108 protein-coding genes and 2 tRNA genes (2 of these 110 running past the window's edge) are annotated in these 115343 nt (G+C 60.7%); 83 read left to right on the forward strand and 27 right to left on the reverse strand.

All coding sequences use genetic code 11. The features are described 5' to 3' along the window. From PWG15_RS01050 to PWG15_RS01065, 4 genes are all read right to left on the reverse strand, one after another. Positions 1-1458, reverse strand: the 5' portion of a protein-coding gene (locus tag PWG15_RS01050; RefSeq protein ID WP_275022655.1) for an LTA synthase family protein. It extends 135 nt beyond the left edge of the window; 1458 of the gene's 1593 nt are visible here — the first part of the coding sequence; its start codon is at positions 1456-1458; its stop codon lies beyond the left edge, outside the window. Positions 1459-1555: 97 nt separating this feature from the next. Further along, on the reverse strand, positions 1556-2395 hold the full coding sequence (locus PWG15_RS01055; RefSeq protein WP_275022656.1) for an SDR family oxidoreductase: 840 nt from the start codon (positions 2393-2395) through the stop codon (positions 1556-1558). Between the two features lie 96 nt (positions 2396-2491). Next, on the reverse strand, positions 2492-3907 hold the full coding sequence (locus PWG15_RS01060; protein ID WP_275022657.1) for an aminotransferase class I/II-fold pyridoxal phosphate-dependent enzyme: 1416 nt from the start codon (positions 3905-3907) through the stop codon (positions 2492-2494). Next, the gene (locus PWG15_RS01065; protein ID WP_275022658.1) at positions 3904-11412 is read right to left on the reverse strand and encodes a type I polyketide synthase; all 7509 of its coding nucleotides are present in this window, start codon (positions 11410-11412) and stop codon (positions 3904-3906) included. Before PWG15_RS01065 ends, PWG15_RS01060 begins: the two co-directional genes overlap by 4 nt. Positions 11413-11819: 407 nt before the next feature. On the opposite strand from PWG15_RS01065, the gene PWG15_RS01070 reads away from it, so the two are divergent. The 3 genes from PWG15_RS01070 (at position 11820) to pncB (ending at position 15121) form a co-directional block, all read left to right on the forward strand. Next, entirely contained in the window at positions 11820-13001 is a 1182-nt protein-coding gene (locus PWG15_RS01070) for a polysaccharide biosynthesis/export family protein (RefSeq protein ID WP_275022659.1), read from the forward strand. 177 nt (positions 13002-13178) lie between these two features. Next, positions 13179-13778, forward strand: coding sequence for a bifunctional nicotinamidase/pyrazinamidase (gene pncA / locus PWG15_RS01075; RefSeq protein WP_275022660.1), 600 nt, complete (start codon positions 13179-13181; stop codon positions 13776-13778). Between the two features lie 38 nt (positions 13779-13816). Beyond that, the gene (gene pncB, locus PWG15_RS01080; protein ID WP_275022661.1) at positions 13817-15121 is read left to right on the forward strand and encodes a nicotinate phosphoribosyltransferase; all 1305 of its coding nucleotides are present in this window, start codon (positions 13817-13819) and stop codon (positions 15119-15121) included. Positions 15122-15457: 336 nt separating this feature from the next. Here pncB and PWG15_RS01085 read toward each other — a convergent pair whose 3' ends face one another. Further along, positions 15458-16156, reverse strand: coding sequence for a DNA helicase (locus tag PWG15_RS01085; protein ID WP_275022662.1), 699 nt, complete (start codon positions 16154-16156; stop codon positions 15458-15460). 326 nt (positions 16157-16482) lie between these two features. Next, positions 16483-16557, reverse strand: a tRNA-Thr gene (locus PWG15_RS01090). Positions 16558-16714: 157 nt separating this feature from the next. On the opposite strand from PWG15_RS01090, the gene PWG15_RS01095 reads away from it, so the two are divergent. From PWG15_RS01095 to PWG15_RS01150, 12 genes are all read left to right on the forward strand, one after another. Next, positions 16715-16960, forward strand: coding sequence for a hypothetical protein (locus tag PWG15_RS01095; protein ID WP_425536725.1), 246 nt, complete (start codon positions 16715-16717; stop codon positions 16958-16960). A 256-nt stretch (positions 16961-17216) separates the two neighbouring features. Next, complete coding sequence (gene murA / locus PWG15_RS01100) at positions 17217-18509, forward strand: UDP-N-acetylglucosamine 1-carboxyvinyltransferase (RefSeq protein WP_275022664.1); 1293 nt, start codon at positions 17217-17219, stop codon at positions 18507-18509. Between the two features lie 105 nt (positions 18510-18614). Then, positions 18615-19055, forward strand: a complete 441-nt coding sequence (locus tag PWG15_RS01105) for a DUF2948 family protein (RefSeq protein WP_275022665.1) — start codon at positions 18615-18617, stop codon at positions 19053-19055. Between the two features lie 42 nt (positions 19056-19097). After that, complete coding sequence (gene hisD, locus PWG15_RS01110; protein WP_275022666.1) at positions 19098-20402, forward strand: histidinol dehydrogenase; 1305 nt, start codon at positions 19098-19100, stop codon at positions 20400-20402. Next, positions 20399-20875 (forward strand): UPF0262 family protein, encoded by a 477-nt coding sequence (locus PWG15_RS01115; protein WP_275022667.1) that lies wholly within the window; start codon positions 20399-20401, stop codon positions 20873-20875. The genes hisD and PWG15_RS01115 overlap by 4 nt, the downstream gene beginning before the upstream one ends. A 14-nt stretch (positions 20876-20889) precedes the next feature. Continuing rightward, the gene (locus PWG15_RS01120) at positions 20890-21357 is read left to right on the forward strand and encodes an arsenate-mycothiol transferase ArsC (protein ID WP_275022668.1); all 468 of its coding nucleotides are present in this window, start codon (positions 20890-20892) and stop codon (positions 21355-21357) included. Between the two features lie 271 nt (positions 21358-21628). Further along, on the forward strand, positions 21629-21847 hold the full coding sequence (infA, locus tag PWG15_RS01125) for a translation initiation factor IF-1 (RefSeq protein WP_004435948.1): 219 nt from the start codon (positions 21629-21631) through the stop codon (positions 21845-21847). 151 nt (positions 21848-21998) lie between these two features. After that, positions 21999-22619: a Maf-like protein gene (locus PWG15_RS01130; protein ID WP_065372373.1), complete on the forward strand. Its 621-nt coding sequence runs from the start codon at positions 21999-22001 to the stop codon at positions 22617-22619. A 5-nt stretch (positions 22620-22624) separates the two neighbouring features. After that, positions 22625-22837: a DNA gyrase inhibitor YacG gene (gene yacG, locus PWG15_RS01135; RefSeq protein WP_275022672.1), complete on the forward strand. Its 213-nt coding sequence runs from the start codon at positions 22625-22627 to the stop codon at positions 22835-22837. Positions 22838-23181: 344 nt separating this feature from the next. Next, positions 23182-23257, forward strand: a tRNA-Phe gene (locus tag PWG15_RS01140). Positions 23258-23535: 278 nt separating this feature from the next. Then, positions 23536-24069 (forward strand): hypothetical protein, encoded by a 534-nt coding sequence (locus tag PWG15_RS01145; protein WP_275022673.1) that lies wholly within the window; start codon positions 23536-23538, stop codon positions 24067-24069. A 373-nt stretch (positions 24070-24442) separates the two neighbouring features. Continuing rightward, positions 24443-25582 carry a hypothetical protein gene (locus PWG15_RS01150; RefSeq protein ID WP_275022674.1) on the forward strand — a complete coding sequence of 380 codons (1140 nt, stop codon included), beginning with the start codon at positions 24443-24445 and terminating at the stop codon, positions 25580-25582. Between the two features lie 31 nt (positions 25583-25613). Here the strand turns inward: PWG15_RS01150 and PWG15_RS01155 are convergent, their stop codons facing one another. Then, positions 25614-26231: a recombinase family protein gene (locus PWG15_RS01155; protein ID WP_275022675.1), complete on the reverse strand. Its 618-nt coding sequence runs from the start codon at positions 26229-26231 to the stop codon at positions 25614-25616. A 1420-nt stretch (positions 26232-27651) separates the two neighbouring features. On the opposite strand from PWG15_RS01155, the gene PWG15_RS01160 reads away from it, so the two are divergent. Further along, a complete protein-coding gene (locus PWG15_RS01160) occupies positions 27652-27888 on the forward strand; it encodes a hypothetical protein (protein ID WP_275022676.1) in 237 nt (78 codons plus the stop codon). A gap of 70 nt (positions 27889-27958) precedes the next feature. On the opposite strand, the gene PWG15_RS01165 is transcribed toward PWG15_RS01160, so the two are convergent. Further along, entirely contained in the window at positions 27959-29188 is a 1230-nt protein-coding gene (locus PWG15_RS01165; protein WP_275022677.1) for a GGDEF domain-containing protein, read from the reverse strand. A gap of 334 nt (positions 29189-29522) precedes the next feature. Between PWG15_RS01165 and PWG15_RS01170 the strand changes: the two genes are divergently transcribed. The 8 genes from PWG15_RS01170 (at position 29523) to PWG15_RS01205 (ending at position 40059) form a co-directional block, all read left to right on the forward strand. Then, the gene (locus PWG15_RS01170) at positions 29523-29846 is read left to right on the forward strand and encodes a plasmid mobilization protein (RefSeq protein ID WP_275022678.1); all 324 of its coding nucleotides are present in this window, start codon (positions 29523-29525) and stop codon (positions 29844-29846) included. Further along, the gene (locus PWG15_RS01175) at positions 29843-31024 is read left to right on the forward strand and encodes a relaxase/mobilization nuclease domain-containing protein (protein ID WP_275022679.1); all 1182 of its coding nucleotides are present in this window, start codon (positions 29843-29845) and stop codon (positions 31022-31024) included. Before PWG15_RS01170 ends, PWG15_RS01175 begins: the two co-directional genes overlap by 4 nt. Positions 31025-31134: 110 nt before the next feature. Beyond that, positions 31135-31659 (forward strand): hypothetical protein, encoded by a 525-nt coding sequence (locus PWG15_RS01180; RefSeq protein WP_275022680.1) that lies wholly within the window; start codon positions 31135-31137, stop codon positions 31657-31659. A 78-nt stretch (positions 31660-31737) separates the two neighbouring features. Beyond that, positions 31738-32694: a restriction endonuclease gene (locus PWG15_RS01185; RefSeq protein WP_275022681.1), complete on the forward strand. Its 957-nt coding sequence runs from the start codon at positions 31738-31740 to the stop codon at positions 32692-32694. Positions 32695-32842: 148 nt separating this feature from the next. Further along, on the forward strand, positions 32843-35626 hold the full coding sequence (locus PWG15_RS01190) for a class I SAM-dependent DNA methyltransferase (RefSeq protein ID WP_275022682.1): 2784 nt from the start codon (positions 32843-32845) through the stop codon (positions 35624-35626). Next, positions 35623-36654 (forward strand): hypothetical protein, encoded by a 1032-nt coding sequence (locus tag PWG15_RS01195; RefSeq protein WP_275022684.1) that lies wholly within the window; start codon positions 35623-35625, stop codon positions 36652-36654. The genes PWG15_RS01190 and PWG15_RS01195 overlap by 4 nt, the downstream gene beginning before the upstream one ends. Positions 36655-36821: 167 nt before the next feature. Further along, positions 36822-38885 (forward strand): DEAD/DEAH box helicase, encoded by a 2064-nt coding sequence (locus PWG15_RS01200; RefSeq protein WP_275022685.1) that lies wholly within the window; start codon positions 36822-36824, stop codon positions 38883-38885. Beyond that, a complete protein-coding gene (locus PWG15_RS01205) occupies positions 38878-40059 on the forward strand; it encodes a GIY-YIG nuclease family protein (protein WP_275022687.1) in 1182 nt (393 codons plus the stop codon). The genes PWG15_RS01200 and PWG15_RS01205 overlap by 8 nt, the downstream gene beginning before the upstream one ends. A gap of 74 nt (positions 40060-40133) precedes the next feature. Here PWG15_RS01205 and PWG15_RS01210 read toward each other — a convergent pair whose 3' ends face one another. From PWG15_RS01210 to PWG15_RS01225, 4 genes are all read right to left on the reverse strand, one after another. Then, positions 40134-41054: a hypothetical protein gene (locus tag PWG15_RS01210; RefSeq protein ID WP_275022688.1), complete on the reverse strand. Its 921-nt coding sequence runs from the start codon at positions 41052-41054 to the stop codon at positions 40134-40136. Beyond that, positions 41051-41920, reverse strand: coding sequence for a HipA family kinase (locus PWG15_RS01215; RefSeq protein ID WP_275022689.1), 870 nt, complete (start codon positions 41918-41920; stop codon positions 41051-41053). The genes PWG15_RS01210 and PWG15_RS01215 overlap by 4 nt, the downstream gene beginning before the upstream one ends. Positions 41921-42119: 199 nt before the next feature. Then, the gene (locus PWG15_RS01220) at positions 42120-43739 is read right to left on the reverse strand and encodes a site-specific integrase (protein WP_275022690.1); all 1620 of its coding nucleotides are present in this window, start codon (positions 43737-43739) and stop codon (positions 42120-42122) included. 540 nt (positions 43740-44279) lie between these two features. After that, on the reverse strand, positions 44280-45188 hold the full coding sequence (locus PWG15_RS01225) for a nucleotidyltransferase and HEPN domain-containing protein (RefSeq protein ID WP_275022691.1): 909 nt from the start codon (positions 45186-45188) through the stop codon (positions 44280-44282). 644 nt (positions 45189-45832) lie between these two features. On the opposite strand from PWG15_RS01225, the gene PWG15_RS01230 reads away from it, so the two are divergent. Beyond that, positions 45833-46051 (forward strand): hypothetical protein, encoded by a 219-nt coding sequence (locus PWG15_RS01230; RefSeq protein ID WP_275022692.1) that lies wholly within the window; start codon positions 45833-45835, stop codon positions 46049-46051. 117 nt (positions 46052-46168) lie between these two features. On the opposite strand, the gene PWG15_RS01235 is transcribed toward PWG15_RS01230, so the two are convergent. The 7 genes from PWG15_RS01235 to PWG15_RS01265 all read right to left on the reverse strand — a co-directional run bounded on the left by PWG15_RS01235 (position 46169) and on the right by PWG15_RS01265 (position 53139). Next, entirely contained in the window at positions 46169-47416 is a 1248-nt protein-coding gene (locus PWG15_RS01235) for a glycosyltransferase family 2 protein (protein WP_275022693.1), read from the reverse strand. 510 nt (positions 47417-47926) lie between these two features. Continuing rightward, positions 47927-48313 (reverse strand): DUF930 domain-containing protein, encoded by a 387-nt coding sequence (locus PWG15_RS01240; RefSeq protein ID WP_275022694.1) that lies wholly within the window; start codon positions 48311-48313, stop codon positions 47927-47929. A 121-nt stretch (positions 48314-48434) separates the two neighbouring features. Next, positions 48435-48896 carry a YbaK/EbsC family protein gene (locus PWG15_RS01245; protein ID WP_275022695.1) on the reverse strand — a complete coding sequence of 154 codons (462 nt, stop codon included), beginning with the start codon at positions 48894-48896 and terminating at the stop codon, positions 48435-48437. An 83-nt stretch (positions 48897-48979) separates the two neighbouring features. After that, the gene (locus PWG15_RS01250; protein WP_275022696.1) at positions 48980-49168 is read right to left on the reverse strand and encodes a hypothetical protein; all 189 of its coding nucleotides are present in this window, start codon (positions 49166-49168) and stop codon (positions 48980-48982) included. A gap of 145 nt (positions 49169-49313) precedes the next feature. Continuing rightward, on the reverse strand, positions 49314-49568 hold the full coding sequence (locus PWG15_RS01255) for a GlsB/YeaQ/YmgE family stress response membrane protein (RefSeq protein ID WP_065774463.1): 255 nt from the start codon (positions 49566-49568) through the stop codon (positions 49314-49316). A gap of 161 nt (positions 49569-49729) precedes the next feature. Beyond that, complete coding sequence (gene rhaI / locus PWG15_RS01260) at positions 49730-51025, reverse strand: L-rhamnose catabolism isomerase (protein WP_275022697.1); 1296 nt, start codon at positions 51023-51025, stop codon at positions 49730-49732. A gap of 14 nt (positions 51026-51039) precedes the next feature. Next, positions 51040-53139: a bifunctional rhamnulose-1-phosphate aldolase/short-chain dehydrogenase gene (locus PWG15_RS01265; RefSeq protein ID WP_275022698.1), complete on the reverse strand. Its 2100-nt coding sequence runs from the start codon at positions 53137-53139 to the stop codon at positions 51040-51042. 202 nt (positions 53140-53341) lie between these two features. Here PWG15_RS01265 and PWG15_RS01270 point away from each other — a divergent pair, with 202 nt between their 5' ends. From PWG15_RS01270 to visR, 20 genes are all read left to right on the forward strand, one after another. Continuing rightward, positions 53342-54154 (forward strand): DeoR/GlpR family DNA-binding transcription regulator, encoded by an 813-nt coding sequence (locus PWG15_RS01270; protein WP_058323560.1) that lies wholly within the window; start codon positions 53342-53344, stop codon positions 54152-54154. Between the two features lie 116 nt (positions 54155-54270). Next, positions 54271-55260 (forward strand): rhamnose ABC transporter substrate-binding protein, encoded by a 990-nt coding sequence (gene rhaS / locus PWG15_RS01275; protein ID WP_275022699.1) that lies wholly within the window; start codon positions 54271-54273, stop codon positions 55258-55260. 227 nt (positions 55261-55487) lie between these two features. Then, positions 55488-56984, forward strand: a complete 1497-nt coding sequence (locus tag PWG15_RS01280; protein ID WP_275022700.1) for a sugar ABC transporter ATP-binding protein — start codon at positions 55488-55490, stop codon at positions 56982-56984. After that, positions 56981-57961 (forward strand): ABC transporter permease, encoded by a 981-nt coding sequence (locus PWG15_RS01285; protein ID WP_275022701.1) that lies wholly within the window; start codon positions 56981-56983, stop codon positions 57959-57961. The genes PWG15_RS01280 and PWG15_RS01285 overlap by 4 nt, the downstream gene beginning before the upstream one ends. Next, positions 57961-58965: an ABC transporter permease gene (locus PWG15_RS01290; protein ID WP_275022702.1), complete on the forward strand. Its 1005-nt coding sequence runs from the start codon at positions 57961-57963 to the stop codon at positions 58963-58965. The genes PWG15_RS01285 and PWG15_RS01290 overlap by 1 nt, the downstream gene beginning before the upstream one ends. 7 nt (positions 58966-58972) lie before the next feature. Next, positions 58973-59287 (forward strand): L-rhamnose mutarotase, encoded by a 315-nt coding sequence (gene rhaM, locus PWG15_RS01295; protein ID WP_275022703.1) that lies wholly within the window; start codon positions 58973-58975, stop codon positions 59285-59287. A gap of 4 nt (positions 59288-59291) precedes the next feature. Then, positions 59292-60680, forward strand: coding sequence for an FGGY-family carbohydrate kinase (locus PWG15_RS01300; protein ID WP_275022704.1), 1389 nt, complete (start codon positions 59292-59294; stop codon positions 60678-60680). Between the two features lie 799 nt (positions 60681-61479). After that, positions 61480-63093, forward strand: coding sequence for a globin-coupled sensor protein (locus PWG15_RS01305; protein WP_275022705.1), 1614 nt, complete (start codon positions 61480-61482; stop codon positions 63091-63093). Between the two features lie 41 nt (positions 63094-63134). After that, the gene (locus tag PWG15_RS01310) at positions 63135-63428 is read left to right on the forward strand and encodes an STAS domain-containing protein (RefSeq protein ID WP_065372388.1); all 294 of its coding nucleotides are present in this window, start codon (positions 63135-63137) and stop codon (positions 63426-63428) included. 3 nt (positions 63429-63431) lie between these two features. Further along, positions 63432-63797, forward strand: coding sequence for a response regulator (locus PWG15_RS01315; RefSeq protein WP_025425897.1), 366 nt, complete (start codon positions 63432-63434; stop codon positions 63795-63797). 19 nt (positions 63798-63816) lie between these two features. Beyond that, positions 63817-66120 carry a chemotaxis protein CheA gene (locus PWG15_RS01320; protein ID WP_275022707.1) on the forward strand — a complete coding sequence of 768 codons (2304 nt, stop codon included), beginning with the start codon at positions 63817-63819 and terminating at the stop codon, positions 66118-66120. 6 nt (positions 66121-66126) lie between these two features. Then, positions 66127-66597, forward strand: coding sequence for a chemotaxis protein CheW (locus PWG15_RS01325; protein ID WP_275022708.1), 471 nt, complete (start codon positions 66127-66129; stop codon positions 66595-66597). Then, positions 66594-67502: a protein-glutamate O-methyltransferase CheR gene (cheR, locus tag PWG15_RS01330; protein ID WP_275022709.1), complete on the forward strand. Its 909-nt coding sequence runs from the start codon at positions 66594-66596 to the stop codon at positions 67500-67502. The genes PWG15_RS01325 and cheR overlap by 4 nt, the downstream gene beginning before the upstream one ends. Then, positions 67499-68560: a protein-glutamate methylesterase/protein-glutamine glutaminase gene (locus PWG15_RS01335; RefSeq protein WP_275022710.1), complete on the forward strand. Its 1062-nt coding sequence runs from the start codon at positions 67499-67501 to the stop codon at positions 68558-68560. The genes cheR and PWG15_RS01335 overlap by 4 nt, the downstream gene beginning before the upstream one ends. Beyond that, positions 68560-68949 (forward strand): response regulator, encoded by a 390-nt coding sequence (locus tag PWG15_RS01340; RefSeq protein ID WP_025425902.1) that lies wholly within the window; start codon positions 68560-68562, stop codon positions 68947-68949. Before PWG15_RS01335 ends, PWG15_RS01340 begins: the two co-directional genes overlap by 1 nt. Beyond that, entirely contained in the window at positions 68946-69500 is a 555-nt protein-coding gene (cheD, locus tag PWG15_RS01345) for a chemoreceptor glutamine deamidase CheD (protein WP_275022711.1), read from the forward strand. Before PWG15_RS01340 ends, cheD begins: the two co-directional genes overlap by 4 nt. A 74-nt stretch (positions 69501-69574) precedes the next feature. After that, positions 69575-69967 (forward strand): chemotaxis protein CheT, encoded by a 393-nt coding sequence (gene cheT / locus PWG15_RS01350; RefSeq protein ID WP_065372393.1) that lies wholly within the window; start codon positions 69575-69577, stop codon positions 69965-69967. Between the two features lie 359 nt (positions 69968-70326). Beyond that, positions 70327-71997 carry a flagellar basal-body MS-ring/collar protein FliF gene (gene fliF / locus PWG15_RS01355; protein WP_275022712.1) on the forward strand — a complete coding sequence of 557 codons (1671 nt, stop codon included), beginning with the start codon at positions 70327-70329 and terminating at the stop codon, positions 71995-71997. Positions 71998-72826: 829 nt separating this feature from the next. Beyond that, positions 72827-73567 carry a transcriptional regulator VisN gene (visN, locus tag PWG15_RS01360; RefSeq protein WP_275022713.1) on the forward strand — a complete coding sequence of 247 codons (741 nt, stop codon included), beginning with the start codon at positions 72827-72829 and terminating at the stop codon, positions 73565-73567. Positions 73568-73579: 12 nt separating this feature from the next. Then, on the forward strand, positions 73580-74320 hold the full coding sequence (gene visR / locus PWG15_RS01365; protein ID WP_275022714.1) for a transcriptional regulator VisR: 741 nt from the start codon (positions 73580-73582) through the stop codon (positions 74318-74320). 92 nt (positions 74321-74412) lie between these two features. Here the strand turns inward: visR and PWG15_RS01370 are convergent, their stop codons facing one another. From PWG15_RS01370 to motA, 6 genes are all read right to left on the reverse strand, one after another. Next, entirely contained in the window at positions 74413-74853 is a 441-nt protein-coding gene (locus PWG15_RS01370; RefSeq protein ID WP_275022715.1) for a BspJ family T4SS effector nucleomodulin, read from the reverse strand. Positions 74854-74858: 5 nt separating this feature from the next. Next, positions 74859-75935, reverse strand: a complete 1077-nt coding sequence (flhB, locus tag PWG15_RS01375) for a flagellar biosynthesis protein FlhB (RefSeq protein WP_275022716.1) — start codon at positions 75933-75935, stop codon at positions 74859-74861. A 272-nt stretch (positions 75936-76207) separates the two neighbouring features. Further along, a complete protein-coding gene (gene fliG, locus PWG15_RS01380; RefSeq protein ID WP_275022717.1) occupies positions 76208-77239 on the reverse strand; it encodes a flagellar motor switch protein FliG in 1032 nt (343 codons plus the stop codon). A 29-nt stretch (positions 77240-77268) separates the two neighbouring features. Next, positions 77269-77928 carry a flagellar motor switch protein FliN gene (fliN, locus tag PWG15_RS01385; protein ID WP_275022718.1) on the reverse strand — a complete coding sequence of 220 codons (660 nt, stop codon included), beginning with the start codon at positions 77926-77928 and terminating at the stop codon, positions 77269-77271. Positions 77929-77950: 22 nt separating this feature from the next. Continuing rightward, on the reverse strand, positions 77951-78895 hold the full coding sequence (locus PWG15_RS01390) for a FliM/FliN family flagellar motor switch protein (protein WP_275022719.1): 945 nt from the start codon (positions 78893-78895) through the stop codon (positions 77951-77953). Positions 78896-78899: 4 nt separating this feature from the next. After that, positions 78900-79778 carry a flagellar motor stator protein MotA gene (motA, locus tag PWG15_RS01395; protein WP_113132131.1) on the reverse strand — a complete coding sequence of 293 codons (879 nt, stop codon included), beginning with the start codon at positions 79776-79778 and terminating at the stop codon, positions 78900-78902. Between the two features lie 182 nt (positions 79779-79960). On the opposite strand from motA, the gene PWG15_RS01400 reads away from it, so the two are divergent. The 14 genes from PWG15_RS01400 (at position 79961) to fliP (ending at position 89705) form a co-directional block, all read left to right on the forward strand. Next, positions 79961-80740, forward strand: a complete 780-nt coding sequence (locus PWG15_RS01400) for a DUF1217 domain-containing protein (protein WP_275022720.1) — start codon at positions 79961-79963, stop codon at positions 80738-80740. A gap of 2 nt (positions 80741-80742) precedes the next feature. Then, on the forward strand, positions 80743-81468 hold the full coding sequence (gene flgF, locus PWG15_RS01405) for a flagellar basal-body rod protein FlgF (protein ID WP_275022721.1): 726 nt from the start codon (positions 80743-80745) through the stop codon (positions 81466-81468). A gap of 18 nt (positions 81469-81486) precedes the next feature. After that, positions 81487-82878 carry a flagellar protein export ATPase FliI gene (gene fliI / locus PWG15_RS01410; RefSeq protein WP_275022722.1) on the forward strand — a complete coding sequence of 464 codons (1392 nt, stop codon included), beginning with the start codon at positions 81487-81489 and terminating at the stop codon, positions 82876-82878. After that, a complete protein-coding gene (locus PWG15_RS01415) occupies positions 82878-83435 on the forward strand; it encodes a flagellar protein (RefSeq protein ID WP_275022723.1) in 558 nt (185 codons plus the stop codon). Before fliI ends, PWG15_RS01415 begins: the two co-directional genes overlap by 1 nt. Before the next feature lie 173 nt (positions 83436-83608). After that, positions 83609-83989, forward strand: a complete 381-nt coding sequence (flgB, locus tag PWG15_RS01420) for a flagellar basal body rod protein FlgB (protein WP_057248268.1) — start codon at positions 83609-83611, stop codon at positions 83987-83989. 5 nt (positions 83990-83994) lie between these two features. After that, positions 83995-84414, forward strand: coding sequence for a flagellar basal body rod protein FlgC (gene flgC / locus PWG15_RS01425; RefSeq protein ID WP_275022724.1), 420 nt, complete (start codon positions 83995-83997; stop codon positions 84412-84414). Next, a complete protein-coding gene (locus PWG15_RS01430) occupies positions 84414-84755 on the forward strand; it encodes a flagellar hook-basal body complex protein FliE (RefSeq protein ID WP_275022725.1) in 342 nt (113 codons plus the stop codon). Before flgC ends, PWG15_RS01430 begins: the two co-directional genes overlap by 1 nt. Positions 84756-84766: 11 nt before the next feature. Beyond that, complete coding sequence (gene flgG / locus PWG15_RS01435; RefSeq protein WP_057248211.1) at positions 84767-85555, forward strand: flagellar basal-body rod protein FlgG; 789 nt, start codon at positions 84767-84769, stop codon at positions 85553-85555. A 17-nt stretch (positions 85556-85572) separates the two neighbouring features. Next, entirely contained in the window at positions 85573-86085 is a 513-nt protein-coding gene (gene flgA, locus PWG15_RS01440; RefSeq protein ID WP_275022726.1) for a flagellar basal body P-ring formation chaperone FlgA, read from the forward strand. After that, positions 86082-87197: a flagellar basal body P-ring protein FlgI gene (locus PWG15_RS01445; protein ID WP_275022727.1), complete on the forward strand. Its 1116-nt coding sequence runs from the start codon at positions 86082-86084 to the stop codon at positions 87195-87197. The genes flgA and PWG15_RS01445 overlap by 4 nt, the downstream gene beginning before the upstream one ends. Positions 87198-87205: 8 nt before the next feature. Continuing rightward, positions 87206-87733, forward strand: coding sequence for a MotE family protein (locus tag PWG15_RS01450; protein ID WP_425536726.1), 528 nt, complete (start codon positions 87206-87208; stop codon positions 87731-87733). Beyond that, on the forward strand, positions 87730-88443 hold the full coding sequence (flgH, locus tag PWG15_RS01455; RefSeq protein ID WP_275022729.1) for a flagellar basal body L-ring protein FlgH: 714 nt from the start codon (positions 87730-87732) through the stop codon (positions 88441-88443). The genes PWG15_RS01450 and flgH overlap by 4 nt, the downstream gene beginning before the upstream one ends. A gap of 18 nt (positions 88444-88461) precedes the next feature. Continuing rightward, on the forward strand, positions 88462-88959 hold the full coding sequence (locus tag PWG15_RS01460) for a flagellar basal body-associated FliL family protein (protein WP_275022730.1): 498 nt from the start codon (positions 88462-88464) through the stop codon (positions 88957-88959). 8 nt (positions 88960-88967) lie between these two features. Beyond that, the gene (gene fliP, locus PWG15_RS01465) at positions 88968-89705 is read left to right on the forward strand and encodes a flagellar type III secretion system pore protein FliP (protein WP_057248216.1); all 738 of its coding nucleotides are present in this window, start codon (positions 88968-88970) and stop codon (positions 89703-89705) included. A 202-nt stretch (positions 89706-89907) separates the two neighbouring features. Here fliP and PWG15_RS01470 read toward each other — a convergent pair whose 3' ends face one another. Then, positions 89908-91821: an O-linked N-acetylglucosamine transferase, SPINDLY family protein gene (locus PWG15_RS01470; protein WP_275022732.1), complete on the reverse strand. Its 1914-nt coding sequence runs from the start codon at positions 91819-91821 to the stop codon at positions 89908-89910. Between the two features lie 403 nt (positions 91822-92224). On the opposite strand from PWG15_RS01470, the gene PWG15_RS01475 reads away from it, so the two are divergent. The 23 genes from PWG15_RS01475 to PWG15_RS01585 all read left to right on the forward strand — a co-directional run bounded on the left by PWG15_RS01475 (position 92225) and on the right by PWG15_RS01585 (position 113963). Further along, positions 92225-93166, forward strand: coding sequence for a flagellin N-terminal helical domain-containing protein (locus tag PWG15_RS01475; protein WP_275022733.1), 942 nt, complete (start codon positions 92225-92227; stop codon positions 93164-93166). A 287-nt stretch (positions 93167-93453) separates the two neighbouring features. Next, positions 93454-94395, forward strand: coding sequence for a flagellin N-terminal helical domain-containing protein (locus PWG15_RS01480; protein ID WP_275022734.1), 942 nt, complete (start codon positions 93454-93456; stop codon positions 94393-94395). 276 nt (positions 94396-94671) lie between these two features. Continuing rightward, complete coding sequence (locus PWG15_RS01485; RefSeq protein ID WP_275022735.1) at positions 94672-95616, forward strand: flagellin N-terminal helical domain-containing protein; 945 nt, start codon at positions 94672-94674, stop codon at positions 95614-95616. A 362-nt stretch (positions 95617-95978) separates the two neighbouring features. Beyond that, positions 95979-96950, forward strand: a complete 972-nt coding sequence (locus tag PWG15_RS01490) for a flagellin N-terminal helical domain-containing protein (RefSeq protein WP_275022737.1) — start codon at positions 95979-95981, stop codon at positions 96948-96950. 448 nt (positions 96951-97398) lie between these two features. Beyond that, positions 97399-98052, forward strand: a complete 654-nt coding sequence (locus PWG15_RS01495) for a hypothetical protein (protein ID WP_275022738.1) — start codon at positions 97399-97401, stop codon at positions 98050-98052. Beyond that, positions 98049-99293, forward strand: a complete 1245-nt coding sequence (locus PWG15_RS01500) for a MotB family protein (RefSeq protein WP_275022739.1) — start codon at positions 98049-98051, stop codon at positions 99291-99293. Before PWG15_RS01495 ends, PWG15_RS01500 begins: the two co-directional genes overlap by 4 nt. Before the next feature lie 5 nt (positions 99294-99298). Then, positions 99299-100597 (forward strand): chemotaxis protein MotC, encoded by a 1299-nt coding sequence (gene motC, locus PWG15_RS01505; RefSeq protein WP_275022740.1) that lies wholly within the window; start codon positions 99299-99301, stop codon positions 100595-100597. Beyond that, positions 100594-102042: a flagellar hook-length control protein FliK gene (locus tag PWG15_RS01510; protein ID WP_275022741.1), complete on the forward strand. Its 1449-nt coding sequence runs from the start codon at positions 100594-100596 to the stop codon at positions 102040-102042. The genes motC and PWG15_RS01510 overlap by 4 nt, the downstream gene beginning before the upstream one ends. Further along, positions 101993-102544: a transglycosylase SLT domain-containing protein gene (locus tag PWG15_RS01515; RefSeq protein ID WP_275024479.1), complete on the forward strand. Its 552-nt coding sequence runs from the start codon at positions 101993-101995 to the stop codon at positions 102542-102544. The genes PWG15_RS01510 and PWG15_RS01515 overlap by 50 nt, the downstream gene beginning before the upstream one ends. A gap of 270 nt (positions 102545-102814) precedes the next feature. Beyond that, positions 102815-103486, forward strand: a complete 672-nt coding sequence (gene rem, locus PWG15_RS01520) for a transcriptional activator Rem (RefSeq protein ID WP_275022742.1) — start codon at positions 102815-102817, stop codon at positions 103484-103486. 91 nt (positions 103487-103577) lie between these two features. Beyond that, complete coding sequence (locus PWG15_RS01525) at positions 103578-104819, forward strand: flagellar hook protein FlgE (protein WP_223726425.1); 1242 nt, start codon at positions 103578-103580, stop codon at positions 104817-104819. Positions 104820-104842: 23 nt separating this feature from the next. After that, a complete protein-coding gene (gene flgK, locus PWG15_RS01530) occupies positions 104843-106291 on the forward strand; it encodes a flagellar hook-associated protein FlgK (protein WP_275022743.1) in 1449 nt (482 codons plus the stop codon). Between the two features lie 2 nt (positions 106292-106293). Then, complete coding sequence (locus tag PWG15_RS01535; RefSeq protein WP_275022744.1) at positions 106294-107352, forward strand: flagellar hook-associated family protein; 1059 nt, start codon at positions 106294-106296, stop codon at positions 107350-107352. Between the two features lie 34 nt (positions 107353-107386). Further along, entirely contained in the window at positions 107387-107734 is a 348-nt protein-coding gene (flaF, locus tag PWG15_RS01540) for a flagellar biosynthesis regulator FlaF (RefSeq protein ID WP_034800744.1), read from the forward strand. Further along, positions 107731-108180, forward strand: a complete 450-nt coding sequence (gene flbT / locus PWG15_RS01545; RefSeq protein WP_065372808.1) for a flagellar biosynthesis repressor FlbT — start codon at positions 107731-107733, stop codon at positions 108178-108180. The genes flaF and flbT overlap by 4 nt, the downstream gene beginning before the upstream one ends. Then, entirely contained in the window at positions 108171-108581 is a 411-nt protein-coding gene (flgD, locus tag PWG15_RS01550; RefSeq protein WP_057251055.1) for a flagellar hook assembly protein FlgD, read from the forward strand. The genes flbT and flgD overlap by 10 nt, the downstream gene beginning before the upstream one ends. A 7-nt stretch (positions 108582-108588) precedes the next feature. Continuing rightward, entirely contained in the window at positions 108589-108855 is a 267-nt protein-coding gene (gene fliQ, locus PWG15_RS01555) for a flagellar biosynthesis protein FliQ (RefSeq protein ID WP_043624946.1), read from the forward strand. A 133-nt stretch (positions 108856-108988) separates the two neighbouring features. Beyond that, positions 108989-111076, forward strand: coding sequence for a flagellar biosynthesis protein FlhA (gene flhA / locus PWG15_RS01560; protein WP_275022746.1), 2088 nt, complete (start codon positions 108989-108991; stop codon positions 111074-111076). Further along, the gene (gene fliR / locus PWG15_RS01565) at positions 111073-111825 is read left to right on the forward strand and encodes a flagellar biosynthetic protein FliR (RefSeq protein ID WP_275022747.1); all 753 of its coding nucleotides are present in this window, start codon (positions 111073-111075) and stop codon (positions 111823-111825) included. Before flhA ends, fliR begins: the two co-directional genes overlap by 4 nt. Positions 111826-111829: 4 nt before the next feature. After that, positions 111830-112243, forward strand: a complete 414-nt coding sequence (locus tag PWG15_RS01570; RefSeq protein ID WP_275022748.1) for a hypothetical protein — start codon at positions 111830-111832, stop codon at positions 112241-112243. A 103-nt stretch (positions 112244-112346) separates the two neighbouring features. Next, positions 112347-112898, forward strand: coding sequence for a rod-binding protein (locus tag PWG15_RS01575; RefSeq protein WP_275022749.1), 552 nt, complete (start codon positions 112347-112349; stop codon positions 112896-112898). Between the two features lie 130 nt (positions 112899-113028). Further along, positions 113029-113397, forward strand: a complete 369-nt coding sequence (locus PWG15_RS01580; RefSeq protein ID WP_275022751.1) for a hypothetical protein — start codon at positions 113029-113031, stop codon at positions 113395-113397. After that, positions 113397-113963 (forward strand): hypothetical protein, encoded by a 567-nt coding sequence (locus PWG15_RS01585; protein WP_275022753.1) that lies wholly within the window; start codon positions 113397-113399, stop codon positions 113961-113963. Before PWG15_RS01580 ends, PWG15_RS01585 begins: the two co-directional genes overlap by 1 nt. 126 nt (positions 113964-114089) lie before the next feature. Here PWG15_RS01585 and PWG15_RS01590 read toward each other — a convergent pair whose 3' ends face one another. Next, positions 114090-115079 (reverse strand): glycosyltransferase family 2 protein, encoded by a 990-nt coding sequence (locus PWG15_RS01590; protein ID WP_275022754.1) that lies wholly within the window; start codon positions 115077-115079, stop codon positions 114090-114092. Positions 115080-115234: 155 nt separating this feature from the next. On the opposite strand from PWG15_RS01590, the gene PWG15_RS01595 reads away from it, so the two are divergent. After that, positions 115235-115343 carry the 5' end (the start) of a glycosyltransferase family 4 protein gene (locus PWG15_RS01595; RefSeq protein WP_275022756.1) on the forward strand. The gene runs 1130 nt beyond the window's last position, so the window shows 109 of its 1239 coding nt (coding positions 1-109); the start codon lies at positions 115235-115237; the stop codon falls past the right edge of the window.

The following is a 115343-nucleotide window of genomic DNA, read 5'->3' on the forward strand; positions in this document are numbered from 1 at the left end:
GGTGCGCGGGTCGGGGAAGGGATCGGCAAAGGATTTGAGCAGCGGCGCATGGTCACCATAGAAGACGAGCCAGACCGGACGGTCCAGCTTGTCGAGCCGTTCGCTCAGCGTGTTCAACGCCGCGTCGGATTGTTCCAGAATGGCAAGGTAGATATCGACGGGATTGGTAAGGTCGCCGACGCGACCCGGCTCCCACGGGCCGTGATTGGCCATGGAGGCGACGAAGACGAAGCCGCTTTCGTCCTCCGGCAGCGTTTCGCATGCGTCGATCACTTTCCCCGCGAGTTTTTCGTCGGAAACGTAGGGCCCGTCTCTGTCGGGTTTGTGGTCGAAGCCGTCGAGCATGGTCAGCTTGGAGAAGCCGAGTTGCGGCATCGCCTTGTGGCGGAGGAAGAAGGTGCGATCATAGGGATGGATGAAATGCGTGTTCCAGCCGGCACGCTTCATCTTTCCCGGCCAGACCACGTCGGCATAGTGCGACGCCCTGAGATAGGGGTAGCTGGCGTCGACATGGATGTCGTCCGGTACCAGGCCGCTGATGACCGCGAACTCCGTGCGCAGCGTATAGCCGCCTTCGAAGACGCTGCTGAGCCGGCCCCATTGCACCGCCTCGCGCCGCAGCCGATCCAGTGTCGGCATTTTAAGTGTATCGACGCCGAAGTGCCGCATGTCGATGAAGGATTCCGATTGCCAGACGACGATCAGCGGTGAGCCGTCATCGCCGATCAGATCATGCACGGCCGCCCGGACGATCTCTGAGAGTTCCGCGACGATCTTTTCGCGCCGCACGCCGAGCCAGACGATGAAGCGGAAGACGACCGAGCCGAAGGTGCCGAAGCGCACCGTGTTCACCTTGACGTCGAGTGTCTTCAACAGCCTCTGCACCAGCGCCGCCGTCGGGCGGTTCACCGGGCCGTAAAACAAAAGGAGCCAGGGTCCATAGGCGATCCCGAGCATCAACAGGATCCAGAAGGCCTTGCCGTGGTCGGGAAGGATGGCCGGCTCGAAATACATGTAGAGGCCGGACACGCCGAAGACGTAGAGGAAGGCGACTGTCCAGAAGACGACGTTCAGCGAACTCGCGTAGAAGATCGTCTTGTATTTGAAGACGTCAACGACGAGCGCGATATCCGAAAAGATCAGCGGCTCGCGGATGAACTTGAACTTCGCGCGGGAAATGCCGGTGAAGATGATGAAGAAGCTCATCGTACCGGCCGCGGCATAGAGCGGCCGCCAGGAGCCCGCGAAGAAGCCGGCAAAGACCAGCGCGATGACCGGCAGCCGGGCAATCGCATCGACGACATCCTGCGTTCGCCCGAAGGGCGAGGGATGGGCGCGCCGCTCCCGCTTCGGCAGGGCAAAACGATCGGTAAAGAAAATCACCGCACAGGACAGCACGTAACAACAGAGCGTCAGTGTTCTTGGGTAGTCGTGCAGCTGAAAGGGAAGCAACGCCAAGCGGAAACCTTCATGTCTTCATGCCGGCCGACGCCGCTTCATGCGGCACAGCATCCGCCCGACACTTAAATCTTATCGCCTGGGCGTACAAGCGCCGTCAGGTCTGGCGCTCCGACACTCCACTATTATGCGTCGCGGTGTTGCCGCCGCGCGCAATCGCCCTGTCGAACCACCAGTTGAGCAAGGGGCGAATGGCCGGTGCGAAGCGGCCGAGGAGAAAGAGCGTGGTGCCGAAGTAGACTTCGAAACGCCCCCGGTCGATGCCCTTGGCAATCGTCTTTGCCACGGCATCCGCCGGCCAGGGACGGACTGTACCCATGATCCTGGCCGCTTCCGGAGGTCGGCTTGCGAGTTCACGCTGAAACTGTGGGGTCTCCGTATCCGGTGGAAAACACACGGAGACGCTGACGCCGTGGGCACGGGCTTCCGAGCGCAGCGCCTGGGCAAAGCCGTGCAGCGCGAACTTCGATGAGCAATAGGCGGAGTAGCCGTAGATACCGATGAGGCCGGCGCCGGACGAGATCATCATGATCCGACCATGGCCGCGCCGCTTCATGCCGTCATAGACCGCCCGGACCACATGCACCGTGCCGGAGAAGTTGGTGTCCATCTGGCGTCGGAAGGAAGCGCTGTCGAGCTCCTCGAACCGGCCGGGCTCGACGATGCCCGCCGATGTCACGAGGATGTCACAGGGGCCGAAGGCTTGTTCGCACCGCCGGACCGCCGCCACGAGGTCGCTTTCCGAAGCGACATCGGCGGTCTCGATCCTGATGTTGCCTGCACCGGCTCCGCTGGCGGCCGCCAGCTTCGCTTGTGCCTGTTCCAGGAGGTCGCGAGAACGGGCGATCAGCGAAACCTGCGCCCCGCGCGCCGCATAGATCGAGGCGACCGAAAATCCGATGCCGCTAGAGCCACCGGTGATGATCACATGCGTCATGCTGATATCCCGCCCAAGAGCAATTCCAGGAAAAGTGCGAAGCGGTTTTGCGTCCGGGATTGCGCGAAAACAACGCGGTGCAATGCTGATCTCCGGTCAGCGCGCCGAGAGTGCCTTCATCATCTGGTCGATGTCGATGCCGCCCAGTCCGAAGTTTCGCTCGGTGAGGTCCGTCAGCCGCTCCGCCGTCAATGTCACCGTCCGGCGGATCTGCTCTTCCGTATGGTCGCTGGTGATGAAGAAGCGCAGGCGCGCAAGTCCTTCGGGAACTGCCGGGTGAATGATCGGCAGCGCGTTGACCCCTTCGGCAAGCAGATCATTCGAAAGCTGAACGGCCCGGAGGGAATCGCCGACGATGACCGGCACGACGGAAAAGCCGCTTGAAAGGCCGGTGTCGAGGCCGGCTTCCTTGGCAAGCTTCAGGAACAGGGCGCCGTTGCGGCGCAATGCGGCAGTCCGCGCCGGTTCCCGTTCCAGCACGTCGAGGCTCGCGGTCGCCGCTGCGGCCAGCACCGGCGCAAGGCCGACGCTGTAGACGAAGCCGCCGGCAGATGCCTTCAGCACCTCCACCAGCGCTTCGCTGCCGGCGATGTAGCCGCCGCAGCTGGACGTGGTCTTCGACAGCGTGCCCATCCAGATGTCGATCTCATGCGGATCGACGCCGAAATGTTCGGCAAGCCCACGGCCGGTCTTGCCGAGAACGCCGAGCGAGTGCGCTTCGTCGACCATCAGCCAGAAGCCGTACTCGGCCCTGAGCTTCAGAAGCGCCGGCAGGTCGGCGACATCGCCGTCCATCGAGTAGATACCCTCGACGATGACCATGATGCGGCGATAGTCGCCGGCAACCGTGCGCAGCACGTGTTCGAGATCGGCGGCATCGTTATGTTTGAACAGCCGGCGAGTCGCGCCCGAAAGCTTGATGCCGGCAAGGGCGCTGTTGTGGATGAACTCGTCATGGACGACGAGGTCCTTCGGTCCCATCAGGCAGCTGATGGCCGCGACATTGGTCAGGTAGCCGCTGACAAAACAGACGGCGGCATCAACGCCGTAGAAGCCTGCGATCTTTTCTTCGAGCGCCACATGCACCGGCCGCTCGCCGGCAACGAGGCGGCTCGCCGAAGCGGAGATACCAAAGGTGCCGATCGTATCCTTTGCCTTTGCCAGCACTTCCGCGTGGCGGTTGAGGCCGAGGTAGTCGTAGGAGGCGAAGTTGATGAGCTTGCGGCCGTCGATGACGGTGGTCGCCCCGGCCGCGGTCTGGTGCGCGCGATAGAAGGGGTTGGCGATGCCGAGCTGTTCACTGGCGAACTTCTGCGTCATGACCTGCTTGTATTCCGGCAGATCTTCGAAACGGGCCTGCTGCCGGCGTGCCGGCGGCGGCATCTCCCGCTCCGAGCGCGCCATGCGGTTGCGCTCGGAGGATTGATGCGTGTTTCTCATCCGGTCCAGCAGGTTCTCCTTGAGGCTGCTGGTCATCTTGGATGCGCCTGGACCGTTTCCGTTCGTGCTCATTGGCCTTGTGCTTTTTCCTTCGCCGTTCCGACGTGCCGCTGCGCGAGGTCGCTGACGATCTTGTCGTCGGCGGGCTCGGCATCGTCGCTCTGGTCGCGCTTGCTGACCTTCTCATAGAGCTTGCGGGCGACATCGCCAACCGTCGTATTGTCGGCAACGCCGCTGAGCGGCATGTCGAAGCCGGTGTTCTGCTGGAAGCTCATGCCGAGTTCAACCGCCATCAGGCTGTCGAGGCCGATTTCCTTCAGCACCTTGCTGCGGGTGACCGTATCTTTCGACACGCGCAGGATCGCGGCGATCTCGCCGGCCACGAGGTCGAAGAGGATATCCTCGGCCTCCTGAGGCGACTTGCCCTCGATCATCGCGACGAGGTCCATCTTGGCGCCTTCGCCGCCGGTGGCGTGCTGGTCGGCGCTGCGCAGGATGACTTCGAAGAGAGCGTTCTTGGCAACCGGCAGGTTGCGCGCAGCCGACCAGTCGATCTCCGAGATCATCACCGTGGCCGCATCGACTGTGCCCGGATCGAAGGCCAGGTGGCTTTCGACCATGTCGAGCGCCGTCTGTGCCTTCAGCGCCGTCTTGCCGATGCGCTTGGCGAGCAGGTCGTTCACATCGGTGTTCTGGACCAGGTAGCCCCTGTCGGCGATCGCGCCGAAGCCGACAGCCATGCCCACAAGACCGCGGGCGCGGCGCGCACGGGCGAGGCCTTCGAGGTAGCCGTTGGCGGCGACGTAGTTCGCCTGTCCGGGGTTGCCGACAAGTGTCGTCGCCGAAGAGAACAGGATGAAGTTGTCGAGCTTGTCGTCCTTGGTCAACTGATCGAGAACGGCGGCACCCTTGGCCTTGGTATCAATGACCGGGCGGTTGCGCTCGCGGTTGAGATTGCTGATCAGCGCGTCGTCGAGCACCATCGCCGCATGGACGATCGAGCGGAGCGGTGCAATCGCACGCAATTCCCCAAGCAGGCGCTCGGTCGCCGTCGGATCGGTGACGTCGCAGGCGTGAACCGTGGCGGAGACGCCGGCCTTCGCCCAGACCTCGATCATCGCGGTCGTCTCGGCATCCGCCTGGCCGCGGCGCGAGCAGAGCGCGATCTTCGTCGCTCCCTTTTCGACGAGCCAGTTGGCAGCAGCCAGACCGAAACCGCCGATGCCGCCGACGACGAGATGCATGCCGTTCGGATCGACCTTCATGCCACCATGCGGGCGCTTGGCGACGCGATGCTTGCCGGCAACCGGCGGCAGGACGACGATCTTGCCGATATGGCCGGCATTCTGCATCAGCCGGAACGCGTTGCCGATCTCGTCGAAGTCGAAGGCACGGTAGGGAAGCGGCGTCAGCTTGCCATCTTCGAACAGCGCGCCGATCTCGGTGAAGATCCGCTTGGTAAGCTTCGGCTGGTTGACCAGCAATTGGTCGGCGTCGATGCCGAAATAGCTGACATTGCGGCGGAAGGGCCGGAGACCGATCTTGCTGTCGGCATAGTAGTCGCGCTTGCCGAGCTCGAGGAAGCGACCGAAGGGCTTCACCAGCGACAGGCTCTGTTCCATGGCTTCGGCAAAGAGCGAGTTAAGGACGAGATCGACACCCTCTCCGTCCGTCACGGCGCGAACGTCGTTGACGAAACCGAGCGAGCGGGAATCGAAGACGTGATCGGCACCGAGCATCGACAGGAAGCGGCGCTTCTCGCGCGTGCCCGCCGTGGCGATGACCTTGGCACCCTTCAGTTTCGCGACCTGCAGCGCGGCAAGGCCGACACCGCCGGCAGCGCCGTGGATGAGGATCGTCTCGTCCGGCTGGATGCGGCCGAGTTCCACCATGGCGTAATAGGCGGTCAGGAAGGCGACGGGCACGGTTGCCGCGGCAACCGGGCTGACAGTCTGCGGCAACCTGGCGACGCCTGCGCGCGAGACGACGGCGTGGGTCGAGAAGGCGGAAGACGCGATCGCCATGACAGCGTCGCCGACGACAAGGTCATCGACGCCCGTACCGACGGCGACCACGTGGCCGGAAAGCTCCATGCCGATCGTCGCGCCTGCGAAACCATCTTCGAGCGCTTCTTCGGGCAGCAGGCCCATTGCCCACATCACGTCACGGAAGTTGAGGCCGGTCGCGGCGACCGCGACGACGACTTCACCTGGACCTGCGGCCGGAATGTCGCTCTCTTCCCAGACGATGCTGCCCACCTGCGAGCTGACGCGCTGGCGGATCGTTGCGGCCTTGAAGGTGTCGATCGCCGCATGGGCGTTATCGACCGGGCCGGGCACGGCGCGGATTTCTGAAAGCGCCGCGCCGTCTCTCTCCAGCAGCCACTCGCGATTGGCATTGGCGCTGCCGAGCAGCGAAGTTGCTGCCGCGACCTGCTCGATCTCGGTCGGGGAGCCGTCGATATCGAGGGAGTGTACGTCGAGGAACTCGTATTCGTTCTGAAGCACGCGGGCGAAGGCCCAAAGGCCGGAATTGACGCCGTCGCTTGCAACCGCCGCGCCCGTTGCCCGGTTCGCGATCGGGGCTCCGCCTGGCGCGACGAGCACAAGACGCGGGCGATTTTCGCCAGCAGGCTCGGCTGCGCCGATATGCTGACGCAAGGCTTCGGCGAAGGCGCCGAGAGCAAGGATCTGACCCTGCAGCGAAGCGGATTCGTCTGCTCGGGACGCCGCTTTCGGCGACGCAAGGAAGATTGCCCGCAGCGGCTGTTCGCCAAGGGCCTCGAAGCCGCCGAGAAGCGCTGCCTTGTCGGCGGCGATATCGCCACGGAGCTCGACCGGAATAGCCGCGGTCGAAGGCTTGCTGCCCTTGCCGTCCGCGATCTGCAGCAGCAGATAGGGGTCGGCAGCCGGCACTTCGGCACGCACGGAAGCCGTGGCGGCGCCGCGCGCTTCGAGCAGGATGACATTGCCGCTCGCGCACTCGCGGTCTGCAATATTGACGTCGCGCAGATCGAGGTCACCGAGGCATTTCTGCCAGTGTGGGACCGCCGCAAGATTGCCGATCGGGAATTCCGCGGTCTGGCTGCGGGCAAACCACCCCTCGGAAAGTCCAAGGGCGAAGTCGTTGAAGAGCGACGGCGCACTGACGGCGGCTATCAATCCGCCGGTATCGCGTAGCGTCGAGCGAAGCGCGGTGCGGACCGCTACGTCGTCCTCGATCAGGCTGTAAAGCCCGTCAGAGGCGCTGACTGCGAGGTCGAAGGACGGGAACGTCGCCAGCTCACCCTTCTTGAGAATGCGCACATGGGCGTCGTTTTCGAAGGCCAGCTCAAGGCCGCGCTGGGCGTTGTCGCGCGCTTCGAAGACGGTGAGGCTTGCGCCGTGCTTTTCGGCAAGCGTCGCCAGGCGGCGGGTAAAGGCCGACGAAACGCTGCCGAGTTCGACGATGCGCAGGCGCGCACCGGAAGACGCCGAAGCCAGGACCTTTTCGAGCGCGTCGATAACAAACGCCATCCGCTCTCGGCTTGCCTCTGAGTGGACGGCCTGATGATCGAGCGTGGCGTCGCTGATGAAGGCGGTGCCATGAGCCGCCTCTTCGCCGGCCTGGAGAGCATCGAGGCGCGCCAAGGCCTCCGCATAGGCATTGTTGATCAAGACCGCTTCAACGGCGCGGTCGGATCGCTCGCCGTAGAGTTCGCGCAGGATCTCCGGGACGCTTGGCAGGTTGAAGTCCGGTGCAATCGTCCAGACGCCATCCTTGTGCTGGCAGAGACCGGCGTCCTCAAGAACGTAGAGGCAGCTCGTCAGGAAACACTGGAAGGCAAAATCGCCGGGCAGGCTGTTGGCTTGAATGGCCGATCGACCCTTGGCGAGTTTGAGCGCAATCTCCTGGCAGGCGCGATAGATGGCCGCGTTGAAGAGCAACGTCGTGTTGTCGACGCCGGCTTCGCCGACGGCAGGCATGGTGATCTTGATCGGCGCCGGCGCCTTACCCAGCAGGCCCGGCAGCGTGGCTTCCGATTGCACAGCCTCGTAGTGGAAGGACAATGCATCGAGCGTCTTGTGCTTGCGCAGATAGGTACGGCGGAAGCGGCAATCCTCGAAGTGGGCAATCGGTGCGCCCGACTTGTCGAAGAAATGGAATTTCGCTTTGATCGAATTTGCGCTGACGCGCTCGATCTCGATCATTGCACGCGCGATTGGCTGGCTGCCGTTGACCACCCGCACCGAACCGAAGCGAACGGGGATATAGGGCGCGCCGCTCTTGTCACCAGTGAAACGATCGAACAGGGCGACGAGCCCGTGGAAGGTTGCGTCGACAGAGATCGGGTTCAAGGCGTAGGTGACGAGCGGATGGCCGCTCGCATCAGGTGTCTTCAGTTCGACATCGACCAACCGGTCGCCATAGGCGACGGCCTTGGCCAGCAGCTGGAAGCGCGGGCCGTAGTCGAGACCGAACTGTTTCGCCGTCTCATAGGCGCGGCCAGGCGCAACCGTTGCGGTCTTTGCCAAGCCGGCTAGCGACGGATAGGCGCGCTCCTCGGCCGGCAATGGCTTGCGGCAGCGGGCAACCGCATGGACGGCCCAATCGTCTTCCGACAGCCGTTCGCGCGAGCGGATCTCGATGTCACCGGTCTCCGGCGAAAGCACCGTCGACAGCTCCATGATCTTCGTGTCGCTGAGTTCCAGCGGGCGAACGATCTCCAGATTGGTGATCTCGACCTCGTCGCTGCCATAGAACTGTTGTGCCGCCGCGACCGCGATTTCGATGAAGCCGCTGCCCGGCAGGATCGCCTTGCCGTCCACAATGTGCTCGGCAAGGTCGGGGAACAGATGCGCGTCGACATGGTTCTTCCAGCTGCCGCTGTTCGGGTCGCTGCGCCAGCCGGTCAGACGGTAAGGCTTGGCGGTCCGGCCGAAGAGGTCGGTGGCGTCGGTCGTTGCAGCGGGGCGCAGTTCGACTGGCTCGAACGGCAGGCTCGGAAGGGCGATCGATGCGTTGCGCTTGCCGAAGACGCGGGTCGTATCAACGACCGCGCCGTGCGCGACGGCACGCGCCATCGCGGCCGAAATCGGGTCCTGCCCGGTTTCGCCGACATCCCGCAGCAGCGTCGGTACGACCATGCCTGGGGCTGCGGCCTGCTTGATCGTCTCCTTCACATAGGACGACAGGATCGGGCGCGGCGAGATTTCGATGAACAGGCGGCAACCCATCTCGATCGCAGCCTCCGCGGCCGCCTGGAAGCGGACCGGCTCACGGACGTTCTTCCACCAGTAGTCCGGATCGAGCTGCGTGCCTTCGAGCGCGGCACCCGTGACCGTCGACAGATAGGCGAGTTCGGTGCGGCGCGGCGCGATATCAGGAATATCGGAAAGGAAGGCGTCCTTGGCCCGATCGATGATCGGGTGATGGAAGGGATAGTTGATGTCGAGGATCTGAACAGGGATCTTCGCCTTGCGCGCAGCGTCGCGGAAGGCCGAGATCTGGTCGGCCGGTCCCGAGATCGTTACGGAATTGTGGGCATTGACCGCGGCGACGCAGAGGTTGTCGAGGCCGCGCGCCTCGGCAAAGGCCCGCGCGGCGTCTTCGCCGAGCATGACGGCCGCCATCGTGCCGTGCCCGGCCAAGAGGTCCTGGTGCAGCGAGCGCTTCGCCACGATCGAAACGGCGTCGACCAGCGACAGCGCACCGGCGGCGTAAGCGGCCGCAATTTCACCGACGGAATGGCCGAAGACCGCGACCGGCTTGATGCCCATGGCGACCAGCGAATCGGAGAGGGCGGCCTGTACTGCGAAGAGCAGCGGCTGGGCGATCTTCGTATCGGCAAGCTTCTTGTCGAGGTCGGGATCAGTGAGGAGATCGGTCAATGCGATGTCGGAATGGAACTTGAACAGCGCGCTGACAGAGGTGAAACACTGGCGGAAATGCAGGTTTTCGCGGAACGCTTCGACACCCATGCCGGCCCATTGCGAGCCGTTGCCGGAGAAGACGAAGGCCACCTTGGCGTCGCGCACGACGGCTTCGCCGACCTCGCCGATGCCGGAGCCCGGCTTTTCCAGATGGCTGGCGATCGCCCGGACGATATCTTCGGGCTGATCGCTGCGCGCGGCAAAGCGATGGCGCATGTGGGTGCGGTTTGCACCCGATGCAGCGATCATCGCCCGTGCTTCACCCTTGGAAGCATGCGCGAAAGCCGTCTTGTAGTCGTTGAGAAGCGCCTCCAGGCTCGAGGCCGTGTGGGCGCTTGCGAGGAAGACATGGCCGGAAGACGACGGGTTCGACGCCTTTTCGTCGGCTGCGGGTTCCGGATCGCTGATGACGACGTGCGCATTGGCGCCGCCGAAGCCGAAGGAATTGATGCCGGCGAGCCGGGCGCGTTTTCCCCGCAGGAGCTCGATCGGATTTGCTGTGACGCGCACATTGAGGCCGTCGAAGTCGATGTGTTCGTTCGGCGTGTCGAAGTGCAGCGAGGCCGGCAGATAGTTGTTTTCAAGCGCCATTATGGCCTTGAGCATGCCGAAGAGGCCGGAGGCGGGCTCCGTGTGGCCGATGTTCGACTTGATCGAACCGATCGGCACCGGAGCGCGGCGCTTGGCGCCGATGACCGTGCCGATCGACCAGACTTCTGCGGGATCACCGACCTTGGTACCGGTGCCGTGGCCCTCGACGAAGGCCACCTGGTTGGCGTCGATGCCGTTGCCTTCGTAGATCGCCCGCAGCAGATTGGCCTGCGCCTCGCGCGACGGCAGCGAAATGCCGTTGGTGCGGCCGGCGGAGTTCACGCCGGTCGCGACGATGCGCGCGTAGCTGCGGTCCTTTTCGCGCCGCGCGCGGTCCGAGCGGCGCAGGACGAAAACGACGCCGCCTTCAGCACGCACATAACCGGCGCCGTCATTGTCGTAGGCGCGGCAGAGGCCTTCGGGCGAAAGCATGCGCGCCTGCGCGAAGCCGACGAAGGGCAGCGGATGGGCAAGGATGTTGACGCCACCGACGATCGCCGTGTCGATCTCGCCGGCGTTCAGTGCTCGCATCGCCTGGTCGAGCGCGACCAGCGAGGAGGAACAGGCCGTATCGACCGTCATGCTCGGGCCGCTGAGGCCAAAGATGTGCGAGATACGGTTGGAAACGATCGACAGCGTGTTGCCGGTCATGAAGTAGGGGCCGGCGGCAGCCGGATCCTCGACCGTCAGGTTGGCATGGTCGAGGCTCGACGCGCCGATATACACGCCGACATTCTCGCCCTGCAGCGACGTGGCGGAGATATTGGCGTCCTCGAGCGCCCGCCAGGCGAGTTGCAGCAGCACGCGCTGCTGCGGATCCATATACATGGCTTCGCGCTGCGACATGCCGAAGACGGCAGGATCGAAATCATAGAGTTGGTCCAGCACGCCGGCGGCAAAGGAATAGGTCTTGCCCTGCGTGCCCATGACGGGATGCCAGAATCGCGCCACGTCCCAGCGATCCGACGGAATGCTGGTGACGGTGCACTTGCCTTGACGAAGAAGTTTGAACAACGCCGAAGGCGATTCTGCTCCAGGGGCGAGGCATGCACGCCCAATAATCTCAACAGCCATGTATGATCGAACGCTCTAAACTGCCGCTAAAGTTGCATCTGCGATTGCCTGTCGGGGACCGAAATGCAATCACCAATCGTCATGCTGCCGGGCTATCCCCAGCTATATTCGTCCCGCCTCATTAGTCAGCTTTTAACTTAAAGTCCCTAGCTTTCAACCCCAAAGACTGAAGATATACACGCTGTCAACGCCAGTCCAAGGCGGATAGGGCGATAAACCACGCTCAAGGTAGAGAAGGTATGACCAGAAAGACGCGGCTCCAAATATTTTGCCCGTCTTGGTCTTCGGATGACTTGTTGTGGGACGGCGATTGTGCTTTTCAGAGACCGGCGAATTCCCGGTCGGGAGATGATGCGGCGCAGAACTGTGAGTAAAATCATGGCTGTGTCGAATTTGGAGTGTCTTAGTTGAAACGAGTCAGTGCCCTTCTGCTTTGTACCGCCCTTGTGGGATGCCAGGCCGTTCCGGGCGAGGGGCCGCTGGCCGGGGCGATCGTAAAGGATGCCGGTCATTCCGGCGCCGAGATCGGACGCCAGAATGCAACCGTCTTCGATATCGTAGATGTGGATGGCCGCTCCGCGCGCCTCGTTTCCGACTATGTCTCCTCGACACTTAACCGCCGTTTCGGCATTGGCGGTGGCGTCGGCCGAGTCGTGATCGGCGTCGGCGACCAGCTCAAGGTCTCGATCTTCGAAGCTGGCAGTGATGGTCTGTTCTCGACGCAGGATTCCAAGCAGACAAGCATCGATCTTGTCGTCCAGCCGGATGGCAAGGCCGCGATCCCCTATGTCGGTCCGGTCAGCTTTGCCGGCCTGACGCTGGAGCAGGCGCGCCAGGAGATCCTTGAGGCGCTGAAGCAGAAGGCGGTCGAGCCGGATGTCATCGTCACCAGCATGAGCACCGCCTCGCGCAACGTCACGGTTTCGGGTGCCGTCGGCAAGTCGTCGGTGGTGCCGCTCAGCCTCGTCGACGAAACGATCAACGAGGTCATCGCCAAGGCGGGTGGCCCGGTCGCGCAGCCCTACGAGACCTATGTCACGCTGGTGCGCGGCAAGAAGACCGGTACGGTCCTCTTGAAGTCCATCATCGAACACCCGTCTGAAAACATCCATGTCAAGCCGGGCGACCAGATCTTCGTCACGCGCGATCCCCGCCGCTTCACGATCCTCGGTGCGGTCAAGGCCAACCAGCGCGTCGAATTCGGCGCCAACGACCTGAACCTGCTCGAAGCCATGGGTCTTGCCGGCGGCGGCTCGGACTATACGCTCGACATGAAGGGCTACTTCATCTTCCGTTACGAAGAGCCTGATGTCGTCATGAGCCTGCTCGGCCAGCAACGCTTCAATGAGATGCTGCGCAAGGGCATGAAGACCGACAGCATGGGTCGCTACCCGATCGTTTATCGGTTCGACATGAGCAAGCCGGATAGCCTGATCGTCGGCCAGACCTTCCCGGTCAAGAACCGCGACGTCATTTATGCCTCGCGGCATCCCTCGGTCGACTTCTCGAAGTTCCTCAACTTCATTGCGCAGCCGGTCGGTATCGCCAATTCCGGTTTCGCGATCGCGGACAACCTCAACGGCAACTAATCATCTTAATCAGCTTCTTTTGGAGGGCGTCGACCGCAAGGTCGGCGCCCTTTGCTTATCTATCCTCCTGATTTTCAAAGCACGCGGAAGCGGCTTGTCGCCGCTCAAATTCTGTGATTGATCTTGGACTTAAATCGATTTTGGTGATCGATGGGCGTTGGCAGGCGGGAATGAATTATGGCGGATAAAGCGTTGATCGTCGTGGACGTGCAGAACGACTTCTGCCCGGGCGGAGCGCTTGCGGTTGCAGGCGGTGATGAGATCGTGCCGATGATCAACGGCTTGATTGGCCGTTACGAACATGTCGTGCTGACGCAGGACTGGCATCCCGCTGGCCATTCCAGCTTTGCCTCCAGCCATCCCGGCAAGACCCCCTTCGAGATGATCGCCATGCCCTATGGTGGCCAGACGCTCTGGCCGGATCATTGCGTCCAGGGAAGCGCCGGCGCCGATTTCCATCCGGCGCTCGAGTGGACGCGGGCCGAGCTCCTGATCCGCAAGGGCTTCCGGCCCGAGATCGACAGCTATTCCGCCTTCTTCGAAAACGACCGCCGGACGCCGACGGGACTCACCGGCTACCTCAGGGACCGCGGCATTAAGAAGGTGACGCTGTGCGGGTTGGCGACGGATTTCTGCGTGGCCTTTTCTGCGCTTGATGCGGTTACGCAGGGATTTTCGACATCCGTCATTCTCGAGGCCTGTCGGGGCATCGACCTAAACGGTTCGCTTCAGGCAATGGTCACGCGCATGCGCGATGCCGGTGTCGAGCTGAACTAGTTCGAGACCCTCGCGCTGAGGAAGGAGAGATTTCACCAATGACGAAGACCGATATCGCCAGGCGTGTCTATAACCATGCCTGGAAGCTCGACCCGATCGTGCGCAGCCTGCTGGACACGGATTTCTACAAGCTCCTGATGTTGCAGATGATCTGGCAGCTCTATCCGGATGTCGACGCGACCTTCTCGCTGATCAACCGCACGAAGACGGTGCGGCTTGCCGACGAGATCGACGAGCAGGAACTGCGCGATCAGCTCGATCATGCGCGTGAGCTGCGTTTCTCCAAGAAAGAGATGATCTGGCTCGCTGGTAATACGTTCTACGGTCGCAAGCAGATCTTCTCGCCGGAGTTTCTCGCCTGGCTCGCCAAGTTTCGCCTGCCGGACTATGAGCTGAAACGCAGCGGCGGTCAGTTCGAATTGACCTTCCGTGGCCGCTGGGCGGAAACCACCATGTGGGAAATCCCGGCGCTCGCGATCATCAACGAGTTGCGTTCGCGCTCGGCGATGAAAGGCCTCGGCCCCTTTACCCTCGACGTGCTCTATGCCCGTGCAAAGGCAAAGATGTGGTCCAAGGTCGAGCGCCTGCGGCAGTATCCGAACCTCAGGATCTCCGACTTTGGCACGAGACGTCGCCACAGCTTCCTCTGGCAGCGTTGGTGCGTCGAAGCACTGAAGGAAGGTATCGGAAGTTCCTTCTCGGGTTCCAGCAACGTCCTGCTTGCCATGGATACCGATCTGGAAGCGCTCGGCACCAATGCGCATGAGCTCCCGATGGTGGCGGCAGCTCTTGCGCGCAACGACAAGGAACTGGCCGCCGCCCCCTACAAGGTGCTGCAGGACTGGAACCAGCTCTATGGCGGCAACCTGCTGATCGTTCTGCCGGATGCTTTCGGCACGGCGGCGTTCCTTCGCGACGCGCCCAAATGGGTCGCGGACTGGACGGGTTTCCGGCCGGACAGCGCGCCCCCGATCGAAGGTGGCGAGAAGATCCTCGCCTGGTGGAAGAAGATGGGCAAGGACCCGCGGGAGAAGCTGCTGATCTTCTCCGATGGCCTCGATGTCGATACCATCATCGAGACCTATCGCCATTTCGAGGGGCGCGTGCGCATGAGCTTCGGCTGGGGCACCAACCTCACCAACGATTTCGCCGGTTGCGCGCCGACGGAAATCAACGGTCTTAACCCGATTTCGATCGTCTGCAAGGTCAGCGAGGCCGATGGCCGCCCGGCGGTGAAGCTCTCCGACAATCCGCGCAAGGCCACCGGCGACCCGGCCGAGGTCGCACGCTACCTTAAGTTCTTCGGCTCGGAAGATTTCGTCGAACAGGCCGTCAAGGTCTAGCCGCCAAACGGTCGAGGAAAGCGCAGAGCGGCGTTCCAGCACTTCAAAAAAAGAAACCGGCAGAAGCCGGTTTCAAAAGGGGATCAAAGATGTTGCGACTGTCCATCATCGCAATATCAAATCTGGCAGTGGAATCTTAATGTTGCGTTAAGACGACAACCTGTCATTGCATTTCTCTTCTCTAGAATACGAACATGTAGAGAAGGATGATGACGATGAGCGGCACGCCCATGAGCCAGAGAATGATGCCTTTCATTGAGAAGCCTCCGCGTTACTGCCTTTGAAACGGTAACGCGACATCGGGAAATACGTTCCCGATATTGGCCGGTGAGCGCCTCAAGGCACGGACTGGAATAGAGCACCGCCCCGATTCAGAAAGCAGGTCTTGTCGAAAAGCCGGAGATCAAGCGGGTTCGGCAGCCGGATATCCTGGATATCTGGAAACGGCTTCGTGTCGGCATCGTACGAACGGTCGATCTGCGAAATGAAGACCATGATGACACCGCGTTCCCGCGCAAATGATCTCAAGCTCAGAACCTGTTCTCCCAGGTTTGGGTTCTCGCGCCTTTGGTCGAGCAGTTGCAGATAATCTACGACAACCAACGTCCCGCGCGGCGCTTGCGCCAGTTTCTGGGTGATGTAGCTGGCGCTTATCGCATCGGAGCAGTCGATCTCGAAGCGCTCGGCAAATGCCGCATAGTCCGCCCCGATTGCCGGAAACCGATCGATCACGTCCTTTACAGTATATTCCAGCGTAAAGAAGTATGCCCGATGCCCGGCCTTCATAGCCTCCACCGCAAGCTCGAGGCTCTTCAGCGTCTTGCCCTGACCGGGACGTGCCCCGATGAGAACCAGATCTCCCGGCCCCAACCGGTTGGGCTCAGCAGTTGCGTGCCTTGCCGCAAGCAGGCTCCAGCCCACATAGCCTTCCTCGACCGCGACACGGTCAAGTGCTTCATGAAGCGGAATGTTTTCGTCACGGGACAGGCGCTTTGCCCTGCGCTTCAAATGATAGATGGGCGCAGACAGTTTCATCGGTAACCTCCTGATGCGAGCAGTCTTCGCAGTCCCTCCTTGTGCTCAATGCTCGAACAGTCGGTTCGATGGTGAAAATGCCCTGTATGAAATCTACTTTCCCTAAGCGGAGGGGGGAGGCGTGGGCGCGCCCGAATCGGATGATAGCGCAGCGGCTGGACGAGGTGAATTGCCTGCCGACGGCTGAAATGGGAGCGAAGTCCGATGGGACGGGATGTCGAGGACGAAGCGGTGGCGTCGTCGGCATGAGGCGGTCACAGCTGAAGTCGACGAAGCGTCTCGGTCAGCGCGATAAAAGCAAGTGTTTGAATGTCTTGAGAGAAAACTGGTGCTGCTAGAGAGATTTGAACTCTCGGCCTCTCCCTTACCAAGGGAGTGCTCTACCCCTGAGCTATAGCAGCATCTGGCGGCCGGTTCGTGTGTCAGCCGCATCAAGCGAGGGGGCTATTGCCATAGCTGAGCGGGGAGTGCAAGCAGGTTTTCGAAGTTTTTCGTGAAGACCTGTGAGAAAGTTCGCTGGCGCTTCCGAAGACCCTGGTTTTGCGCTAATGCAGGACCATGCAGACAAACGACAGCGACGGCAAGAAAAGCGAGCCCGTGCCGGAAGAGCAGCGGACCGAGGGCAAGGTGCGCCGGGCGAAGAAGAAGGACACGACCGAGTCGGACCTGAAAAAGGCTCGTCTTGCCAGGAACTTGCGCGACAATCTCCAGCGTCGCAAGCAGCAGGCGCGGGCGCGCCGTTCCGGTGCGGCCGATGAAGTCAGCGGCCTTCCTGCCGCAAAAACGGACGAATCCCAAGATTAGTACGGGGCAGGGGCGGCGTTCGCCGGCTTCCTTCCCGTTTGCCGGCGGTTCAGCCGTCCGGCGTCCAATTGCATAAATTCCCTTGGTCGGGGCCGATCGAGGGCAACGACTTGACCGATATGGCGACCCTTTTGCGTCCGAATGGACGCGCGGCGTTCAAGGTACTTCTAATTTCGCGGCGTCTCCACTAAAGAGGCGCCTTCAGACAACAGAGAATATTTTTGGAAAGGCGGGCGAAGCCCGTTCGAGAGGCCTCATGGATCGCATCAGGATTGTAGGCGGCAACAAGCTTAACGGCGTCATCCCGATTTCCGGCGCCAAGAATGCGGCCCTGCCGCTGATGATCGCGTCGCTTCTGACCGACGACACGCTGACGCTCGAAAACGTGCCGCATCTGGCCGACGTCGAGCAACTGATCCGCATCCTCGGCAACCATGGCGTCGATATCTCCGTCAACGGCCGCCGCGAGCGCCAGGGCGAGAGCTACGCCCGCACCATCCATTTCACCTGCCGCAACATCGTCGATACGACCGCTCCTTACGAGCTGGTCTCGAAGATGCGCGCGAGCTTCTGGGTAATCGGCCCGTTGCTCGCCCGTGAAGGCAAGGCCCGCGTTTCGCTGCCCGGCGGCTGCGCCATCGGCACGCGCCCGGTCGATCTCTTCATCGAGGGCCTGCAGGCGCTCAGCGCCAACATCGAGATCGACGGCGGTTACGTCAACGCGACGGCGCCGGAAGGCGGCCTCGTTGGCGCGCGCTACACCTTCCCGAAGGTCTCGGTCGGCGCCACCCACGTGCTGATGATGGCCGCCACGCTCGCGAATGGCACCACGGTACTGGGCAACGCCGCGCGCGAGCCCGAAGTCGTCGACCTCGCCAACTGCCTCAATGCCATGGGCGCCAAGATCACCGGCCAGGGCACCCCGACGATCACGATTGAAGGCGTGCGTTCGCTCTCCGGCGCCCGCCACCGCGTCCTGCCGGACCGGATCGAGACCGGCACCTATGCCATGGCCGTTGCCATGACCGGCGGCGACGTCATCCTCGAAGACACGAACATGGCGCTGCTCGACACGGCGCTCGAAGCCATCCGCCGCGCCGGTGCCGAGATCACCGAGACCAACAGCGGCATCCGCGTCGTGCGCAACGGCGCCGGCATCAAGCCGGTCGATATCGTCACCGATCCCTTCCCGGGCTTCCCGACCGACCTGCAGGCGCAGTTCATGGGGCTGATGACCAAGGCGAACGGCACCTCGCATATCACCGAGACGATCTTCGAGAACCGCTTCATGCACGTGCAGGAGCTTGCCCGTCTCGGCGCCAAGATCTCGCTCTCCGGCCAGACGGCCAAGATCGAGGGCGTCAGCCGGCTGAAGGGCGCGCCGGTCATGGCGACCGACCTTCGCGCGTCGGTCTCGCTCGTCATCGCCGGTCTTGCGGCCGAAGGTGAGACCATGGTCTCGCGCGTCTATCACCTCGATCGCGGCTTTGAGCGGCTGGAAGAGAAGCTCACCCGCTGCGGCGCCCATGTCGAGCGCGTCAGCGACTGATTTGATCGGTTGCGCCTGATACCGTTGCGGTTTCAGGCGCAACATCCTATGTCCATTTCAATTGTGGCACGGAAAATGTGCGGCGAAACGAAAGGGATGGATGGCATGAATGGTCTGAAGCTGCTGGCGCTCGACGAGGAAGATCTCGCTGTCGTCTCCGCCCACGTCCAGGACGCCGTGTTCAAGGTCTCGGGCCTCGACTATGACGCCCGCCGCAAGCAATTTTCGCTCGTCGTCAACCGCTTCGTCTGGGAGACGGCCGACGGCAAGCGTCGTTCCTTCGAGCGCCGACGCGCGCTTCTTCTCTTCAAGCGCGTGAATGCGGTGCGCTCCGTCGGCTTCAACCGGCGCGATGACGAGGCGGTGCTGGACCTGCTGACGCTCAAGTTCGCGGTGCGCGGCGAAGGGCCGGAAGGTACGCTCGAACTGGTTCTTGCCGGTGATGCGTCGATCGCGCTTGACGTCGAATGCATCGAAACGCAGCTTGCGGATACCGGCGGGGCGTGGGAAACCGCTTTCAAGCCCAAGCATCCCGAAGGCGCTTGAGCCAATCGACCCGAACGACACTGGCATACAAGGACTTTCGCTTTGGCAATCAGGCTCAATTTTCTCGACGGTGACTTCGAACAAAAGTTCGCGTCATTCCTGACGACCAAGCGTGAGGTGTCCGAGGACGTCAATGCGGTGGTCAAGGCGATCATCGACGACGTGCGGGCGCGCGGCGACGCGGCGCTCGCAGACTATTCCAAGCGCTTCGACGGTGTCGATTTCTCCGTGACGCCGATGGCCGTTAGTGCTGCGGAAATCGATTCGGCGATCCGGGCAGTCGAGCCGGAGGTGCTGGGCGCGCTCAAGGTCGCCGCCACCCGCATCGAGGCGCACCATGCGCGCCAGCGTCCGAAGGACGATATCTACGAAGACGCCATGGGCGTCGGGCTTGGGTCGCGCTGGACGGCGGTGGACGCCGTTGGCCTTTATGTGCCTGGCGGCACGGCGAGCTATCCGAGTTCGGTGCTGATGAATGCGCTGCCGGCGAAGGTCGCTGGCGTTCCCCGCATCGTCATGGTGGTGCCGGCATCCGGCGGTGAGATCAACCCGGCGGTTCTTGCCGCGGCGCGGCTTGCCGGTGTTGAGGAAATCTACCGCATTGGCGGCGCGCAGGCCGTCGCGGCTCTTGCCTATGGCACCGAGACGATCGCACCGGTCGCAAAGATCGTCGGTCCGGGCAATGCCTATGTGGCGGCCGCCAAGCGCCAGGTCTTCGGAACCGTCGGCATCGACATGATCGCCGGCCCGTCCGAAGTGCTCGTGATTGCAGACGGCAACAATGATCCCGACTGGATCGCCGCCGATCTTCTCGCCCAGGCCGAGCATGATGTCGGCGCCCAGTCGATCCTGATCACCGATGATCCGGCTTTCGGCCAGGCCGTCGAGGAAGCGGTCGAGCGGCAATTGAAGACGCTGCCACGGGCCGAAACTGCATCGGCGAGCTGGCGCGATTTCGGCGCCGTCATTCTCGTGCCCGACCTCGAAAAGGCCGTGCCGCTTGCCAACCGTATCGCCGCCGAGCACCTGGAGCTGGCACTCGCCGATCCCGAGCCGATGGTTGAAAAGATACGCAATGCCGGCGCGATCTTCGTTGGACGCCACACGCCTGAAGTCATCGGCGACTATGTCGGCGGCTCCAATCACGTTCTGCCAACGGCCCGTTCGGCGCGCTTCTCGTCCGGCCTTGGCGTACTTGACTACATGAAGCGCACCTCGATCTTGCGCCTTGATCCCGAGCAGTTGCGGATCCTCGGGCCGGCTGCGATCGTGCTGGCGAAATCCGAAGGTCTTGAGGCCCATGCACGTTCCGTCGCCATTCGCCTCAATTTCGGGGATGCTGGATGAAGGCGGCCCGCAACCTGCGCCTCTGCGATGTCGTGCTGGACGAGACCATCGGCCGCTCGACGCCTGACGTGGAGCACGAGCGCGCGGTTGCGATCTTCGACCTGCTCGAAGAAAACCTGTTCGAACCGGTCGGCCATCCCGGTGGCCCATATAAGCTCAACCTCTCTCTGATGGATGCGAAGCTGGTCTTTGCGATCTCGACCGAAAAGGGCGGCGATGTCGCCACCCACATCCTGTCGCTGACGCCGTTCCGCCGGATCGTGAAGGACTACTTCATGATCTGCGAGAGCTATTACGAGGCGATCCGCTCGGCGACGCCAAGCCAGATCGAGGCGATCGACATGGGGCGGCGCGGCATCCACAACGAGGGCTCGCAAACCTTGATGGATCGCTTGTCCGGCAAGATCCGGCTGGACTTCGACACCGCCCGCCGCCTGTTCACGCTCGTCTGCGTGCTTTATTGGCGCGGATGAGAGCGGGGACCGGCATGACGGGAACCGAGGTATCGCCGCTCAAGACGCCCCGCTCGGTCCTCTTCATGTGCGGCATGAATGCCATCCGCTCGCCGATGGCCGAAGCGCTCGCCAAGGCGGCTTTACCAGCTGGGACCTATGTCGCTTCCGCCGGCGTCCGGCATGGCGAACGCGATCCCTTCGTCGATGTGGTCATGGCCGAGGTCGGCTTGAGCCTCGGCCGTCATCAGCCGCACACGCTGGATGAACTGGAGGACGACTACTTCGATCTCATCGTTACACTGGCACCGGAGGCGCATCACAAGGCGCTCGAATTGACTCGCTCGATGGCCGTCGACGTGGTCTACTGGCCGACACCGGATCCGACGGTGGCAGCCGGTACCCGCGAGCAGATCGTCGATGCTTATCGCGCCGTGCGTGACCACCTGTCGACGCTGATCAATCATCGGTTGGTCGGCTCGCACAGACGAGAGAAAACCTGAGAGCTTCACGGAAATCCGGGTGCGGTTTCCGACGAAAGTTCTTTTCCATGTCTTCTTAAATCCCAACCGATTCAAGGCTAAAGACATGCAGCAGTTCAAAGTGCTATAGCGACCTCTGCGCCTCTGATAGGACGCGCGGCGCCGTAGCCGTCACAAAAGCGCAAAAGCCGGTGTTAGACGGTTCACAAATCCTCGTTGATTGTGTAGTTTCCGGCGAATTTTTCAGGATACCTGACGTATCCCTAAACAAAGATAGAAAGAACAGTCCTACATGGCGAAAGAAGAAGTCCTTGAATTTCCGGGCGTGGTCACCGAATTGCTTCCGAATGCGACCTTCCGCGTGAAGCTCGAAAACGAGCATGAGATCATCGCTCACACCGCTGGCCGCATGCGCAAGAACCGCATCCGCGTGCTTGCCGGCGACAAGGTTCTCGTTGAAATGACCCCGTACGACCTTACCAAGGGCCGTATCACCTACCGCTTCAAGTAAGCCGCTCCGGCTCTACGCAATTCCTGGAGCCTTTCCGCTTCTTCATCGAATCGCGAAAACGCTCTAACCTTTGGTTGGATTGCAATTCCAGATGCAAAACCGCTTCACCTGCATTTTTGCTGGAATTGCTCTGGAGTAACGGCTCGTTCCGATGACAGTGGCCAAGAAACTGATACTGGCGTCCGGCTCGCCGCGTCGCGTCGAACTTCTGGCGCAGGCGGGCATCGAGCCCGCGCGCTTGATGCCGATGGATCTCGACGAGACGCCGAAGCGTGCCGAACACCCGCGCTCGCTCGCAAGGCGCCTGTCGGCTGAAAAGGCGCGGGCGGCACTTGCGGCGATCAAGGGCGAGCCCGGCTGGGACGGAAGCTATATCCTGGCGGCCGATACCGTGGTCTGCGTCGGCCGGCGCATCCTGCCGAAGCCGGAACTCGTCAGCGAAGCCTCCAGTGCGCTGCATCTGCTGTCCGGCCGCAGCCACCGCGTCTATACCGGCGTCTGCCTGATTACCCCGGACAAGACCCTCAGGCAGAAGGTCGTCGACACCAAGGTGCGCTTCAAGCGCCTGTCGGGTTTCGACATCGAGAGCTACCTCGCGTCGGGCCAATGGCGCGGCAAGGCGGGCGGCTATGGCATCCAGGGCATTGCCGGCAGCTTCGTGGTCAAACTCGTCGGCTCCTACTCCAATGTCGTCGGCCTGCCGCTTTATGAAACCGTCAGCCTGCTTGTCGGCGAAGGCTACGACGTGCACAATCGTTGGCTGGAAGGCTGAAGCCAGTGTCCGACGAAACAAGGAAAAGTGGATCGAACGTTGCGCCCCTGCGGGCGCCGCGCCCCTGCCCGGAATGCGGCCGGCCGTCGCATCGCGAGCATTATCCCTTCTGCTCCGACCGCTGCCGCAACGTCGACCTCAACCGCTGGCTTTCCGGCTCCTATGCCATTCCGGTCGCCGACGACGAATCGAAGGCCGACGACGGCGACGACCGCTAAAGCGTACCGGCGTTGCCGGACGTTTGGGTCCAGCCTTTTGCCCCTGCATATACTCTTTGCCGTGAACGACGCCCGGAAGGTCCTGCGCGCCGGCCGGTGAACGCCACTACCATTTTCGGCTTCCGAAGGTCGCTTCTCTCGCGGAGAGGGCGAGGGGATGGAACGCGATCCCTCTGAAACTCCTTGCTTTTTCGGTTTTTTCGACTGCCCACAGGATTTCGGTCAAAAAACTTTCATTTGCCGCTGGACACCGCCGAACAAGATGTTATAACCCCGCTCGCTTCCGGGGCACAAACAAGCGCCCCGAGGGTTCCGAAAGGAACCGCTGCCCGAAACGGCAGGATGCCCGGATAGCTCAGTTGGTAGAGCAGCGGATTGAAAATCCGCGTGTCGGTGGTTCAAATCCGCCTCCGGGCACCATACAATCATTAACGAAATCAATACCTTAGTCGATATTGGGTCAAAGTGAGTTGACGGGAATTTGTTGCGCTTCGATTGCGTCAAGCGCCTTCTACCGTTTACCTACCGTTCGCCAGAAACCTTACGCCGTATGGGTCGGTCAACTTTGTTGTCCGGGGCAATCCTTTCGGCGTCTACCGTTTCAGGTCATTGTTCAATAGTTCTATCGAGTTGAGAGGCAGGCAAAAGCACCTGCAGACCCCTGCTGTGATATAGCAGATCGACTGTGGAGAACCCGGATGCTGAGCAGCATTATGCTGAAGATTCACTACAGCCTGGAATGCATAGAACCATATTTGCGGCGCAATCCGAGGGCTCTGGGACCAGCTTCTCTGTGGCTTTTTGCTAATGGCTTCGGGAACTCGTTCTATGTCATTCGGGATGAACTAAAGAACGTCATAAAGCAGAAGGACGCGACGCTGCGCCAAGCGATTGACGAATGGAAGGCTAGTACCGAAGCTCGTCGCTTCGATGACATATTTGCTGGGTTTCGCAACGAGATCACGCACCGAGGTCTCTTTCACGCCAAGACTTCCATTGTCTGGGAAGATGACGTCCTGAACGATACCGCTCACCCTGTTCCGGTAACTTCAGTCAAAGTGAACGGTGGAGATATGACGGTGATCCAGTTTGCCGATCACGTTGAAACGGCATTCGCTTGGTGGTTCGAGCAAATCCAAGAGATCGAGCGGATTTTCGTCTCGTTAGGCGGCGATCCGAAAAATTTGTACCGCGGTATGCCGCTACACATACAGCCCGAAGACCTGTTTTGATTGCGACAGCAATGTGTTTGAAGTCCGAACTATCCCATGCCGGCGAAGTAGATACCGTAACCGATCTCCAGGCTGTGTACCAAATACACAGAACGAACCGGCACTGTGTCATCGACAATGACGAGACCTTGGCAATCGGCGATTGACCGTAACACCGCCTGCTCCGACCATTAAAAAACGCCACCTGCATATGGGCTGGAACCCGCAGGCGGCGTTTGTTCATTCGGAGAGTAATCATGATAATTGCCGGCGCAGACAAGGAAAACCCGTTTTTTCCGTTTCCAAATGAACTTTGCGGGAGTTCGGGTCTGACTACAGCGTCTGTCGACCATCGTCGTGCGCTGCTGACCGACACGAAACAGCGGCGGCAATCATGAATTCGTTTGTGATCAACGCCCCATCCGACCCCTACCGTCAAGCAGAATCCCTTGCTCATCGCCTTGAGGCCATAGGTATCAACCCGTACCAGTCAGATAAGGAGCGATATCTTGTGGCCTTGCAAGACAGCCCTGGCGAGATCATTGATCTCGGCAGGCCCCTTCGTGGAACACGGTTCTTTGCTACCCATGCCATTCGAAAAAACCGACCTGTGGTGGAAGATTTCGAAAGGTTTGCGGCGCAGGACGGATTGAAGAATTGCCTCTTTTGGGGGATTGGCCTGACAGGTGCCAAAGCCGACGCCGCCAACCTTACCGAGGCCCTGAAACGGTTCAATGACCGGATCAATATCGAGTTCAGTGAGTTGCGAAAGCGGTTTTCTTTCGAGCTTTTGTTGCTTGTTGTCCATCCCCGTTTCGATCCCGTCTCCGGGCTGTTCGATCTACACGCGCACTTCATCGCCCGGGTGTCGCCCGATTGCCGTGAGGCCGTCCGCAGACGTCTCATGACGAAGTTCTCGAAGATCGATCTTCCAGACGGTCCGGTCCGAAAAGCCGCTGCCATTGCGACCTACATGCTTTGGGGCATTTTCCGGAACGAGGTTATGATCACCTGGCCGGATCATGCCCTGAAGGCGGTTTGGGGGCTGACACAGAGCCGTTTTCGCTTTGTAAGGTCTGGAGGGTCGTTTGCGAAATGGAAAGCATCGAGACGGCCTCCAGAGGAGCAGATGGAACGGACGTTGGCCGACGGCCGAAAGGAGCGGAATCGTAAAGAGACAGCTGATCCCCGCCAACTGGTATTCACAGGCGACCGGTTGCTTTCGAAAGTGATTGTCAAAATCCGAGGCGTCAGGGTCGCCGCACTTCTGTTTGAGGCAACGAAAATGGAGGACTTCGAAGTCGCCGAGACAAGCCCAACCAATGCCAGGCCTATGTGTTCCTCAGCGACTATCTCCGCAACTCAGGAGCCCCGAGAGAAGGTCGGTGACGGCTCGGATTCCAACGTGCAGCAATATGCGGCCCCGTTCTGGAATGGCCTCAAAACACGGTTATCTCGACTTGGCCAAGTGGTAAGGTCTTGCGGAACAAGAATCGGTAAATTCGCGCGCGCCGCGCTCAGGAGGCTTTTATAGAAGGGCTGGAAAGCATGAAGTCGATAGATGGCTACGAGAGGCCAAGCACCTTGTTGCTATCCTCACGCAAGACGCCATTCGGCCCAACATACCGATAGAGGGTTTGCCGGGATATGCCGAGTTCCTTGCAGAGATCGGCGACCACGGTTTCCGGCTTGCCCATCGATGCCTGCGCAAGTCTGATCTTAGTCGTTGTCATCGTGGCTTTGCGACCACCGACACGTCCCCGCGCGCGAGCGGACGACAGCCCGGCGATCGTTCGCTCTCGGATCAATTCTCGTTCGAACTCGGCCAGGGATGCGAAGATTCCAAAAAGCAGCTTGCCCTGTGCCGTCGATGTGTCGATCGGTGTCTGCCCCGACAAGACTCGGAAGCCGATGCCACGCTTGGATAGATCGTCCACCGTGGTCACCAGATGGCGGAGATCGCGCCCCAGCCGGTCAAGCTTCCAGACCACCAGTGTGTCGCCGGACCTCAACGCCTTCACACAGGCGTCCAATCCGGATCGATCGTCCTTTTTACCAGAAGCGAAGTCTTCATAAATCATTTGGCCATCAACGCCAGCATGCAGCAGCGCGTCCTTCTGCAAGTCCAGAACCTGTGACCCATCGGCTTTCGACACCCGCACGTATCCGATCAACTCACCCATCAAGTTTTCTCCCCACGCCGTCACGCAAACGGTCGTTTATGAAACACAGGATGAGTCCAACTTTCATCGGCGGCAAACGGTCACTCAACTCGTCATTTTTTCTATGTACCGCAAATGTCGGCGCATTGACTTCCAAGGTTGATCGACCAAGTGCTTGTCGCGTCGAGCGCAGATAAGCCTGCCGGACGACCCGGAGGCCATCCTCGCGCCGACCCTCGATCCAGCGGTCGCGCGAAAGCGTTACGTAACGCTCTGTGTCCCGCCATCGAGTGAGCGTCAAACAATTCAAGCTTTTGCGCCCGAAGCGGGCCACGTGCAGCCCGTTCCGTAACGGAGGCTGTCCCTGTTCCGTTTCACTTTGCCCTGAAACCGTACCCCTCTCTGGACGCCCCGGGTTCGCTCACGCGCGAAGGCGCAGGATTTCAATCAGAGTGCGACGCCGGGCGCAGTCGGTCCCGCCTCCGGGCCTCGCCCGCCGCCTCGCTGAGGCTCCTGCGGCTGCGCTTCTTTCCGGTCGTCGCACGCGCGAATTCCCGAAGTCCCGCCCGGTGGGGCGGCGCTATGCTGACTTCTCCGATATGCTACTTTTTCGCTATAGGGCGCGGTTCGCGCGCGGGAAGGGGAAAGGACGAGAAAGCGCCCAACATGCTTCTATGACCCTCCATAGCGACCGGTATAGAGGCGATGAGGCGGCGATGGCGCGAAGGCCATCCGATTCCGTTTCCCCTTCCCATATGTCGCCAGCCTGCCGCCGCGCTCGCTTAGTCAACGGCGATGCCGTCCGCCGCATTGCTCCGGCCCTGAGGGTGACGGACGCTGCGCTCGACGGCTTTCTAGGGTCATCGGGACGAGGGACATCGGTTCCGCCCTGATAGGGCGGGTTCGCTCGCCTCCAGCGGATCGAACAAGGGACATCCCGCAAATTGGAAGACCTGAAGTCAAGCAACGGCGGCAGGCGAACCAGAGCGATACCGGAAGCGGCGATGGTTCGAAACCCGAATTGAAGACCTCGAAAGCCGATGGGATCATGTCGAGAGTCGAGGCATCACGTGCCAGTACATGACGGACGGTTGGCCCGAGTGAGCCCGAACAAGTGACCTGGGCTATGTTCCGATACTGGCACGGCACCCCGGTAATGGTTCGAACGCCGAAAGGCTGCGATTCGAACGTAGAACGGATACTTCGAAAATCGAAACGTCTTTCAAGGCCGGGCGGGCGCATCAGTTCGAAACTCGAACGATGGATGCTGCGAAATTCGAGGCATTCGGCACAGTCGGAGCGGCGAGCTCGATCGGTAAATTTCGAGACATTCGATTAAGGAACGATCCGGGCAAAATCCGGGCTTTCGGCCCTGTTCCTGGGCTCTGTTCCGCCTTTTCGCTATACTCATACCATTGAACCAACAGAGAAAATTGCCGGAATGGCCTGGAAGTCGAAGGTAATCGAAGGGCTGAAGTTCCGTTTCGTCGTGGAAGAGGTTAACGAGCAAGACCGTAATGGCCGCCCTCTTCTCTATTTGGCGTCTGTATATCTTCAAGTCCGCGGCTCTTCCCGCATGTACCTTGTCCGCCGTTCGCGAATCCCCGGATCAGCTGCCCGGCTGGAGCAGGATGCCAAACTTGGCAAGATCGACGTCGGCCACCTAGTAGACGCGTGAGGATCGATCCCTCGGTAGCCTGAAATGACCTCCTTACTCCTCCGGCGGCCGGAACCAGCAAGAGTGTGCTTTACGCAGCCGACATTCGGGAGTCGGCGGCCGAATCGAGGGCGGCGCTTGGTGGCGTTTTGATAGCACCCACATTGACCGATTCGAGGCAATCACCCTCACCCCCGGCCACCTCTACCCGATTTCGACCCGCGGTTTTGGCGGCGTAAAGTGCTCGGTCAGCGCGCTCGATTGCGGCAGCTTCGGACACTTCGCCATCAACGATGCTTGCGACACCGAAACTCGCGGTAATCTGTCGGTCGATGCCCGCCTGATGCCAATCTCTTCCGGCAAAGCGAATGCGGACGGAATGCGCGATGACAGAAGCTTCCGCCAGCGAAGTATGCGGCAAGAAGGCCACGAACTCTTCTCCACCAAATCGCGCGGTGACTGTACGCGAGCCAAGGTGACTCTGAAGTTCCGCCGCGAGTTCGGCAATGACGTTGTCGCCTGCTGCATGCCCATAGCCGTCGTTCACCTGTTTGAAGTTGTCTATATCGCAGACAATGACCGCGCCACGAGCCACTGCGTCTTTCGTCGCGCGGTGAACGGCTAGTTCGAAGCCGCGTCGGTTGAGGAGTCCTGTCAATGGGTCTCGTTCGGAAGCCTCGCGGTGCCCTCGTATGGCCGCCGACGCCATGGCCCCCATCGCTGTGAACGGAAACGACAGCCCAATAGTGATAGTCGTGACCGTGACAGCCAGATTGTAGTCCGACGCCGCGAAATCCGCCATTTGGTCGCTGGTTCGTATGAGGAAGGTGAAGACGACGGTGCGGGTCAACGTGTCGAGCACCAAAAGCACGCCCGAAATAATCATGGCTCGATCGGCGAGGTTGGATACCTTCGTTACTACGTTAAACAACGCAAACCCGAGAAGACAGGCAAAGGCTACATCGGTTAGGAACAGTTCCGCCTTGAGGCTTTCGAGGATGAGAACAACGATGGTGTGGACCACAATGTAACCGCCGACGAACAACCTCCGTACACTCCTTTGCATCGGCGCACCGAAATGCAGAAGTATCGCACTGCCATAGCAATAGGCCGCTCCGATGTAGAGCAAGCCGGCTACGAAGATGTCGAATGTCGGAGACACGGGAAATGGCACGAGCGCAAAACCTAATCCTGCTTGCGCGAACGCTGCACTCCACTGCCATGACGTCGATATTTTGACGTGCCAAAGTAACAGAAAGGCGAATGCGACCACGCCCAGCATCACAGGCGGCAAATATACGATGATGTTGTTTGTATCCATGGGCGGCGACAATCCGAAACATTACTCGTGGCTGCAGTACTTGCCTACAATTGCGAAATTAAAATTCATTGAAGTGGTTGACGAAAAAGAGAGTTTTCAACTGATTGAGCTGTTTCGTCGACTTCCGCCGGCTATGACGTGACCGTAGCGTCAGCGGCGATTTCTCGGCCCACGAGACCCGTCGCTCGCTTGCGCCGGCAGGATCGCAACAGCATCATTTTTGGAAGCAATGAGAAGGGAGAGCCAGCAATGGCGTGTAGCCACGCCGCCTGGTCAGGGGGAAGCCCCCGTGAACCCCCTCACGCCCCTTGCGGGGCGAAGATAGGGAGGACCGATGCGGGATCGGATTATTCGGTTACGAGCCACAGAGACGGAAGCGGCGGAATTGAAAGACCTCGCCGCCGCGCGAGGTCTGTCATTGTCGGAAATGGTGCGCCGCGCCGCCTTCGGGGTTCGCATGCCCGCGCAAAGGTTCGACTGGACCCATGCCACCTTGCTCGCTCGCACGTTGGGCGAGCTTGGGCGGATTGGCGGCAATTTAAACCAGCTGGTCCGACGGGCAAATGGCGGCAGGCTCGCCGGGCATGACGCCGAACTTTCAGAAACCCTCGCCGGGATCGACGCGCTGCGCGAGCAAGTTCGGGATTTGTTGTCGTGATCGTCCAGGCCACCCGCATCAGCCGGACTGGCGGTGTCGCCTACCTCGCCCGACACTTGCTCGACAAGACTGACGAAAACGACCGCATTGAAGTCTTGGCAGGCGACCGCGCCGCGCTGCGGGACGCCCAAGCGATGGCTGACGTTAAGCGATGCCGCTACAGCATCCGCCATCTTTCGATCTCCCCGGAAAAGGAAATGTCACCTACGCAATTGGCCGAGTTCATCCGCGCGATCGAAGCCGAGTTTGGGATCGGCTCCGAGAGGCCGCGCCTTCTCGTTAGGCACCTCAAGAAGGGTAGAAGCCATTTCCACCTTGCGGTCGCCGAAGTCGATCCGTGGACATTTAGGGTGCTGGATTGCCGGTCCGACTTCCGGCGTCTCGAAGACCTCGCCCGCCGCTATGAGGCCGACCACGGCGAGCGCGTCCAGCCTAGTCGGGCGGAGCGCAGGGCGGACAAGGCGGAAGGATTTTCCGACGTCGCGAGGCGACGGGCGGAACGTGTTTCCCCCGACTTCGATCGGTCCCGGCTCAAGACCGCCTTCGCCGAAGGCACTGCGGCGTTCCTAGCGGAATTGCAGACGCAAGGTCTTCGCCTTGCCGATGGAGAGAAAGGCCCGATCCTAGTGGATTCCGCCGGGGTCTTCGTGGCGGCCGCCAACCGCGCCGCCGGTGTCCGCAAACACGAGTTCTTGAAATTTATTGAGGGACTACAGAATGAACAGCTTATCGGAAGCCAGGCCCCAGCACCTGAGCATGCTGGCCACGGTGGAACACAACACAACGCGGCTACTGCCGCTCCTGTCGTTGCTCGAAAACCCGGAGGGGCCAGATCGGATCGCCGAACTAATGGAATTGCTCCGCCTTATCCTCGACATGCAGCACCATCAAGCCGTGGGTTTGAAGTCTATCGTCGACAAGCTCGATCGTCTGTCCCGGCGCTAACCGGCCGCCGCCGAGAGGACATAATGCTCGCCCGCCTGAATAAAGAACTCGACGATCTACTCCGCCGCGCTCTGGAGCTCGCGAACTGGATCAGGTCCATAATCGAGCCGGAAAGTGTTCGTCTCTCACGGCAGATCAATGACGCGCGCCAGAAGCGGACATCATTTCCGCCGGCTACACCCACAGTGCCATCCGCACCGACCTATGATTACAGAAGGAGGATGACGCCGTGAAAGATTTGAAATCAAAGACCTCACCAAGGAAGAGACGTCGGAGCTGCTGGGATCGGCTCCGGGCAAGGATGCTGGAGTCCCGACGCCGCCGAACTGATCCGGCCACATCGGTGGCCGTTCAACTTCTTGCCTTGTTTGCGACGATCTTCGGCCGAATGCCGCTTGTCCCGAACGTGGTGACTCCAGTTCCCTACGTTCCGCCGCCGCTCGCGCCGGGCGAGGCATATCGCAGGGATATCGCTCGACGTCTCGGAATTCCGTCGCGCTACGTCGACGTTGCTCTCGCGCAGGGCACAGTGCCGTACTCCATCTTGTTTGATCACGTGCGCCGAGGCGGCAAGAGCCGTGACGATGCCATGAAGGTTCTTCGACAACGGGCACCGGAAGCGTGCCAGGAATGGCTCAATCATGTTGAACAGTGGGGTCTGTGGACCAGCCTTTTGCTGTGCCACGTTCGCGACGGCTTCGACGAAGACACAGACGTCAAGCTCCTTAAATCAACCCTTGCATGGCTCGACCCCGAGACGCTGGGGAGCGACGTGCTCGGCCCGATCGGTGCGGGAGCTTCACTGTCACCCGGAAATGGTCCAGTTAAACGAGAGCCCGACGAGGACCCCAAGCCGCCAAAGCCCTAAAGACAGGGAAAAGCGCATTCGGCTCTTGCTATCCCAGTTCTCCTCCTACACTTTCTCGTTGAAGTCTGAGGGGATCAAATGGCGGTACCGGATTACGAAACATTGATGCTTCCGGTCCTCAAGCTGTTTGCCGAGGGCGCGCCCAACGTTGCCGCATGCGTTCCCTCACTGCAGAAGCAATTCGACATTTCCGACGCAGAGGCAGCCGAACTCATCCCCAGCGGCCGGACGACCGTTCTGCAAAGTCGGGCGCATTGGGCACGGACCTATCTGGCGAAAGCCGGGTTGCTGACGTCTCCCCGGCGCAATCAACATGTTATCACAGACCTCGGTCGGCAGGTCCTGGCCTCCAATCCGGCGAAAATCGACAATGATATGCTTGCCGGGTTCGAAGGCTTTGCGGATTGGATAGAACGCTCACGGCAGGGGGCTGACGCCGAGCCGGCGCAGACAGACATTCCCACGGCATCCACAATCGTGGACCTCATGCCAATAGACGAAAGGCAGACGCCGGAAGACGCCATGTCGGCGGCGGCATCTCTCTTGGATGCCGCATTACGCGACGAACTCTTGGCGGTCCTCCAGCAGCTGTCTCCGCAGCGTTTCGAGCGCCTCATTCTCGATCTCCTGATCGCCATGGGGTACGGCGGCGGTGATATAGCGAATGGGCTAATGACGAAGGCCACAGGCGACGGCGGGATTGACGGCATCATCCACGAAGACGCGCTCGGACTGGACGCCGTCTATGTTCAGGCCAAACGATACGCGCCGGACAACAAGGTCAGCCGTCCCGACGTCCAGCGGTTCATCGGTTCCCTGACGGGAGAGGGTGCGACGAAGGGCGTTTTCGTGACGACGTCCGATTTCTCAAAGGACGCGCACGATTATCTCACCCGGGTCCAGCACCGCGTCGTCCTGATCAACGGACAACGGCTCGCGCGCCTCATGGTCCAACACGGCGTCGGCGTGCGCGTCCGCCAGACTTACAGAATCCAGAGCATCGACGAAGACTACTTCGCAGACGTTGCCGGGTGATCGAAGTCGATCGCGATAGAATATTGGAAGACTCCAATCCTTCGCATGACGACTCAACTCCCATCCGCTATTGATCCTTCCTAACAATCTTCGATCCTCCACCACGAGAGGATCGACATAAGAACAAGAGAATGGAGGACGTCGCCGGATGAACGCCGTCGAGATCGAAGAAGCCGTGTCCGTGCTCGCCAGCGAGCCGTTCGATGCCGGCGAGTTCCCGTTCGCCTTTCTCGCCGCATTCGGCAACAAGGAAACAACGATCAAGCGGCTGCGGACGTCGTCGGCGAATGCCTCGGATGTCGCAGGCGGTGTCCTCCAGAAGAGCAACATCCATATCGCGGCATGTGGCGAGGGCGCAGTCGGCGAGACACTGGTTGCGCTGCGCAACAGTTCCAAGACCGCCTCAAACAAGGCCAAGTTCATCCTGGCGACGGATGGCGTGACATTCGAGGCCGAAGACCTCACGAGCGGCGAAACGGTCGCCTGCGCCTATCCCGAGTTCCCGGATCATTTCGGTTTCTTCCTGCCGCTCGCGGGCATCACCACCGTCAAACAAATCCGTGAAAGCTCGTTCGACATCCGCGCCACCGGCCGGTTGAACAAGCTCTACGTCGAGCTTCTGAAGGACAACCCGGAATGGGCGACGGCGGCGAGACGTCCGGACATGAACCATTTTATGGCGCGGCTGATCTTCTGCTTCTTCGCCGAGGATACCGATATCTTTAACGGTGAGGGTCTGTTTACAGCCACCATCAACCAGATGAGCGACCGTGATTCCTCGAATACACATGAGGTTATCAGCGCGCTTTTCCGGGCGATGAATACGAATATCGAAAAGCGCGCAGCAGAGAAGCTTCCGCGGTGGGCTGATGTCTTCCCTTACGTGAACGGCGGCCTGTTCTCAGGTAGCACGGAAGTTCCAACGTTCAGCAAGATCGCGCGGTCCTATCTTCTCCATATCGGCGGCCTGAACTGGAAGATGATCAATCCCGACATCTTCGGGTCCATGATTCAGGCAGTCGCCGACGACGAGGAGCGCGGCGCGCTTGGCATGCACTACACCAGCGTGCCGAACATCCTGAAGGTACTAAATCCGTTGTTCCTCGACGACCTGCGAGAGAGGCTGGCGGAGGCTGGTGACAACGCGCGGAAGCTCCTTAACCTGCGCAATCGCATGTCACGTATCAGGGTTTTCGATCCGGCCTGCGGCTCCGGAAATTTCTTGGTCATCGCCTACAAGCAATTGCGGGATATCGAGGCCGAAATCAATAAGCGAAGGGGGGAGCCGGATAGGCGAACTGAAATTCCGCTCACAAATTTCCGGGGCATTGAATTGCGGGACTTCCCGGCGGAGGTGGCGCGCCTTGCACTCATCATCGCCGAATACCAATGTGATGTTCTCTATCGCGGCCAGAAGGAGGCTTTGGCTGAGTTCCTCCCTCTGGACGCGCAGAACTGGATCGTCTGTGGTAATGCGCTACGGCTCGATTGGCTAAGCATTTGCCCGCCGACCGGAACGGGTGTGAAGCACCACGCGGACGACCTGTTCCACACGCCGCTTGCTCAGGCGCAGATCGATTTCGAGAATGAAGGCGGCGAGACATACATTTGCGGCAACCCGCCATATCTTGGAAGCAAGTGGCAAAGTGATGAGCAAAAGGAAGATTTGAAGGCGATCTTCAGTGCCCGCACTCCCGCGTGGAAGTCTCTCGATTACGTCTCCGGTTGGTTTATGAAGGCGGCCGATTACGGCCTAAAATCGAAATCGTCATCGGCATTCGTTTCGACGAATTCCATTTGCCAAGGGCAGCAGGTTCCAATCTTGTGGCCCCTCGTGTTTGAAACTGGCCATCAGATTTCCTTCGCTCATACTTCATTTAAGTGGACCAATCTCGCAAGCCACAACGCCGGTGTAATTGTCGCCATAGTCGCGATATCACGAGAAGCGCCGTCACCCAGAAGGCTGTTTTCTGTGGCTGACGATGGTTCGGTAATTGAGCGGCAGGTGAGCAACATCAACGCATACCTCGTAGCGGGGGCCAATCGGACTATTAACGTCGAGCGAAGCCCGATCGGAAACTTGTCACCTATGTTGTTCGGAAACATGCCGCGAGACGGCGGACACTTCATCCTCTCGGCGGACGAGAGGACGCAACTTATACACTCCTATCCTGAGCTTGCTCGGTTCATCCGGCCGTATCTGGGGTCTGAGCAGATGATCCAAGGAAAGCCCCGCTGGTGCGTCTGGATTGAAGCAAAAGATTCTGAGTTTGCCGCGGCGCATCCATATTTGCGGACCTTGTTGAGTCGCGTGCGCGAATTCCGCTCCGATAGCGCGGCCGCATCAACTCGGGATTTTGCCTCCAAACCATACCGCTTCGTTCAAATCGCGGGAACTGCCAAGCGCTACACGCTGGCGGTCGCAAAGGTGTCCTCCGAAAGAAGACCCTATCTGCCGGTTCACCTGTTTGATCGGGAGACGATCGTTAGCGATCTATTGTTCGCGCTCTACGATGCGCCGTTGTGGAACATGTCAATCGTGGCGTCACGCCTTCATCTGGTTTGGATCGCCACTGTCTGTGGCAAGCTCAAAACCGATTTCCGCTATTCCAATACCCTGGGCTGGAATACGTTCCCGGTGCCTGCGCTCACCGAGAAGAATAAGGCCGACCTCACCCGCTGCGCCGAGGACATCCTTTTGGCCCGGGAGGCACATTTCCCGTCGACGATCGCCGATCTCTACGACCCGGACACGATGCCGGCCGACCTGCGCGCCGCGCACGAACGCAACGACGAGGTCTTGGAACGCATCTATATCGGGCGGCGCTTCCGCAACGACACCGAGCGGCTGGAGAAGCTGTTCGACCTTTACACACGTATGACGGCGGTCGATGAACCAACCATGCGGCGTGGAAGAGGGGCACGCAGATGAAGGCGAAAGCGTTTATCCAGTCTGCCAATGATCAGCCGACGACACTGGCAGAGCTACTTCGTGTTCACAAATGGGCGGTGACAGAGGCTTTTCTGGGACTCTATGCCTACGCTACACAGTCTGGGGCAGTAGCATTCGATTTAGCTGTAGGCGATGGCTTCTGGAATGATATTCCATCGAGGTGGTTGTTTGGAATTGACTATGGCCGGACCCAGCCTCAAGCCCTCAGATATATGATCGAAAAATCAAATGCTGAGGTACGAGTTTACGATGGCGCTTGGGTTGTGGAGAAGGATGGTTTCCTCCCACGCCGTGACTTCCACATGAAGACAAGTTTCCTGATCAACAACAGCAATGGTCGCTATGGCATGGTTGTAGGGTCAGGAAACTTCTCATCCAACGGACTTCGCCAGGCCGCTGAGTGCGGCGCGAGCTTCCTCGCGAGCCAAAAGCTAGAATTTACAAAGACATTTCGTTCTGCATACGAGTCTGCGGAGAATCTCTGGAATGTAGCGACTCCTGCGCAGGATATTATCGAGGAATACGAAAAGAGGTGGAACTCCTCTCAGGCTAGTTCGGCTGGGGACTCCGATGAACCTGCTCCGAATTATGACGAAGTTGGAGCCTTTTGGATTGAGGCAGGATACGTAACACGAAACAGGGGGCCAGAAAAACCAGGGAATCAAATCGATATGCCGCGCGGTATGAATCGGTATTTTGGCTTCGATGCTCCTGAAAACTTGGCAGTAAACTCCATCATTGGGAATGTAACGTTTGAGTCTCCCTCTGGCGAATTGGTTTCCAATAATCTCAGACTAGGAAACAACAAGATGGAGAAAATCTCACTGCCAATACCCGAGACGCACGGTTTCGACATGTACGACGGAAAGGTACTCGTTTTCTCTCCTATTGGAGATCGCTTTCGAATGCGGGCCTTGGAGGCCGCAGACTTCGAAACTGCGTTCGGTCACAGGCTGGGAGCTGTGCGATCGATGGGAAGTGGAAGACGATACGGATATATCAAGTGAGCAGCGTTAATTGGGTCGCAACGTTAGCATTGGTTCCTCGACACCAGAAATAGCAATTCGACCAAAGCCAAAGGGGTTGGCACGCGACCAAGACGGGTGCGCGCCGTGCAATATTTTCCTTCTGCAGGTCCCGTCTAAACCTTGAACGTCAGATGGATGAAGTAGCCATGACCAAAACCATCCCTTCCGTTTCCATGCGCACCGCCGGGACAGGCGCTTCCACCAAAGCGAACGAACTCGGCATGCGCACTATGCAAGAACGGGCCTACGAACATCGTGGCGAGCAATACCTGCTGATCAAGTCGCCTCCGGCGTCGGGCAAGTCGCGCGCCCTGATGTTCATCGCGCTCGACAAACTCCATAACCAGAACGTCCGCAAGGCCATCATCGTCGTTCCGGAACGGTCGATCGGCGGCAGCTTCGCCGACGAGCCGCTGTCGAAATACGGGTTCTGGGCCGACTGGGAAGTGAAGCCCCAGTGGAACCTCTGCAACGTCGCGGGCATCGACAATTCGTCCGTGGCGAGGTCCAAGGTCAAGGCCGTCGGTCAGTTCCTAGAAAGTGATGATCGGGTCTTGGTCTGCACCCATGCAACATTCCGGTTCGCTGTCGAGGAACTCGGCGTCGAAGCCTTCGACGATTGCCTCATCGCCGTGGACGAGTTCCACCATGTCTCGGCGAACCCGGACAACAAGCTCGGCGCGCAACTCGGACAGTTCCTGTCCCGCGACAGGGTGCACCTGGTCGCAATGACGGGGTCTTACTTTCGCGGCGACGCCGAAGCCGTGCTTGCGCCGCAGGACGAGTCGAAGTTCGTCACCGTCACCTATACGTACTATGAACAGCTCAACGGCTACGATTACCTGAAGTCTCTGAATATAGGCTACTATTTCTATTCCGGCCGTTACCTTGACGCGATCACCGAAGTGCTCGACCCGAGCCTCAAGACCATCGTGCACATCCCGAACGTGAATTCGCGGGAAAGCACGAAGGACAAGGTGAAGGAAGTCAACGAGATCATGGATGCACTCGGCAATTGGGAGGGTGAAGACCCCGCGACGGGGTTCCACCGCGTCCGGCTTCCCGACGGGCGTCTCATCAAAGTCGCTGACCTGGTGGACGACGAGCCGGCGCGGCGTGACAAGGTCGTTTCCGCATTGAAAGACCCCGCGCACCGCAACGACCGTGATCATGTCGACATCATCATCGCGCTCGGCATGGCGAAGGAAGGCTTCGATTGGATATGGTGCGAGCACGCGCTGACGGTCGGCTACCGCGCCAGCCTCACCGAAATCATCCAGATCATCGGTCGCGCCACACGCGACGCCCCCGGCAAGACCTCGGCGCGCTTCACGAACCTGATCGCCGAACCGGACGCGAGCGAAGAGGCTGTGGTCGATGCAGTCAACGATACGCTAAAGGCCATCGCCGCGAGCCTCCTGATGGAACAGGTTCTAGCGCCGCGATTCAACTTCACGCCCAAGAATGCCGAGAGCGGCCCGTTGCCGGACTTCGACTATGGCGACAAGGGATATGACCCCAAGGGCACGAATGTTGGCTTCAACGAGGCGACGGGCCAGTTTCATTTCGAGATTAACGGCCTTGTCACGCCGCAGAGCAACGAGGCCAAGCGTATTTGCCAGGAAGACCTTAATGAGGTGATCACCGCCTTCGTGCAGGACAAGCCCGCCCTGGAAAAGGGCTTGTTCGATGACGAGACCGTGCCAGAGGAATTGACGCAGGTCCGCATGGGCAAGATAGTCAAGGAGCGCTATCCAGAGCTCAGCGACGTCGATCAGGAAGCCATACGGCAGCATGCCATCGCCGCCTTGAACTTGACTCAGAAGGCAAAGGCGATTGCGGCGGAAATGGAAGATGCCGGACAGTTGAAAGGCGGATCGGCGCTGATCGACGGGGTCCGGAAATTTGCCATGGACGTCCGTAGTCTCGATATCGACATGATCGACCGGATCAACCCGTTCGAAGCTGCCTATTCGATCCTGGCGAAGTCCCTGAGCGAACAGACCTTGAAACAAGTCGCCGCGGTAATCGCAAGCAAGAAGGTTAGCATCCCTTACGAAGAGGCGCGCGATCTCGCACTTCGAGCCCGCAAGTTCAAGGAAGAACGTGGCCGCGCGCCGGACATAACTTCCCAGGATGCATGGGAGAAGCGGCTGGCCGAGGGCGTCGCGGCATTGAAACGCTATGTCGAGCAGAAGCACAATGGTTGATATTTCCGACGAAGACCTTCTTGCCGAACTTGATGCGGCACCGGAGGCCAAGAAGCAGACTGCCAGAACGCCGCGCGAGGAACGCATCATTGCCGGATTTGAAGACATCATGCGGTTCTGGGAAGAGCATGGCCGTGTCCCCCAGCACGGTGAATCGCGCGACATCTTCGAACGCCTGTATGCCGTCCAGCTTGATCGGCTGCGCGAGCAGGACGACTGCCGCGCGCTGCTTCAGGAATACGACCGGTACGGATTGCTGGCAGCGGCCACAGCGCCCAAGAATGAAATCGAAGACCTCGATGACGACGTCCTGCTTGCCGAACTGGGTGTCGAACCGGTCGGCGATGTAGACCTCACGAACCTCACCCATGTGAAACCACGGACCGAGGTCCGCGCTGCCGAGGAGGTTGCCAACCGCAGCATTTGCGAAGACTTCGAAACTTTCAAATCCCTGTTCGCGCGAGTGCAGCAGGACCTGGAGTCCGGAGTTCGGCAGACGCGTCCGTTCGAGCTGAAGGCAGAAATCCAACCGGGTGCCTGGTTCATCGTCGGCGGACAGAAGGCCTATGTCGCGGAAATGGGCGAACAGTTCCTTACGGAGCATGGACGAACCGACGCGAGACTACGCGTAATCTTCGACAACGGCACCGAGAGCAACATGCTCATGCGTTCTCTTCAACGCGCGCTCAACAAGGACGATGCCGGCCGCAGAATTACAGACCCCATCGCGGGACCGCTCTTCTCCGGACAGAAGACAGACGGCGACATCGAGAGCGGGACGATCTATGTCTTGCGCAGCCATTCCGACCATCCGATGGTGGTGGCAAATCGAGACCTCGTTCACAAGGTAGGCGTCACCAACATGTCCGTCGAACAGCGGATCGCTGGAGCGCGTCTTCAATCGACTTACCTTCTCGCCGACGTCGAGATAATCGCCGAATACAAGCTGTTCAACATCAACCGGACCAAATTGGAGCATGTGCTGCATCGAGTACTCTCCCCGGCGCGCCTGGACCTTACGATCAAGGATCGCTTCGGCAATCCGGTGAAACCGGAGGAGTGGTATCTAGTGCCGCTGTATGTCATCGACGAGGTGGTGGAGAAGGTGAAGGACGGCACGATCACGGGGTATGAGTATGACCCCGCCGAGGCAAGGTTGAAGTTAGCGCGCTAAGACCCTGGCTCTTGCAGCCGTTCCAATGCGCGGCCCACGGAAGACATGGTGTCGTGCCTGGGCCAATGCTCCGACTAAGCCGCCTCTAGCCGAAGAACGTGATCGCCAATTTCTCCGACGGTTTCCATCGGACGGAGTCGGAGCTTTTTCTCGTCCGCCTGTTCTTCAAGTTCTTGGAGAGCGCTGTCGAGTTTTTGCCACTGCTTGTCACTGACTTGCGGATCGCTCCTTCCCGGACGCTGCAGAATCAATTCATAGTCTCGGTGGAGCATTGTGTCCCGTTCGCGTACCTGCACTGTGTTGAGGTCCCAGAGACGCAGTTTCACGAGCTCGAATGACCGGGATAAAGCCGAAACGCGCAAGGTGCCGAAATTTGCGACTAGGCGCGACCCTGAATAATCAATCACAGGCTCCTGGTTGGATCGCCGGCTCCGACGGCCATTACCTGCCACAAGGTCGGGACTGAAGAAGCGCGCGAGCCCGTCTCGCTGGCTCTTAACATACTCGCAAACCATGAACGGGAGGCGATCACCAGAGGCTTCAGACTCAGTTGCAATTTCCTCCAAATCGACGGCCACGAAGCTTGCAGAACCCTGAGCATACAGAGACGAAAGGGCGGCAATCCAACTTTGAGCGATCGCTTGCAGGCTAGCGCCTTCTCCCTCCCTCAACTCGCCCACCGTGATCCCGGTTACCGCGGGATCAGGCTTGATGAGCGCCTCGTGAGACCGCCTAGCCAAGTCGTGACGCAGATAATCTCCGGCAATATGTATGGCGTTCGTAATGCTGACGGCGTCCTCGCCATAGAAGCATTTCAATCGATCAAGCGAGTTCGCAAGTTCAAGATGAAATCCTGTCTCATTGACTGCCGCCACTCCGACTACAAAACGCTCATACGACCCGACGATAGGGGTAAGGAGAATAGGTGCCCAATTGGCCTGGACACTCGTAGTCAGCATTGGGAAGATCGAGGAACTTATAGCAACGTTGCTCATGTCAGAACACCCAACGCCTTACATGCGTGCGCGGGCACTTTTAGTATGCGCTTCTCCAAGAACGCTTCCAACGCGCTTAGATGCGTCGCCGGAAGCAGCTTTGAGATTAGGCTCGCGGCGGAAACTTCCGCAAAATCCACGTTACCGAGTCCGTCAGAGAGATTCTTAGCCTCTTGGGCACGGCTAGCCTTCTGGTCTGTGGAGAGATGACCGGTCAACCAATCAGATAGCCTGTTTGCATATTCTTGATTCGGGTCCAGCTGCGGAGGCTGCCAGTTTGGACCGGTGAAACTATGACCATGATCAATAAGCCATACTTCATCTTTGCCACCCAACAAAAGGTTGCCAGGATGGCGATCTATGTTCGCAATCCACGCATCATATGCGTATAGGTGACCTAAATCGCCCCATTTAATTATCTGATCGAGAAGCGCTTTACGTCCAGCGACATCCGAGCCAGTCCATCGGTAGGTAACATTCGGAACCTTCACGTCAACACTCACAAAAACGAGACGCGCCCCGTCTGAGAGTGAAGGCGCGACATTCGTTGCCAGCACATCCTGTCTTACCAAGCCAAGAAAGCAGTCGGGTATTGGCAGTCCGACCCGCCGAGCCAACGAATGAGCCAACAGTTCGTTGCAAAGCTGTATGAGGTCCAGGTCCTTGATCACGGCCTGCCTTACAGCGCCATCGTCAAGAAGTACTTGCCCCCGAAAGGTTTCATTGACGTTACCTTCCTTGAAACCGATCGCCCCTTTAAGAACGGTCGCGAGCTTTATTGTTGTCATGCAGCCACCCCCTACGCAGGTATCGCAACCTTTGCGGGCTTTTTCAAGCTGGTCGTCTCCCAATAAATGGTCGGTCATCGGTCGAGTCCAGCTGCAGTCAACGGTTGAAGAGAACGCCGAACTTCCAACCGAATTGCGAGAGCCGACGCCGTGCTTTAGGGCTGAGGCGAGGCCTGCCTAAACAGCCGAGCGGAGTTCATATTCTGACGGTCCCGACAATCGGCATTGCGGGCCAACCGGGATCAACACCTAGCGCCGGGCAGGCCGACTGGTGAGGTCAGGCGGCGTCTACTTGCTTTTCGCTGGTGCCGAGACCCTTCTGGCGGGCGTACTCACCTAGAACGGCGTCACACCAGACTTTGATAGCTTCGCGCTTGAGAGCGAGGTGCTGCGCGCCGCCATAGGCCAATTGCGTCACCTTCGCCTGCCGTTGCCGCAAGAAGTCGGCGCGCTGACGTTCAGTGGCGGTAACCGCCAAGGCTTCTTTCTCCTTAACCTCGTGAGCAAGGATGACGGACGCGCCGCCAGGAATGCCCGCTTCGTCGAGGGCCTTGGTGATCGCACGGCGGAGGTCCTGAAGGCTCCACCAGTCGATACCCGCCTCCGCCAAAAGGTCTTGGCGTTCCGTTCGCCGAGGGATCGCCTTCATCCTTTCACGCTCGACGTCCTGAATCAACTCGTCGCGGCCCGCCAGTCGGTATAGGACGCGGTAGACACCCGACGCTGAAACGTGAACCTTTCCTTTTTTGCGTTCCGACGGGAATGCCCATTCCTGCGTGTCCGCGCCGTGCTTGCCCTTCGACCTGAACCTGTCGACCATCTCCCAGGCCTCCGTCGGGATCGGAAGCGCATGCGCCCGTCCGGCCTTCATGACATCCTTCGACCACGCCGCCAGTTTCCATCCCTCTACCTTGTCGTCAACCACGTCGTGGCCGAGCAAGGACATTCCCGCATTTGCGCGCTGGCACGTCAGTACGAGCCACCAGAGGCCGGAAAGAGTGGCGTGCCCCACGCCTGCGATCCTCTGGGCGCGTCCCGGAAGCGGTTTGTCGAGATACTGTTCGGCGAGGATGAGTGTCGACACGATCGCCTCGATCTCCGGGCGGCGTTCCCGGGGCTTGATCTCGTAAGGTGCCGTGACCATGTTCCACCACGCGTCGCCGACAAGACCGGATTTGCTCGAATTGTTCTGGGCGCACCACGTCATTACCGCACGGAAGTAGGTCACGACCTTCATCGCGCCTGCCGGAGATTTTCCGACAGTCCGCCTGACTTCGTCTCTGACCTCTTCGATATCGCCTCGTGTAATGCTGACGACGGGGAAATCCATTAGTTTGGAGAATGCCGGCCGATTGAAAGTTAGCCTGTAGTCTTTCACGGTATTGTCCCCAATGCGGTCCGTCTCCCTGGTTGCGGGATCGGTCTTCGCCCGAATAGTCTCCTCGACGCATTCGCGCAGCGTCCATGTCGTTGGCCGCGCTGCTTCCTCCTCTGCCGCCTTGCGTGCAGCCTCGTCGCGCTCGATGAGTTCGGCGGCCGCCCTCCGTACGTCACCCTTGCCCTTGCTCTTGCCGTAGTACACCGCGAGGAATGCCTTGGCCTGATCTGTATCCTCGCCATTGTCGGCTAGTATCGACCGGACTGCTCTGGCCAGTTCTCTGACCTTCGACAGCGCTGTGAGACGTCGGTCATTCTCCGGGTAGACATACCCAATGGTGACGGACGAGTTTCGGAAGCGCACGACCCACGCTGCGGTCTTGCCCTGCATCTGGAGCCTAAGGCCAGTCTCCTTGGCATCAGCCTGGATGGTGATGTCTTTCCCGAACCCTTCCTTCTCTGCCTTGTAGGCTGCGTTGCGGACGTGGTGGTCTTCCAGTGTCAGTTTCTCTGTCGCCATACCCTTCGTTTGTCCCTCTAAAACACCTACCGTTCTCTACCGCTTCTCTACCGTTTTAAAATTGGTTGACAAGGCTTTTTGTGGCGGAGGTTTTTATTTTAGAGAAATCTAAATTAATGCCTTCAAGTGTTGACAATATCTTTGTATTACAATGCTTTCGCCATCTGTTTCTGTTGGCAGGCAGGGGGTTGTCAACCTATTTTGAATTCTAGGCAGTAGGATTGAAAATCCGCGTGTCGGTGGTTCAAATCCGCCTCCGGGCACCATTATTTACTCGGAAACAAAATACAGATAGTTACGAGATTTTGATGATGCCAGGTGGCTGGCAGGTCCCATCTCTTGGGAATCTCATATCGTTTCCAAACAATTTTCAGTTTGATTCGCCGCTATCCCCGTCGCATCTCAGACGTCCTGCACGATTCGAGACAAAGGTGGAACTGGAAGCCCGGCTGATATGATTCTTGGTCAAATCGGGCGATGCCCAGGAGCGTCCAGTGGAAGGGTCTAGACATGGTTCCGAGAACCAACTCAACGCCTTCTTCATGCGGAATATCGTTGCAGCCTATCAAGGTATTCCGTGCAAACAGCTTCCACCAGCTTGAGCAATTCGGCAGTACGCGCTTGAAGCCAGGCTAGGGCTTCCTCACTGATCTCGAAATGCTTCGAATAGCGCGCTTTGACATAGGCTTCGTTCAGCGTACTGAACCAAGCCCGTTCGCGATGCTCGTCGCGGGGAAAAGCATTTGCGAGGCGACGGTCCTGTTCCTCCGCGAGCGAGCGGAGGAACTTGATATTGTGGGACGGCGGGCCGTAGTTGGTGAGCGTCAGCAGCACGCAGGAATATGCCTGCTCGATAGATTGATGCAGCGCGAATGAGGCCCGCTCCCCGGAATGCTTGTTCCGTGAAAATTCCGCCCAATCAAAGAACTCTTTAGCCGCCAAGAAACGGTGACCAAAATGCCCCCGTGCCACGCGCAACCGTTCCTCGGGCGTCAGCGGCTTCGGCTCCGCCAGCGGCTCGTCGTCAAGCTCATAGAGGACGAGGCCTTCCCGGCGGATATCGGAAAAGAAGTACTGTCCCTCCTTGAGATACGTATTCACCTCGCGCCTGGAATGGACGATGAAGCTCACAGGCGTTTCGATCGACGGGTCGTGGATCAGCCGGTCGGCGGCTTTGTTCCAATACTCCGCGTAGTCGCAGAGCTTGCGGTTGTTGACAATGATCAGCAGGTCGAAGTCGGATCGGTAGCCCTTCATGGTGAAGGGCTCATCAACCCAACCGCCCTTGGCATAGGAACCGAAAAGCAGAATCTTTAGGATCCTGCCGCGCTTCTTAAAGTCAGCTGTTCCTTCCTTCAGCGCATCCTCGAACTCCTCATGCAGGATCTCCACGGCACGCGCGAGCTCTCGCTGCTTGCGTGGTGGCACATGATCGAGAGATGATTTCATCATAGCGGTAAAATAAGGCGGGGTCCGATGGAAACGATCGTCAAATCAAACGTATGGTATGAACCGATGTTACACCAGTGGGAAGCAAGCCACAAAGGCGCGCGGGTGTTGTGAAGCCGCGCCGGCCGCTACCTGTCGCAGCACGATCATCCGGTCTGCTGGTGAATGTTCAGGACTTTCGTCGCTGATAGCGACACGAAACAACGCCGCAACGAGAATGTCGTCGAAGACCTTTACTCCCGTCATATGTGTGGTGCACCGGCAGTTCCCCGCGCAACCACGTCGGCATGATTGGAATGGTGTAGCCGGTGCAGCACGAGCGAACCGCGCGCGCTCCGACACAGAACATCCCGCTGCTTATCCGTTGATTGATCACGCAGTCGCGAAGAGAGCGCGATGACGAGGACACACCAGTCGAATACTCTAGTGCGGCGAAGCCGTTCCGGCCGGCCTCTGAGCTAGCATTGATCCTCCGTCCTACTGAAGGCGGGGATTTACCGCTGTTACCTGCGTTACATGCGCGTCGCAGCTTCCGCATATTCTCACGCCCGGGAGGACCTGAGCGACGAGCGTCTCGTCGCGTAATCGATGCCGCGAAACCACAACAAAAACAGGGCCGTGGCAGGGTCAACCGAGGATTAGAAATGCGTAAATTTGCCAGGCTCTCTTTAGCAACTCTCGTCGCGGCAACGATCGCGGGCGCATCCGCTCCTGCCTTCGCGGGCGGCAGCTACTACAAGGGCGTGTCACCGACGCCGGTCAACGAAGGCCACCGAAGCGAGAAATACAATCCGCCCGGAAAGACCGTAAACCGCCCGCCGCCGAGAAACGGCTCCTACTACAAGGGCATCATGCGCAAGTAGGAAGATCATGCGAGAGGAGGCCTATTGGCCGGGACGCTGTTGGCCACCGGCTGCAGATCTGCCTCTCAGGCGATTGCATCACGAAAACAACGAAGGGCGCCGTGGCGCCCTTTTATGTTAGGTCAGCACATGGCTGAGAATATCGCCCTCGCTGACCACCATGTTCGGCGGGTGGCCGTTGCGCAGATAATGCTTGCGGTCGCTATCGGCGGTAATGAACACCGCGGTGCGGGCGACCTCATCCGCCGTCAATTGTGTTGTTGACGGCACGACAGCGATTTCGGAGCGCAGGCCGAGTTCGCGCAACAGTGCCTCGATCGCGCCAGGGTCGTCGACGCCATGAAGAACAAGCCGATCGATTTCCGCGATCGCGTTCGTGTGCCAGGCGACGGTCTGAAGTGCGACCATGAGGGGCAGCGCCCCTCTTGCCTGCTGCACGTCGGGATGGTGCTCGAAGCCGCCCAGCATCAGCCGCGTATAGAGCTCATAGGCGCGAACGTAGTCTTTCTTCAGCACCCACATGCGCAGGGCGACGCTCATGCGGACCATGGTGAAGTCCCTGATCTGCGCATCGAAGTAGGCGCGCCGATCAGGCGTCAGCTTGACGGCACCGCGTTTGGCGCCGCTATAGATGAAGTACTCGAGACCGCCGCGATAGGTATCCCATCCGGTCAGCGTTTCGGCGTGGCCGGCCTGTGGACGATCGCGGACGATCTTGGAGCGTATCACCTGGCGATAGAATGGCTTCTTGAGGAAGGTGACGGCGCCCAGTTCCAGGAAATGTGCGAGGTAGGAGAAGGCCCAATAGGCGAAGTGCCGCGGCGCCCAGGCGGAGCGCAGCGCCGAGGTCCGGTAAATGCCGATCTCGGGAAAGACATGCCGGTCGACGAGAAAATCGAAAACCGGCTCGAATTCCCGTTTCTTGAACTTGGTATCCTTGTCGACCGAGAAGAATGGCGCGTTATCACGTTCGTCAACCTCGTCATGGGTGTACCAGGGTGCAAAGCACACCGTCACTTCTGGGTTGAGATCCAGATAGCGAATTGCCTCTCGCAAGCCCTCGTTGATGAGCACGTCGTCATCGGCGAGGTAGATCGTGTACTCGCCGACCGCGCGGCTGACGGCGCTGATGACGTTGGGAATTGCGCCGAAATTCTCCGACTGGCGAAAATAGCGGATCGGCAAACCCTTGGCGACAAAGCGATCGACGATCTCCTTCGTGCCGTCGGTCGAGGCGTTGTCGGAAATGATGATCTCGTACTTGAAGGAGAACTGGTAGAGCTCGATGAAGTAGCCGAGCGTCTTTTCGAGGAAGGGCGCGCGGTTATAGGTGGGAATGCAGATGCTCAGCTTAACCTGGCTCACTCGCCTCTCCATTGTCAGTCACATGCGATAGCGGGCCTTCGGCAGACCGCCGGCCGCGCCCCGTTTGCTGCATGCCGGCGCAAAGAAACAGCGGTGGCTGGCGATGCAACGGCAGGGACCGGACGCCTCAAGGCGCAAGGGGCAGCGCGCGGAGGAGGCCGATCCTACGCTCCTTATTCCGCCTCGATCTTGCGTGAGCCTTGTCTTGAATAAAGACCGCTCAGGCCGCAGCGGTGCGGAGGGTGAACAGGGCTCTTGTTAGTGTTTTGTTAACCATGCTGGCGCAACCTCGATGGTTGTAGCAATGGCGCTCGATCCGATCTTCATCGGGCCGCCTGCCCGAAAGCAGACGCATTCGTTCATTCCTGGGGGCAGAGAGAAGGATGTACGAGATGGCAGCCCATATGATGAAGATGCTGATGAGCATCATCGCCGCGCTGTCGCTCGGCTCGCTGCTGTTTCTGATGGCCGTTCTCTAAGCGACGGCCAAAGCTTCGGCTGGCGCTCCCGTCAGGGGTAGAGGTAGAACTCGTCCCAGTTCTCGTGCGGCACGAGTTCGCCGATCTTGTATTCGAACGACAGGACATCCAGGTGCTCAGCGTCGGTGCGGCACTTGAACTTCAGCTTGTACCATTCGCCCTTGCTGCGGAAGACTGCGCCCGGCGCCTTCATCTTGTCTTCCTTCACGACCGGCTCGGCGAAGGTGTAGGCGATCACCTTGTCCGGCTTGAAGGTCGACTTGTCGGCGTTGATGCGCTCCATCGCCTCGGTGTCGCACCGCTGTTCCAGCCGGGTCTGCGGATCGAGCTTTTCGAACTGGCGTACCAGGGACTGATCCATCGCCAGCGCCGGCGAAAATGTGGCGGCGAAGATGAGCGGGTACGCGATTGTCTTCATGCTCGACGGACTCCTGACAATGGAAAAGAACCGGACCCGGCAAATCACCCCGGGACGCGCCTGCGGTTTCAGTTAAGCTTTGTGGCCATTCCAAGGCAGGTCAAATTTCCGAAACGTTGAACTACGTTTCCGATACATCGATCCATTCGGCCCCGGTCAGCTCGACGATGCGGGCGGGGCTGATGTGTACCGCTGCATTGGTGGCACCGGCGGCTGGCACCACGATGTCATAGGCCTTGAGCGACAAGTCGCAATAGATGTTGTGCGGCTTGGCAAGGCCGAAGGGGCATACGCCGCCCACCGGGTGGCCGGTCTCCGCCTCCACCTCATCGAAGCCGAGCATGCGGGCCTTGGTGCCGAAGCGGGCCTTGTACTTCTTGTTGTCGAGGCGGGCGTCGCCGCGCGTGACGATGAGGATCACATCGTCGCCGACACGAAGCGCCAAGGTCTTGGCAATTTGCGCGGGCTCGACACCGTGGCCTTCTGCCGCCAGCGCAACCGTGGCGGTGCTCTGTTGAAGCTCGATGACGTCGATATCTGGGGCATGCTGGGAAAAGAAGTCTTTGACGGAGGTCAGGCTCATGGCGAAGGATTCACGTTATTGAAAGCGATGGCGATCAGCCGCGTCGCGAACAGCCGGCGTTCGGCTTCGGGAGGGCAAATCTCTCAGTCGTCGTTGGAGGCGTCAAGGTCTTCGGGGCGCAGGCCTTCCTGCCCGGGCGGCAGATAGCCATGGCTGGTGAACCAGTTCTCAAGGATTGTGGCGATCGCCTGATCCCGTGACAGCGTTCCTGGGTGATCGGCGATGAAAGACCTGAGCGCAGTCTCGATCTTGTCGGTGTAAAGCGCGTTCATGTTCGCCTCCGTCTGGCAATGTAAGACATCCCGCCCGGTGATCCGGCCAGCAGATCACAGTGCTACAGCCCCCTTCGCGCGTCCAGACGGAACGGCCATGGGGGCGTCCCGTGCGCCAAGTCTAGTGCCGTCGAACGGCGCGCGGTCAGGCCTGTTTGACGATCCGGATCAGCACCAGAAGGATGACGGCGCCGATCGTGGCGTGCAGGATGGCCGAAAGAATACCGCTGCCGAGGCTGATGCCGATCGCCGGGAAGAGGAAACCAGCGATGAAAGCGCCGATGATGCCGACCACCATGTTGCCGATCAGGCCGAAGCCAAAGCCTTTGACGATGAGACCGGCGAGCCAGCCTGCGATTGCGCCGACGATCAGGAATACGAGGATGCTTTCGATGCCCATGAATGGTTCCCTTTCCGTTAGACCTTCAAGGGAAAGATAGATCAGGATTTCAAATCAGATAGGGGGCAATTTCATCGCGTTGCGATTTTTTTGTGCCGGTCGCAAAACACCCGTGGCGGCGCTTGCGCCGCCACGCTTAAGGGGCTGTCGAGGCACACCTGTCAGATGATACCGCCGCCGCCGCCGGCTACGGCCGGGCGTTCGGCCGAAACCTTGGCGCGGTAGCCGCTCTTGCGATAGGCCGCGACCGGCGCCACCGCGCCGCCGTTCTCAAGCCGCGCCATCGCAAGGATCGGCTCGACATCGGTGCGGAAGGCGGCCTTCAGCGTCTCGCTTGCCATCAGGGCGTCGTTGTCGTCCTGATAGCCTTGAAGCGCCTGACGGTCGACGATCAGCGCTTGCGCATAGGCGCGGCAGACCTCGGTCGCGCTCGTCATCAGGCTTTCGATCGGATCGGTGACGTTGTGGCTCTGGTCGAGCATATGCGCCGGCTGGAAGCCCTTGGCCCGGCGCGTTTCTGCGTCCACCAGCTCGTTGAAGACGAGGAACAGGCGGTAGGGGTCGATCGAGCCCGTATCGAGGTCGTCATCGCCATATTTCGAATCGTTGAAGTGGAAGCCGCCGAGCTTGCCGAACTGGATGAGCCGGGCGACGATCATCTCGATATTGACGTTCGGCGCATGGTGGCCGAGATCGACGAGGCAGAAGGCCTTGGGGCCGAGTTCCTGGGCAATGAGGTAGTTGGTGCCCCAGTCCTGGACCACGGTCGAGTAGAACGCCGGCTCGAACATCTTGTGCTCGGTATAGACCCGCCAGTCATCCGGAAGCGCCGCATATACCGCTTTCATTGCATCGAGATAACGCTCGAAGGCGCGGGTGAAGTTGCTCTGGCCGGGAAAATTGGAGCCGTCGCCGACCCAAACCGTCAACGCCTTGGAGCCGAGTTGCCGGCCGATCTCGATGCATTCGAGATTGTGGTCCACCGCTTGGGCGCGCGTTGCGGCGTCGCTATGCGACAGTGAGCCGAACTTGTAGGAATGCTCCTGGCCTGGCGCGTCGGAAAACGTGTTGGAATTCATTGCGTCAAAGCCGAGACCAAGCGATGTGCCCTTCTGCTTCAGCGCGGAAAGGTCCGACACCTTGTCCCAGGGAATGTGCAGCGACACGGTCGGCGTTGCCCGGGTCAGTTGCTGGATGACGGCACAATCTTCGAGCTTGTCGAAGATGTTGCGTGGCTCGCCCTTGCCGGGAAAGCGGGCAAAGCGTGTGCCGCCGGTGCCGACGCCCCAGGAGGGAACGGCGACGCCATAGGCGGCGACCTTGTTCTTGATGGCGTCTATTGCGATTCCCCGGCGATCGAGCCGCTCACCAAGGCTCTCGTAATCCCGTCGAAGTGCCGCAAGACGGCTTTCGTTCTCTGCCTCGACCGTTGTCTGGCTGATCATGGTGGTGGTCATGGATCGCTCCTCGATCAGCGGGTGAAGGACTGGGCGTTGCCCGCGTCGACATTGATGATGTTGCCGGTCGATTTCGCCGACATGTCGGACGAAAGGAAATAGATCGCCTCGGCGATATCCTCCGGGAAGACGCTGAGCTTCAGCATAGAGCGCTCGCGATAATGCGCTTCGAGATCGTCGACATCCATCTTGTAGGCGGCGGCGCGCTGTTCCTTCCATTCGCCGGTCCAGATCTTCGAGCCGCGCAGCACCGCGTCGGGGTTGACGACGTTGACGCGGATCTGAGCCGATGCACCCTCAAGTGCCAGGCAACGGGCAAGGTGGATCTCGGCCGCCTTGGCGGTGCAATAGGCGGATGCGCCGGGGGAGGCGGCAAGGCCGTTCTTGGAGGCGACGAAGACGACATTGCCGCCGGCCTTCTGCTGCCGGAAGATACGGAAGGCTTCACGGGAGACGAGGAAGTAGCCGGTGGTCAGAATCTCGATGTTCTTGTTCCAGAGCGCCAGCGTCGTGTCTTCGATCGTGGCGGAGGAAGCAAGGCCCGCATTGGAAACCAGAATGTCGAGGCCACCGAAGGCGAGCAGCGTGTCGGCGAAGCCGCCTTCGACCGCCGCCTCGCTGGTGACATTCATGCTGACCGAGCGCACGAAATCCTTACCGTAACGCGCTGAAAGCTCTGCCACAGCGGCGGCAAGTGCGCTCTCGTCGATGTCGGCAAGCACCACGCAGGCCCCCTCCTGCATCAAGCGGTTGGCCGTCGCCTTGCCGATGCCGCCCGCACCGCCGGTGACGAGCGCGATCCGGCCGGCGAGGCTCTTCGGCTTCGGCATGCGCTGGAGCTTGGCTTCCTCGAGCAGCCAGTATTCGATATCGAAGGCTTCCTGTTCCGGCAGGCCGACATATGTGGAGACGCCGGACGCGCCGCGCATGACGTTGATGGCGTTGACGTAGAATTCGCCGGAGATGCGGGCCGTCGCCTTGTCCTTGGCAAAGGTGATCATGCCGACGCCGGGCACGAGATAGACGACCGCATTGGGGTCGCGCATGGCGGGGCTGTCGGCGTGCTTGCAACGTTCGTAATAGGCCGCATAGTCGGCGCGATAGGCGGCGATTGCCTCGTTCAGGCCAGAAAGCGTACCTTCGATGTCGGGATTGGCCGGATCGAAATCGATCACCAGCGGTCGGATTTTGGTGCGCAGGAAATGGTCGGGGCAGCTGGTGCCGAGTGCGGCAAGCGGTTTCAGATCCTTCGACGAGACGAAATCGAGCACCGCCTGGCTGTCGTCGAAATGGCCGACTTTCTTCTCGTCGGCGCTGATCAGGCCGCGGATGACGGGCATCAGCTTGCGAGCGATATTGGCGCGGACATTGGCGTCGAGCACCGGCGTCACAGCGCCGCCGAAGGCAGGCGCGGTGTTCTCCGCTTCGAACCAGGCGATCGCCTTGTTGATGATCTCGACGGTCGTCTCATAGGCTTCTTTCGCCGTGTCGCCCCAGGTGAAAAGGCCATGACTTTCGAGCACGACGCCGCGGGCAGTGGGGTTTTCGAGGCAGAACTTTTCGAGCCAGAGGCCGAGTTCGTAGCCCGGGCGCTTCCATGGCAGCCAGCCGATATCGTCGCCGAAGATCTTGGCCGTCAGCTCGCGGCTGTTCTTGGCGGCGGCAATCGCGATGATCGCGTCGGGGTGCATGTGGTCGACGTGTTTCTTCGGCACATAGGCGTGCAGTGGAGTGTCGATCGAGGCCGCACGCGGGTTGAGGTTATAGGTGCAGTGCGGCAGGTAGCCGACCATCTCGTCTTCGTATGCGACGCCGCGATAGATCGTCTTCAGCGCGTTGAGCTTGTCCATATAAAGGGTCGCAAAGCCGTCGAGCTTGATCGTGCCGACGTCGCCCCCCGAACCCTTGACCCAGAGCACTTCGACCGTGCCGCCGCCGAGCGGATCCTTCTCCATCACCTTGGCCGAGGTGTTGCCGCCGCCGTAATTGGTGATGCGCTTGTCGGAACCGAGCAGGTTCGAGCGATAGAGCAGCCGCCCGGATTCGCTCATGCCGGCAGCCTTCGCCTCGTCCCAAAGGTTTGCAAGTCGTGCGCCCTGCTGCTTGTCCAGCATCTCGAATTCCTCCCGGTCTGATGCCGCGCGGCTTGGCGACCGCGCAGAGATATGGTTGGCATCAGATCACATTGCTTGAGCGTTAATGTCAATCAAAAACGATCAAGTTCGCGCATATTGCGCTGCACAATGAAAAAATATGATTGATTGTGATTGACAATGGTCGATCGTGATGGAAGCATGAACGGCATCGGAGGAGCGCATGCACGAGAAAGAAAGACATCGGATCATTCTGTCGGCGGTTCAGGAAAAACCCGTCGTCACCGTCCAGGAACTGGTCGATCTGACCGACAGTTCCGAGGCGACGATCCGGCGTGATATCGCAGCGCTTCACGTGCAGAAGAAGTTGCGCCGTGTTCGTGGCGGTGCGGAGGCGATCAATCCGCCGCAATTCGTCGGGCTTGCCGGCCGGCCGTTCAAGGTCAATGAAGGGCTGCATGCCCGCGAGAAGCAGGCGATCGCCAAGGAGGCGGTGGCGCTCTGCGAGGATGGTGAGCCGATCATCATCAACGGCGGCACGACCACCTTCCAGATGGTGCATTTCCTCAGCAATCGCCGGATGCAGGTGTTCACCAATTCCTTCCCGATCGCCGAGCACCTGCTGAAACACTCGAAGAACACGGTGATGCTGTCCGGCGGCACGATCTACCGCGAGCAGAACATCATTCTGAGCCCCTTCGACAACGACGTGACCCGCAATTTCTATGCGCGCCGCATGTTCATGGGGGCCCAAGGGCTAGGCCCGCTCGGGCTCATGGAGGCGGATCCGCTTCTGATCCAGGCGGAGCAGAAGCTTATCGACCAGGCCGACGAACTCGTCGTGCTCGTCGACTCGTCGAAATTTCACAAGCGGTCGAGCCTCATCCTTTGCGGACTGAAGCGGATCGCCACCGTGATCACGGATTCGGGCATCGAGGACAGACATGCCGCGATGCTTGAAAATGCCGGGGTGAGGCTGGTCGTGGCCAGCTCCAGGGCCGGCGCGGATGCGGAGAACATATCCTCGTCCGCCTGAAGCGGCGAGGAGAGGGGAAGGTGGCGATCACGGTCAAGGGAGCCGGATCGTTGCCAATGGAGGAAGTCAGTACTGGATGCGCTCTGATTGCGCTCCGGTCAAAGGGAGGAATGAGCATGAAGATCCTGAAGTCACTGATGGTCACGGCCGCGGTTTCGCTGGCGCTGATGGCCAATGCCGCGCATGCGGAAAACAAGAAGATCGCGCTCGTCGTCAAGGCGCTCGGCATCGGCTTCTTCGAGGCCGCCAACAAGGGCGCCCAGGAAGCCGCCAAGGAACTGGGCGATGTCGAGGTGATCTATACCGGCCCGACCTCGACCACCGCCGAGGGCCAGATCGAGGTAATCAACTCGCTGATTGCCCAGAAGGTCGATGCGATCGCCGTCTCCGCCAACGACACCGATGCTCTGGTGCCGGCGCTGAAGAAGGCGATGGACCGCGGCATCAAGGTCATCTCCTGGGATTCGGGTGTCGCCAAGGACGGGCGCATGATGCACCTCAACCCGTCGTCGAACCCGCTGATCGGCAACATGATCATCAAGCTGGCCGCCGACAACCTGCCTGAGGGTGGCGACGTCGCCGTGCTTTCTGCCTCCGCGACCGCGACCAACCAGAACACCTGGATCGCCGAGATGAAGAAGGTCCAGGGCAACTACAAGGGAATCAATGTCGTGGCCACCGTCTATGGCGACGACCTTGCCGACAAGTCCTATCGCGAGACGCAAGGCCTCATCCAGTCCTATCCGAACCTGAAGGCGATCATCGCGCCGACCTCGGTCGGCATCGTCGCAGCGGCCCAGGCCGTCACCGACGCCGGCAAGATCGGGCAGATCAACGTAACGGGCCTCGGCCTTCCCTCGGAAATGGCCGGCCACGTCAAGTCGGGCGCCTCCAAGTCCTTCGCGATCTGGAACCCGATCGACCTCGGCTATTCGGCAACGATGATCGCCTATGACCTGATTGGCGGTGCCGAAGCCAAGCCCGGCGCGGAACTGAAGATGGGCCGCATGGGCGCGGTCAAGCTCGACGACAACAACGAAGGCGCGATGGCCGACCCGTTCGTCTACGACGCCAAGAACGTCGAGGAATTCGCCAAGATCTTCTGATCGGCGAAACGGTGATTGCCCCTCGTCCGCCCGCCACCCTCTCCCCGCTCGCGGGGAGAGGGTTAGTCCTCGGGTTAAACCCGGGGCGAGGGGCAGCCCCAAACTGCCAAAGCGGTCGGGGTTATCCGAACTGCTCCAAGCGCGACCGAGGCGCTGGCAACCCTTGATTTATCGAAACGACTGAATTGGTGGACTGTCTCTTGCTCCAGGATACGCTCACATCGCGGATGAAGCCCGCCATTGCGCTCGAAGGAATCTCGAAATCCTTTCCCGGCGTGAAGGCGCTCTCCGATGTTTCGCTGTCGCTCTACCCGGGGTCTGTTACGGCGCTGATCGGCGAGAACGGTGCCGGCAAGTCGACGTTAGTGAAGATCTTGACGGGCATCTACCAGCCGGATCATGGCACCATCTCCGTTGCCGACCGGGAGGTTCACTTCCCGACGGCGCTTGCGGCAGCGCGTGCGGGTGTCACGGCGATCCACCAGGAGACAGTGCTTTTCGACGAGTTGTCCGTCGCCGAGAACATCTTCCTTGGTCATGCCCCGCGCAATCGCTTCGGCGTGATCGACTGGAAGAAGCTCAATGCCGATGCCCGTGCGCTGCTTGCGCGCGCCGGTGCCGATCTCGATCCGACGATCCGCCTGCGCGACCTCGGCATCGCCAAGAAACACCTCGTTGCGATCGCTCGCGCGCTCTCCGTCGATGCCCAGGTGGTCATCATGGACGAGCCGACCGCGGCGCTCTCGCACAAGGAAATCCACGAGCTCTATGCGCTGGTCGAGCGACTGAAGGCTGACGGCAAGGCGATCCTCTTCATCAGCCACAAGTTCGACGAGATCTTCCGGATCGCCGACCGCTATACGGTCTTTCGTGACGGAACGATGGTCGATGAGGGACTGATCGCCGACGTCAGCCAGGACGAATTGGTGCGCCTCATGGTCGGCCGCGCCGTCGGTTCGGTCTACCCGAAGAAGGACGTCGCGATCGGCGAGCCGGTGCTCACCGTTTCCGGCTACCGCCACCCGACCGAATTCGAGGATATCAACTTCGAGCTTCGCCGCGGCGAGATCCTCGGTTTCTACGGCCTTGTCGGTGCCGGACGCTCGGAATTCATGCAGTCGCTGATCGGCGTCACCCGGCCTTCTGCCGGCGCCGTCCGCCTGGATGGCGAGATCCTGGTGATCCGCAGCCCCTCCGAAGCGATCCGGGCAGGCATCGTTTACGTGCCCGAAGAGCGCGGTCGACAGGGTGCGATCATCGGTCTGCCGATCTTTCAGAACGTCACATTGCCGTCGCTGTCGCGTACCTCGCGCTCGGGCTTTCTGAAACTTGCCAACGAGTTCGCGCTCGCCCGGGAATATACGGCGCGCCTTGACCTGCGCGCCGCCTCGCTCGATCAGGACGTCGGCACGCTCTCGGGCGGCAACCAGCAGAAGGTCGTCATCGCGAAATGGCTGGCGACCAAGCCGAAAGTGATCATCCTCGACGAACCGACCAAGGGCATCGACATCGGCTCCAAGGCGGCCGTGCACGCCTTCATGAGCGAACTGGCGGCCCAAGGCCTCAGCGTCATCATGGTCTCCTCGGAAATCCCCGAGATCATGGGCATGTCCGATCGCGTCATCGTCATGCGCGAGGGACGGATCGCCGGTCGCTTCGAGCGCGCCGATCTGACGGCGGAAAAGCTGGTGCGCGCCGCCGCCGGTATTCAGGAGGCCGCGTGATGGCGAAGTTTCTCAAAAACCGTGAGCTCTTGCTTGTCGGCGCGATCGGGGTGCTGCTCGCGCTTATCACCTGGCGCTTCCCGCCCTTTGTCGCGCCGGCAAACCTGGCACGCGTCTACAACGACACCTCGATCCTGATCATTCTGGCGCTTGGCCAGATGGCCGTGATCCTGACGCGATGCATTGACCTTTCGATGGCTGCCAACCTGGCGCTCTCCGGCATGGTTGCGGCGATGCTGAACGCGGCTTCTCCAGGGTTGCCGATCCCGCTGGTCATTCTTGCCGCCGTGGCCCTCGGCACGGTGCTCGGCATGATCAACGGTGCGCTCGTCTGGAAGCTCGATATTCCGCCGATCGTCGTCACGCTCGGCACCTTGACCATCTATCGCGGCCTGATCTTCCTGTTGAGCGATGGCAAGTGGATCAACGCCCACCAGATGAGTGACGCCTTCAAGGCCCTGCCGCGCGACGCGCTCCTCGGTTTCCCGGTTCTCTCCTGGTTGTCGCTGGTGATGATAGCGCTCGTCTTCCTGCTGATGAGCCGAACCGCGCTTGGGCGCGCGTTCTATGCGGTCGGCGGCAATCCGCATGCGGCCGTCTATACCGGCATCGATGTCGGCCGCACCCGCTTCTCGGCCTACTGTCTCTCAGGCGCACTCGCGGGGCTTTCCGGTTACCTCTGGGTGTCGCGCTATGCCGTCGCCTACGTCGATATCGCCGCCGGCTTCGAGCTCGATATCATCGCGGCCTGCGTCATCGGCGGCATCTCGATCGCCGGCGGCATCGGTACCGTTGCCGGCGCGGTGCTCGGTGCACTGTTTCTCGGCGTAATCAAGAACGCGCTGCCGGTCATCAACATCTCGCCTTTCGCCCAGATGGCGATTTCGGGAACGGTCATTATCATCGCCGTTGCCGTCAACGCCCGCGCCGAGCGGCGGAAGGGTCGTGTTATCCTGAGAAAGGCGGAGGCTGTCTGATGGCCGAGACCCAACTTACCCCCCGCCACATTCCCGATCGCCTCGAGGGGCGCGGTGCCCGACTGCTGAAGAGTTGGGAGAGCCTGCTGTTCGTCGTTGCCTGCCTCATCTTCCTCGGCAATTCGCTGGCCTCGCCCTATTTCCTCGATCCGTGGAACCTCTCGGACGCGACCTTCAACTTCACCGAAAAGGCGATGATCGCCTTTGCCATGGCGCTGGTGATCATCTCCGGCGAAATCGATCTTTCGGTCGCCTCGGTCATCGCGCTTGCCTCGACGGCGATGGGCTACGCCGTCCAGCTTGGCTTCGACACGCCGGCGCTGGTTGCGATCGGCCTCTCTGTCGGTCTCATTTGCGGTGCCATCAATGGCCTGCTGATCACCGGTCTCGGGCTGCCGTCGATCGTGGTGACGATCGGCACCATGAGCCTCTTCCGCGGGCTCTCCTTCATCATCCTCGGCGACCAGGCCTTCACCGGCTATCCCGACAGCTTCTCCTGGTTCGGACAGGGGTATGTGTGGTGGGTGTTCTCCTTCGAGTTCACGCTCTTCGTTATGCTTGCCGTCGTCTACGGCGTCGTGCTGCACAAGACCAACTTCGGCCGTGCGGTCTATGCCATCGGCAACAACCAAACGGCGGCGTTGTTTTCCGGCATCCGGGTTGGGCGCATCAAGTTTATCCTCTTCCTGCTTACCGGGCTGATGGCGGGGCTCGCCTCGATCTGCCTGACCTCGCGCCTCGGCTCGACCCGTCCGTCGATCGCGCTCGGCTGGGAACTGGAAGTGGTCACGATGGTGGTGCTCGGCGGCGTCAACATCCTCGGCGGCTCCGGAACCATTCCCGGTGTTGTGCTCGCCGCCCTGATCATGGGCATGGTGACCTTCGGCTTCGGCCTGCTCAACGTGCCGGGTATCGTCATGTCGATCTTCATCGGCCTGCTGCTGATCTCGGTGATCGCGCTCCCCATCCTCTGGCGGCGTGCCCGCCGCCGTCTTGCGCATTGAGGTTCTGATGGAAAAATATGCCTTCCGCATGCGGCTGAACCCGGGCATGGCGGCCGAATACAAGGCGCGCCACGATGCCATCTGGCCGGAGCTGGCGGTGCTTCTGAAGGAGGCCGGCGTCTCCGATTACTCCATCCATCTGGACGAGGAGACCCACCTGCTTTTCGGCGTGCTCTGGCGCACCGACGATCACCGCATGGCCGACCTGCCGTCGCATCCGGTCATGCAGAAGTGGTGGGCCCACATGGCCGATATCATGGAAACCAAAGCCGACAACGAGCCGGTGGCGGTGCCGCTCCAGACCGTTTTTCATATGGACTGATGTGATGCGGGTTGTTGGCGTTATCGATATCGGCAAGACCAATGCCAAGGTCGCGGCCGTTGATCTCGACCGTTTCGAGGAGATCGACGTTCGCAAGACGGCGAATGCGGTGCTCACGTCCGGTCCCTATCCTCATTTCGATGTCGAACATCTCTGGAACTTCCTGCTCGAGAGCCTCGCGGCGCTCAACGCCGAACACCCTTTCGAGGCCATCTCCATCACCACCCATGGTGCGACAGCGGTCGTGCTTGATGCGGCCGGCAACCTCGCGCTTCCGGTGCTGGACTACGAGCATATCGGCCCGGACAGCCTTGCCGCCGATTATGATGCCGCGCGGCCGCCCTTTTCCGAGACGGGCTCAGCGCGTCTGCCGATGGGCCTCAATGTCGGCGCGCAGCTCTATTGGCAGCAGAAGACCTTTCCGGATGATTTTGCGCGGGTCGCCTCGATCCTCACCTATGCGCAATACTGGACCTATCGGCTGACGGGCGTGCTCTGCAACGAACTGACGTCGCTCGGTTGCCACACGGATCTTTGGAACCCGCGAGCTGGCACGTTCTCGTCTCTGGTCGAAAGCCAGGGCTGGAGGCCACTCTTTGCGCCGGTGCTGAAGGCGAGCGATATCGCTGGTGCCCTGCGACCCGAGCTCTGTGCTGCAACCGGCATTGCCCCCGAGACGCCTGTTTATTGCGGCATTCATGATTCCAATGCCTCGCTGCTCCCGCATCTGCTGACGCGTGCTTCGCCCTTCTCGGTAGTCTCCACCGGCACCTGGGTCGTCATGCTGGCGGTCGGGGCAGAACCGAAGGCGCTCGACGAACGTCGCGATACGCTCATCAACGTCAATGCGCTTGGAGACCCCGTGCCCTCCGCCCGCTTCATGGGTGGCCGCGCCTTCCAGCTTCTGCTGGGTGAGCGGGCGGTTCCCGCGTTGCCGGATGTGGAAGAGGCGGTGGCCAACGCAGGCCACATGCTGCTGCCGTCCATTCCCGAGGGGTCCGGTCCTTTTCCGGCTTCGAGGGCGATCTGGACGGCGGACGAAAAGGCGCTTGGCCCCACCGAGCGTTTTGCCGTCGTCTCGTTCTACCTGGCGATGATGACGGCAACCTGCCTCGATCTGATCGGCGCGCGTGGCGAGGTCGTGGTAGAGGGACCGTTTGCCGTCAACAGGTCCTATCTGCGCATGCTTGCCGCGGCGACCGGCCGACCGATCTTTGCTGATCCTCTCAATGTTACGGGTACGAGCCTCGGTGCCGCCTGCCTCGTCCAGGGATCGAGGGTCAGGACCGGGGTTGAGCCGGTTGCGGGCCAGGTTCCCGAGAGCTTCGTCACCTATGCGCAGACCTGGCGCGAGGCGGCACTGAAGCATGCAAACAAAGAAAAGCGGCCGTAGAACACGCGCTCACGGCCACCAGATGCTTGATTGTATCAGTAAGAGACGGGCCTGAGCCCGATCAAAACACAGAGCTGCGTTTTGCCGACCGATTGTGCTCGATGTTGAGAACGATCGATACCGCCATCATTGTCAGGATTGCTGTGAGTGCGGCGCCAATACCAAGAACAATCATTGTTCGTTTCCTGTAAGCGCATCGTCATGATGTCGCTTTGCCTAGATCACGATGATTTGGGTCGCGACGACCCCAATCATAAACGTGATCGATTCCTCTTAATTTAGAGTGGGATGCAGGAGGAAAACCGCACACACTTTTCCTCATCCCGCTCCTGCGAAGGTTTCTTCGCGCATTAAGCGCCAACTTCACTTTCGCTTCGATACGCGAGCGCAAGTCAAAGTACAATTCTAAACTCTTGTGATTGAGAACCTGTTGAAATCCGGGGCCGTTATTACAGTTTTGTTGCAGTGCAAAAATCGCCCGAGAAAAACATCCTGCGAATTTTAGTGAATCCGATTAGAGGCGAGGGACCGTTAACTTTCAAGCAAGGAATTAACCATAAACATGGTCCCACACGTCGGAATGGGATAATTCACAAGTCTCCTCAAGGCATGATGCCGCCCCGCCGTACCGGTTCCGGTCCGGTATCCATTCTTCACCGAATATACTTGCGGGATGAACGATAGCAGACGCCGCTGGCGGGGGCTGATCTCATCGATGTGGCGTGCACGTCCGGTGGACCGTGGCTCCCTTTGACCTCCCCAGGCAAATTCGAAAACGCGCATTACCCGGGGATCAGCGTTGAGGCAGGAAGCATCGTCAGAACAGGCAAGGAAGGGCCAGGCAGGCAGCCTGCTGGAGCGCTTGCGTTTTGCCGGGCTTGACGAGGAGAGCTGCAACCGCGTCCGGGATCATAGACAGAGGCTTTCTCCCCGCATCGACCAGGCGCTTCGTGACCTCTTCCAGCGCCTTCAGACCTATCCCGATGCTGCCCGCCATTTCGACAGCGACCGCCAGATCGATCGCCTTCAGGACCTGCAGTCGTCGCACTGGAACGTGCTGACCGACGCGCGCTTCGATGGGCTCTATGCCGAGCGTGTCAAGGTGCTCGCCGATACGGCGAGCCGCATGGGTCTCGATCCGCGCTGGCAGATGGCAAGCCACGCTGTCGTGCTCGAACATCTGCTCGTCGGCCTCATCGAGGAGGCCTGGCCGAGGTCCTTCCTGCCGATGGGCAAGGCGCGTCGCCGCGAACTCTGCGACCTCGTCGCCGCACTCGTGCGCACCGTCTTCGTCGACACCGAGATCGGCGTTTCGCTCCGTTTCAATGCCCTTCGCCAGCAGCACCAAAGGCAGCTGACCGAACAGCGCAGCGCCGACGAACAGGAAGTCAAGGCGCTCTTCGGCGACTTTGCCGAGAGCTTGAGCCAGGGCGACCTTGGCGTGCGGCTGCCGGAAGCGGCAGCGGAAGCCTACCAGCCGATCGTCGCCAGTCTGAATGCGGCGCTGGAACAGATTCAGCAGAGCCTGCAGGCGTCCGACCATCACAACCGTTCCGCCGAAGCTCTGGTCGATCGCATGCGCGGAAACGCGGCTGCCTTCTCGGACAAGGCGAGTGTCGAAGCCGATGCGCTGTCCGGGCAACTGGCGGCGCTTGCCGACATGACCGGACGCATGGCGAGCGGCTCCGGTCGCATAAGCGCCACGGAAACAAAGGCCAACGAAACCCGCATCGCCGTCGAGCGCAGCGGCGAAATCGCCGGCCAGGCGATCACCGCGATGGCCGACATCGAGGCGTCCGCCGAAAAGATCGGCCAGATCATCGGCGTCATCGACGAGATCGCTTTCCAGACCAACCTCTTGGCACTGAATGCCGGCATCGAAGCGGCACGGGCCGGCGACAGCGGTCGCGGCTTTGCCGTCGTCGCCCAGGAAGTGCGCGCGCTGGCGCAGCGCTCCGGTGAGGCGGCTCGCGAAATCAAGCAGCTCGTTACCGGCACCAAGGCGCAGGTCGAGACCGGCGTCGAGATCGTTGGCCGCACCCAGGATGCGATCAGCAGCATCGTCGAGCAGGTTACGTCCATCAATTCGGCCGTTTCCGGCATCGCCCGGGAAGCGGAGCAACAGGTCGGCGACCTCCGGGGCGTTGCCGCCGAGATCGGCACGATCTCTCAGGGCGTGCAGGCAAGTGCTGCCCTGGCGGGGGAAACCGCGCGTTCGTCGGACGATCTCCACACCGTCATAGTCGAGCTTGGCGAGACCATTCGTCGGTTCCGTCTGGAGCGGCGGCATCCCGTTTCGTCAGCCGTCGGCCGCGAACCGAGCCGGCCGGCCCTGGGCGTGGTTGCCGAAGAGCCGGGAATTCCGCTGTTCGACGACGCGCCACAACGGCACTTCGCCGGATGGCAGCGCTGATTTCAAGAGCAGTACAGAGTTAGCAGTCGAGGAAGACAGGAATGGCCAGCAAGAAGACCGCTCAAAAGACGCTCAGCCTCGCTCCGGTGTTGGACCTGAACGAGGCGACGGCGCTGCACGAAAAGCTGCTCGCTCTGAAGGGCAGCGACATCGTGATCGACGCTTCGGCGGTCGAGCGGGTGGGCACGCTTTGTGTTCAGGTGCTGATGGCCGGCGCCAAGACCTGGGAAGAGGATCATTTGTCTTTCACCTTCAGCAAGGTGTCGGACGCTTTCGAGAAAACGACACAGCTCATCGGGGTCGAGATCGACCACCTGGTGGCAAAGGAGATTTGAGAAATGAAGAAGCGAGTTCTGACGGTCGACGACTCCCGGACGATCCGAAACATGCTGCTGGTCACGTTGAACAACGCGGGTTTTGAAACGATCCAGGCCGAGGACGGCGTCGAGGGCCTTGAGGTTCTGGAAGAAGCTAACCCGGATGTGATCGTGACCGACATCAACATGCCGCGTCTGGATGGCTTCGGCTTCATCGAAGGCGTGCGCAAGAACGATCGCTACCGCGCCATTCCGATCCTGGTCCTGACCACCGAAAGCGACGCGGAAAAGAAAAACCGTGCGCGTCAGGCCGGAGCAACGGGTTGGATCGTCAAGCCGTTCGATCCGACCAAACTCATCGATGCAATCGAGCGCGTAACGGCCTGAAGTCCGGGGATAGCCTCCAATGGATATGAACGAAATCAAAGAGATCTTCTTCCAGGAATGCGAGGAACAACTCGCCGAACTGGAATCGGGTCTGCTGAAGCTCAATGACGGCGACCGCGACCCGGAAACGGTCAACGCTGTGTTCCGCGCGGTGCACTCGATCAAGGGTGGCGCCGGCGCCTTCGGGCTGGACGACCTCGTCTCCTTCGCGCACGTGTTCGAGACGACCCTTGATTGCGTTCGTTCCAACCGGCTCGATCCCGGACCGGAGGTCCTGAAGGTCATGCTGAAGTCGGCCGACGTGCTCGCCGACCTCACCAATGCCGCCCGAGATGGCGGCAGCGTCGACGAGGCGCGCAGCCGTCAGTTGATCAAGGAGCTCGAGGCTTTGGCCAACGGCGAAGTGCCGCAAGCGTCCGCAGCCGCTCCAGCGCCGGTCGAAGTGGTTGCCAAGCCCGTTGCCGCCGCGGCTCCGCCGCCGGTCAACGACGAAGGCTTCCAGCCGGTCGCTTTCTCTTTCGACGACTTCGACGTCGCCGAAGAACCGTCGCTGATGGAAATGCCCGCCTACGAGATCGTCTTCAAGCCGAAGTCCGATCTCTATGCCAAGGGCAATGAGGCAACGCTGCTTCTGCGCGACCTCTCCCGCCTTGGCGAAATGAGCATCCATTGCGACATGGGTGCACTGCCGACACTCGATCGGCTGAGCCCTGAGAGCGCCTACTTCTTCTGGAAGATCTCGCTGAAGACCGATCAGGGCGAGGATGCGATCCGCACGGTGTTCGAATTCGCCGAGTGGGATTGCGACCTGGAAATTTCCCTGGTCGAAGGCGACCCTGCACAGTCGGGCGAAGAGCTGCCGATGCAGCCGGTGCCGTTCGACCTTTCGATTCTTGATGATGAGCCGGCGGTTTCGGTCGGTGTCGTCGAAGAGGAAGAACAGCTCGCGTACCAGCAGCAGGATATCCGCAATGCCGCGGTTTCGGCTGCAGGCACCGCCAGCAACGTCTTGCAGATGGCGCAATCCGCAGCCCGCGCCCCGGCTGAAAAGGCCGCGCCGGCCGCCAGCGCCGCAGCCCAGACCGCAGCCGCCCAACAGGCCGCCGCATCGGCTGGCACGCCGACCATCCGCGTCGACCTCGACCGTGTCGATCGCCTGATCAACCTTGTCGGCGAACTGGTCATCAACCAGGCGATGCTCTCTCAGAGCGTCGTCGAGAACGACACCAACGGCACGTCCTCGATCAACATGGGTCTCGAAGAGCTGCAGCAGCTCACCCGCGAGATCCAGGATTCGGTGATGGCGATCCGCGCGCAGCCGGTGAAGCCGGTCTTCCAGCGCATGTCGCGCATCGTTCGCGAAATTGCCGACATGACCGGCAAGTCGGTCCGCCTCATCACCGAGGGTGAGAACACCGAAGTCGACAAGACGGTCATCGACAAGCTCGCCGAGCCGCTGACCCACATGATCCGCAATGCGGTCGACCATGGCCTCGAAACGCCGGAGAAACGTCTTGCCGCCGGCAAGAGCGCCGAAGGCACCGTGCGCCTGACCGCAAAGCACCGTTCGGGCCGCATCGTCATCGAGCTTGCCGACGACGGCGCCGGCATCAACCGCGAGAAGGTGCGCCAGAAGGCGATTGACAACGACCTGATCGCCGCCGACGCAAATCTCTCGGACGAAGAGATCGACAACCTGATCTTCCACGCCGGCTTCTCGACGGCCGACAAGATCTCCGACATTTCCGGCCGCGGCGTCGGCATGGACGTGGTCAAGCGCTCGATCCAGGCGCTCGGCGGCCGCATCAACATCTCCTCGAAGCCGGGCCATGGCTCGGTCTTCACCATGAGCCTGCCGCTGACGCTCGCCGTTCTCGACGGCATGGTCGTCACTGTCGCCAACCAGACGCTCGTCGTGCCGCTGACGGCAATCGTCGAGACCCTGCAGCCGGAAGCCTCGGCGATCCACTCCTTCGGCTCCAACCAGCGGCTGATCTCGATCCGCAACTCCTTCTGCCCGCTTGTCGATGTCGGCCGCATTCTCAACTTCCGCGCCATCCAGGCAAACCCGGTCGAGGGTGTCGCTCTGCTGGTCGAATCGGAAGGTGGTGGCCAGCGCGCCCTGATGGTCGATGCGATCCAGGGGCAGCGCCAGGTGGTGATCAAGAGCCTCGAGGCCAACTACACCCACGTACCGGGCATCGCTGCGGCGACCATTCTCGGCGACGGCCGTGTGGCGCTCATCCTCGATGTCGATGCGATTGTCGCCGCCTCGCGCGGGCACTCGCTGAAGCCTGAAATGTCACTTGCTGCTGCCGGATAATAACCAATGACCTATGCCGCAAAAAATCTGACCACGGACGGACGGGAGCTGATCGCTTTCCGCGTCGGCGATCAGGAATTCTGCGTAAACATCATGCAGGTGCGCGAGATCCGTGGCTGGACGCCCGCGACATCGATGCCGCATGCACCGTCCTATGTGCTCGGTGTGATCAATCTGCGCGGCGCCGTGCTGCCGATCGTCGATCTTTCGGCCCGGCTCGGCATGAAGCCGGCGGAACCGACCGTGCGCCACGTCATCATCGTCGCCCAGGTGAAGAGCCAGGTCGTCGGTCTGCTGGTCGATGCCGTCTCCGACATCCTGACGATCACCGACGACAAGATCCAGCCAACGCCGGATGTGATCTCGTCGGAGTTCGAAAAGAGCTTCGCCCGCGGTGTGCTCGCGATCGAAGGCCGGATGATCTGCCTCATTGAGCTGGAAGCAATCTTCCCGCAGGAAGAAAGGGAAGCTGCATGAGGAACCAGGTCGCCTTCGAACAGAAGCTGTCGCCGGACGAGTGCCTGGCAAGCGGTGAGTACCCGCTGACCCGTCGGGATCTCACCGAGATCGCCGCGATGATCTATGCGGACGCCGGCATTTATCTCAACGAGAGCAAGGCGTCGCTTGTCTATTCGCGGCTGTCGAAGCACATCCGCAATCTCGGGCTCAAGGGCTTCCGCGACTATTGCCAGCTGGTTGCTTCGCCGGCCGGTGCTGCCGCGCGCCGCGACATGCTCTCGCACCTGACCACCAACTTCACGCGGTTCTTCCGCGAGAACCACCATTTCGAGCACCTGAAGACCGATGTCCTGCCGGAACTGATCGCGCGCGCCAAGGCGGGCGGCCGGGTGCGCATCTGGTCGGCGGCCTGCTCGGACGGGCAGGAGCCCTATTCGATCGCGCTGACGGTCCTGTCGCTCTTGCCGAACGCGGCCGACTACGATTTCCGGATCCTCGCGACCGATATCGACCCGAAGATCCTGGCGCTCGCCCGGGCCGGTGCCTATGACGCGACGGCGCTCGAAACCGTCAACCCGGCCATGCGCAAGCAGTGGTTCTCCGAAGTCAATGTCGCCGGTCGCTTCAAGTGGCAGGTGGATGATCGCGTCAAGCGGCTGATCACTTTCAACGAGCTGAACCTGATGGCGCAATGGCCGTTCAAGGGCCCGTTCGACGTCATCTTCTGCCGCAACGTCGTCATCTATTTCGACGAGCCGACGCAGATGAAGATCTGGTCGCGCTTCGCCGGCATGCTGAACACCGACGGACATCTTTACATAGGCCATTCCGAGCGCGTGTCGGGTGACGCCAAGGCGCACTTCGACAACATCGGCATCACCACCTACCGCCATACCGGCAAGTTTCATGGAGGACGGGCATGACCGCTCCCGCGCGCGTTCTCGTCGTTGACGACTCAGCCACCATGCGTGGCCTCATTACCGCTGTCCTGAATGCCGATCCTGATGTGACCGTCGTCGGACAGGCGGCCGATGCCATGGAAGCACGCCAGGCGATCAAGCAGCTCGACCCTGACGTCGTCACCCTCGACATCGAAATGCCGAACATGAATGGCCTCGAATTCCTCGACAAGATCATGCGCCTGCGGCCGATGCCGGTCATCATGGTCTCGACGCTGACGCACAAGGGCGCCGAGGCGACGATTGCCGCACTCGAAATCGGTGCCTTCGATTGCGTCGGCAAGCCGCATCCGGGCGACCCGCATCCCTTCGCCGGCCTCGTCGACAAGGTGAAGGCGGCCGCGCGCTCGCAACGCAAGTTCATCATCACCGGCAACAAGGTGGCGGCAGCGCCTGCCGCTGCCAACGCGAACACCGCCTCGGAATATCGTGCCGGTCGCAAGATCATCGCAATCGGCGCCTCCACCGGCGGCGTCGAAGCGCTGATCACGGTGCTGCAGAAGTTCCCGGCCAACTGCCCGCCGACGGTCATTACGCAGCATATGCCGCACACCTTCACGAAGAGCTTTGCCGAGCGGCTGAACCGCCTGTGCGCTCCCACGGTCCAGGAGGCGACGGACGGCGCGCGCCTTGAGATCGGCAAGGTCTATCTGGCGCCGGGCGGCGAGCGTCATCTGCAGGTCGCCAACCCGACTGCACCCTGTTGCCGCCTGGTCGACCGCGAACCGGTCAACGGGCATCGCCCGTCGGTGGATGTGCTGTTTGATTCCGTTACTGAACTTGCCGGCCGCAATGCGATCGGCGTCATCCTGACCGGCATGGGGCGCGACGGCGCCTCCGGTCTCCTGAAAATGCGGCATGCCGGGGCAAAGACCTTCGGACAAAACGAAAAGACGTGCGTCGTCTACGGCATGCCGAGAGTCGCCTATGAATTGGGCGCCGTTGAAACTCAGCTCCCCCTCGGATCCATCGGGGAGGAGGTCCTGAAAGCAGCGGCGCTCCGCAAGGAAGGAAGCGAATAATGTCCATCGCCGAAAAAATCAAAGTTCTGATCGTCGACGATCAGGTGACGAGCCGTCTGCTCTTGGGCGATGCCCTCCAGCAGCTCGGTTTCAAGCAGATCACCGCTGCCGGTGACGGGGAGCAGGGCATGAAGATCATGGCCCAGAACCCGCACCATCTGGTGATCTCCGACTTCAACATGCCGAAAATGGACGGTCTTGGCCTCTTGCAGGCGGTCCGTTCCAACCCGGCAACCAAGAAGGCGGCCTTCATCATTCTGACGGCCCAGGGCGATCGCGCACTGGTTCAGAAGGCGGCGGCCCTCGGCGCCAACAACGTACTGGCCAAGCCCTTCACCATCGAAAAGATGAAGGCTGCGATCGAAGCCGTATTCGGGGCGCTGAAATGAACATGGAAGCCGCCGGCAAGCGCGTGCATGTCATCCAGGGCGAGTACAAGGTCTTCAACGATCCCAATGTCGTGCTGTCGACCATTCTCGGCTCCTGCGTGGCTGCGTGCATGCGCGATCCCGTAGTCGGCGTCGGCGGCATGAACCATTTTCTGCTGCCCGGTTCCGCGACGTCGCCTGCTTCCGGCGGCGACGCGACCCGCTACGGGGTCCATCTCATGGAACTCCTGATCAACGGACTGCTGAAGCAGGGCGCGCGTCGAGATCGTCTTGAAGCCAAGATCTTTGGCGGCGCAAAGACGATCGCGCGCTTCTCCAATGTCGGCGAACAGAATGCCGCTTTCGCACGGCAGTTCCTGCTCGACGAAGGCATCCGCATCGTCGGCGAAAGCACTGGCGGCGAGCACGGCCGCAAGCTCGAATATTGGCCGTCCAGCGGCCGGGCCCGGCAATATGCCCTGACCGGCGTCGAGACGCAGCGCACCGTGCAGATGGAGGAGCGCCCGATCATCGCGCCGAAGCCGGCCGAAAGCTCGATCGAATTCTTCTGATCCTGCGAGGCAGGCGCCTCGCAGGCCGCAAATACGACCTACTACCGAAGCCCCGAGCCACGTGAGACATACCAATGCAGACCGACTACCAGGGCCACATGCCACACGTGGAAGAAGCACTGCCCGAAGTGCTGATGCGAATCGTCACCGAACTGCATGACGTCGCCTATCTGATCGAACGGATCGAACCGCAACTGGCCGGCGATGAGGGGGCCGATGCGCTCGCCAACCCGGACAAGATGATGCTGCTACAGGGCATTGACCTTGCAGTGCAGAAGACGCGCGGCCTTGCGGAGTTCATCGACACCATAACGGCGTCGATCCCCGACGACTGGCTGGTCGACGTGACGACGGCCGTCAGTCTCGTCAAGCTTGCCGATATGAAGAAGGCACTTGGCAACGGCATGTTGCGCCACGGCCACTCCCAGCCGCTGACCAAGGCCGCCGGTGATTTCGAGGCGTTCTGACGCCTGATATCCGCAAGGATGCGGCGAGAACGCCGAAATATCCCTGTAAAATCAGCGACCTGCTGCGCTACTTTTGGCGCAGCCTTCTATGTGGTTGCCCTGTGCTGCCACCTTCGGCGACGCCCCTTGCGCGGTGGATAAACCCGCGCACATCGCCGATTGCCAGGCCGATCCGGCCCATCAAGCCAATTTCGCGCAAGTTTCGTTTCCTACGGTCCCGATCGGGGCTGGTAGATTCGCGCGCATTGGAAGTCGATACAAAGCATGTCGATACCCGCCAAACCCGAATGTTGGAACTGCGCAGGGCGCTCGGCCGATGACCGGCTTGAAGGTCCTGCGATACTGGGTGCGGAAACAGAATGAGTCTGTTGGATCAACTCTCGACGGTCACGAAGAACCTGAGCAATCTCGGGCAGGGCAAGCTGATCGCGCTGGCGGCAGCCGGCATTGTCGCGGTCGGCCTGGTGCTCGGGGCGGGCATTTACGTCAACAGACCCTCGTTCGAGACGCTCTATGTCGGGCTCGAACGCAGCGATGTCACCCAGATCAGCATCGCGCTGGCTGAGGCCAATATCGATTTCAATGTCGGCTCCGATGGCGCCAGCCTCCAGGTTCCCGTCGGAATGACGAGCAAGGCCCGCCTGCTGCTCGCAGAGCGTGGCCTGCCGAGCAGTGCCAATGCCGGCTACGAGCTCTTCGACAATGTCGGTTCGCTCGGCCTCACCTCCTTCATGCAGGAAGTGACGCGGGTGCGTGCGCTCGAAGGCGAAATCGGCCGCACTATCCAGCAGATCTCGGGCATCGCCGCCGCGCGCGTCCACATCGTGATGCCGGAGCGCGGCAGCTTCCGCAAGGCCGATCAGAACCCCACAGCCTCGGTCATGATCCGCGCCAGCGCCACCGTTGGCCGCAGCGCCGCCGCTTCGATCCGTCATCTCGTCGCCTCTTCCGTACCGGGGCTCGACGTCGATGACGTGACCGTGCTCGATTCGACCGGGCAACTGCTCGCCTCCGGCGACGATCCGGCCAACAGCGCTCTCAACCAGTCGCTCGGCGTCGTCCAGAACGTACAGGGCGAGCTTGAGAAGAAGATCGACAATGCGCTCGCCCCCTTTCTCGGAATGGACAATTTCCGTTCGAGTGTCACCGCGCGGCTGAACACCGATACCCAGCAGATCCAGGAAACGGTCTTCGATCCGGAATCGCGGGTTGAGCGCTCGACACGCGTGACCAAGGAAGAGCAGAAGTCCAGCCAGCAGCAGCCGGACAATGCCGCGACCGTCCAGCAGAACATTCCTCAGGCCACCCCGACCGGTGGCGCCGGTCCGAAGTCGAGTGACGAGGCCGAGAAGAAGGAAGAGCAGACCAATTATGAGATCAACAGCAAGACGATCGCGACCGTCAAGAACAGCTACACGATCGAACGCCTCTCCGTAGCGGTCGTCGTCAACCGTGGTCGTCTGGCCGCGATGGTTGGCGAGCCGGCCGACCAGGCAAAGATCGACGCCTATCTCGCCGACATGCAGAAGATCGTGGCTTCCGCCGCCGGTCTCGATACGAACCGCGGCGACGTCGTGACCCTGACCGCCATGGACTTCGTCGAAACGCAGCTGCTCGACCAGGCTGTCGCCGGCCCCGGGGTGATGGAAACGCTGACCCGCAATCTCGGCGGCATCATCAATGCCCTTGCCTTTATCGTGGTGGCCGCTCTGGTCGTCTGGGGCATGCGGCCGCTCGCCCGCCAACTCGGGTTTGGCAGCACGGCCGGCCAGCTGGAAGGCGAAGCCGCCGGTCTCGAACTGCCCGACTTCTCTCCGGCCACTGCCGGTGCCGGCGGAGCGCTCATGGACGGCTTCGGGTCGGACTTCGGCTTCGACAGCACCGACGACCTGCTCAACATGGGCGACGAGGGTGGCTTCAACCGCCGCGTCAAGGAAGGTCCGGAACGGCGCCTGGCGCGTATGGTCGAGATCAGCGAAGAACGCGCGGCGAAAATCCTGCGCAAGTGGGCCCTCGACAAGGCCGCCTGATACCGCAGCAACCCCTGACGAAATCAAACAGATCCCGCCCGTGTGGCGGGATTTGTGTTTGTGGCGTCGCTGCCGCGCGTCAGGCTTCGTCGTTTATGTTCGGACCAAATATTGTGAGAGTCCGGGTGCGTTCGCCGTCACCGCCGCAAAATTGCTTCAAGTTTCGAAGCGAGGCCGCTGAGTCCCGTCGGAAGCCGAGGATGGTAACATTTTAACGATATCTTAATTTATAGATTCATTGCGCGCGCATGGCGTGCATTCGTCGCGGGCATCTACTGTGCCGGATTCTGGTTATACATAGTCAAACTGAAATATAACTTCGAATAGCGTCAAACTTATTCTAAGTATTTCACAATTTATATATTGGTAAAATGACAGGTGCCCGAAAAAATCCTGATGCATTTCAGCCACAGCTGTGAATACAAAGTATAATTTCTTGAGGTTCTAATTTTCGAATATCGACAATAAACGCCCGTTTACTGGGCAAAACTGCGCCTGACGCGTTATTCGGGACCGCGGCAGCCGCGCGGCCATGACGGGATTTCAAGTCGAAAATCGTTCTTTATCAATGTGTTGTGCCTAGGCTTCGGCGCTAAAGGTCACTGGAGGGAGCAGGCGAGGCCGGTCTAGAGCGAATCGGTCCACGCGCGGGATGTGAAGTAAATAGCCAGAACAGGGCGGTGGTATTTTTCTCGTGGCGATGTACATTTTTAACAGTTGATTCGCGTCCTGATCTGCGACTGGTGGTGATATTCGGCTTCGGCCGGCTGTTGGCGGCGACAGTGCAAGTGCAGTTCCGGGATGGGAATCCGGTACGGGGGCTGAACTCATGGACATTTCGCAAGCAGACATTGCTGTCTGGCCTTTGCCGACGGCACCGACACGTGCACGCGGCGGCGGTTTCTCGCGCGAGCAGCTTTTGCGAAGGCTGGGGGAAGTCGCCGGTCGGGGCGGTCTTGGCAGCGGTCTCGCGGCGCTGACCGAATATGTCGGCGCGAGCCACTATCTTCTGGCGCGCTACGATATCTCGCAGGACAACGGTCTCGATTTCGTGGTCTGTTCCAATTGGCCCTTCGATGTGGTGCGGCGTCTCTCCGGCGTCGTCACGTCGCTCCACGCCAAGACGACCGAACTCGAGAAATGCCTGGCGGTGCTGCAGCCGTGCTTCTACGCGCTGCCCGATGATATCGACCTGCCGCGCGGCATCAGCCGCGAATATTGCGCAATCACCTTCAACGTCGGACGCCTGCGCTTCTCGCTGATGCTTCTCGTGCCGGAAGACGTGATCCTGTCGCAGGAGAGCCTGCGGGATGTCACGCTGCTGGCCGGTTACCTCGCGAGCTTCACGACGCGCGCCGAAGTTCGGCACGATCGAGACTTCGAGTTGACGGAGCGCGAGCTCGAATGCCTCTTCTGGATCGCCGAGGGCAAAACCAGCGAAGAGATTGCGGTGATCCTCGGAATCTCGCGCAACACCATCAACAACTACATCACCAGCGTCATGCGCAAGACGGCGACCAGGACGCGATCGGAAGCAATAGCCTACGCGGTGCGCAACAATCTTGTGTGAGGAACGGGCGCGATGACGCATTTTCTCGGTGGTGGGCGGATCGACGACGACCACAAGCTCGCCAGACAGGGCAACCGCGCCGCACGCGCAGCGACCCTGGTCACGCGTCTTCAGGCCATGCAGCGGCAGATCAACGCCAAGCATTTCGCTGTGCTGCGCTTAAGCGGCAAAGGCGCGACCCGAAAGCTGACCTGCGTTCTCGACAACTGGGGGCTTACGGCCGAAGCGAACGCCCACGATCTCATCACGGCCTATGGCGAGGAACTGGTTGCCCACCTCGATCAATCGCTGTTGCCGGTGCTCTGGAACGGGGCGGGAGAGCATCAGGCCGCTGAAGTCTCGGAACTCGCGCCCTTTGCGCATCGGTTGAAAGTGCGCAAGCTTGCCTATTCGGGCATTGCCTTTCCTGTCAGGCTCGGCGCCCAGGGCAACGGCTACGTCATCTTCGCCGGCAGCTACGTCGATGCCTCGACCGAACAGGTGGTGGATCTGCATGGTCGCAGCTGCATGATCATGACCGACCTGCTGGCCGCCGATGAAAAGCGCATGGCGCCGGCCGAGACCTTGAGCGACCGCGAGATCGCCTGCCTGCAGATGGCGGGCGACGGCCACATCAGCGAAGAGATTGCCGAGCGCATGGGCCTCTCCGTCCATACGGTCAACGCCTATCTGGGCGCGGCAACCACCAAGCTCGATTCGGTCAACCGCATCCAGGCGATCGCCAAGGCGATCCGCCTTGGCTACATCAGCTGACGTCTTTCAGGAGGTGAGGGCCCGGCCGCACCTCGATCGCGCTGAGCACTGGGGCACTGCTTGCCAAGTCTCGCGCGTGCCGATTTGGCCGCTCAGCTTGCGAGCGGCAACTCGTAGGTCTTGACGAATTTGGCATCTTCCAGGCTCCTTGCCAGGAACGCAGTGTTTTCGTCCGGGTCGGCCGCCGGGTTCTGGAAGCTGATATGGCTGATTTCGATGCCGGCCGTCTCATTGCCGAGGGACAGGCGGACATAGATGGTGACGCCGCGGGGCTTGAGTTCCAGGTCGAGCACGATTTCCGGCTCGCAATCCCAATCCAGATTGTAGTTGCCGCCGAGGCCGAAGTTGACCGTGCCTGGCAGAAAGTAGAGTTCTGCCGCCGATTCGACGAGATCGGCCAGTGAGGCGTAGGATTCGAACCGCAAGAGTGCGATGAAATCGGCGGCGTCGATGAGCCGCAGTTCAGTCGCCACGGGGCGGATTGCTTCAGCTACGATCTGTTCCCGCTTCTCGGAGAATTCGCACTTTTTCATCGGAGTTATGTCATCCGTTTTGGTTGCGACGCATGCACCCTGTGAATGAGCTCGGCAACAGCCTTGTAAAACACGGGTGGAATCACACTATCGACCGAGACTTGTGCAAACATGGAGCGTGCAAGTGGCGGATCCTCGAAGACGGGGATGCCATTTTTCTCTGCAATTTCGCGGATTTTCAGGGCGACCAGATCCTGGCCCATCGCCACGACGATGGGCGCGTCGCTTTCCTCGCGAACGTAGCGCAAGGCGACCGCGTAGTGGGTCGGGTTGGCGATGACGAGCGTGGCGCGCGGTACGGACGAAATCATCCGCTTGCGCGCCCGGTCACGCTGCATCGAGCGCAGGCGTGCCTTGACGATCGGGTCGCCCTGGGCCTGCTTCATTTCCTCCTTCACCTCCTGCTTGGTCATCATCAGTTCGGTGTACCAATGGTGCCGAGACCAGAAGAGGTCGGCGATCGCCAGAACCGCGGTCGCAAACAGGATGACGATCATGATCTGGTTGAGATCGTTCGCCATCGTTGAAAACATCGTGACCGGATCGGAGAACATCAGGTCGAGCGTCGCGAAGTAGTCGTTCCACAGCACCAGCACGACGACGACGGAGACGATGATGATCTTGAACAGCGACTTGCCGAACTCGACCAATCCCTGCACGCCGAAGATGCGCTTGAAACCGCCTATCGGCGAAATGCGGTTCAGCTTCGGCTGGACACGGTCGAGGACCGGTCGCGGCAGGTTCTGGAAGATCGAGGCGGCGACACCGAAGATGATGAGCAGTACGAAAGCCGGAATGAGCAGTGCGGTCGATTTCCACGCCAGATGGGTAATGAGCGCCACGACGTCGGTCGAGTTTTCCAGCCGCCAGGCTTCGGGCTGCTCGAAGATGTCCTTGAGGGCCTCGGCCACGGTGCTAACGCCGTCGGCAAGGAAGAAGACGAAGAAGATGTAGATCGCGAGCGTCGAGGCGAACATTGTCGCCTCGCGGGAGAAGGGCACATTGCCCTTCTCGGCTGCGTCGGAGATCTTCTTCTCGGACGGGGCCTCTGTTTTGCTGTCTTTATCCTGATCATCAGACATGAAGCAGGAAGCTCCGGTTACATCCAGGCAGTGCCGTTCGCGTCGTCCTTCAGCGCCGCGCGCCCGGTCGGGGGCGCAAGGTTCGCTGCAACACGTTGAGCTGCCGCGCACTCCTCAAATCGAGGTCGATCCAAGGAGATGCAGTAGTGAACCCGGAGGGTAGGGCAGGCAAGCGTTGAGCCCCGGCTTTCGCCAGGGCTCAACAGGAAATACGATAAGGAAGGCGCGTGCCGGTCGTGGGCGCTGCGTGCGATCCACAGTCGCTCGCCGGATCAGGCCGCTTGCGCGTCCTTTTCCTTGAGTTCGAGCTGGCCGTTGGCTGCCAGGCGAATGGCTTCCTGGGTGATCGAACGCCGTGCGATCGCAATATCGCGCGGGTTGATGCCGGCATCGCCCATGGCAAGATCGGATTCGATCATGCGGCGTTGGCGTGCGCCGATCGAGGCGAGTACCGATTCGCGCAGTTCGCCCGTCGATCCGCGCAGCGCCATCGTGATGATATCGGTCGACACGTCGTTGAAGAGCTGTACGCGGCTGCGCTGCGGCATGTAGAGCACGTCGTCGAAGAGGAAGATCTTCGGGCGCACCTTGTTGGCGGAGGCCGTGCTGAGCGATTCGAGCGACGCGAGCAGGGTGTCCACCTGCGGCTTGTCGAGTTCGTTCATGACCTCGGCGATCTTGGCCGGGCCGGCCGAATTGCGTTCCGCTTCCATCTCGCCGATCATTTCCATGACCCGCTTCTCGATGATCGCGGCGGCTTTCGCATTGACGTCCTTCATGTTGACGGCGCGCTTCAGGATGTCCGGCCGCTGCTCTTCGGACAGCTGCAGCAGCACCTTGGCACCGAAGCCCGACGGCATCATCGACAATACGTAAGCGATGGTCTGCGGATGTTCCTTGGCAAGCTGTACCGATACGGCGACCGGGTCGCATTCCTGCAGGCGATCCCAGATGCTGGCCTCGTAGGACTGGAATGTGGCGCGGCGACCGAGCAGGCCATCGACTTCGTCCGGGGTCAGACCTTCTTCGAGGATGCTTTCGATCGCCTTGGCATTGTCCATCAGGCCGGCGCCCTCGGTGAAGAGGTCTTCGAACTCGTTGACGAGCGCTTCCAGCTCATGCGGCGGGATGGCGCGCAGCGACTGCGCCGCTGCGATGATCGACTGCAACTCGCTCTGGGTGAAGAACTTCAAGAGCTTGCTTGCCACGCCCTTGCCCATGGCAAGCAGAACGGCCGCCGCCTTGTCCGTCTGGCTGAGCGGCCTTGAAAGCGCCTGAGCCTCGAAACTTTCGAAATCCATCATGGATTCATCCTTCGCCCGGTCATTGGGCTCTATGACTTCTTGCTGCCCTTGATCTCGATGAGTTTGACGCCGAAACGGGTATCGTCGCCGTCGAGAACGGTAATTTCGCCACGGCCGATCACCCGGCCGTTGACCATGATCTCGACCGGCTCGCCGATCCGGCGATCCAGCGCGATCGTTGCACCTTCGTTCAAGTTCATGAGACCGGACACCTGCATGCGGCTTGTGCCGAGCACGATCTGGACGTCGATCGGGATATCCATGATCAGGTCGATATTGGCCGTCATGCCGCTGCCTGGCGGCGCGTCGATCGCAGCGTCAGCACCGTCGAAGGACGTCGCGCCGAAATCCGTGCCGCCGAAATCGCTCGAAGCGGAGCCGCCGCCGAGGTCGGCGCCGAAGTCGTTGGAGCCAAAGTCGGTGGAGCCGAAATCGCCGCCGAACGCGTCGAGGCCGCCGGCCGGTGCGCCGAATTCGCTACCGAAGTCGGTTGCCGCGCCAGCGGGTTCGCTGCCGAAATCCGAGCCGAAGGCTGCCGGCGCATCAGTATCCTGCTTTAGGACACCGCGCAGGTCATTGATCGCCTGGTCGAGTTCCATGTCTCCGACAGCGGCTTCTGCCTGTTCGTTGATGGGTGCTTTCTTGGGTGCCATGTGAGAACTATTCCAGTTGAAGCTTGCCTCAGGCATGCTGCGAGCGCGGCAGGCCGATTTAACTCATGATGTGGCGAAGGATGTCCTGCTCTGAGCCGTGGGTATCCTTGACCCGAACGGTATATTTCGACCCCGATCGTCCGAATTCGCAGACATAAAGGTCGCGGCCATTGGCGTTGACGTCGACGCGCACGTCCTGGGCGTCGTGGAAGGGAATGACGTCACCCGCCTGCAGCCGGCTGATCGTTTCGAGCGTCAGGCTCTCGAGACGGATGCGCGCCTCGATCGTGACGGCAGAGCGGCGAACCTGCTCTTCGAGCTGCTCGGTCCATTCGGCCTTCGCCTTGCGCTGCTGGCCGCTGCCCTTCGGGAAGACGATGGTGGTCTTCAGGAGCACGCTCTGGGGGACGATGACGGAGAAGGTGGACATGACCGGGCCGAAGCCGATCGTCATGTCGATGGCGCCGGCATGAGTGTCCTCGATCATGGGATCGGGCTTGGGGCGCGATGCACTATTGAGCGGACGTTCGACGATCGCTTCGAAACCGCCCGGCGCGTTGACGGCAGTGCGCAACACGTCGGCGATCTTTTCGAAAAGCGGCACGGCGACGTCGATCTCGATCTGGGAGAGCGCACGCGGCTGCGGCTCTTCTATCCCGGCGGGCTCGGCACCGAGCAGCGCCTCGACGAGGGTGATGATGATCGGGCTGTCGCAGCCGATCTGGAAATCCGCGCACCAGTTGCGCAAGGACACGTCACTGATCACCACGCCGGTACCAAGGCCGGCGATCAGTTCCTTGCGGAGCCCCGTGCGGAAACCGGCATAACCGATCGTGACGTCAAGACCCGTTTCGGCCCGGCAGATGTCAGGCAGGAACTCGCCGAAGACCTGGCCGAGCTCGAGTGCCAGCCGGCCGATGACCCGGTCGTCGCCGAGCGCGCCGGTCATGCGCGCCAGGAGTTTCCGGTCGAATGCGTGAACGTTGGATGTTGCCGAATTCATGGGATCAAGCCGCCTTGCTTTCGCCGCCGCCGCCGGGGTTCATCATTTCCTGCTCGACCGCGTCGATCGATGGACGCTCATAGGCCGAGATGGTCTTGCGGCCGTATTCGAGAGCGACCTGCGGTACCGAGCCGTTCATATAGGCAAGCAGCGTCTGCTTGACGATGATGTAGAGGCGGTTCTGCTTCTCGCGCACCGATTTGATGTTGGCGACCAGCGGCGCGACGATCGAATAGGACAGGAACACGCCAAGCAGCGTGCCGACGAGTGCGGCTGCGATCTTGGCGCCGAGAACTTCCGGCGCCTCGCTGATCGCGCCCATCGCCTTGATGACGCCGAGAACCGCCGCGACGATACCGATGGCCGGGAAGGCGTCGCCCATCGTGTTCAGCGCGTGATAGCACTTCATCTTGTCGTGGGTGATGGTCTGGATTTCTTCGTCCATCAGCGCTTCGATCTCGTGCGATCGGGCGTTGCCGATGATAATCAGGCGTACGTAATCGCAAATGAAAGCGGTCAGTTCCTTGTTCTTCAGAACCGTCGGCGCCGCCTGGAAGATCGAGGACTCTTCCGGGTTGTCGATGTGGCTTTCGATCTCGTTGCGCGACTTGGTGCGCAGGTCCCGCATCAGCGAATAGAGAACGCCGAGCGTGTCGAGATATTCGCGCTCCTTCGGCACCCTGTGGCGAAAGGCTTCGCCGAGCGCCTTGCCGGTATCCTTAACCACCTTCATCGAGTTGGCCATGATGAAGCCACCGATGCCGGCGCCGCCGATGATCAGCAGTTCGAAAGGCTGGTTGAGGACCTCCATGTGGCCGCCCATGGCCAGATAGCCGCCGAGAATACAGCCGAACGTCACAAGAAGCCCGATGATGATGTTCATTTTCGATACCTGTCGCGATCCTATTTTCCGCTAACGGGATAAGGTTTCATCCTTGCGTGAGGCTGGCCGGTGCGGGCGGTGGGGTCATTCATCGGAACAGGTTCGCGCAAGGCTATCCGGTCAGGATTTGCCAAGGCAGGGGCTTGCTCTGTCTGTGTCATTCCGGCAGGGGCGAACCGATCGTGACCACGACCTACACGAGCTACAAGCTGATAACGGCCGACTTGACGAAGTCGCTGGCCCGCGTGGCCGAGCAGCCGGATGTGGCGCGCGAGACGCAGTACTATCTGTCGAAGATCGGTGACATCAAAACGATCGACGATTTCTTCGCCGATACCAAGCTCTACAACTACGCCATGAAGGCCCACGGTCTCGAAGACATGGCCTATGCCAAGGCCTTCATGCGCAAGGTGCTGACCGAAGGCATCGACAAGGATGATGCCTTCGCCAACAAGCTGACCGACAGCCGCTACAAGCAGCTCGTCGAATCGCTGAACTTCGCCGCCCACGGCGCGGCCGCCACGTCCTTCGACCGTGCCCAGAAGGGCGTCGCCGACAAATATGCTCGCCAGACGCTGGAGCAGAACGCCGGTGAGGAAAATGCCGGCGTGCGGCTTGCCCTCTATTTTTCGCGCATGGCGCCGACGATCAACAGTGGCTACGCCATCATCGCCGATGAGGCGCTGGCCCAGGTGGTGCGCACCGCCCTGCAATTGCCGGACGAATTCGCCGCGACAAATGTCGATCGTCAGGCCGAGGCCTATGAAGCGGCGATCGATTTCAAGGATTTCCAGAATCCGGGCAAGCTGACCGAGTTTCTCGACCGCTTCACGGCACTCTGGGAAACCAAAAATTCAACGGACGGTTATGATCCGCTCGCAGTCTTCGGTTCTTCGAGCGGCTACGGCATCTCTTCCGATCTTCTCCTGTCCATCAACAGCCTGAAACTCGGGGGAAATTGAACGTGCAAACCGGTCTTTACGTCGCGATTTCGTCGCAGATGGCGCTCGAAAAGCGCCTTAATACACTTGCCGACAATATCGCGAACTCCGGCACCGTCGGTTTCCGTGGCACCGAGGTGAAATTCAACCAGATGCTCGGCGACACCAAGCCGACCAAGGTTGCCTATGTCAGCAAGGGCGAGGAGTTCCTGAACACCAGCAACGGCTCGCTGTCGCGCACGGGCTCGGCCCTCGACTTCGCGATCAAGGGTGATGCCTGGTTCCAGATCGAGACGCCATCCGGCCCGGCGCTGACGCGTGATGGGCGGTTCACGCTCACCGATACCGGCGAACTCGTCACCATCCGCGGCTATCCGGTGCTCGATGCCGGCGGAGCGCCGATCCAGCTCAACGGCGGCGGCGGCGAGATCACCGTCGGTGCCGATGGTGCGCTCCATCAGAACGGCGTTGCTGTCGCCTCGCTCGGTCTCTATGAGGCCGATTTCAGCAAGGGCTTCATGCGCCTCGACAACAGTGCGGTCCAGCCGGCGGCACAGGCCGAGCCGGTGGTCGATCGCTTCGACGTCGGCGTCATGCAGGGCTTCGTCGAGGAGTCCAACGTCAATGCCATCCAGGAGATGTCGCAACTGATCATGGTCACGCGCGCCTTCGACAACATCACTGCCCTGATGCGTGACAGCGAGGGATCGCTCGAAGAAGCGGTCAAGACGCTCGGCGGCAGTCGCTAATTTCTGACGGGTACCGGCATGCAACGCGAAGGCCTGAAGACAAGCACGGGATCGACCTCTCTGGCAGCACTTGCCGGCCTCGTCGAGCGCTATGCAAAGCCCGAATTCTCGATCGCTCCTGGCGGTCACGTGCAGACGATTTCGCCCGGTCACTACACGGTGACCGGCCTGTCGCGGCATGTGCGGCTCGGCGATTTCGTCGCGCACAAGAGCGTCACCGGAACGCATCTCGGCGAGGTGGTGCGGGTCGAGCCGGAGAAGGTGGTCGTCTGCCCGATCGAGCCCGGTGATCCGATCGGCATCCATGACACCGTGATCCGAAAGGGCGCCTTCCGCGTCGCGCCGACCGACCAGTGGTGTGGCCGCGCCATCAATGCGCTCGGCGAGCCGATCGATGGCCTCGGTCCGCTGCTGCAGGGCGATGTGCGCCGCTCGATCTCCAATACCGCACCGCCGTCGATGAGCCGCAAGCGGGTCGAGAAGGGGTTTCTCACCGGCGTCAGGGCAATCGACATCTTTTCGCCGCTCTGCCTTGGCCAGCGCCTCGGCATTTTCGCAGGCTCCGGCGTCGGCAAATCGACGCTGCTCTCCATGCTGGCGCGCGCTGACGCCTTCGACAAGGTGGTGATTGCGCTCGTCGGCGAGCGCGGTCGCGAAGTGCGCGAATTCATCGAGGATACGCTCGGCGACAACCTGGCGAAATCGGTCGCGGTGGTGGCGACCAGTGACGAGAGCCCGATGTTGCGCAAGATGGCGCCGCTGACCGCCGTCACCATTGCCGAACACTATCGCGACAACGGCGACAATGTGCTGCTGATCGTCGACAGTGTTACCCGGTTTGCCCATGCGATCCGCGAAGTGGCGACGGCGTCCGGCGAACCGCCGATCGCGCGCGGCTATCCGGCCTCCGTTTTCACCGAGTTGCCGCGCCTGCTCGAGCGCGCCGGCCCCGGTACCGAAGGCTCGGGGACGATCACGGCGATCATCTCCATCCTTGTCGATGGCGACAATCACAACGACCCCGTCGCCGATAGCACGCGTGGCATCCTCGACGGTCACATCGTGCTCGAACGCAGCCTTGCGGAAGAGGGGCGATATCCGCCGATCAATCCGCTCGCCTCGATCTCGCGCCTCGCGCGCAAGGCCTGGACTCCCGACCAGGAAAAGCTGGTGTCGCGTCTGAAGGCGCTGATCCATCGCTTCGAGGAAACCCGCGATCTCCGGCTGATCGGTGGCTACCGCCCTGGTGGCGATCCCGATCTCGACATGGCGATCAAGCAGGTACCGGTCATCTACGACGTGCTGACGCAGACCGCCGGTGAGCGGCCGGCGCAGGACGCCTTCGCCGATCTCGCCAATGCATTGAAGGCAGCGGCAATGGGCAATCAACCGGGCGCGAGAGCGAGGTGATGGCGGTGACCGATTACGATGCGGACGAAATGGTTCATCAGCGCAAGCGAAGCAGCCGCATGCCGATGACCGACAAGTTCCTGGCCGCGACCGGCGTAGCACTTGCCGCTTTCGCAACCTTCTTTCCCTGGTACGCTTTCTTCCACCAGGACAAGTTCACCATGCCGCCGCTTTGGCAGGGTTCCACCCGCGATCTGCCGGAGCGCGCCGCCCGCAACGTCGTCTCGGTTTCGCCGTTGGCGATGCCCGATGCCGACGGCGAGACCGTGGCGGCGATCGACCAGCTGACGACGGCGACCGTGCCCGGCATCGGTGACGGTCCGGGTCCGGAAGGGTCGGCTGCGGAAGAGGGGCTGTCGCAGCCCTTCCCGGGCAAGTCCGGTTTCAAGCTGATGCATGTCGCCAATGGCCGGGCGCTGATCGAGGACGCGAGCGGCATGTATATCGTGCGCATCGGCTCCGTCCTGCCTGACAACACCCGGCTTGCCACGCTCGAGCAGCGCGATGGCCATTGGGTGATGATCACCTCGTCAGGTGAAGTCTACCAGGCGAACTGAGCAAGCCTCACATCGTCAGCGTGATGGTCGCGTATCGCTTCGGATGCGCGACGCGCTGCTGTTCGTCCGTTGGTCGGCAGCGGCATGCAAGCGCTCCGATCGCACCTGTGTCCGACGAAAGTCCCACGCAAGATTACCGGCCTAGGTTCGCATCAACAAGCATGGAGCTTTTGATGCAACCGATTCAGCTTTTCGAACTCGCGTCCCGGCAGGCCCAGTGGCTGACCGTTCGCCAGAACGTGGTGGCCGGCAACATCGCCAATGCGAACACGCCGCACTACAAGGCGAAGGACGTCAAGCCGTTCGAAAGCGTGCTGCAGGATACCGGCATGCAGATGGCCGCGACCCACAAGGCGCATTTTACCGAAGGTCTTGAGGCCTCGCAGGTGGCCGAGGTCGGCATGGTCGACGGCGTGCAGATCCAGCAGTCCGGCAACAGTGTCGCGATCGAGCAGGAAATGATGAAGACCGGCGAGATCAAGCGCGACTACGAGCTCAGCGCCGGCCTTGTGAAGGCGTTTCACCGCATGATGCTGATGACGGTACGGAAGTAAGAACCATGGATCCATTGACCTCAGCCCTCAAGGTATCGGCCTCGGGCCTCCAGGCGGAATCGACCCGTCTGCGGATCGTCTCCGAAAACATCGCCAACGCCCGCTCGACCGGGGACGTGCCGGGTGCGGAGCCCTACCGCCGCAAGACCATCAGCTTTGCTGCCGAAGTCGACCGGGCAAGCGGCGCGTCGCTGGTCGAGATTGAACGGCAGGGCACGGATGATTCGGACTTCAACATCGAGTTTGATCCGGGCAACCCGGCCGCCGACGACAAGGGCATGGTCAAGTTGCCGAACGTCAACATCCTGGTCGAGATGGCCGACATGCGCGAAGCCAATCGCGCCTATGAGGCCAACCTCCAGACCATCAAGCAGTCCCGCGATCTGATTTCCCAGACAATCGACCTGTTGAGAGCCTCGCAATAATGATCGATGCAGTCAAATCCCTCGGCGCGTTCTCGGTCACCAAAGAGACCGACGGCACCCGTTCCACATCTTCCTCGTCGTCGATCTTCGGCATGCCGGCCGCCACGCCGGGCGTGCCGCAGGGACAAAGCTTCGCCTCGGTCCTCGGGGACATGGCGAGCGATGCCATCAACGCGATGAAAAAGGCCGAGGGCGCATCGCTCGACGGCATCCGCGGTCAGGCAAACACCCGTGAAGTTGTCGATGCCGTCATGAACGCCGAGCAATCGCTCCAGACGGCAATCGCCATCCGCGACAAGGTGGTCACCGCCTACCTCGAAATCGCGCGCATGCAGATCTGAAGGAACGAGACATGAAGGCCCTTTCCATTGCCGCCACCGGCATGAACGCCCAGCAGCTGAACCTGGAAGTGATCGCGAACAACATCGCGAACATCAACACGACCGGCTACAAGCGTGCCCGCGCAGAGTTCTCCGACCTGCTTTATCAAACCGAGCGCGCCCAGGGCGTGCCAAACCGCTCCAACCAGGCCATCGTTCCGGAAGGTGCTATCATCGGCCTCGGCGTCCAGACGGCTGCCGTGCGCAACCTGCATATCCAGGGCAGCATGGTCAACACCGGCAACGACTATGACCTGGCGCTGATGGGCCGCGGCTGGTTCCAGGTCGAGACGCCGGATGGCGAGACGGTCTATACCCGCTCGGGCGCCTTCAACAAGAATGCCCAGGGTCAGCTCGTGACCATCGACGGTTATACGGTCGTCCCCGGCATCACTGTTCCGCAGGATGCGACGGAAATCGCCTTCACCAGCTCCGGCCAGGTGATGGTGCGCATCGGCAACGACCCCGCGATGCAGGAAATCGGTCAGCTGACGATCGCCAACTTCGTCAACGAGGCCGGTCTCGAGCCGCAGGGCGACAACCTCTTCAAGCAGACGCCGGCTTCCGGCGACGCGATCGTCGGCACGCCGGCGGATCCGGGCTTCGCCCAGATCAAGCAGAAGTATCTCGAGGCGTCCAACGTCGATCCGGTCAAGGAAATCACCGACCTGATCTCGGCGCAGCGCGCCTACGAGATGAACTCCAAGATCATTCAGGCGGCCGATGAAATGGCGGCCACGGTGAGCAAGAACCTCAGGTAACGAAAGAGGGGGCAAACATGATGTTTCGCCGATCCGCAGACATCAAGGTTTTGAAAGGCGACAGTGCACCCAGGGCGCGTCGTCTGGCGGCAGGCGCTTTGCTTGCTGCCACCTTCCTGTTGCCTTCGGCGAGCCTTGCGGAGCGGCCGACGGCGGTGATCCCGACGCAGACCATCTATCCGGGCGAAACGATCGACCGCAGCCGCGTCGAGGTTGTCGACGTTACCAACCCGGATCTTGCGGACGGCTACATCAGGACCCTCAACGAAATCGACGGCAAGGTCACCAAGCGCACGCTTCTGCCGGGTCGGGTGATCCTCGCAAACGCACTGCGCGAGCAGTATGCCGTCGAGCGCGGTTCGACCGTGCGTCTAATCTTCAGCAACGGCGGCCTGACCATCAGCGCCGCCGGATCACCGCTCCAGGATGCCGCCGTCGGCGAACTGATCCGGGCGCGCAACATCGATACCGGCGTCATCGTTTCCGGAACGGTGATGGCCGACGGCACTGTCCATGTGGTGGCGAAATGAAAATGCTTGCCTGCAAATGGTTCCTGACGCTGGCCGTCGCGATCTCTACGGCGCTGACGCCGGCTTTCGGCGCGTCCAGGATCAAGGACGTCGCCTCGCTCCAGGCGGGACGCGACAACCAGCTCATCGGCTATGGCCTCGTCGTCGGCCTCCAGGGGACCGGCGACAGCCTGCGCTCCTCGCCGTTCACCGACCAGTCGATCCGCGCGATGCTGCAGAACCTCGGCATCTCCACCCAGGGCGGCGATTCCCGCACCCGCAACGTCGCTGCGGTTCTGGTGACGGCGACGCTGCCGCCCTTCGCAAGCCCCGGCAGTCGCGTCGACGTGACCGTAGGGTCACTCGGCGACAGCACCTCGCTTCGTGGCGGCACCCTGGTGATGACGTCGCTGTCCGGCGCGGACGGCCAGATCTATGCAGTCGCGCAAGGGTCCGTCGTCGTGACGGGCTTTGCCGCCCAGGGTGATGCGGCAACCCTCAACCAGGGGGTGACGACGGCCGGGCGCGTGCCCAATGGCGCAATCATCGAGCGCGAGCTGCCGTCCAAGTTCAAGGATGGCTTCAACCTCGTTCTGCAGCTGCGCAACCCGGATTTCTCGACGGCTGTCGGCATGGCGGCGGCGATCAACAAGTATGCCGCCCAGCAATATGGCGGTCGCATTGCGGAGGCACGCGATTCCCAATCCGTCCTCGTCGAAAAGCCGAAGATGGCCGATCTCGCCCGGCTGATGGCCGATATCGAGAACATCGTCATCGAGACGGACGTCCCGGCCCGCGTCGTCATCAACGAGCGCACCGGCACGATCGTGATCGGCCAGGACGTTCGCATCAACGAAGTGGCGGTGAGCTACGGCACCCTGACCGTCGAGGTCAGCGAGACGCCGACGGTGGTTCAGCCGCTGCCATTCTCGCGCGGACGAACGGAGGTGGAACCGAACACCACCATCAACGCGCAGTCCGATGGCGGCACGGTGGCGATCCTCAACGGATCGAGCCTTCGCTCGCTCGTCGCCGGTCTTAACAACATCGGTGTCAAGCCGGATGGCATCATCGCCATCCTGCAAAGCATCAAAACGGCCGGGGCCCTTCAGGCGGAGCTAGTGCTGCAATGACGGCTAACATGAACCCATCTTTCGGCAAGGTCCGCAATCTGTTGCTTGTCGGCGCGGCCGCCGCTTCGATGCTGACGATGCCCGGCGCCTTCGCCCAGGACGTTACAGCGCCTCCGGCAGCCGACGCAACGCAGAACGAGATTCAGCAGTTCTGCACCAACATCGCCGACGCCGCCCGCGACCAGCGCTACGTGCTGCAGCGCAAGGACCTCGAGACCTTGCAGGCAAGCATCGACGAACGCATCGCGACGCTGGAGAAGCGGCGCGATGAATACGAGGACTGGCTGAAACGCCGCAACGATTTCCTGAAACAGGCCCAGCTCGGTCTTGTCGACATCTACAAGACGATGAAGCCGGATGCGGCTGCCGGCAAGCTGGAAATGGTCAATCCGGAGATCGCCGCGGCAATCGTCATGCAGCTGCCGGCACGGCAGTCGTCGCTGATCCTCAGCGAAATGACGGACGAAAAGGCGGCAACTCTTACCAACATCATCTCGAGTGCCAGCGACCCGAACACCTCGAAGGAACCATCATGAAAATGCGTCTAACGGCCATGCTGACCGGTGCCGCCCTCCTCGCGGGATGTCAGAACCAGGCGCTCAACGAGATCGGTCGGGCGCCTTCGATGAGCCCGATCGGCAGTGGTCTGCAATACTCCCAGACGCCGCAGCTTGCGATGTATCCCAAGCAGCCGCGCCAGATGACGAACGGCTATTCGTTGTGGAACGACCAGCAGGCGGCGCTGTTCAAGGATGCGCGCGCGATCAATGTCGGCGACATCCTGACGGTCGATATCAAGATCAACGAAGGCGCGACCTTCGACAACAAGACCGACCGTAGCCGCAAGAATTCGAGTGGCTTCAACGTCGGCGCCAACGGCAAGTCGCAGACGAGCGATTTTGACTGGTCCGGCGAACTGAAATATGGCTCGAACACCAAGACCGAGGGCGACGGCACGACGGAGCGCTCGGAAAAGCTGCGGGTGCTCGTTGCTGCCGTTGTCACGGGGGTTCTCGAAAACGGTAACCTGTTGATCAGTGGCTCGCAGGAAGTGCGCGTCAATCACGAGCTGCGCATCCTCAACGTAGCCGGCATTGTCCGGCCGCGGGACGTCGACGCCGACAACGTCATCTCCTACGACCGCATTGCCGAGGCGCGTATTTCCTATGGTGGCCGTGGTCGCCTGACCGAAGTGCAGCAGCCGCCCTACGGTCAGCAGTTCATGGATCTATTTTCGCCGATCTGATCGGCAGGGAACGGCAAGATGGAAGAACTCGATCCCGGCAACGCTTCGAAGCCGCCGTCGAAGATCATAACGATCGCGGTCGTCGCCGTTCTGACGCTGGTCGCCGGCGGCGGCGGCTGGCTGGTCGGCGGCCTGCTCGCGCCGCCTCCGCCGAAGGAACAGGTCGAGGCGACCAAGGAACCGGCCGCCAACGCCACGGGCGAAGAGGGTCTGCCCAAGGTCGCTACCGAAGCGAACGGTGTCGTCCAGCTGGAGCCGATCACCACCAACCTCGCCTATCCCTCCGAGAACTGGATACGGCTCGAGGTGGCGCTGCAGTTCGACGGCGCGCCCGATCCCAAGTTGGCGGAGCAGATCCACCAGGATATCGCCGCTTACATGAAGACGATCTCGTTGCAGCAGATCCAGGGTCCGCGCGGCTTTCAATATCTCCGGGATGACATTCAAGAGCGGGTTGACCTGCGCTCCGATGGGCGCGTAACCAATGTGATGTTCAGAACCTTCGTCATCCAATGATTCGGTAAATGGTCCGGCTAGTCGCCTTTATAGTTGCCATGATGGCGATGTCCGGTATTGCCGGCGCCCAGAGTTTTCCCTCTGACATCCTGAATACGCCTATCGACGGGTCGGCCGCTTCGTGGATCATCCGCACCTTCGGTCTTTTGACCGTTCTGTCGGTGGCCCCGGGCATCCTGATCATGGTCACCAGCTTTCCGCGCTTCGTGATCGCCTTTGCGATCCTGCGCACCGGCATGGGCCTGGCAACGACGCCATCGAACATGATCATGGTGTCGCTGGCCCTGTTCATGACCTTCTATGTCATGGGGCCGACTTTCGATCGCGCATGGCGCGACGGCATCGATCCACTCATGAAGAACCAGATCACCGAGGCCGAGGCGATCCCGCGGATCAGTGAACCGTTCCGCGAATTCATGCTCGCCAACACCCGCGACAAGGATCTGCAGCTCTTTATCGATATTGCCAAGGAAAAGGGCCAGACGGTGGTCGTCGACGACAAGGTCGACCTCAGGGCGGTCGTGCCGGCCTTCATGATCTCGGAAATCCGTCGCGGCTTCGAAATCGGCTTCCTGATCATGCTGCCGTTCCTGGTGATCGACCTGATCGTTGCCACCATCACCATGGCCATGGGCATGATGATGCTGCCGCCTACGGCGATCTCGCTGCCCTTCAAGATCCTGTTCTTCGTGCTGATCGACGGATGGAATCTGCTCGTCGGCAGCCTCGTGCGCTCCTTCAGCTAGAGCGCGTGGCGTTCTTTCAGAATCGCTTCTTGCGCTTCAAGTTCTTGATGTTTCGCAAGTCGTTATCGCAAAACCGTGCGCATTTTGTGCGACAGGCTTTAGATAACTCGCATCAAAGGGGCAGGCGCTTCTCAAACGCGCAAACAGAAAGGCAGCGCCTCGGCGCTGCCTTTCGACGTTCAAGCGCTGGGTATCGGATCGCTTAGCGCGCGAACGAGCCAGCTCGTACCGGTAGGGCTGGAACGTCGATGTGATCCGGCGACAGACCCTTCTTCGCCCGGTCCGCCATCATTTCGTAGCCCTGTTCCAGGTGGCGGCAGAAGCGTTCGGCATCGAACAGCGGCATGCGGAAGCGGTTTTCCTCGAGCGTCTTGCGGTAGTCGGGAAGCCTGTCGCGGTTGTTATAGAGTGCAACCGCTTCGCGAATGTAGTCCTCCGGTCCGGTGGCAACGAGTTCCGGCACGCCGATGGCGTTGAGCAGGCTCTCGCTCACGCGCGACGCGAAGTTGGTGCCCTTGAAGGTCAGAACCGGCAGGCCAGCCCAGAGCTGCTCGGAAGTCGTCGTGTGGCCGTTATAGGGATAGGTGTCGAGACCGACATCGGCGACCGGGATACGGCTGATATGGTCCTGATAGAAAACCTTCGGGCAGACGATGATGCGCTTGGGATCGATACCGGCGCTCTTGAACTTTGCGATGATGTTGGCTCGCGAGTCTGCGCGGCTGCACATCAGCCACAGCACGCTGTCCGGGGTCTGCTGCAGGATCTCGATCCACATGTTGATCGTCTGCAGCGAGATCTTGCGGTTGGCATTGAACGACGCGAAGACGAACGCATTCTCGGGCAGACCGAGCTGGCGCCGCGACATCGGCTGCGGCAGCGGGCGGCTGAAGGGGTCGTTCGGCTGATAGGTCTCCGGCAGGCGGCAGTATTTTTCGTAGTAGTGTTTTTCGCTCCCGTCGGGCAGGACGAAGGGATCGCCGATGATGTAGTCGAGATCGACGTTGACGTTGGTGCCGGGGAAACCGAGCCAGCTGACCTGAATGGGCGCGGCCTTGTGGTTGAAGATTGTCGCCCGGCTTTCGAGCGTGTGCCCCTTCAGATCGACGAGGATGTCGATGTTCTCCGACCGAATGACCGCCGCGGCCTGTTCATCGGAGAATTCGCCGATCTGGATGATGTTGCCCCATTTTTCACGGGAACCGTTGTCTCGCGCGACGTTGCTGGGTGACGTGTGGCAAAACAGGGTGACTTCGAAGCGCGTGCGGTCATGCGCCTCCAGCGCCGCGGCCATCAGCTTCATGGTCGCGTGATCGTGCCAGAAGTCGGAAGATACATAGCCGATGCGAATACGATCGCCCCAGGCATGCGCCATGGACCGGCGGACCTCGGTGTTCTCCGGCGGGAAGGGGCGATATTGCGCACCGGCGATGCGGTTGAGCCTTTCATCGCCACACCAGGTGACGTGGTAGTATGGCGCTTCCGATGCAAGGGTGTCGTCCTGGCCGAGCTTCAGGGCTCTTTCGATCTCGCGGTGGTGTTTCTCGACCTCCGGATAGTCGTTGGCTTCACGGGCATAGACGAGATAGGCCGAGCGCAGCGTCGTGTTCTTCGGGTAGGACTTGAAGAGATTGGCGACGGCTTCGCGATCCTGCACGTCACCGACATCCGCGGTCAGAAGCTTGAATGCGAGCGATTGGTGATAGCGATTGGCGCTGGTCGAGAGCGGCGCCTTGAACAGGCCGAGAATTTCTTTCTGATCGCGTTTCAGGAAAATCGAAGCAATGATGAAGGCGATATCCGGATCGGTCTTCGCCTTTTCCAGAAGCGGCAGGCCGATCGCAAGCGCTTCGTCTTCGTGCCCGTTGGTGAAATAGAGCTTCATCGCCTCGGTGAGATAGTCCTGCGACCGTGAACCGCCGGCCTCCCCGGCGAGCTGGTAGGCGCGCGCCGCTTCGGGCTTAAAGCCGAGTTTCAGCAGAACCTTGGCGAGCAGGACGTAGGTCTTGGTATCCCGATTGATGTTCATCAGGATGTTGAGCTGGTCGAGAGCGTCCGTGTAGTGGCCCTTCTGGTATTGCCGGGAAGCGGTCGAGAAAATGGCTTGGGCGTTCACTGATAGCTCCGTCGTATGGGCTGCCGGCATCAAGGCTTGGCACTCGATGTCGCAAAGCAGGTCTCGCAGCCATCCTAGTAATGGGAGCTTGCCTCAGGCATGACGCGATGGCCCCTAGATCAAGGCCTGGTCCTGTCTCGCAAGGGGCCATTCGAATGGCACGTCTAGTACCCCGGACCATCCACTTAAGGCGTTGTTAAGTATAAATTATCTCTCGCCGAGACCGCTTCGGCATTTAAGGAATTCGCAAGCATTGGGCTCGATATTCGGCCTCACATGACGGGTTTGGTTTCTTCCGAGATAGTCGTTGGAACCGAGAGGCATGAAGCCGATCCATCATCACCGGTAGTGTAAACAGTCCGGTATGTCCCCCAATCGTCTTAAGTAAAAAAGGGACACTCTAATGACGAGCATCATGACCAATTCCGCCGCAATGGGCGCTCTTGCTACCCTGCGTTCGATCAACTCGGATATGGAAACCACCCAGGACCGCATCTCGTCGGGCCTGCGCGTCGGCAACGCTTCCGACAACGCCGCTTACTGGTCGATCGCAACCACCATGCGTTCGGACAACAAGGCTCTCTCGACTGTTCAGGACGCCCTCGGCCTCGGCGCTGCCAAGACCGACGTTGCCTACACGGCCATGGAAAACTCCAAGAACGTCGTCGACGAGATCAAGAAGAAGCTGGTTGCCGCCAGCGAGCCGGGCGTTGACAAGAGCAAGATCCAGAAGGAAGTCAAGGAACTCCAGAACCAGCTGGTGAGCATTGCCAAGTCGGCTTCGTTCTCGGGCGAAAACTGGGTCTACAACGACACCAACAACACGGCTGCTACCAAGTCGATCGTTGGCTCGTTCAACCGTGACAACCAGGGCAACGTCAGCCTGACGACGCTCCAGTTCGACACGAACAAGAGCTCGCTGATCCAGGTCGACAGCACCGGCACCAACGTCACCAACGGCACGGGCCTGCTCTCCAGCAACATGGAGTACAAGGATGCAACCGGCTCGACCGTGACTGCCGGCTACAGCGTCCTGAGCATGGACATCACCAACATGACGGCCGGCGCTCTGGCCGAAGCCATCTCGGGCGTTGACGCAACGCTGCTGCAGATGACCGATGCCGCTTCCGACCTCGGTGCGCTCAACAGCCGCGTAGAACTGCAGAAGAATTTCGTTCAGGACCTCTCGGACTCGATCGAGAAGGGCATCGGCAAGCTCGTCGACGCCGACATGAACGAAGAGTCGACCCGTCTGAAGGCTCTGCAGACGCAGCAGCAGCTCGGCATCCAGGCGCTGTCGATCGCCAACTCGAACTCGCAGAACATTCTGTCGCTGTTCCGCTAATCGATCGCCAGACGGTGCGGGTTTCGGCCCGCGCTCGACTGCGAAAAAATGGAAACCGCGCTTCGCAAGGGGCGCGGTTTTTTTATTGCGCTCCATCGGATTTTGGTTGTTTCGAAAATAATCGCGACGTCTTAGGTCGGCGTTAACCACGATGGTGTTTGCTGTGTCCATCGAAGGAGCGGGTTAACCAACAACATTAACCGGTTAACAGGCATGACGCTGACCGCTGCTTCCCGGTAGCCCGGAATGTCCCTTTTTCACGAGTATTGCCAAGGGGCACACAGCCAATGACCAGCATCATGACGAACACCGCCGCAATGGCGGCTCTCTCCACTCTGCGTTCGATCAACTCGGATATGGAAACCACCCAGGACCGCATCTCGTCGGGCCTGCGCGTCGGTACCGCTGCCGACAACGCCGCTTACTGGTCGATCGCAACCACCATGCGTTCGGACAACAAGGCTCTCGGTACCGTTGAAGACGCCCTCGGCCTCGGCGCTGCCAAGACCGACGTTGCCTACACGGCCATGGAAAACTCCAAGGACGTCGTCGACGAGATCAAGAAGAAGCTGGTTGCCGCAAGCGAGCCGGGCGTTGACAAGAGCAAGATCCAGAAGGAAATCAAGGAGCTGCAGAACCAGCTCATCAGCATTTCCAAGTCGGCTTCGTTCTCGGGCGAAAACTGGGTCTACAACGACACCAACAACACGGCTGCCACCAAGTCGATCGTCGGTTCGTTCAACCGCGACGCCCAGGGCAATGTCAGCCTGACGACGCTCCAGTTCGACACGAACAAGAGCTCGCTGATCCAGGTCGACAGCACCGGCACCAACGTCACCAACGGCACGGGCCTGCTCTCCAGCAACATGGAGTACAAGGATGCAACCGGCTCGACCGTGACTGCCGGCTACAGCGTCCTGAGCATGGACATCACCAACATGACGACCGGCGCTCTGGCCGAAGCCATCTCGGGCGTTGACGCAACGCTGCTGCAGATGACCGACGCTGCCGCCGATCTCGGCGCGCTCAACAGCCGCGTAGAACTGCAGAAGAACTTCGTTCAGGACCTCTCGGACTCGATCGAGAAGGGCGTTGGCCGCCTCGTCGACGCCGACATGAACGAAGAGTCGACCCGCCTGAAGGCTCTGCAGACGCAGCAGCAGCTCGGCATCCAGGCGCTGTCGATCGCCAACTCGAACTCGCAGAACATCCTGTCGCTGTTCCGCTAATCGATCGCCAGACGGTGCGGGTTTCGGCCCGCGCTCGACTGCGAAAAACAAAAAACCGCGCTTCGCAAGAAGCGCGGTTTTTTGTTGGACGATTTCAGCCGCGTTTGCAGAAAATGTCGGCCGCACTTCAGCTTTTGTTAACCACGATGGTGTTTTCTGTGGCCAACGAAGCGGCGGGTTAATCAACATTAACAGGCATGAGGCTGACCGCTGCTTCCCGGTAATCCCGGAATGTCCCTTTTCATTCCAAATCAGCCAACAAGGGGCAATCAGCCAATGACCAGCATCATGACGAACACCGCCGCAATGGGCGCGCTTCAGACCCTGCGTTCGATCAACTCGCAGATGGAAACCACCCAGGACCGCATCTCGTCGGGCCTGCGCGTTGGCACTGCTGCCGACAACGCCGCTTACTGGTCGATCGCAACCACCATGCGTTCGGACAACAAGGCTCTCTCGACCGTTGAAGACGCCCTCGGCCTCGGCGCTGCCAAGACCGACGTTGCCTACACGGCCATGGAAAACTCCAAGGACGTCGTCGACGAGATCAAGAAGAAGCTGGTTGCCGCAAGCGAGCCGGGCGTTGACAAGAGCAAGATCCAGAAGGAAATCAAGGAGCTGCAGAACCAGCTCATCAGCATTTCCAAGTCGGCTTCGTTCTCCGGCGAAAACTGGGTCTACAACGACACCAACAACACGGCTGCCACCAAATCGATCGTCGGTTCGTTCAACCGCGACGCCCAGGGCAATGTCAGCCTGACGACGCTCCAGTTCGACACGAACAAGAGCTCGCTGATCCAGGTCGACAGCCTCGGTGCCAACGTCACCAACGGCACGGGCATGCTGTCCAGCAACATGGAGTACAAGCTGGCAACCAACGGTGCGACCGTTACGGCTGGCTACAGCGTCCTGACCATGGACATCACCAACATGACCATGGGCGCTCTTGCAGAAGCCATCTCGGGCGTTGACGCAACGCTGCTGCAGATGACCGACGCCGCCGCCGATCTCGGTGCGCTCAACAGCCGCGTAGAACTGCAGCAGAACTTCGTCCGCGACCTCTCGGACTCGATCGAGAAGGGCGTTGGCCGCCTCGTCGACGCCGACATGAACGAAGAGTCGACCCGCCTGAAGGCTCTGCAGACGCAACAGCAGCTCGGTATCCAGGCGCTCACGATCGCCAACACCAACTCGCAGAACATCCTGTCGCTGTTCCGCTAAGCGAACGACAGGGAAGGGCGGGCGAGATTTCGCCGCTCTTTCGCACACAGAAAAAGGCCGCACGCCCATCGGGGGGGCGTGCGGCCTTTTTCATTTCCGCGCCTGATCTCGGTCTCCAGGCGGGTTTGCGGACGGTGCGATCCGCTTTAACCTTTCATCCATATTTCCTTATTTTTGTTCACCTTCGTTACCGAGCCGTTAATTGCGTTAACCATTTGTTAACCATGCAATCGTTACATATCGGTTAAGAGCGAAGGGTCGCCTCCAGGGCAAAACAGGGGCGATTCGCATGATGCCAGTCCCATCGCTGCCGGTTCTGCACTCCGGAATGTCCTTTGAAATTCATTCGGGGCAGGTGACCAATGACCAGCATCATGACCAATACCGCCGCCATGGCGGCGCTTCAGACCTTGCGTTCCATCAATACTGACATGGCCGAGGTCCAGGACCGGATTTCCTCCGGCTACCGCGTGCAGACTGCAGCGGACAATGCCGCCTACTGGTCGATCGCGACCACCATGCGCTCCGACAATGCCGCGCTGTCGACCGTCGAAGACGCCCTCGGCCTCGGTGCTGCCAAGATCGACACGGCCTATGCGGCGATGAATTCGTCGATCGACGTGGTCAGCGAGATCAAGCGCAAGCTGGTTGCCGCGCGTGAGCCGGGCGTCGACAAGCTGAAGATCGACAAGGAAATCACCGAACTCAAGAACCAGCTTCTGGCCGCCGCGCAGTCCGCATCCTTCTCCAGCGAGAACTGGCTCTATAACGCCAATGCTGCCTCCGTCGGCACCAAGTCGATCGTTGCCTCGTTCAACCGCGACGCCAACGGCAACGTATCGGTCACCACGCTCGACTTCGACACGGCACAGTCGATGCTGATCGACACAGCCAATGCCAGCCGTGGCCTGCTGACCAGAAGCTACGACGCCTCGCTGCTCACGTCGCCGGTCGGCACCTCGGCCAAGCTTTTCCACCTGATCGGCGCACCGGTAACCACCCCGAACGCGACCTCGTCCGAAATCAAGCTGACGGCCGCGACCACCGACGCCCAGATGGACGACATGATCCGCGTCGTCGACCACATCCTCGGCCAGTTGACGGATGCCGGCTCCACGCTCGGCGCCATCACCAAGCGCATCGACATGCAGGAGAGCTTCATCGCCAACCTCATGGATACGATCGACAAGGGTGTCGGTCGTCTGGTCGATGCCGATATGAACGAGGAATCGACGCGGTTGAAGGCGCTGCAGACGCAGCAGCAGCTCGGCATCCAGGCGCTCTCGATCGCCAATACGAACTCCGAGAACATTCTGCGCCTGTTCCAACAGTAAGGCGCATCGGCGGAGAGCGGCCGGCTGCGTCCGGCGGATCCGCCAAAATGCTTCCGCTTTCCCGGGATGGGGGGCGGCAAAGATTGAGTTCTGCCACGTCGTCGGTCACGGCACCCGGTGGAAACGGTTGGACCGCGCTAATTGCCCTGGCGCGGTCCAACACATTCATTTTCGCACAAGTTTGACCGAATAGCCTTCTCTCGCAGTCCTGTCGGATGACTGCCGGCCAAAATGAATCTTGGCCGCCGCCTGCATCGGGTCGCTCCGGGAACAACCGCCTCCGGATCTCACTGATGTACGTCAAGAATGTTGGGTTCTTCGCATCCGCGGCTGGACCCGTGGGAGACATGTCAGCAGTGCCAGGAGCAATGGAAGTCCGCGCCAGAGGGTGCCGTCTCGCGATCAGACGGGGATTGCCGCATCGCTGCGCCACCGCGAGTGACCGGTCATGAGTGCGATGCTCTCCCGCTACCTCAAGGATTTCAGCGCGCCGAAGGTCGAGCTGTCGCTGATGCCCCAAAAATATTTCCCCGATCTGGATAGCGACTATGCCGATGGCGACCGCCTCGGCGCGAGGCCTTCCATGCCAGAGATTGACATCGACGCGGAGCGCCGACGGGCCTTCGCGGAAGGCCGCGCGGAGGCGACGGCCGAACTCGTCTTCGAACACGAGCGCCAGATTGCCGACCTGCAGGCGGCCCATGCGGCCGAGCTCGCGGCCTTGACCCAGCGCCTCGAATCCGAAACCGCCAACCGCCTGGCAGAGCGTTTTGCCGCCATGGCCGACAGTCTGGTTACAGCACTCGGAGATCAGACCGCTCGGGTTCTGGCACCGGTCATGGAGGACGCCCTCCTGCAGCGGGCGGTTGCCGATATGGCGCAGATGATTAAGCAGGGCCTTGTGGCTGGCGAAGGTTGCACTCTCGTCGTCAGGGGCCCGACCCAACTCTTCGAGGCGCTGAAGCGCCAGCTCGGGGAGGACATGCCGTTGTTCCGCCACGTCGAAACCGACGACATCGATCTCGCCGTCGAAATGGACGGTACGATCCTGGTGACGCGCATGGCCGCCTGGGCCGATACTGTCCGGAAAGTTCTCGCATGAGCGACGAAAACCATCACAACGGCAAACACGAGATCATCATCGTCAAGCGCCACAATGGCGGCCATGACGGGCATCACGGCGGCTCGTGGAAGATCGCCTATGCCGACTTCATGACGGCAATGATGGCCTTCTTCCTCGTCATGTGGCTGATCAACGCGGCCAACGAGGAAACGAAGGCGGCGATCGCTTCCTATTTCAATCCGGTGCAACTGACCGACCAGAAGCCCGCCGAGCGCGGCCTGAAGGATCCGGCGAAGGACGCGCAGGGCGAGGAGACGCAGCAGCGCTCCAAGGTCGATGGCGAGCAGGAAAAGTCCGGCGGATCTGCCAAGACCGGCGACCAGTTGACCGCGACCTCGGGCGAAGAAACCAAGTATTCCGACGCGGACTTCTTCGAGAATCCCTATTCGGTGCTCTCCGAGATCGCCCGCGAAGTCGGCCAGCAGGCCAACATCAGCATCAAGGGCGAGGGTGGAGCCGCTCAGTCCGGCCCGGCAACCGGCGCCGACGGTGGCGAAGCATATCGCGATCCCTTCGATCCGGATTTCTGGACGAAGCAGGTTGAGGTGAAGGACGCAGGCAACGTGACCGAAAGCGAAGTCGCTCTCGCCGCCAAGACGACGAAGCCGGCAGGCGCGACGCCGGTGGTCGAGGGTGAGGCGAAGACAGTGGACGAGGGCACAGACAAGACCGCCGAGACGGCGGCAGAGTCTGCCGCAGACACTGATACCGCTGCCGACGGCAAGCTGAAGGCCGGGGCTGCCCCGGCAGACGCCGAAAAGCAGGCCGCCGAACTTCAGGCCGAACTCAAGAAGCAACTTGCCGGTGAGGCAGGCCAGCTCGCTGAAGGGCTGGTGGTGACGCCGGCCGAGGGCGGTCTCATGGTGACGATCAGCGAGCGCACGGACGCGCAGATGTTCGGCATCGGTTCGGCCGTGCCGCAGAAGGAACTGGTGCTGGCGATGGAAAAGATCGGCCATCTGCTTGCCGAGCGCCAGGGTGCGGTCGCGATCCGCGGCCATACCGACGGTCGCCCGTTCAAGGACGGCACCTATGACAACTGGCGGCTGTCTGCCGCGCGCGCCCAGAGTGCCTATTACATGCTCGTCCGCGGTGGTCTGAAGGAAGACCGCGTCAGCCAGATCAGCGGCTTTGCCGACCGTCGGCTGCAGATCCCGGGTGATCCCTATGCTCCGGGCAACCGGCGTATCGAGATCCTGCTGCAATCGGCTCCGGGTTGAACATGATGCTGAAACGCCTGCGATCGATCCTGATGACCTGCTGCGTGCTGGCGACCCCGTTTGCAATCGGGAGCGCCCGGGCGAACGATATCGAGGAACTAGCCCCCTTCAAGATGATCCGGTCGCTGCAATATGTGCAGGACTCCGTGGTGCTCGGCGACCATTCGGCGATCGAGATGCAGCGTTTCATGCTGGGCGCGATCGACAAGCGGTTGCGTGCGGCCGATCCCTCCGTGTTCAGCGACCCGCGCAACGTCGATGCGGCGCTGGTCTACGCGATGAGCGGCGGCAATCCGGAGACGCTGAAATTCCTTTCGGATCACGACGTGGCCGGCAATTTCGATTCCCGTGTCACCGATGCGCTGCGTCAGTATCTGAACGGCAAAGGCGGTCTGATCGTCGAGAACCTGTCCAAGGCCGCGCCGGAATATCGAAACGCCCGCATCGGCCCGTATCTCTATCTCATTCTTGGCAATGCGACGTCGCAGCAGGATCCGGTTGCGGCGATGAAGTATTACGACTGGGCGCGTTTGACGGCTCCGGGCACGATCATCGAAGAGGCGGCCCTGCGCCGCTCCGTGTTCCTTGCGGTGCAGGCCAATGCGCCGGACAAGGGCTTCCACTACGCGCTGACGTATGCGCGCCGCTACCTGACGTCTCCCTATGCCAGCCAGTTCGCCGACGTTTTCGTCGAGCTTGCCGTCGCGCATTTCGGCGGCGAAGCCCAGGGGCGGATTTCGGAGATCCTCGACTTCATGGACGCGCCGCGCCAGCGCGAGGTCTATCTGCGTGTCGCACGGCGCGCGGCGATCGCTGGCAAGCAGGCGCTGGCGAAGCTCGCTTCGGAGCGGGCCGAGACGCTCGGCGCCGACGGAGCAGCGCAGCCGGAAGTGCTTGCCGGTTTCTATGCGGGCCTGGCGTCCGTTCCCTCCAGCGATGTGTTCGCTGCGACAGCAAGCATAGCAGCGATACCGGATGCGGAGCTTTCGCCACGCGACCGTGCGTTGCGCGATGCCGCAAAAGCCGTCGCCGATGCGGTCGTCAGGCCGCCGAACGATGAAAGCCTCACGCAAGCGTTTGTGTCTAAACCGGATAGACCGGTTGTATCCGATGGCACGGCCGAAGCAGAGGACACGGGAAGCGGCATGAGCCCTTTCGGCAGCGCGACCCCAGTGGCCGCAGCGGCGGGCACGGCGGAGGCCGACGCGGGCGAGGCTGGTGATCCTGAACACGACGGGTTTGTGGCGAAGGGGAGGTCGAAGATCGAAGAGATCGACGCTCTCCTGAAGGGAGAAGGGAAATGAGGGCTCTTGATGATAGCCTGCGTGGCCTGCCCCCGGCGCCTGCCGGCAAGGGAAACGGGCGCACCGTCGGCAAGGAGCAGGCGGCGGGCGGCTTGGGCGCGTTCGAAGATGCCGTGGCGAATGCTGGGCGGCAGAAGGCGAATGACCAGGCGGGAACGGGCAAGGGCCTCGGTGATACCGCTGCCGGCGACGACACGGAGGCTGGAGCCTTGATCGACAAGGACAACATCGCCAAGGCCGCCGGCAGACATGGCGCGGCGACGCGCAGCATTGCCATCGGCCGCGACGAACAGGTACTTGGCGAACACGCGCTCCACGAACGTTTTCCTGCAACGGAACGCGACCTTGGCGCACGGCGTGCGACGAACAAGGCCGATACGGCCAAGGCGAACGCGGATCCGGCTGGCATGAGCAATGCGAGCGTTCCGGACGAACTCGCGGAGCGAATTGCCGCCCTTGCGGAACGGCTGGCAAAGGCGCAGGCAAACGGCCAGACAACGGCGGCAGGCGACGCCGATGTCGCCAACGGCGAGGGTGGCGAACCGACGTCGGCATCGAAGACGGATATGGATGACCTGTTGACGCTGCTCGGCGGCCAGGCTGTCGGGCATTCGCTCGGCGAAACCACGAACGCCGGCCGTCAGGTCGCGGCTGGCCTGGGCCAAGGCGAGGTTGCAGGAACGCATGTCGCCGGAACTGGCGAGCACGGTGCGAAGGCCGAGGCTACGGCAGGCGAGGGCGATCCGGATCGGCTCTTCCGCTTCGCCCGGGCCGACGGCAAGGGGCAGGCGGTAACCATGAGCCTGTCGAAGGATGGAGAGGCGGCGTTCGACGGCACCCGTTCGCAGGCTGCCAAGGTCGAGAACGTCACGGTGCTTGAGGCCCGGCGCTATCTGGGCATCTCGATGAATCCGAACACGAGCGCCGTGGCGGACGCGATCGCAGGCGAAGTCGGCGCCAGCCCGTTGCAGCCGAGTGCGGCACTCAGCCAGCCAGGCGCCTGGACCCAGGCCGGCAAGACGCTGAACACGCTGAAGATCCAGCTCCATCCGATCGAACTCGGTCTCGTCACCGCCACGCTCAGGCTGAAGGACGACGAATTGCAGGTCGAACTGAAGGTGGAGACCGGCGACGCGTTCCGGCAGTTGCGCGACGACCAGAGCGAGATGGTGAAGGCCCTGCGTGCGCAGGGTTTCGCGGTCGACCAGGTCAACATCGTGTTCAATTCGGGTGGCGACACGTCTTCTGGCGGAGGCTCGCAGGCACAGGCTCAGGCACAGGCCGGGCAGCAGGGACGCGAGCGGGCCGACGGGAACGGCCAGGGACGCCAGCAGCGACAGGACGACGGCCAGGCTTCGGCGGCGGAAAGGTGGGTTGGCAATGGCGGGACGGACGATGCGGCTGCCGGCACTGAGCGCTCTCGCACTGGTCACGTCTACATATAGTGCCTTCGCCAGCGCCGGCGTCTGCGAACGCGAGATCATGAGCGCGGCGGCGAAATACGACATCCCCGCCGGAATACTCTATTCCGTCGGACTGACCGAAACCGGCCGCAAGGGCTCGCTGCAGCCCTATGCCATGAACATCGAAGGCAAGGCCTATTTCGGCACCAGCGAACAGGACGTTCTGACCCAGTTCGGCAATGCCCGTGCGCAGGGCGCCAAGCTCATCGACCTTGGCTGCATGCAGATCAACTATTACTTCCATGGCGAGCATTTCAGCTCGCCGCAGGAGATGCTTGACCCGCGCAAGAATGTCGAATATGCCGCGCGCTTCCTGGCCAATCTGCACGCCAAGCATGAGACTTGGACCATGGCTGTTGCCCGCTATCACGCGGGCCCGAACAACGACCCGGCGCAGAAGAAATATGTCTGCCGGGTGATCGCGAATCTCGTCGCGACGGGCTACGGCAAGTGGACGCCGAACGCCACGCAGTTCTGTCAGTGAGCAACCAATAAGTGTATTCTTGATAGCGTTGCCGCATTGTGGCGACAATGCGTGGACAATGTGACGGCAAGCGGATTTGTCGTAGTCCGTTAACTTTTCCACATTATTTTAGTGCCGATGTTAACGGGGTGCCACTAGATATAGATCAAATCGGCGAAACATGGTTAATCAATTATTAATTCCACCCAGTAACTTCCTCTAGTTGTTCATGAATCCCTCGATTCGTACCTCTCGATCAGTGCGGAGCCATACTGATTCGGAGGCGGGCGAATGATCGTAGTGGTTGATGAAAGAGAGCTGGTGAAGGACGGATACACGTCCCTCTTCGGACGTGAAGGAATTCCCTCGACGGGCTTCGACCCCAGGGAGTTTGGCGAGTGGGTCAATGCGGCCGCCGATTCGGATATCGATGCCGTCGAGGCGTTCCTGATCGGTCAGGGCGATGCCACCTTCACGCTGCCTCGTGCCATCCGCGATCGGTCTATGGCTCCCGTCATCGCCGTCAGCGACACCCCGTCTCTCGAAAACACGCTTGCGCTTTTTGATTGTGGCGTCGATGACGTCGTGCGCAAGCCGGTTCACCCCCGCGAAATCCTCGCCCGTGTCGCTGCAATCCGCCGCCGCCTGAAGGCGATCGCCAACTTTACCGACATCGGTCCGATCCGAGTCTTTGCCGACGGCCGTGATCCGGAGATCAACGGCGACGTCTTTGCCTTGCCGCGTCGCGAACGCCGCATTCTGGAATACTTGGTCGCAAACCGTGGCCGCCGTGTATCCAAGTCGCAGATCTTCAACGCGATCTACGGGATCTTCGACGAGGACGTCGAGGAAAACGTCGTCGAAAGCCACATCAGCAAGCTTCGCAAGAAACTGCGCAAGAAGCTGGGCTTCGACCCGATCGATTCCAAGCGCTTCCTTGGTTACTGCATCGACTGGAACTGAGCGCCACGCGGTTGAGCGGGCACCGAACCAAGACAGGTTCACGCAAGGCCCGCTTCCTAGTGTCGCCGCAACAAGGAAATGAGGATCCGATATGAGTCTCTATGGCAGCATGAGAACGGGCGTGTCCGGTATGAACGCCCAGTCCAACCGTCTCGGCACGGTCGCCGAAAACATCGCGAACGCGAACACGACGGGCTACAAGCGGGCCTCGACCGAGTTCTCGTCGATGATCCTGCCTTCGGGCGGCGGCAACTACAATTCCGGCGGCGTCGAGACACAGGTGCGCTACAGCATCTCCCAGCAGGGCGGCACCAGCTACACGACCTCGGCCAGTGACCTTGCCATCAACGGTGGCGGCTTCTTCATCGTCCAGGGCAATGGCGGCCAGAATTTCCTGACGCGCGCCGGCTCCTTCGTCCCCGACAAGGACGGCAACCTCGTCAACACCGCCGGCTTCACGCTGATGGGGTACGAGTACAAGGCCGGCGCTGATCCGACGGTCGTCGTCAACGGCTTTGACGGCCTGACGCAGGTCAAGCTCAAGGACGAAGGCCTGGTGGCCTCCGGTTCGACCAAGGGTGCGATGGAAGCGAACCTGCCGTCGGGTGCAGCGATCGGCGACGAAAAGCCGACCTCGCTCGTCGTCTATGACAGCCAGGGCAACACCCGTATCCTCGACTTCGTCTACAAGAAAACCAACGTCAACGAGTGGTCGCTCGAGATCCGCGACCGTGCGACGTACGCCCCGGCCGTCCCGCCGGCTACGCCAACCGGCGTCATCGGCTCGCAGACCATGACGTTCGACGCAGCCGGCAAGCGCATCGGCGCGGTCCCGGCCACGCTGACGACCTCGGCGATTACGAACCTGCCGGGCACGGGCGCCAACCTCGGCGCGCTGACGATCGACACCTCCAAGACCACGCAGCTCGGTGGCGACTTCACCAGCACCGGCGGTGGCATCGACGGCAGCAAGCCGAGCAAGATGTCCGGCTTCGAGATCGACAAGGAAGGTATCGTCTACGTCAAGTATGGCGACGGCAACCTCATTCCGAAGTTCCGCATCGCGCTTGCGAACGTGCAGAGCCCGGACAAGCTGCAGCCGGAATCGGGCAACGTCTACTCGCAGGGCACGGATTCCGGCGTCATCGTCACCGGCTTCGCCGGCTCCGGCGCATTCGGCAACATCCAGTCCAAGGCGCTCGAAAACTCCAACGTCGACATCGCCAACGAGCTGACCTCTATGATCGAGGCCCAGCGCAACTACACGGCAAACTCCAAGGTGTTCCAGACCGCCTCGGATCTGCTTGACGTGCTGGTCAACCTGAAACGGTAATTGAAAGAGATACGGTCCGCGTCATGTCGCTGTCCTCCGCAATATCCATCGCACAGCAGGCCTTCAGCAATACGGCGCAGCAGACCGCGACCGTGTCGAAGAACATCGCGAATGCGGGCAATGCGGATTATTCGCGTCGTCTCGCTCTCCTCGGCAGCACGCCGAACGGGGCGCAGGTCGTATCCATTTACCGGGCCCAGAACGAGGCGTTGCTCAAGCAGAGCATCGCCAGCATCGGTGAAGCATCGGGCCAGGCCCGGCTTCGCGATGGGCTGGAACTCTTGAAGTCGGCGCTTGGCGGCAACAACTACGAAACGGCGCCGTCGAAGCTGCTGTCCGATTTCCGCAACAGTCTGCAGACGCTGGCCGCGACGCCGGGGAACAAGACGATCGCGGCGACGGCCGTCTCCGATGCGCAGGATCTCGCCGACTCGCTCAACAAGACCTCCACCACGGTGCAGGATCTGCGCAAGGATGCCGACAAGGAAATCGCCCTTGAGGTCGACAAGCTGAACGGCTTGCTGGCGGATTTCGAGAAGGCGAACAACGCCGTCAAGTCGGCGACGGCCCAAGGCAGCGACGCGAGCGACGCGCTCGACCAGCGCGACAAGATCCTGAAGCAGGTTTCGGAGATCATCGGCATCTCCACCGTCACACGCGGCAACAACGATACGGTGATCTTCACCACCGACGGCACGGTGCTGTTCGAGAACATTCCGCGCCAGGTCACCTTCGCGCCGACCACCACATTCGACGCCACCGTGACCGGTAACAAGATTTTCGTCGATGGCGTGCCGATCGCCGCCGGAACCGGCGCGGACACCACCGCCAAGGGCAAGCTCGCAAGCCTGGTGCAGCTGCGCGACGATATCGCGCCAAAGTTCCAGTCGCAGCTGGACGAAATCGCGCGCGGTCTGGTCGAGCTTTTCAAGGAAGGTAACCCGCCGGCAATCGCCTATCAGCCCGGCCTGTTCACCTGGGGAAGCGCTGGCGTTCCTGCAGCGGGCACGGTCGTCCCCGGTCTTGCGTCCAAGATCACCGTCAACGCCATGGCAAAGGCGAACCCGCTGCTGCTGCGTGACGGCGGTTTCAACGGCGTGGTCTCGAACCCGGGCGGTGCCGCAAATCCGAGCCCCGGCTATACCGCGCTGCTCGACGGTTTCATCAACAAGATGGGCGAGAACATGTCGTTCGACCCGGCGACGGGTCTCGATAGCAACAGCAGCCTTTTGAACTTTGCGACCGGTTCGGTTGGCTGGCTCGAGCAGACGCGCAAGACGGCCTCGACCGCGGACGACAACAAGCAGGCAATGCTTGCACGCACCCAGGAAGCCCTCAGCAAGCAGACGGGCGTCAGCATCGACGAGGAACTGTCGCTGCTGCTCGATCTCGAACAGTCATACAAAGCATCAGCCAAGCTGGTCAGTACCGTGGATGCCATGATGGCAGCCCTTATGGAAGCCGTGAGGTAATCATGAAGACGTCCTACGTTTCTAATCTGGCGATTCAGAGCGCTATGCGCCTGACGATCCAGCAGAATCAGTCGGAGCTGCTCAAGCTCACCCAGGAGCAGACCACCGGCCGCCACTATGACGTCGGCCTCGCACTTGGTGCGACCGCGTCGCGCTCGCTCAACCTTCAGCGCGAGCTGGACCGGCTGAACTCGATGAAGAGCACGAACTCGGTCGTGACCCAGCGTCTCTCGGGTTCGCAGGGTGCGCTCGAGACGATGGCGAAGGCCGCGGAAAAAGTGCGCGACACGCTCGTCACCTACAAGGGCAACGATGCTGCCAGCCAGTTGAAGATCCAGAAGACCGAGATCATGGGCGCGCTGCAGACCTTCACTGCTGCCGCCAATACCTCCTTCAACGGCGAGTTCCTGTTTTCGGGCATCAACACCGATGCCAAGCCGGTTGCCGACTACGCCACGACCCCGCCGTCGGCGGCCAAGACTGCTTTCGACAACGCGCTTTCGACCTTCATGGCCGCACAGGTTCCGCCGCTGACCGGCATGGACCAGTTCTCTGTCACGCAGATGCAGGACTTCATCAAGAACACCGTCGAACCGATGTTCACCGGACCGGGCTGGGATGCCAACTGGTCCGATGCTTCGAACCAGAACATGACGAGCCGGATCAGCGCCAGCGAAGTCATCGAAAGCTCGACCAACGCCAACACCAAGGGTTTCCGGATGTTCGCGATGGCAAGCGTGATCGCCGCCGAACTGATGGACAAGAACGTTACGCCCGAGGTGCGCTCGGCCATTGGTGTCGCAGCCCTCGATTACGCGGAACAGGGCATTGCCGGCCTCAACTCGGAACGCAGCCAGCTCGGTATCTCCGAAGCGCGCGTCAAGAAGGCGAATACCTCCATCGATGCGCAGCTCAAGCTCGTCAACACGCATGTCGCCGACATCGAGGGCATCGATCCGATCGAGACATCGACCCGGATCAACACGCTAAAGGTGCAGTTGGAAACGTCCTATACACTAACGTCGCGACTACAGCAGATGAGCTTGCTCAATTTCCTCTAGTATGGGGAACCGGACAAACATGAAGGATGTCTGAATGTATCAGTTTTCCTATGCCGAGATCATGGAGGACGGCGTCGCCGACTCCAAAAATCGAGAACGGCAGGTACTCGATCGCTCGATCGCGCTCATGGAAGCAGCGAAACAGCAGAAAGGGTACTCGAGAGAGGCCATCGAGGCCATCTACTTCACCCGGCGCCTGTGGATCCGCTTCATCGAGGATCTGCGCGCTCCGGAAAACCAGCTCAACGAAGAGCTGCGCGCCAATCTGATTTCGATCGCTATCTGGATACTCAACGAGACGGAGAAGATCCGCAAACGCGAATCCTCCAACTTCCAGGGCATAATTGACATTACCACCATCATCAGGGATGGACTGAAATGAAGAGCACACTGCGTATTTCGCTGAAATCGGGCGAACGGATCTTTGTTAACGGCGCGGTGCTTCGCGTAGATCGCAAGGTTGCGGTCGAGTTCCTGAATGACGTGACCTTCCTGCTCGAAAACCACGTTCTGCAGCCGGAAGACGCCACCACGCCGCTGAAGCAATTGTACTTCATCGCGCAGATGATCCTCATCAATCCGGAAGGGGCGGAGCAATCGACCGCCATGTTCCGCAAGTCGATCGTCATGCTGCTCAACTGCTTCAAGAACGAAGAGATTCTGGCCGAACTTAAGCGCGTCGACGGTCTCGTCACCAACGGCCGTGCCTTCGAGGCACTGAAGGCGATCCGCGGCCTCTACCCGATCGAAGACCGCATCCTCAACACGCAGGAAATCACGCCGGCGACGGTCGAGCAGATTCGCAAGGAGATCGCGCCATGGCGGTAAGCGGCGTCAACAACAACAGCTACACCCCGATCGTTTCCGGTCAGGATTCGGGCGGCGACGCTGCCAAGGCATCGCTCAACTATGAGAGCTTCCTGAAGCTGCTGGTCGCGCAGATGAAGAACCAGGATCCGACGCAGCCGATGGATGCGACCCAGCAGATCGCCCAGCTTGCGACCTTCTCGCAGGTGGAACAGACGATCAAGACCAACAAGAACCTGGAAAGCCTGCTGCAGCGTACCTCGCTCAGCGAAGCGGACGCCGTCATCGGGCGCACCGTCACCAGCGAAGACGGCAAGACCACTGGCGTGGTTAAGGAAGTGAAACTATACTCTGACGGAATCATTGCGGTGCTCGATAGCGGCAAGGAGCTGGTTATCGGCCCGGGCGTCAAGGTGAAGTGAAACATCCATGAATGAGGCGGATGCCCTCGATATCGTACAGGCCGCGATCTGGACCGTGATCGTGGCCTCGGGCCCCGCCGTTCTCGCCGCCATGATCGTCGGCGTCGTCATCGCCTTCATTCAGGCGCTGACCCAGGTCCAGGAAATGACCCTTACATTCGTCCCGAAGATTCTTGCGGTCATGATCACCGTTGCGGTGTCCGCACCCTTCATCGGCGCCCAGATCTCCATCTTCACCGACATCATCTTCTCGCGCATCCAATCCGGTTTCTGATCCGCGCGCCGTGCGTGGCGATCTGGACGTGCCGCCGTGAAACCCTCGCGCAAGCTTGGGCCGCTATTTCCATCTCTAAAGTGGGGCAGCGCGTGTGAATGCTGCCTTGTTCTCATGATGAGACGGAAGAGACATGGCACAACAAGCAGCGCTGATCATCCCGAAAGTCGCACCAAAGGGCCGGGACGTCGGCTTTGCGCTCGGGATCGTGGCGATCCTGTCGATCCTCTTCCTGCCCATTCCTCCGTTCCTGATCGATATGGGACTGGCGTTTTCCATCGCCTTTTCGGTGCTGATCCTGATGGTCTCCCTGTGGATCCAGCGCCCGCTCGAGTTCTCCTCGTTCCCGACCATCCTGCTGATCTCGACCATGGTGCGCCTGGCGCTGAACATCGCCACGACCCGCGTCATCCTTTCGCACGGCCACGAGGGCCACGGTGCTGCCGGCGGCGTCATTTCCGGCTTTGCCAGCCTGGTCATGTCCGGCGACTTCGTCATCGGTCTGATCGTCTTCCTGATCCTCATCACCGTGAACTTCATCGTCATCACCAAGGGTGCGACGCGTATCGCCGAAGTCGGCGCGCGCTTCACCCTCGACGCGATCCCCGGCAAGCAGATGTCGATCGACGCCGACCTGTCGGCCGGTCTGATCGACGAGAAGGAAGCGCAGCGCCGCCGCCGCGAGCTGGAGGAAGAAAGCTCCTTCTACGGCGCCATGGACGGTGCCTCGAAGTTCGTGCGCGGCGATGCAATCGCCGGCCTCATCATCACCGCCATCAACATCTTCGGCGGCATCATCATCGGTTATCTCCGCCACGGCATGCCGATCGGAGAAGCGGCCGACGTCTTCGTCAAGCTTTCGGTCGGTGACGGTCTTGTCTCGCAGATCCCGGCGCTGATCGTTTCGCTGGCCGCAGGCCTGCTCGTCTCGCGCGGCGGTACATCGGGTTCGACCGACCAGGCTGTCGTCGGCCAGCTCGGCGGCTATCCGAAGGCGCTGATGGTCGCCTCGGCACTGATCATCCTCCTGTCGGTTGTTCCCGGCCTGCCGTTCCTGCCCTTTGCCGTTCTCGGCGGCGGCATGGCGTTCCTGAGCTGGCTCGTGCCGCGCCAGATCGAGGCGGCCAACGCTGCCCGTCGCGCCGAGGAAGCGGCCAAGGTCCAGCAGACCAAGGAAGGCGAGGCGGATTCGGTGAAGTCGGTGCTGAAGACCGCCGAGATTGAACTTCTTCTCGGCAAGCAGGTCTCGACGCGCCTGCTTGGCGCACACCAGGAACTCGCCTTCCGCGTCGGCAAGATGCGCCGCAAGTTCGCCGGGCAATACGGCCTCGTCATTCCGGAAATCAAGGTATCGGACGACATCAGCATCCCCGACAAGGCTTACCATATCCGCATTCACGGCACGACGATCGCATCCAACACGGTGCGCGTCGGCGAAGTGGTGGTGGTGACGGGCGGCGGTCGCCGGCCGAGCGTGCCGGGTGACGAGATTCGCGAACCCGCCTTCGGCATGCCGGCCGTCTCGATCCTCGAAACCTTTACCGAAGACCTGAAGCGCGAGGGCTTCCACCCGATCGACAACGTGTCCGTGGTGCTGACGCACCTCAGCGAAGTCATCCGAAACAACCTCCCGCATCTGCTTTCCTACAAGGACGTGAAGGTGCTGATCGAGCGGCTCGATCCGGAATACCGGAAGCTCGCCGACGAGATCTGCACTTCGCACATGTCCTATTCCGGGCTTCAGGCCGTGCTGAAGCTGTTGCTCGCCGAGCGCGTCTCGATCCGCAACCTGCACCTGATCCTGGAAGCGGTTGCCGAACTCGCCCCGCATGTGCGCAAGACCGAACAGATCGTCGAGCATGTGCGCGTGCGCATGTCGCAGCAGCTCTGCGGCGACCTTGCCGACAACGGCGTCCTGCGCGTGCTGCGGCTCGGCAACAAGTGGGATATGGTCTTCCATCAGGCGCTGAAGCGCGATGCCAAGGGCGAAGTCGTCGAGTTCGATATCGACCCGCGGCATCTCGAAGAGTTCAGCGAACAGGCGACCAAAGTTATCCGTGAACATCTCGATCGCGGCATGCCCTTCGTACTGGTAAGTTCGCCCGAATCCCGTTCTTATGTTCGCATGATCATCGAGCGTCTCTTTGCCACTTTGCCCGTGCTCTCGCATGTCGAGCTTGCCAAGGGCCTCGAGATCAAGATCATCGGCTCAGTTTCATGATCACCGACCCGGAGGGCTCGGTGCTGGCGCTGTTCGCGGCCTTCTGCCGGATCGGCGGATGCATCATGATCATGCCCGGGTTTTCTTCTGCCCGTATTCCGATGCAGGTCCGGCTCTTCATCGCGGTGGCGGTGTCCATGGCGATCCTGCCGGTCATGTGGACGGACATCTATCCGCAGGTGACCGGAAAGGGGCATACTTACATCTACCTGATCGCCGCCGAGACGGCCGTCGGCGTGGTCATGGGGCTCGTCGCCCGCTACTATGTACTCGGCCTGCAGTTCGCCGGCACGGCGATCACCATGTTGATGGGCTTCAGCTCCCCGCCGTCGTCGGATGTGATTGAAGACACGCCGGAAAACCAGTTGACCAGCCTCATCAGCTTTGCCGGCTTGATGGTTCTTTTCATGCTCGATTTCCACCACGTGATGATCGAGGCGATCGTGCAGTCCTATCGCGCCATGCCGATCGGTACCGCCTTCGATCCGCAGGGCGTGCTGATCACGCTCACGGATTCGCTGGCGCAGACCTTCATGATCATGCTGAGGCTCGCGAGCCCCTTCGTCATCTACGGCCTGCTTTTCAACGTGGCGATCGGCATGGTCAACAAGCTCGCCCCGCAGATCCCGATCTACTTCATCTCGCAGCCCTATCTGATCATGGGCGGCATGTTCCTGCTCTATCTCGGCATCGCCGCAATGCTGCGCCTGTTCGGCGACGGTTTCGCGCCGGTCATGCAGGGAGGATAGCCGGATGAAGACGCGCTCGCAGAAACTCAAGCGCCTGGTGGCCGTCCAGCGTCATCTCGAGCAGATGGCCGAGGCCGACTATGTCGAGATGGTGCGGCAGCGTGAAGTTCTGGCCGAGACGATCGACGTGGTCGTTGACGCCATGGGATCGGCGCATCCGATGCACCGCATGTTTTCCGGTCACTATTCTTCGCAGGTCGGACGCCTGGTGCAGAAGGACCAGATGCTGTACGGCATCCAGCAAACGCATGAAGCGCGGATGCTGAGAGAGCGGGCAAAGGCCGACCGGCTCGAGGAAAACATGAAGGAAGCGCGCCAGTCCGAGGAGCGCGAGGAAGCCGACAACTCCATCTATGACCTGATCGATCAACACGTTACCGGGCAGGCGCCAGCTTCCGGTAAGGTTGACGGGCGATAGTACGCCATCCGGGGATGCTCCGACGGTGGAGCGATGCCGGTCCGACTATTGCCTTTGCGCATCGCCCTTGGTCGATGCAGGCTCGATTTTGAGAGGATTCGTCATGGCCATCTCTCCGCCCAGCGATCTGGTGATGGATGTCGTGCGCGCGGCCGACCCAACAGAGGTGCAGGAAGCCCAGGCGCGGCTGAAGGCCAATCGCGCGGCTTTCAAGGCGACGAGCCTTGCGGAAAACGGCAACGGTTTCACCGCGGCAGTCAACATCCTCAATTCTTCCGACGGTTCGACCGGGCTCGGCGACATCAACAACCGTGTCGAGCAGAAGAAGATCCCCGAAACCTATCGAAAGTTCGAGGCCATGGTGCTGCAGAACTTCGTGAAGTCGATGTTGCCGACCGATAGCGAGAACGTCTTCGGTAAAGGCAACGCAGGCGATATCTGGAAGAGCATGATGGCCGAGCAGATCGGCGACGTCATCTCGAAGAGCGGCGGCATCGGCATCGCCGAACAACTGGCGAGCGGTAGCGCGACCGATCGGGTCCAGGCCTCGCTCGACGGCAACAGCCGAAACCTCGCCGCAAGCCTCGTGCAGGAATACGAGCGCAAGACGCTGACCGGCTTTACGACCGAAGACGACAAGAACAAGCAAGCCTAGAACGGAATGAGGAAAGGTGTTTGCGGTTTTCCTCCCGCATTCCGCTCTAATTCATAGGAATCGATCACGTTCATGATTTGGGTCGAACCGACCCGGATCATCGTGATCCAATAAAATTGGGAGTTGATTCATGGAAGCTGTGGCATCCAATGACGTCCGGATCCAGAACGTGCTCGGGCGACTGGAAATGATCCTCGACAACGAGAACAGCCGCATCGGTATCGACCCGGAATTCGACATCAAGACGTCGAACGCGCACAAGAGCCGTTGCCTCTATGAACTGACGATGTTGCATCGCGACATGCAGCCGGGAGAGACGTCGTCGACCTTCTCGTCGCATGCTCGCCATCTGCGCGACAAGCTGGCGATCAACTCGCAGAAGGTGGAAGCGCATCTCGAAGCGGTTCGCTCCGTCGTCGATCTTCTGAAGACGGCCGCACAGGATGCCGATGCGGACGGCATCTATTCCGAAGCGCAGTTCCGCTATAGCGATTTCTGATGCTGAAGCTCATTCTCACCGGGGTCTGGGTCTGCGCGGTTACGCTCGGATCGGTCTATTTCTCGATGCAAAGCGCCTCGGCGCCCGTCGTCGCGGACGGCGAGGCTGCCCGGCGAGCGTCGGAGCAGTACGTTCCCGGTGAGATGATCACCATTCCGGTGATCAGGGAAGGTTCCGTCCAGGGCTATTTCCTCACCAAGCTTTCCTTCTCTGCGACCAAGGAGGGGATCAACAATCTTCGTGCTCCGCTCCGGCAAATGGTCACCGACGAGCTTTACGATCTGCTCGTCGGCTCGAAGTTCATCGATGTCGCCGATACCGGCACCTTCGATTTGCCCACGTTCAAGACAACGGTGAAGGAAGGCCTGAACAAGAAGCTCGGCGGAGAGGTGATTACCGAGGTGCTCGTCGAGCAGCTCGAATACCTCACCAAGGACGACGTCAAGCGCGTCGCCAACAGCCAGAACGTGCCGCGGCAGAAGCCGGTTCCGATCGTCGACAAGAACGGCAATGTTGCCGGCGACAAGCTGCCGGAAGGCTCGATCAACGCAAGCAGCGCGCATTGACCGGAGAAATGCGCGCGCCTGTCCGCTCGCTTTCCGACCTCGACCATTTCATTTTGATGCTGTGAAACTCCGGACGAGGGCCGTTGCAGGCATTTCCCGGAAGCACTCCTGCGAACGTTATTGCCGTCAGTTTTTCTCGGGCGTGCGGTATTGTTCATTGACGAGGCCGAACTCGGCCATCAGCCGGCCGATCGCCACGTAGAAGTGGTAGAGCCCGGCGCTTGCCAGCCCGCTCTTGCTCCAGAGCTCGATGCCGCGTGGGATCGACGCGCCGAGTAGCGCCAGCGATTTGCCGAAGGTTCGCATCCGCCCGCCGAAACTTGGATCGCGTCGATGCTCGAGCATTGTCGAGATCGCGCCGTTGCGCAGGCTGCGCGCCCGGATCCAGGATGCGCTTGTGCGGCGCGCCGGCACGGTTTCGGCGACCCAGGCATCCGCCGCCCAGGCGAAACAGAATCCCTGTTCCTTGCTGCGGCTGTAGAAATCCGCGTCACCGCCGCCGATAAAATTGAACGCCGGGTCCAGGAACGGCCGCGGCATCGTGTCGAGCACCCGTCGGGCAATGAGTACGTTGCCCGAGGAGTAGAGGATCGGCACCGGTCCGGTCGTATCGTAATGGGGCGTGAAGACCGGGTGGCGCTTCCATTTCTGCCCACCGTCGCCTTCGAAGACCGGAAGCTGCGGTCCACCGACCATGTCGGCGCCCGTCGTTTCCCGTACCGTGATGAGACAATCGAGCCATTCGGGTGCCGCGACCTCGTCGTCATCGATGATCGCGATCGCCTTGAGGTTCGGATAGGTTTCGAGGGCCGTCGACCAGCCGGCATTGTAGGCGTGACAGTTGCCACGCTGATGCGCGACGATGACGACCGATTCCGATGGATGGCCCAGGAAAAAGTCCTTGGCGGCCTGAGCACCGGCCAGTCCTTCGTCGTCGTTCTCCACCACGACGGTGGCAAAAGAGACGTCAGGCCTCTGGGAAACAATGGTTTTCAGCGTCTTGACGACATGTTCGGGCCGGCGAAACGTCGGCAGCACGACGACGAGTTCGACGTCGCCGGCGTCTTCCAGTTCTGTCCGGAAGTAGACGGAAATGTCCTGGCCGGTCGACATCATGGCGAAACCTGTGCAAGCAAAATTGATGTGCAATACAACAAATCTTCCTAAACAGATGCTGAACCCGGACGGCAGATTTTGAAAGGGGGCTTTAAGCGCTCTTTCACCTCATACTGCTAATGAAATGCCCAGTTCCATTCATGACGTGTGGCAAAATGCATCTGGTCCTGGTTTCCTCACTCGTTCCCGTCGCCAATCCGGCGTCCGGATTCGACATCGCCAACCGGGCTGTTCTCGACGGCCTTCGTGCGCTCGGTCACCGGG

The organism is Ensifer adhaerens, assembly GCF_028993555.1.
GTDB lineage: Bacteria > Pseudomonadota > Alphaproteobacteria > Rhizobiales > Rhizobiaceae > Ensifer > Ensifer adhaerens_I.

Coding starts and splice junctions, on each gene's coding strand:
- PWG15_RS01055 (WP_275022656.1), bottom strand. CDS start 2,395: ATGACGCATGTGATCATCACCGGTGGCTCTAGCGGCATCGGATTTTCG.
- PWG15_RS01060 (WP_275022657.1), bottom strand. CDS start 3,907: ATGAGCACGAACGGAAACGGTCCAGGCGCATCCAAGATGACCAGCAGC.
- PWG15_RS01065 (WP_275022658.1), bottom strand. CDS start 11,412: ATGGCTGTTGAGATTATTGGGCGTGCATGCCTCGCCCCTGGAGCAGAA.
- pncA (WP_275022660.1), top strand. CDS start 13,179: ATGGCGGATAAAGCGTTGATCGTCGTGGACGTGCAGAACGACTTCTGC.
- pncB (WP_275022661.1), top strand. CDS start 13,817: ATGACGAAGACCGATATCGCCAGGCGTGTCTATAACCATGCCTGGAAG.
- PWG15_RS01085 (WP_275022662.1), bottom strand. CDS start 16,156: ATGAAACTGTCTGCGCCCATCTATCATTTGAAGCGCAGGGCAAAGCGC.
- PWG15_RS01095 (WP_425536725.1), top strand. CDS start 16,715: ATGCAGACAAACGACAGCGACGGCAAGAAAAGCGAGCCCGTGCCGGAA.
- murA (WP_275022664.1), top strand. CDS start 17,217: ATGGATCGCATCAGGATTGTAGGCGGCAACAAGCTTAACGGCGTCATC.
- PWG15_RS01105 (WP_275022665.1), top strand. CDS start 18,615: ATGAATGGTCTGAAGCTGCTGGCGCTCGACGAGGAAGATCTCGCTGTC.
- PWG15_RS01115 (WP_275022667.1), top strand. CDS start 20,399: ATGAAGGCGGCCCGCAACCTGCGCCTCTGCGATGTCGTGCTGGACGAG.
- PWG15_RS01120 (WP_275022668.1), top strand. CDS start 20,890: ATGACGGGAACCGAGGTATCGCCGCTCAAGACGCCCCGCTCGGTCCTC.
- infA (WP_004435948.1), top strand. CDS start 21,629: ATGGCGAAAGAAGAAGTCCTTGAATTTCCGGGCGTGGTCACCGAATTG.
- PWG15_RS01130 (WP_065372373.1), top strand. CDS start 21,999: ATGACAGTGGCCAAGAAACTGATACTGGCGTCCGGCTCGCCGCGTCGC.
- PWG15_RS01145 (WP_275022673.1), top strand. CDS start 23,536: ATGCTGAGCAGCATTATGCTGAAGATTCACTACAGCCTGGAATGCATA.
- PWG15_RS01150 (WP_275022674.1), top strand. CDS start 24,443: ATGAATTCGTTTGTGATCAACGCCCCATCCGACCCCTACCGTCAAGCA.
- PWG15_RS01155 (WP_275022675.1), bottom strand. CDS start 26,231: ATGGGTGAGTTGATCGGATACGTGCGGGTGTCGAAAGCCGATGGGTCA.
- PWG15_RS01160 (WP_275022676.1), top strand. CDS start 27,652: ATGGCCTGGAAGTCGAAGGTAATCGAAGGGCTGAAGTTCCGTTTCGTC.
- PWG15_RS01165 (WP_275022677.1), bottom strand. CDS start 29,188: ATGGATACAAACAACATCATCGTATATTTGCCGCCTGTGATGCTGGGC.
- PWG15_RS01170 (WP_275022678.1), top strand. CDS start 29,523: ATGCGGGATCGGATTATTCGGTTACGAGCCACAGAGACGGAAGCGGCG.
- PWG15_RS01185 (WP_275022681.1), top strand. CDS start 31,738: ATGGCGGTACCGGATTACGAAACATTGATGCTTCCGGTCCTCAAGCTG.
- PWG15_RS01190 (WP_275022682.1), top strand. CDS start 32,843: ATGAACGCCGTCGAGATCGAAGAAGCCGTGTCCGTGCTCGCCAGCGAG.
- PWG15_RS01195 (WP_275022684.1), top strand. CDS start 35,623: ATGAAGGCGAAAGCGTTTATCCAGTCTGCCAATGATCAGCCGACGACA.
- PWG15_RS01200 (WP_275022685.1), top strand. CDS start 36,822: ATGACCAAAACCATCCCTTCCGTTTCCATGCGCACCGCCGGGACAGGC.
- PWG15_RS01205 (WP_275022687.1), top strand. CDS start 38,878: ATGGTTGATATTTCCGACGAAGACCTTCTTGCCGAACTTGATGCGGCA.
- PWG15_RS01210 (WP_275022688.1), bottom strand. CDS start 41,054: ATGAGCAACGTTGCTATAAGTTCCTCGATCTTCCCAATGCTGACTACG.
- PWG15_RS01215 (WP_275022689.1), bottom strand. CDS start 41,920: ATGACCGACCATTTATTGGGAGACGACCAGCTTGAAAAAGCCCGCAAA.
- PWG15_RS01220 (WP_275022690.1), bottom strand. CDS start 43,739: ATGGCGACAGAGAAACTGACACTGGAAGACCACCACGTCCGCAACGCA.
- PWG15_RS01225 (WP_275022691.1), bottom strand. CDS start 45,188: ATGAAATCATCTCTCGATCATGTGCCACCACGCAAGCAGCGAGAGCTC.
- PWG15_RS01230 (WP_275022692.1), top strand. CDS start 45,833: ATGCGTAAATTTGCCAGGCTCTCTTTAGCAACTCTCGTCGCGGCAACG.
- PWG15_RS01240 (WP_275022694.1), bottom strand. CDS start 48,313: ATGAAGACAATCGCGTACCCGCTCATCTTCGCCGCCACATTTTCGCCG.
- PWG15_RS01245 (WP_275022695.1), bottom strand. CDS start 48,896: ATGAGCCTGACCTCCGTCAAAGACTTCTTTTCCCAGCATGCCCCAGAT.
- PWG15_RS01250 (WP_275022696.1), bottom strand. CDS start 49,168: ATGAACGCGCTTTACACCGACAAGATCGAGACTGCGCTCAGGTCTTTC.
- PWG15_RS01255 (WP_065774463.1), bottom strand. CDS start 49,568: ATGGGCATCGAAAGCATCCTCGTATTCCTGATCGTCGGCGCAATCGCA.
- rhaI (WP_275022697.1), bottom strand. CDS start 51,025: ATGACCACCACCATGATCAGCCAGACAACGGTCGAGGCAGAGAACGAA.
- PWG15_RS01265 (WP_275022698.1), bottom strand. CDS start 53,139: ATGCTGGACAAGCAGCAGGGCGCACGACTTGCAAACCTTTGGGACGAG.
- PWG15_RS01270 (WP_058323560.1), top strand. CDS start 53,342: ATGCACGAGAAAGAAAGACATCGGATCATTCTGTCGGCGGTTCAGGAA.
- rhaS (WP_275022699.1), top strand. CDS start 54,271: ATGAAGATCCTGAAGTCACTGATGGTCACGGCCGCGGTTTCGCTGGCG.
- PWG15_RS01280 (WP_275022700.1), top strand. CDS start 55,488: ATGAAGCCCGCCATTGCGCTCGAAGGAATCTCGAAATCCTTTCCCGGC.
- PWG15_RS01290 (WP_275022702.1), top strand. CDS start 57,961: ATGGCCGAGACCCAACTTACCCCCCGCCACATTCCCGATCGCCTCGAG.
- rhaM (WP_275022703.1), top strand. CDS start 58,973: ATGGAAAAATATGCCTTCCGCATGCGGCTGAACCCGGGCATGGCGGCC.
- PWG15_RS01300 (WP_275022704.1), top strand. CDS start 59,292: ATGCGGGTTGTTGGCGTTATCGATATCGGCAAGACCAATGCCAAGGTC.
- PWG15_RS01310 (WP_065372388.1), top strand. CDS start 63,135: ATGGCCAGCAAGAAGACCGCTCAAAAGACGCTCAGCCTCGCTCCGGTG.
- PWG15_RS01315 (WP_025425897.1), top strand. CDS start 63,432: ATGAAGAAGCGAGTTCTGACGGTCGACGACTCCCGGACGATCCGAAAC.
- PWG15_RS01320 (WP_275022707.1), top strand. CDS start 63,817: ATGGATATGAACGAAATCAAAGAGATCTTCTTCCAGGAATGCGAGGAA.
- PWG15_RS01325 (WP_275022708.1), top strand. CDS start 66,127: ATGACCTATGCCGCAAAAAATCTGACCACGGACGGACGGGAGCTGATC.
- cheR (WP_275022709.1), top strand. CDS start 66,594: ATGAGGAACCAGGTCGCCTTCGAACAGAAGCTGTCGCCGGACGAGTGC.
- PWG15_RS01335 (WP_275022710.1), top strand. CDS start 67,499: ATGACCGCTCCCGCGCGCGTTCTCGTCGTTGACGACTCAGCCACCATG.
- PWG15_RS01340 (WP_025425902.1), top strand. CDS start 68,560: ATGTCCATCGCCGAAAAAATCAAAGTTCTGATCGTCGACGATCAGGTG.
- cheD (WP_275022711.1), top strand. CDS start 68,946: ATGAACATGGAAGCCGCCGGCAAGCGCGTGCATGTCATCCAGGGCGAG.
- cheT (WP_065372393.1), top strand. CDS start 69,575: ATGCAGACCGACTACCAGGGCCACATGCCACACGTGGAAGAAGCACTG.
- fliF (WP_275022712.1), top strand. CDS start 70,327: ATGAGTCTGTTGGATCAACTCTCGACGGTCACGAAGAACCTGAGCAAT.
- visN (WP_275022713.1), top strand. CDS start 72,827: ATGGACATTTCGCAAGCAGACATTGCTGTCTGGCCTTTGCCGACGGCA.
- visR (WP_275022714.1), top strand. CDS start 73,580: ATGACGCATTTTCTCGGTGGTGGGCGGATCGACGACGACCACAAGCTC.
- PWG15_RS01370 (WP_275022715.1), bottom strand. CDS start 74,853: ATGAAAAAGTGCGAATTCTCCGAGAAGCGGGAACAGATCGTAGCTGAA.
- flhB (WP_275022716.1), bottom strand. CDS start 75,935: ATGTCTGATGATCAGGATAAAGACAGCAAAACAGAGGCCCCGTCCGAG.
- fliG (WP_275022717.1), bottom strand. CDS start 77,239: ATGATGGATTTCGAAAGTTTCGAGGCTCAGGCGCTTTCAAGGCCGCTC.
- fliN (WP_275022718.1), bottom strand. CDS start 77,928: ATGCCTGAGGCAAGCTTCAACTGGAATAGTTCTCACATGGCACCCAAG.
- PWG15_RS01390 (WP_275022719.1), bottom strand. CDS start 78,895: ATGAATTCGGCAACATCCAACGTTCACGCATTCGACCGGAAACTCCTG.
- motA (WP_113132131.1), bottom strand. CDS start 79,778: ATGAACATCATCATCGGGCTTCTTGTGACGTTCGGCTGTATTCTCGGC.
- fliI (WP_275022722.1), top strand. CDS start 81,487: ATGCAACGCGAAGGCCTGAAGACAAGCACGGGATCGACCTCTCTGGCA.
- PWG15_RS01415 (WP_275022723.1), top strand. CDS start 82,878: ATGGCGGTGACCGATTACGATGCGGACGAAATGGTTCATCAGCGCAAG.
- flgB (WP_057248268.1), top strand. CDS start 83,609: ATGCAACCGATTCAGCTTTTCGAACTCGCGTCCCGGCAGGCCCAGTGG.
- flgC (WP_275022724.1), top strand. CDS start 83,995: ATGGATCCATTGACCTCAGCCCTCAAGGTATCGGCCTCGGGCCTCCAG.
- PWG15_RS01430 (WP_275022725.1), top strand. CDS start 84,414: ATGATCGATGCAGTCAAATCCCTCGGCGCGTTCTCGGTCACCAAAGAG.
- flgG (WP_057248211.1), top strand. CDS start 84,767: ATGAAGGCCCTTTCCATTGCCGCCACCGGCATGAACGCCCAGCAGCTG.
- flgA (WP_275022726.1), top strand. CDS start 85,573: ATGATGTTTCGCCGATCCGCAGACATCAAGGTTTTGAAAGGCGACAGT.
- PWG15_RS01445 (WP_275022727.1), top strand. CDS start 86,082: ATGAAAATGCTTGCCTGCAAATGGTTCCTGACGCTGGCCGTCGCGATC.
- PWG15_RS01450 (WP_425536726.1), top strand. CDS start 87,206: ATGAACCCATCTTTCGGCAAGGTCCGCAATCTGTTGCTTGTCGGCGCG.
- flgH (WP_275022729.1), top strand. CDS start 87,730: ATGAAAATGCGTCTAACGGCCATGCTGACCGGTGCCGCCCTCCTCGCG.
- PWG15_RS01460 (WP_275022730.1), top strand. CDS start 88,462: ATGGAAGAACTCGATCCCGGCAACGCTTCGAAGCCGCCGTCGAAGATC.
- fliP (WP_057248216.1), top strand. CDS start 88,968: ATGGTCCGGCTAGTCGCCTTTATAGTTGCCATGATGGCGATGTCCGGT.
- PWG15_RS01475 (WP_275022733.1), top strand. CDS start 92,225: ATGACGAGCATCATGACCAATTCCGCCGCAATGGGCGCTCTTGCTACC.
- PWG15_RS01480 (WP_275022734.1), top strand. CDS start 93,454: ATGACCAGCATCATGACGAACACCGCCGCAATGGCGGCTCTCTCCACT.
- PWG15_RS01485 (WP_275022735.1), top strand. CDS start 94,672: ATGACCAGCATCATGACGAACACCGCCGCAATGGGCGCGCTTCAGACC.
- PWG15_RS01490 (WP_275022737.1), top strand. CDS start 95,979: ATGACCAGCATCATGACCAATACCGCCGCCATGGCGGCGCTTCAGACC.
- PWG15_RS01495 (WP_275022738.1), top strand. CDS start 97,399: ATGAGTGCGATGCTCTCCCGCTACCTCAAGGATTTCAGCGCGCCGAAG.
- PWG15_RS01500 (WP_275022739.1), top strand. CDS start 98,049: ATGAGCGACGAAAACCATCACAACGGCAAACACGAGATCATCATCGTC.
- motC (WP_275022740.1), top strand. CDS start 99,299: ATGCTGAAACGCCTGCGATCGATCCTGATGACCTGCTGCGTGCTGGCG.
- PWG15_RS01510 (WP_275022741.1), top strand. CDS start 100,594: ATGAGGGCTCTTGATGATAGCCTGCGTGGCCTGCCCCCGGCGCCTGCC.
- PWG15_RS01515 (WP_275024479.1), top strand. CDS start 101,993: ATGCGGCTGCCGGCACTGAGCGCTCTCGCACTGGTCACGTCTACATAT.
- rem (WP_275022742.1), top strand. CDS start 102,815: ATGATCGTAGTGGTTGATGAAAGAGAGCTGGTGAAGGACGGATACACG.
- PWG15_RS01525 (WP_223726425.1), top strand. CDS start 103,578: ATGAGTCTCTATGGCAGCATGAGAACGGGCGTGTCCGGTATGAACGCC.
- flgK (WP_275022743.1), top strand. CDS start 104,843: ATGTCGCTGTCCTCCGCAATATCCATCGCACAGCAGGCCTTCAGCAAT.
- PWG15_RS01535 (WP_275022744.1), top strand. CDS start 106,294: ATGAAGACGTCCTACGTTTCTAATCTGGCGATTCAGAGCGCTATGCGC.
- flaF (WP_034800744.1), top strand. CDS start 107,387: ATGTATCAGTTTTCCTATGCCGAGATCATGGAGGACGGCGTCGCCGAC.
- flbT (WP_065372808.1), top strand. CDS start 107,731: ATGAAGAGCACACTGCGTATTTCGCTGAAATCGGGCGAACGGATCTTT.
- flgD (WP_057251055.1), top strand. CDS start 108,171: ATGGCGGTAAGCGGCGTCAACAACAACAGCTACACCCCGATCGTTTCC.
- fliQ (WP_043624946.1), top strand. CDS start 108,589: ATGAATGAGGCGGATGCCCTCGATATCGTACAGGCCGCGATCTGGACC.
- flhA (WP_275022746.1), top strand. CDS start 108,989: ATGGCACAACAAGCAGCGCTGATCATCCCGAAAGTCGCACCAAAGGGC.
- fliR (WP_275022747.1), top strand. CDS start 111,073: ATGATCACCGACCCGGAGGGCTCGGTGCTGGCGCTGTTCGCGGCCTTC.
- PWG15_RS01570 (WP_275022748.1), top strand. CDS start 111,830: ATGAAGACGCGCTCGCAGAAACTCAAGCGCCTGGTGGCCGTCCAGCGT.
- PWG15_RS01575 (WP_275022749.1), top strand. CDS start 112,347: ATGGCCATCTCTCCGCCCAGCGATCTGGTGATGGATGTCGTGCGCGCG.
- PWG15_RS01580 (WP_275022751.1), top strand. CDS start 113,029: ATGGAAGCTGTGGCATCCAATGACGTCCGGATCCAGAACGTGCTCGGG.
- PWG15_RS01585 (WP_275022753.1), top strand. CDS start 113,397: ATGCTGAAGCTCATTCTCACCGGGGTCTGGGTCTGCGCGGTTACGCTC.
- PWG15_RS01590 (WP_275022754.1), bottom strand. CDS start 115,079: ATGATGTCGACCGGCCAGGACATTTCCGTCTACTTCCGGACAGAACTG.